Below are 115343 nucleotides of genomic sequence, written 5' to 3' on the forward strand. Positions count from 1 at the left end.
TGGACTTAGCTAAGATTATCTCTGTGATGAAAGAATATCCAAAGATGAAGATTGATATTCGTTCGCATACCGATAGTAGAGCAACAGCTTCTTACAATGAGAAACTCTCCAGTAGAAGAGCTAAATCGACAATGGAGTACATGATTAAAAATGGAATCGATAAAAGCAGACTCACCGCCAAAGGATATGGAGAATCACAATTAGTCAACAAATGTAGTGATGGTGTTCCTTGTTCCGAAGAAGAACATCAAGCCAATAGAAGAAGTGAGTTTATTATTACCGAAATGTAATACTAAACTGAAAAAACAAAAAAGCGAACGGCAATCCAATTGGATTGCCGTTTGCTTTTTATTATACTTTTATAAACATATTAGTATAGTATTTTTTGCCATTTTCTCCTTGTCTTACAGAAATTCCAAAATGAGTGAAATTGCCTTCAATATTAGCTCTATGCTCAGGACTTTTCATCCATGCATTAAAAGCTGCCACTGGTGTAGCGTAACTGTAAGCAACATTCTCAGATACTGTTTTAGCACCTAAAACTTGCATTAAATTTTGGGATCTTTCGGCGAAGTGATCGTGATTTACAACGTTGTTTTTAATCATGTATTCGTTGTGTTCTTCAGACTTATAAGAAATGTGATTTATCGTCTGCAAAGGGTTTAAGCCCAAGCTTCTGCGATGTTCATTAAGCATTTCTAATAATTTCACTTCAATAGCATCGTAGTCATAACTAGTGACTAACTCGCTGTTTGTTGTAACGATGTCGTCCTCTGTTGCATCAGAAGAAGAGCATGAAACAATTAGGAACAATAGAGCCATAGGCAATAATGTTCGAAACATTTTCGCTTGCATAGTAGGTTAAGATTTTGGAGGCAAAAAAAGGATGTGGGGCAAACTTTTTATGACTCTTGTTAATTATCCGTTAAACGGTATTCTAGATTTGGGAATACAAAAATACAATTTCACATATAAATTTACAAGTAATAATCCATAAAACCAACTATTTATCAAGCAAAAATTACGAATTCTCTATTTAAAAATATTATTTCGTTGAATTATGGTGAGAGTCTATCAATTTTCCATGAGTAATTTTCTTGCAAACGGTATCGAATTCTATCATGTAATCTATTAGCCCTACCCTGCCAGAATTCTACTTCTACAGGAGTAACAATAAATCCACCCCAGTTATTGGGTCTGGGAATTTCTTTACCTTCAAATTCAGTCTCTAATTGGGCTAATTTAGCTTCTAGAATAGCTCTTGATGCAATAACCGCGCTTTGTTCGGAAACAATTGCTCCTAGCTTACTTCCATCAGGTCTAGAGGCGAAATAGTTATCTGAAACAGCTTCTATTGTTTTAGTGGCGATTCCTTTAATAATAACTTGGCGTTCTGAACTTGGCCAGAAAAAGGAAAGGCATACGTGTGGATTGTTTATAATTGCTTTGCCTTTTTCAGAATCATAGTTGGTATAGAAAATAAATCCTTCTTCGGTAAATTTCTTTAGCAAAACTACTCTGGATTTCGGAAAACCATCTAAACCAATTGTAGAAATGGTCATTGCATTTATCTCATCTACTCCTCCTGCATCTTCAACTTCATGAAACCATTTTTTAAAAAAGTTAATTGGATCTTCTGTCAAATTGGTTTCAATCAATTCACTTTTTTCGTATGATTTTCTATAATTACTTAAATCTTCTATCATTTATAATTGTATTGGAATGTCATTAAAATTGTATCAGCAAGGTACAAATTATCTCACTAGAACTCAAAAGAGGCACCGTCATCTCCTAAAAGAATATTAGGAAAAATTGGTGTTGCTTCTTCTTTAAATTTTATAATGGATTCATATCTAGTAGAATAATGTCCTAGTACTAATTGTTGTACATTGGCTTGTAATGCAATTGTTGCTGCTTCTTGCGCAGTGCTATGCATTGTTTTTTTTGCTAATTCTGCTTCTGCTTGTAAAAAGGTAGATTCGTGATATAATACATCGACATCTTTAATAATTGGAACTATAGTAGGATCAAAAATAGTATCAGAGCAGAAGGCGTAACTTTTTGGTGCTGGTGGATCGAATGTAATTTCTTTATTTGAAATTATAGTTCCATCATCTAGGGTTATGTCACCTCCATTTTTTATTTTCTGAAAATAGCATTTATCTATTTCATGATGTTGCACTCGATCAATATTAAGTTTGCGCTCCCCTACTTTCTCTTGAAATAAGTATCCATTGGTATACACACGATGTTGTAAGGGAATGGTTTTTACAATTACTTTATCATCTTCAAATACTATTTCAGATGTTTTTTCGGTTAACTCGTGAAAGTATAAGTTATAGTGTGTCCATGAATTGGATAATTTCAACTGTAGTGTTATAACTTCTTTGATTCCTTTAGGTCCGTATACATGTAGATCGGTAGTACGATTGAGTAAACTAAAGCTCGAAATAAGTCCGACTAATCCATAAAAATGATCTCCATGTAAATGGGAGATAAAAATATGGTTAATGCTTAAAAACTTGATTTTGTTTTTTCTGAGTTGTACTTGTGTTCCTTCTCCACAATCAATTAAAAATAGTCTATTTTTAATTTCTAATACTTGTGCTGTTGGGTTTGTAAAAGTTCGCGGTGTTGCGGCATAACAGCCCAGTATCGTCAGTTTCATACTAATATATATTAATAGTTTGTGTGGTAATGAGCCAAACTAATTATGCTTATTAGAACTTTATAATACTTTTGATAATTCTAGTATTTCAGTTCTTTATTAGCCCTGATTGTAGTGGCATCCTTTATGTTCATTTTGTAGAACATAAAGATAAAACGGAAAGCAGGATATAGCTTTAAATAATGAATTTAAAATCCTAAATCTCTTTCAATTTCTTCCATTTCAATGATGTCATTTGCTTCCAAAACTGTTGGGACAATAATCATTTCTTCTGGAGTATCATTAAATTCAAAATCTTTAATGGCAATCACGAAGGATTTTTTTGCTGCACGGTGTTGATTGGATAGTGCTAAAAATGACAATACATTTTTTAATTTCAGATCGTTGTACGCCGTAATATCAATAATCAGATTATGATCTTTGAAACTATGGTATTCGGTTGTCAGTTTGTCTACAAATGCTTGTAAATCTCCTTGCGTATCTTTGACAGTGATTGTATGTCCGTTTTTATCTACTTTCATAATTATTGAATTTTTGATGCTAAAAGATAAATTACTGCCATTCGGATTGCTACACCATTTTCGACTTGGTTTAGGATAACCGATTGCTGAGAGTCAGCCACATCACTTGTAATCTCTACTCCTCTATTAATAGGTCCTGGATGTAAAATTACAATTTCTTTATTCAATGAATCTAAAAGCGTTTTATCTAATCCGTATTGTTGTGAGTATTCTCGTGTTGAAGGAAAATAATTCACATCCATTCTTTCATTTTGTACACGAAGCATGTTTGCTACATCACACCATTCAAGAGCTTTTCGTAAATTTGGTTCTACTTTTACACCTAATGATTCAATATGTTTTGGTATTAACGTTTTTGGTCCACATACCTTAACTTCTGCTCCTTGCATTTGTAAAGCAAAAATATTAGATAATGCTACTCTGGAATGTAATATATCTCCAACAATGACAATCTTTTTACCGGCTACATCTCCTAACTTTTCTCGAATTGAAAAAGAATCTAAAAGTGCTTGTGTTGGATGTTCATGAGCACCATCTCCTGCATTTACAATACTTGCTTTTACATTTTTAGAAAGAAAATAGGCTGCTCCAGGATTTGAGTGTCGCATGACTACCATATCTACTTTCATTGAAAGAATATTATTGACTGTATCAATAAGTGTTTCTCCTTTTTTTACTGAAGATTGTGCTGCAGAGAAGCTTATTACATCGGCAGATAATCTTTTTTGTGCTAATTCAAAGGAAAGTTTTGTTCTGGTACTGTTTTCAAAAAATATATTAGCAATTGTAATATCTCTTAATGAAGGAACTTTCTTTATGGGTCTATTGATAACTTCTTTAAAATGATCGGCTGTTTCAAAAATAAGGTCAATATCTTGTTTAGTAATATATTTTATTCCTAATAAATGATTTACGCTTAATTCTTTCATTTTGGTTTAGGTTCTGGGTTTTAGATTAAGATTTTTGACGTTCTGCTTTTTGACTTTCGACAAGATATACTCCATCTTCTCCGTCTTGTTCTTTCCAACTTACTTTGACTTTTTCGTTATTGATAGCATCAACTTGTCGGCCTCTGTAATCAGGCTGAATTGGTAAGTGACGGCTAAAACGACGATCAATAAGTACTAGTAATTCAATTTCTGCAGGTCTTCCAAAAGATTGTATTGCTGTTAATGCCGAACGAATGCTTCGTCCAGTATATAATACATCATCAATAAAAATTACTTTTTTGTTTTCTACTAAAAAGTTAATTTGTGTTTTATTGGCTTCTAATGGTTTTTCTGTTCTTCTGAAATCATCTCTAAAGAAGGTGATGTCTAAATATCCTAAAGCAATTTGATTTATTTTGTATTCTTTTTCTAAAATCTCTTTTAATCTTTCTGCTAAAAAACTCCCACGGGGCTGAATTCCAATCAAAATAGTGTCTGAAAAATCAAGATGTTTTTCAATTAATTGACAGGCCAAACGGTGAAGAATGATATTGACTTCTTTTGAAGTGAGCAATATTTTTTGACTCATAATGCTGGGTTGTGTTTGGTGTGTAAAAATAGGGAAAATTTCAAAAAAAATAGAGCTTTCTTTGTAAAAAAACATTTCCTTTTTAATTTGTCATAAAAATGACTGTTTTCGCACAAATTAGATTTGATATCGGTACTTAACCGAAATTATTTCTATATTTTTATATTCTGTTAATATAATTTCCCCTATGGACGACTATTTAATTGGTATTGGTAAACGAATCAAAGAGATTCGAAAAAATAATAAAAAAACGATTAGTGAAATAGCGGATCAGGCTGCTGTAAGTAATGGTTTAATTTCTAAAATAGAGAATGGTCGTACGATTCCTTCACTTCCAGTATTATTGAATATCATTAGTGCTCTTGAAATTGATGTCAGTTTGTTTTTTGAACCTTTAGCACTAAGCCAAAGTGCTCCTTATATTGTGACACGTGCGGCGGAACATACCTTAATAGAAAAAGAAATTGACGCTAAGGGATTTACTTATCATCATATTTTTAGCAAGCAAATTGCTTCATTGGGTTTTGAAGCGGTACTTCTCACTGTTGATCCACAATCACATCGCGAAAAAGTAGAGACAGATGCCTATGAGTTCAAATATGTATTGAATGGTTCTATTACGTATAGCATCGGAGAAAACGAAGTTACACTAGACCAAGGTGATTCTTTATTTTTTGATGGAAGGATTCCGCATGTACCGATTAATAATTCATCGGCTTCATGTACTATGTTAGTCCTTTATTTCTTTATGAAAACGGAATAAATATGAAATAAACGAATCGCAGTTTTGCTGGCTTTGATCACCGAAAACTGCGACCGTTTGTTCCTTCCTAATTAGTTACTCTCAAAAACTAATGGTAATGCTCCTATGGAATTTAGTAATCCATCATTTGGTATTTCCTTTAATTGTTCTACTGTATGTGTACCGTTGATTACTCCTAAACTAAGTAATACATTGGCATTTTTGCCGGATTGTAAATCGGATGGTGTATCTCCAATATTAATTACTTTCTTTGAATCGCTGATATTCAATAGTTTCATTGCTTTAAAAATCATATCGGGGGCTGGTCTACCATTTTCAACTTCATCACTGGCAATTGATGCTTGGATTATAGTATTGCTATTCCCTACTCTATTTTCATTTAATCCTTCTAGCCATCCTAATTTATCTAAAATAATATCGGTTACGGTACGGTAAAATCCTGTTGTTAAAGCAATTTGAATATTATGCATTTTTAAAAACTCAAAGGTTTCTAAACATCCTTCTGTTGGTTTTATGATTGCATTTCTATAGTGATCTTCTAATATTGTTTTAAATGTATTAAAGGAATAATTCACTGATTGTTGCCATTCTTCATTTCGTTGTCCTAATTGTTTTTGCCAAAAGGTTTCAAAAACAAAGATTTTTGACCATCCCTGAACGGCTAAAATTTCTTCTTCGATCATTATTAAACCTGTTTGCTTTGTGGCTTTTGCAAAGCATGTTTCTACTTCTTTTTTATCTGAAATGGTCGTTCCCGCCATATCAAAAGTTACTAATTCTATCTTTTGCATGTATTACTTCTTTTCTTATTTTATAAAATCGTTTCCAAATTATGTTTTGCAAATCCTGCACTACCTGTCATTCCTTTTCCTCCTATTCCTGTAACAATATGGATATTCCCGATATTCTTCATGAAAATATCTTTTGATTTGCATTGGGAATATAATCCGAACCATTTGTGTTGAATACTCCAATCGGGTAATTCAATAATTTTCTTTGCTTCTGCAATCATATAATCATTAATATCTTCATTGCAGTCGAAACCCAACTCATCGCTTTCTTTTGCATCTTTATATTCATGGGAATCCCCTATAATGACTGAACCATCTGCTGCTTGCTTGAATAAGATATGAACTCCCCATTTTTTATCTATGGAGTCTTTAGGTTCTTTACTCTTAATAGCATCCCAACTTGGACATTCACTAAAGCTTTCATATCTTCTAATTGATAATCCGGTAAGAATTGATCCATTTAATGTATAGTTTGATTGCGGCTTTGTTTGCATCATTTGTAATTTTGACACTTCTAAATCACTGGCATTAAATTCTTCTGGGAATAGGATTTTAAAATCATGCCCACTACAAATAATAATTTTTGAAGCACTTAATTTTTGTCCATTTGACAAAATCGCTGTTGCACCGGTTGGTTCTGTTTCGCAATGTACTACCGTTGTATTATTTCTATATTCAAGTCCTTTTTCTGAAATTAAATACTGTAATAATCTATTTATCATTACACGGGGTTCTACAGTTACTTCTTCTGGGAAAAATAACCCTCCTACACAATAACTGCTTTTTAATCCTGTATATTGATTTAGACATTCTTCCTTTGTCAATAATTGTGAGGCATATCCATTGCTTTTATTGATTGCATATAATTCTTCAATTAAGGTAAGTTCTTCTGGATTGGACGCTAAGTATACGGATCCATTTTGGCGCACAGTTAGGTCAAATTTTTGCTGTAATTCTTTATAAATAGACAAACTTTCTCTACCATAATTTTGCCACTTCTGGTCCATTCCAGAGGGTACTACTTGCCCAAAATTACGGACAGTGGCACCTTGTGGTTCACTATTTTTCTCTATAAGAATTACTTTTAGTCCTCTTTGAATTGCATGATAAGCATGAAATGCTCCTAATGCTCCTCCTCCTACAATGAGTAGATCATGTTTTAAGCTCATATAAATCTATATTTTCTGTATTAAAATTGTATTCTATTTGATGGTTGTATTTTTTACTTTTTTTATTAAAATAGAATAATGAAGAAATCGTGATTAAAAATCCAAGTATTGATATCGTATAAGCACCATAGGTGAAAAAGCTTAACCAAGAGAGTTCCTGTTGTCCAAAGTTCTTATACAGGATGGCTACTACACTTCCTAAATATCCAAAAGAATCTGCTAGATATATTAAAAAACCAGCATTTCCTTTTATTTTAAATGCAGCAATCATTCGGTCGAAAAAAATACAATTGAACGGAACGTAGCATAGGTACAATCCGAAACCTGTACAAATCATCCATAGTGCAGGACCAATCTTATCCAATTGGTATTCCAGTGTACTCACTCCAATCATAACACTCCCAATTACTAATAGATAATGATAGAATCGGAAAGCTTTTTTATTGTCTTTTATCATTCCTACAATACCTAAGATCACTAATACACCTATTGCTATTGGAATTTCAGTAAGAGTGTATATACTCGCAGAATGATGGTCTCCTAATGCATCCCATAGTTCTCTTGCAAAATTGTCACGGAAATCGCGAAAGGCTGTTAATAGCGTATAGAAAAATACTAACATCACAATGGGTACAATAAATTGCTTCAATAATTGCCTACGATCCTTAGCCGTCATAGGAATACGTTCTGTTTTTAAAGCAATATCTTCTGCATTGGGTGGCGGAATACGTTCTAACATCTTACTACACAACACTAATGGAATGAAGAAAATTGCACCTGTAACGGCTGGCATCCAAAATTCTGTTATATGCCAATGGTCCATAAAATACTTCCCTACTGATTTTACAATTCCTGATGAAACTATAAAACTGGAACTCAAGAATACGCCTAGAATTTCACTTTGTTTTCTTCCTTCTAAATAAGAAAAAACAATCCCCCAAATCATTCCTAACGGAATACCATTCATAAACATGAAAATGATATTATACGGTGGTGGAACACTAGCGAATAAAATTAATGCGACTTCTGCTAAAGCAATTAGTCCTATTAAATAAAAGGCTCTGTGTTCTCTTTTTAATTGAGAGATTAGTTTTATCCCTAAAAATTTTGATAATACATATCCTAAAACCTGAGCAATGATCAACAGTATTTTATAATCAATATTGAAATAGGCCAGATTTTCATAGGTTGCAACTGTAAAGGGTTTACGAAATGCATACATACAAAAATAGGCACCAAATGAAGCAATAATTGTATGAAGTATAAAACGTATGTTTGATCGGTTTTTCATCTTCAAATTTTAATTTTCAACTATGATTTTTTTAGTAATACTCTTATTATCATCTATACCTTTAATTACTAATGAATATAATCCTGCGGTTCTATTCTTGAAATTAAATGATCGTTCTGGTGTATTTTTTTGTGTAAACACTAACTTCCCCATTGCATCATAGAGATAGATATCTACTTTTTGATTCATATCCTGTGTTTCAAAAGAAATTGGTATTCCAGATTTTACCGGATTAGGATATACTTTTACAAAATCAAATTCTTCCTTTGATCCATAATCAGGTCTGTTTAGCACCGCGCAAGATGTAATTAATGAGTGTCCATCTAACCCCCAAGATGTTTGGATTGGGATGCATAAATAATCGAAAGCAGTTGGAACAATATCAACTGTACGTGGTGTTCCAGAATAATCATACGTCACAGGAACATCGGAAGCATTTATCCATGTTGCTCCAGAAATTGTACCTGTCGTATTTGCAGTTCCACTATCCGTTGCATTTAATCCACTTCCTTGATTCAATCGGTAATAACTCACTAGGTTAGCATAATTAGCATGTGTAGTGTTTATTTCAGTACATTTCCAAGTATTTATATTTTCTGGACTTACGACAGTATTAAATACTCTAACTTCTGCTACTGCTCCTTTAAAATCATAGTTTGAATTTCCGTCAGATCCAATAGTAAAAGGAAGCGTTGTATTTATATCGGTGATATTGGCCATCGTTTTTGACCCATTCAAAATACCATCGGTATATAATTTCACCATTCCATCTCGGTCAAAAGTTGCACTGAGTGTATGCCAATTATTATCGTTTATTACTGCACCATCAATATCTACTCTGCGAGTACCATCACCTACATTGACTTTCCATTTTTGGGTCGAGGGTGTAAAAGAGAATACATATCCTTTGTTTAATCCTGAATCCCAATTTTTCTTTCCTACAATTTGAACATCAGCTGCAGTAGTTGTTTTAACTCTACATTCAATTGTAAAATCTTGCGTAGTTCCAAAATTGTGTGCTGTATTGGAAGGAACTGTGACCATATCATTGGCTCCATCAAAATTTAAATAATGAGTATTTCCTAGGCAATCAAAGGGTACAGAACCATTTACTGCTGTTTTTTTGATTTCTGTTTTTGGAATATCGTCTCCACTAACGATCACGAATATATTGCGTTCTTCCATTGTTGTTCCGCCATGATTAAAACCTATACCACCATGGTCTGTAGAAACCATCACTACCCATTTTTCTGTGACACCATATCCTGGACGGGCTTTTAGCGCTGCTATTACTTCTCCAATTCCAGCATCTACGGTTTGAATGGCATCAATATATTGTGGCACAGTAGGGCTAAATCCATACGAATGTCCTGCATGATCTACATCATCAAAATGCAAAAAGATTGTTTTGGCATCGTTCGTTTGAATTTCAGCTTTTGCTTTTGCAACCACATCAGCAGTATTTACAGGATTCTGAATTAAATCGCAAGGTACTGTTGAAGCAATATGGGTATTTATTGGTGCCCATTGACTTATGGAAGCTGTTCTACAACCTGGAAAATGGTTCTCCACACGTTTCATGAAGTGAGGATAATCAGTATAATTTTTTTGAGTAAAATTATTATCTACAACTAAGTGTTTATTACTCCATACACCTGTTAACATTGCAGACCATCCTGGTCCACTGATTGTAATATCGCTATTCAAGGCATCCCATGAATAAGTACCATTTGCTGCCAAAGCATCAATATTGGGTGCATTTGCTGCCAAGAGTGCATCAGGTCTGCAACCATCGATACCGATTAATAAAACTCGGTTTTGTATTTCTTGTGCTTGAATATTTTTTGAAATACTAATCACTGCTAATACTAAGAAAATAATTTTTTTCATAATTAAATTTTTATGGGGTTTGTAGAATAGTGTGTACTTGGCTTATCATTTGTTTTTTTGCCCCCCAATCCTCAAGAATATCGATTGGGAGACTGAAAAAAAACACAACATTATAAATTCCATTTAATTCCTATTTGTCCTCTAACCCCATAATACTCAACCTGCTTTGGTCGATCTGTACTACCATAATAATAGGTTAAAGGTTCATTTAATAGGTTATTTAATTCGGTGAATAAGGTTAAGTTATCATTAATCTTTAGGGATGCTGAGAAATCTAAAGTGGTGTATCTTCCATAATAGATATCATTTGATGTGTTTGTTCCGTGTTCTGTAATGTAAGATCCTTTGGTATTGAAAGCTGCTCGAGCATTCACTCTACCATTTTCATAAAATAACTGTGCATTTACTAGCGAATTAGCTTGTCTTGGTATCGTTACTTTATCTTCACGATCTGGTATCGTCATTTCAGAATGCATTATCGTTAAGTTTGTATTAACTCCGAAGTTGCTCCAGAATCCTGGTAAAAAGTCGAACTTTTTTACAAAAGCAAACTCTGCTCCTACTAAATAGGCATCTTTTCCATTCATTGGGATTGACATTTCTACGCCGCTTCTTCCGTTGTATTCTCCTTGTTGTGTACTTTTAAAGATTGGATCTGAAATAGCTTTATAAAATACCCCAGCCGACATTACACCCACATTATCAAAATAATGTTCTCCTAATAAATCGAAATTCCAAGAATGAGTTGGGTTTAATTGGGGATTTCCACCTTTAAATTCATTGTCTGCCTCGATATATGTTCCTCCTGGTGAAATAAAACCAAAATCTGGACGGGCAAATGTTCGGGTTACTGCAAATCGAATATTCGTTAAATCTGTTGGTGAATATTTAATATGTAAAGAGGGTAATAAGGATAAATAGTTTTTACTTTGTTTGATTCCTGATAAAACTTGTGTTGAAGCATTGTACTCATATCCTTCTACTTTTGAACTTGTATTGGTTGCGCGTAATCCTGTAATAAATGTCCATTGTTCGTCTACAGTATAGGTTCCCATTGCATAGGCAGAAAAATGTTGTTCTTTGACTGTAAAGTTTCTTCCTAATCCTCCTCCTTTTTCCAATATCTCCGAATCTGAATTTAGAATCAAATTGTTTTTGTTATTATTCCAAAAGGCATTCATTCCTTCTTTTGATAGTACTTTATCAAATACGCTTCCTATTGTAGCTTTCATTTCTGCTAAATATTGATCTCCACGGGGCTGATTTATTAAATTTGGATTTAAATCGGATAGATAAGGAGTGTTTGCTCCTTGCCAGCTGTAGAAGTAATCCCCGAATACTGAATTTCTATATTTATCTCTAAAATTTGATCCTATTTTTAGAAGTAGTTGATCGGTTGCTTCATAGCTTAAATCGATGTTGGCTACTATATTATCTCTTTCAACTACTTCTACTTTATAAAATTCCAGTTCGGAGAATTTCATTTTTGTTGCATCTAATTTTGAAAATCCGTTTCCGAAAAAACCGAACATGCTTTTAGTATCATTAGGATCCATTTCACCACCATCAACTTTAAAATAAGCTCTTGGTCCTACTCCTCTATTTTGTAAATAAGCAGGATTGAATGGAACTCCATCTTGATTGAATTTCATAACGAAATAACTATTGTTTTCTTTATCGGGTATATCACCATAACGAAAAGAATTTTGGTAACTGGCTACTTTCCAATCTACTTTTAGTTTATCTATAATGTGGCTTCCGCCTGCTTCACCTCCATATAATTCTGTGATTAATCGATTATGAATATTTTGTAGTTCTACACGTCCTGTTTGATTAGTTGCATTGTATTTATCAAAACGAACACGGTGTTTGTAATGAGTCTCGTCATCATTTAATGTTCCATAAATTAATCTTGAGAAGAATTTATTATTAGCATTTGGTGTGAAATCTACTGCTCCATTTAAACCAATTGTTTGTCTTACTCCATTATAATCTCTTAATTCTAAACGATAAATCCCTTCATCTCCACTTCTTCTTGCTTCAAAATTATCGGTGCTCCACGCTCTATTTACATAAGCTCCGTTAACAATGAATCCCCATTTTTTATTGTTAGAAACATCTCCATACGTGATACTTCCATTGTAAGTACCTTTGCCTGCTTTATCATTATAACCACTACTCAAATTGGCCGACAAAGTTCTTTTTAATGGGGCTGTTTTTGTAATAAAATTGACACTTCCTCCTATTGCATCGGCTTCCATATCGGGCGTAATTGCTTTTGCAACTTCTACGTAACCAATTAGTTCTGTAGGGAAAAAATCGAATGCTGTAGCACGTGAAGTGGTTTCTTCTTCTGCAGTAGGTAATCTATTTCCGTTTATAGTAGTTGATGACCATTCGGCTGGTAATCCACGTACCGCTACAAATCGTCCTTCTCCTTGATCTTTTTCAATGGAAACTCCTGCAATACGTTGCACTGTTTCTGCTGCATTAATATCGGGTAGTTTTCCAATACCATTGGCTGCAATAATATTGACAATTTTTGTACTGTTCTTTTGCATATTCAAGGCACGAGATTCACTATTTCGAGCAGAGCTTGTAACCAATACTTCATTTATACTTACGGCTGATTGACTTAATATCACTCGTGGTAATTCAATTGTTTTATTTGCAATAACATTAATGCTTATTGTTTTGCTCTCGTATCCGATAAATGAAATAATGATTTCATGTTTTCCTTCTTTTATGCTGGTCAAAGTAAAATTTCCATCAAAATCGCTCACGGTATTTTGTTGGGATTGCACCACAACGATTGTAGCTCCGGGTAATGGAAATTGATTGTCTGATATACTTCCTCTTATATTTCCTTTTTGTGAGAAAGCAAGACTACTAGATAGTGCTAATAGTACAAGGAACAGATTTGTAAAAATTTTCATGTTTGTTGGTTAAGTTTACAATAGTTAAATTTTATACCGCAAATTTGTATAATTTTTTACTATTTGTAAACTTTTAAAGATTAACAATTTATTATGAAAATGTTTACGACAAGATTATATATGTAAAGTTTCTGTTAAGTAAATAAATTTGTTATATGTTGTAAATAGGGATGTTAGATTTAAAACTCCAATAAAACAAGCCTAATGGAGTAGAATCTACTCAAAAGATTTAGTCTATATTATTGTGATTCTTTAAAACTGTAAGTTTACAATGATTCACTATTTGAGTATAACATACACTGTGGGTAAACTGTATGTTTGGAAAATAATGCAACAAAAAAAAGCCCCATTACTGAATAATTCAGTAATGGGGCTTTATAGAAATATAGTATTCTATACTATTGTTGGTACATTTTGATTCGAAGTTCTTTTACTTTCTCATCATCAAGATAATCATCAAATGTCATATAACGATCGATTACACCGTTTGGTGTCAATTCAAGTACTCTGTTCCCTACAGTTTGTGCAAACTCATGATCATGTGTTGTAAATAGAATTGACCCTTTAAAGTTTTTCAATGAATTATTGAATGCTGTAATAGATTCTAAGTCTAAGTGATTCGTTGGTTCATCTAGCATTAATACATTCGCACGAAGCATCATCATACGAGATAACATACAACGTACTTTTTCTCCTCCAGATAATACACGACCCGTTTTTAAAGCTTCTTCACCACTAAAAATCATTTTACCTAAAAATCCTCTTACATATACTTCGTCACGTTCTTCTTCTGTTTTAGCCCATTGACGTAACCAGTCAACAAGTGTTAAATCATTTTCAAAGAAAGCGTGATTATCTGCTGGTAAATAGGATTGTAGTGTTGTAATACCCCAATCAAATTTTCCTGAATCTGGTTCTTGATTTCCGTTTAAGATTTCATAAAAAGCACTTGTAGCTCTAGAGTCTTTAGAGAATACAACTACTTTATCTCCTTTGGCCATATTCAAGTCTATATTTTTGAATAAAACTTCTCCATCAATTGAAGCGCTTAAATCAGAAACATTTAAAATTTGATCTCCAGCTTCACGTTCTTGATCAAATATAATTGCTGGGTAACGACGGCTTGAAGGTTTAATATCCTCAACTTTTAGTTTTTCAAGCATTTTCTTACGGCTCGTAGCTTGTTTTGATTTTGCTACGTTGGCACTAAAACGCATGATGAATTCCTGAAGTTCTTTTTTCTTCTCTTCAGATTTTTTATTCTGTTGTGCACGTTGTTTTGCTGCTAACTGGCTTGATTCATACCAGAAAGTATAATTTCCAGAGAAGTGATTAATTTTACTATAATCGATATCTGAAATATGTGTACATACTGCATCTAAGAAGTGACGGTCATGCGATACAACAATTACGGTATTATCATAATTAGCCAAGAAGTTTTCTAACCAAGCAATCGTCTCGAAATCCAGGTCATTCGTAGGCTCATCCATAATCAATACATCAGGATTTCCAAATAATGCTTGTGCCAAAAGTACACGTACTTTTAGTTTACCATCAAGGTCTCCCATTAATGTATAGTGGTAATCTTCTGAAATTCCTAAACTAGATAATAAAGAAGCAGCATTAGAATCTGCATTCCATCCATTCATTTCTTCAAAAAGAATTTGAAGTTCTCCTACACGTTCACCATCTTTATCTGAGAAATCTTCTTTCAGATAGATTTCATCCATCTCTTTTTTAATCGCATACAACGATTTGTTTCCAATGATCACCGTTTCTAATACAGTAGATTCATCAAACATATTGTGGTTCTGGTTTAAAACGGACATACGTTTTCCAGGCTCAAGATGTATATGACCCGATGTAGGATCAACATCTCCCGCTAATATTTTTAGAAAAGTCGATTTTCCAGCACCATTGGCTCCAATGATTCCGTAACAGTTCCCTTGTGTGAAGGAAACATTTACTTCGTCAAACAAAATTCTTTTACCAAATTGAACTGATAAATTTGAAACTGATAACATTATATATTTTTTAAGAAATTGTTGCAAAAGTAGAAAAAATAGTGCAGTTTTGGCCTATCTATTCTTACATTTCTACCAAAATTTTATTTAACTATGCTTTAACAGCATTTTTAGATTTGTATGGATAAATTTGTTAGCACTAAAAATTAGTAATGATTAAAATTAATTTTAGAAAAATATCTTTTTTATCGTCTTCATTAATTCTTCTTCTGAGTTCTTGTAGCAAAAATTTCAAAGATGATGACTTTACAGCATATTTTGGAGGAGAAGTAACTAATCCTAGGAATACTTATGTTTTGTTGTATAAAGATTCTAAACTAATTGATACCTTAGAATTAAACAAAGAAAATCGATTTTTCGTAAAATTTGATTCCCTTACTCCCGGCTTATATACTTTTAAACATGAACCTGAGTATCAATATGTTTACTTTGATAAAAACGATAGTATCATGGTTCACATCAATGCTAATGATTTTGATGAGTCTATCATTTTTTGTGGCCGTGGGGAAGAAAAAAACAATTTCTTAATGGAATTGTATCTTAAGAATGAACAGGATAAAGAAAGCATGTATGATGTCGTTAAATACGAACCTGCTCAATTCATTAAGACTATTGACACTGCTCAGGAAGCTCGAGAAAAATTCTATAAAACGAAAAAAGAGGAATTAAAATGGGGTGCAGATTTTGACATTTATGCTAAAGCAACCCTAGATTTATATAATTACTCAAAAAAAGAAATATATCCTGAAGCTCATTTCATTACTACTCGTGAAGATATAACTTCAAAATTGCCTGAAAATTTTTATGATTATAGAAAAGGGGTCAATTTCAATAATCCTGAATTAACAAACTTCTCTCCTTTTGTTCGTTATCTTTCTGTCATGTTAGATAATATCGCTTCAAAAGATAATTTTTCAAAACATTTATCTAGTGATACTGCTTTAGAAAAAAACATCAAAAAATTAAATATTGCGGATACACTTTTCAAAAACGATAAAGTAAAAAATACCGTTCTTAATAATATTGCTTTCTTATATTTATTAGAAGATCAGCATATCATTAACAATCAGAAATTCTTAGAGCGTTTTTATCAATTGTCTACTGATACAAATCAGCAAAATGAAATTCGTAAGATTGGCGATGCTACACAACTTCTTAAAGTAGGTAATCGCTTACCCGAAGTAAAATTGAATAATACAGATGATTTACCTATTTCTCAAGCAGATTTATTAAATAAGAAAACGGTTATTTTCTTTTGGACTTCAAAAGCAGAATCACATTTTGAAGCTGCGCATAAAAAGGTTAAAGCATTAAAATTAAAATACCCAAACACACAATTTGTAGCGGTTAACATTGAAGATAGTTATGCTGATTGGAAAAAAATACTAGCAAAGTATCAATTTGATGGAATCACCGAACTTAGGGCTCCAAATTTTGAAGATTTAAAAGATAAATGGGTCATTACAAAAATACACCGCACAATGGTAACTAATGCTGATGGTACAATTGAAAATGCATTCACGAATTTATTTGATGTAAAATTCGAAGACAATTTAAAATAAGTAAGTAATACTCAAATATAACCCCAATAAAAAATCCCGCCTTATTTATAAAGCGGGATTTTTTTATTGTATTAAAGAATTACTTCTTATTTATTTCCTTTTTCAAAATCAGCAATAAATTGTGCTAATCCAATATCAGTTAATGGGTGTTTTACCAATCCAACAATTGCTGATAAAGGTCCAGTCATTACATCTGCACCAATCTTAGCACAGTTAATAATATGCATTGTATGACGTACTGAAGCTGCTAAAATTTCTGTTTCGTAACCATAGTTATCATAGATCTGTCTGATTTCTTCAATTAGTGCTAAACCATCTGTAGAAACATCATCCAAACGACCAATAAATGGCGATACATAGGTTGCACCTGCTTTTGCTGCTAGTAATGCTTGTCCAGCAGAGAAAACTAAGGTTACATTTGTTCTAATTCCTTTGTCAGAAAAATATTTTGCTGCTTTAATTCCGTTTAATGTCATCGGAATTTTAACCACGATTTGTTCGTGTAATTCAGCTAACTCTTCTCCTTCTTTCACCATTCCTTCGAAATCGATAGCATTTACTTCTGCACTTACATCTCCATCTACAATATTACAGATATCAACATAATGCTTTAAGATATTATTTTTACCTGTAATACCTTCTTTAGCCATTAATGTTGGGTTTGTTGTAACGCCATCAAGAACACCTAATGCTTGTGCTTCTTTAATCTGATCTAAATTTGCTGTGTCAATAAAAAACTTCATCTTGTATATTTAATTAATTGTGTGTTTACTATTTTGGGTTTTCAATACGGGTATAAAAGACTAAAATCTATTGTACAAAACTACAATTTATAATGATTCATTAATAGCTTTTCATAAACTTTATCCGGTAATGCTCGTTTCAAAACGATTGAAAACTTCTGCATGAACAATCCTATTTTATAATGAATCTTAGGATTTTCATTTTGAATTATTGCGTATACTGCTTTTGCCATTTCTTCAGGATTACTACCACTATCAACATGTTCATCCATCATTTTTAATGTATTTCCATATGGAACTTCATAAGCCGACCCTGCTAATAATGGAGCATGATAACGTCCAGAAGCAATATTTGTAGCAAAATCACCTGGAGCTACATTTGTAATATGGATTCCAAATTGCTTTACTTCCATTCTTAGCGCTTCTGTAATCAACTCTAAAGCCCCTTTTGAGGCAGAATACACACTTCTATACGGTAAGCCCATATAACCCGCTATTGAGGTTATATTAATAATTAATCCTGCCTTTTGAGATCTCATCTGCGGCAAAGCAGCTTTCATAACTTCAATAGGTCCAAAAAAATTGGTTTCGAAATTATTTTTAATCTCTGCAGTTGGTATCTCTTCTAACGGTCCCGTAATTCCAACTCCCGCATTATTAATCACAACATCTAGTTTCCCTTGCTTAGTGATTACTTCCGAGATTGCCTGTTGAATGCTTTCTGTATGGCGTACATCCATTTTCAATAAAGGAAATAGAGTATCCTTGCAATTTTCTGGATTACGACTTGTTCCGAATACGATATATCCGTGTTGTTGTAAAAATTCTCCAATTGATTTTCCTATTCCTGAAGATCCACCTGTAATCAGAACTACCTTACTCATTCGCAATGCTATTGAATTATAAATTTTGAGTCGCTAAATTAAGGAAGTTCAAAGAATAAATTAGAATGAATAACGCCTTAAAACGAAAAAATCTTCCGGATGGAAGATCTACTGAAGTATAAAAAAATGGCAAGCGACCTACATCGCACCGCTACAACCACTTACCCTTGCTGCGTTCCCACCCTGGGGGAGTCTGCGGGAGCTGGTCGTGTAGGACTTGCCGGTGCAAATATACAATCTTTTTATATTTTTGCAAGAGCTAACGGACATATTAAATACTGTTGTATATTGTATCATCATTAAAAAGTACTATGAAAAAACATAACTTACTATCAATCATTTTATTAAGCACTATTGCTATTAGCTGTGGTGATAAAAAAAATTCTGAAGAAAATTACTTTAGCATTGATACTTCTGCTTTAAAAGAGCAATATCACACCCAAGAAGGACTTTCTTTGGCTTTAAAAAACGAAAAAAACATCGCTATTGACTCAATTGTTTATTCTGTAAATGATAAAAAAATTGGTTCGGTAAAAGGGGCTGGAAAATTAGATTTTCAATTAAAAGATCAAAAACTAGGATACCAAAGTCTAAAAGCATTGGTTTATTTTGATGGTAAAAAGCAAGAAGTAACAGGTCGTATTGAAATCGTTTCGGATATTCAGCCAAAATTACTTTCTTACACAATTGTAAATACATATCCTCATGATACGGAAGCATTTACTCAAGGATTAGAATTCTACAGAGATACACTATATGAAGGAACGGGCCGCAAAGGGGTTTCAAATCTTCGCAAGACCGATTATAAAACAGGGAAAGTATACAAACAAGTTGATTTAGATGGAAAATACTTTGGTGAAGGAATTACCATCTTAAATAACAAAGTATACCAATTGACTTGGCAAGAAAATACTGTTTTTGTTTATAATGCAGATACTTTCAAAAAAGAAAAAGAGCTTCCATATTTTAAAAGTATAGAAGGATGGGGATTATGTAATGATGGTAAATCATTATTTTTATCTGATGGGACTGAAAAAATCTGGATTGTTGATCCTGTAACATTCAAAGAAACGGACTATATTAATGTATATACTGCTAACAGTAAAATTAAAGCTGTAAATGAATTGGAATATATTGATGGTAAAATTTATGGTAATATCTGGCAAAAAGACGCTATTGCTGTAATCGACCCTAAAAGTGGGGCTGTAGAAGCAGTAATAAATCTTTCTGAATTAAAAGGCAAAGTTACTCAAACGCCGAATACGGATGTCTTAAATGGAATTGCTTACAATCCTAAAACCAAAACTATTTTTGTTACTGGAAAGAATTGGGACAAAATGTTTGAAATCAAAATCAAGGAATAATTCTAATTCTTGATTTATAAAAAAAGCGTTCAATTATACTGAACGCTTTTTTTTATGCTTCAATTCTACCCTCATACTATATTGTATAGTTTACTCCATAAAAAAACGTCCCGAATTCCATAGTATGGAATTGGGACGTTTTTAAAAATTACTTTGTATTTCTACAAATTATTTTACTTCTTCGAAGTCAACATCTTGAACGTTGTCTCCTTGTTCACCACCTTGTGGTTGAGCTTCTTGTTGAGCACCACCTTGTTGTCCATCAGCTTGCGCTTTGTACATTTCTTCAGAGGCAGCTTTCCAAGCTTCATTGATTTTATCTAAAGCGGTTTGAACCGTTGCGATATCTTTTCCTTCGTAAGCTACTTTCAATTCAGTAAGTGCTGCTTCGATAGGTTGCTTGTTAGCATCAGATAATTTATCTCCGAATTCTTTCAATTGATTTTCTGTTTGGAAAATCATACCGTCAGCTTCGTTTAATTTCTCAACTCTTTCTTTCGCTATTTTATCAGCATCAGCATTTGCTTCTGCTTCTTTTTTCATTCTTTCAATTTCTTCAGCTGTTAATCCAGATGAAGCTTCGATACGGATATCATGAGATTTACCTGTACCTTTATCAGTTGCAGATACTTTAATAATACCATTTGCATCGATATCAAAAGTAACTTCAATTTGAGGTACACCTCTCTGTGCTGGTGGAATACCATCTAAATGGAAACGACCAATTGTTTTGTTATCTGTAGCCATTGGTCTTTCACCTTGAATAACGTGAATTTCAACCGATGGTTGGCTATCAGAAGCCGTAGAGAACACCTGAGATTTTTTTGTTGGAATAGTTGTATTAGACTCAATTAATTTAGTCATTACACCACCCATAGTTTCAATACCTAAAGAAAGAGGTGTTACATCTAATAACAATACATCTTTTACATCTCCAGATAATACACCACCTTGAATTGCAGCTCCAATCGCAACTACTTCATCAGGGTTAACTCCTTTTGATGGTTTTTTACCAAAGAATTTCTCAACTTCTTCCTGAATTCTAGGAATACGAGTTGAACCACCAACTAAGATTACTTCGTCGATATCTGATTTAGATAAACCAGCATCTTTGAATGCTTTCTCACATGGTAACATTGAACGTTTGATTAATTCGTCAGCTAATTGCTCGAATTTTGCTCTTGTTAATGTTTTTACTAAGTGTTTAGGTCCTGTAGCAGTAGCCGTAACATATGGTAAATTAATTTCTGTTTGCGTAGAAGAAGACAATTCGATTTTTGCTTTTTCAGCAGCTTCTTTCAAACGTTGTAAAGCCATTGGGTCTTGACGTAAATCAATAGACTCTTCTGCTTTGAATTCTTCTGCTAACCAGTCAATAATAACTTGGTCAAAATCATCACCACCTAAGTGAGTATCACCATTTGTAGACAATACTTCAAATACACCATCACCTAATTCAAGGATAGAGATATCAAAAGTACCACCACCTAAATCGTATACAGCAATTTTTTGATCTTTTCCAGTTTTATCTAAACCATACGCTAATGCTGCAGCTGTAGGCTCATTGATAATTCTCATTACTTTTAAACCAGCAATTTCACCCGCTTCTTTCGTAGCTTGACGTTGTGCATCGTTAAAGTATGCAGGAACTGTAATAACTGCTTCTGTAACTGTTTGTCCTAAATAATCCTCAGCTGTTTTCTTCATTTTTTGAAGTGTCATTGCTGATAATTCTTGTGGAGAATATAAACGACCATCAATGTCAACACGTGGTGTATCGTTATCTCCTTTTACTACTTTATAAGGTACATTCCCAGCTTCTTTTGTACTTTCTGAGAATTTGTTACCCATAAAACGTTTAATAGAAGCAATCGTTTTTGTCGGGTTTGTTACTGCTTGTCTTTTAGCAGGATCTCCTACTTTAATCTCTCCGCCTTCAACAAATGCAATTACTGAAGGTGTTGTTCTTTTTCCTTCTGCATTAGGTATTACTACTGGCTCGTTACCTTCCATTACAGAAACACAAGAGTTCGTCGTACCTAAGTCAATTCCGATTATTTTACTCATCTTTTTTATTTATATTTTATTTTTCGTTTAACTTTAATTTTTCGTTTTTCGTACTTGTTAGTGTTCTAGACAATCATTGTGCCATTAAATGAAATAATGTGAATTGTCAGTTTTTGTTAAAATTGGCGTAAAAAAATATGACAACATGACATTTCAACAAGACAAAACAGGACAACTATTCCTTGTCAGCCCTACCCTTTTATACTCATCTGAATAATTAAATTTAATTTTTCATCTCTGAATACTATGAATTTTACCCTGCCTCATAATACTGTCATAAAACGATGCGTACCTAGTAAATGTTCTATAAAACAATTCACTTCCAAAGCTTTAAAATAAACGTATACACTATAATGCTAAAGCAGTAATAGTGCTAGTTAAATACTATTTATTGTATATCTTTGCTACTATAAAATATTTCTTTTTATTATGGAATGTATCTCTGTTTTCGATATGCTTAAAATAGGTGTTGGACCCTCGAGTTCGCACACCTTAGGTCCTTGGCGTGGAGCTGAAAAATTTTTAGTTGAACTCCGTGAAGCGAACTTAATTGACCAGATTAATCGTGTCAAAATTGACCTTTATGGATCACTATCATTAACGGGTAAAGGTCATGCTACAGATTTAGCTGTAATGCTTGGTTTGAGTGGTGCGGATCCGGAATATATTCCCGTTGAAAGTATTGATGTTATTATTACAGCCATCAAGAACAAAAAAGAACTATTTCTAGGCAATGAAATCATCATTTCTTTTGATTTTGAAAAAGATATTGTTTTCAATAAAAACTTCCTCCCTTTCCATTCTAATGGTTTTAGCTTTACTGCTTATACAAACGACAGAGAACTTACTTCAGTATTCTACTCTATTGGTGGAGGGTTTGTGGTAAAAGAAGAAAGTGATAGTACTAAAGAAAACGAAGATATTAAATGTGCTTTCCCTTTTCCTATCGATAAAGCACATGAATTACTAACGTATTGTCAGACTGAGAACAAGAAGATCTCAGAAATCGTTTATGAAAACGAGAAATCAATGCGTACTGAAGAAGAAATTCATCATGAACTAATGCGTATTTGGAATACGATGTTAGAATGTATGTATATAGGATGTCATTCTGAAGGTATATTACCTGGAGGACTTAATGTACGTCGTCGTGCGTATGACATGCACAAAAACCTAATTGGTGTATTACCATATGAAAATCCTCAATCTTGGTTAGAGATTATTCGTATGACGGAAGTAAAATTCAGACAAATCCTTAAGTGGGTAAGTTGTTTTGCTCTTTCTGTTAATGAAGTAAATGCTGCTTTAGGCCGTGTGGTTACAGCTCCTACTAACGGAAGTGCTGGAGTAATACCAGCTGTACTAATGTATTATTTGGTAATTGAAAATCATGATGCCAATGAAGAACAGATTAAACAGTTTTTATTAGTTGCCGGAGAGATTGGAAGTATATTCAAAAAAGGGGCTACTATTTCTGCCGCTATGGGTGGATGCCAAGCTGAAATTGGTGTTTCTTCTGCTATGGCAGCAGCAGCACTAACAGAATTAATGGGAGGAACTCCAGAACAAGTATTAATTGCTGCAGAAATTGCTATGGAACATCATTTGGGTTTAACCTGTGACCCTATTGCCGGTTTAGTTCAAATCCCATGTATTGAACGTAATACTATGGGGGCAATTAAAGCTATTAACGCAGCCGAATTGGCTATGGAAACAGATCCTAAGAATGCAAAAATACCATTGGACAAAGTAGTCAATACAATGTGGGAAACAGCAAAAGACATGAATAATAAGTATAAAGAAACATCTGAAGGAGGATTGGCCGTTGCGGTAAGTCTTTCTGATTGTTAAATTGGATATAAATTCAAAATAAAAAAGCTTCTATGAATCCCATAGAAGCTTTTTTTATAAGTCAAAAACACCGTGCTTTGGATTTCATTTTCTCCACAATAGTTCGAAAATCCCTATTCTCGGAATGATAGGTTACAATCGAAAAGGAGACAATTCGCAGGCTAATATAGAATCAATAAAAAGTGTGCTTTTTCTTATATTCATTGACAATTTTAGTACTTTTACATTTCCAAAAAGAAAAAATCATGTCAACTGCAAAGAAAGATTATAAAAGAATTACGACAAAGTCATTAATTGATATGAAAGCACGAGGTGAAAAAATCTCTATGCTTACAGCCTATGATTTTACTATGGCAAAAATTGTTGATGGTGCTGGTATTGACGTAATTCTAGTAGGTGATTCTGCATCAAATGTTATGGCAGGTCACGAAACTACACTCCCTATTACATTAGATCAAATGATATATCATGCTTCTTCGGTAGTGAGAGCTACTACAAGAGCTTTGGTTGTTGTTGATTTACCTTTTGGTAGTTACCAGTCTGATCCAAAAGAGGCTTTACGTTCTTCTATTAGAATTATGAAAGAAAGTGGTGGTCATGCTGTAAAAATGGAAGGTGGTAGTGAAATTAAAGATTCAATTAAGCGTATTCTAAATGCAGGAATCCCAGTCATGGGGCATTTAGGTTTAACGCCTCAATCGATATATAAATTTGGAACTTATACTGTAAGAGCCAAAGAAGATGCAGAAGCAGAAAAATTACTGGAAGACGCTAAGATGTTGGAAAGAATTGGTTGTTTTGCATTAGTACTAGAGAAAATTCCAGCACATTTAGCAAAAAAAGTAGCAGAGAGCATTTCGATTCCAGTAATTGGTATTGGTGCTGGTGGTGGTGTTGATGGTCAGGTGTTGGTTATTCATGATATGTTAGGAATGAACAATGAGTTTAGTCCTCGTTTCTTAAGACGCTACATGAATCTATTTGATGATATGACAGCTGCCATCTCAAAATTCTCTGATGATGTTAAGGCTAAAGATTTCCCTAATGAAAATGAGCAATATTAATTGATTATACGCTTGTATTGCAAAGCCCTTTATTGCTTCATTAAACATTAAAGGGCTTTTCTTTTTTTGTGCTTATTTATAAAATTACCAATTTCTGAATTCACTACTGGATGAAAATCATTTCTAATAAATCTAATATTCAAATACTACACGAAGACAATCACATTATTATCGTTAATAAGCGTGTGGGTGATATTGTTCAAGGGGATAAAACTGGAGACAAACCACTGAGTGAGGTTGTAAAAGAATTTATTAAAGATAAATACAATAAACCGGGTGAGGTTTTTCTTGGAGTGGTCCATCGCTTGGATCGTCCTACAAGTGGTATAGTATTATTTGCTAAAACATCCAAAGCACTTACTCGACTGAATGATTTATTTAAAAATAGAGAAACTCAAAAAACATATTGGGCCATTGTAAAAAATAAGCCTTCAAAAGCAGAAGATAGTCTTATTCATTATCTTAAACGAAATGAGAAAAACAATACTTCAAAAGCTCATACAAAAGAGGTTCCAGAGAGTAAAGTCGCACACCTAGACTACAAAATCTTCAAGGAATTAAATAATTATTATGCCTTGGAAATTGATTTACACACGGGTAGACATCATCAGATTCGAGCACAACTTTCTGCGATAGGATCTCCAATTAAAGGAGATTTAAAATATGGTTTTGACCGAAGTAATCCAGATGGTGGAATACACTTACATGCTCGTAAATTAGTTTTCACGCACCCTGTAACTAAAGAGGTTATTAAAATCATTGCCCCTACTCCTAAAGATCCAATTTGGGATGCAACTTCTCAATCTTAATTCCAAGTAAATACTTCGCTAAGACCTATAAAAATAGTCCTACTAAAATTTAGTCCCTCAGTATTTTAAATTATATCATTTAAATGTATAATTTTATACCACATTTTTGAGTTATAATATTGTTTTCAAATTAAATGCCCCGTTAATTATGGAAAGAATAATGCTGTTATTTTGCTTTTTTGGATGTACTACTCTTTTGGCTCAAGGTCAATTTACAGGTATTAATACTTCGCAAAAAGGAGGACATTTTAGTACGGATGCTAATCCTGCTGAACTGCTTAATAGCAGTACAAAATATAGCTTTACCATTTTTGGACTTAGTGCCAATGCTTCCAACAATAAAGTAGGATTACTTGATGTATTCAATAAAAAAGATCTTGAAGATATTCTTTTAGAAGATAATAAGGGTATCATAAATCTCCGATTTGATACTGAAATCATTGGACCTGGTTTTGCTGTTAAATTAAAAAAGTGGGCTTTTAGTGTGGGTACTAAAACCTATGCCAAAGGAAATGCAATCCGCATTAATACGACATTAGGAAATGTTATACATGATAAAGTAAATGGAGTTGAAACGCATAGTATTGAAAACCTAAACAATCAACGAATTAATGCTACGGCTTGGAGCGAAATAGGATTTACAATTGCCCGAACAATATCTGAAGACAAAGAGCATAAATTCAATATTGGAACTACACTCAAACTATTATTCCCCGGAACCTATGGCAATATCGCAGCGCAAAATTTTCGAGGTACGTTAGTTTATTCTCCAAATTCAATTAGTTTGACCAATACAACAGCTCAACTAGATATTGCTTATTCTGAAAAGCTAGCCAATGGTATTCCACAAGCTGGAGAATACATTCCTTTGGCCTATGGAAAGTTAAATGGATTTGCGATTGATTTTGGAATCAACTATATGTGGAAAGATGATGATGAGAATGATTATTTAGCCAATACAGGAATTGCGGTACGAAATCTTGGGAGCATGACCTTTAGCTCTCATAAAAATTCATTTACTAGTTATCGTTTGAATGTTCCTAACGGATCATTTTTACAAATTGATAATTTTGATAATGACATTAGTACAATTGAACAACAATTAATCAATAGTGGCTACCTTCAAATTATGGAAACAAATCCGGACATTAAAGTGAAAACGCCAGCTGTATTGGCTGCCTATTTAAGCCTGAAAATAATTCCAAAATGGTATGTTACCTTATATGCTCAAGGAAAACTTGGAAATGATAGTAAGAATAATCAGATTACAACTCAAAATACTTTTTCTGTTACCCCGCATTTTACCACTGGTAATTTAGAAATTTATTCTCCTTGGGCTACAAATGAAATTTCAGGTTTTACGGGTGGCATTGGAATCCGATTGGGAGGCTTTTTCATCGGATCAGAATCTATTATCACAGGAGTAGTATCTAATACGAAACAAGGAGATATTCATATTGGTTATCAATTCAATTTTGATTCCTTTTCCAATTCTGATGATTGTCATTGTTCTTATAAACAATAAAGAACTAAAATCACCCCATTTTATCTTCACAAAAAAACTTCTTTTATAGGATTAAAGTCTTTATCTTTAGTATTTCTTATAAAAAGAATTGTATTATTCTAGGTTAAAGTCCTTGAAGTTCAACGAAAAGGCTTCAAAAAAACGATAAAATACCAGAAAAAACGATGAATGTATAATTGTTAAAATATTTATAGAATTAAGTCCAAAAATCTAAGAGACAATTCCTATTATTGCAAAAATTTTAAATTCATGATGAATACTACTAAACAACGTATAGAAGAGATCAGAGATAATGGTTTTTCATTGGATCTTGGCGATATGATTACTCAAAGTTTTGAAAACTTTCAAAAGATTGCATTACATGCTGGTTTAGGTTTACTATTACTTTCAATAATTCTAGTGGTATTGGTAATGGGTTCTATTGGAGCTTCTTTTGGTTTCGAAAATTTTGCCGAGCAAATGACCGATTTTCAAGTTACAGATATCTCTAGTGTTTATATTATTATTTATTTCTTAGGAATAACAATATTGACTTCTTTGATTAATCCTTTTGTTGCTGGAATTTTCAGACTGGCTAATCAAGCGGATAATGGTGAAAAAACTGATTTCTCAATGATCTTTCATTATTATAAAAGTAAATATCTAAAAGATTTAATATTCGCTTCTTTTTTGATTACTTCTTTTAATTTCATGGTATCTTTTCTATTTGAAACATTTGGTTTAGATTTCGTTGGAACAATAATTAGCTATTTTGTTCAATTGTTAACTATTTTATTTATTCCATTAATCATTTTTGGAAATCTGAATGCTACTGAAGCAATCAAAGGAAGTTTTATTGTGGTTCAGAAACAGTTTTGGATTATTTTATTGCTTATGGTTCTAGCAGGTGTTGGAGCAATGGTAGGGCTTATTGCAATTTGTATCGGTATGTTTTTCACTTTACCGTTTGTGTATTCAATGCAGTATGTTATTTACAAAAACAGTATTGGAAATGTTACTCTCCAAGATGAATTAGATGAAATTGGTCAATCTTACGATGAATACTAACGAGATATAATCTTATATAAAAGGCAAATACAAATTTATTTTAAACTAGTATTTGCCTTTTTACATTTCTAATAATTAACATTTACGGTCTAATTACCGTTATTTTTTCTAAATTTGATATACTAAAAATATAAAATATGAAGTGGCAAGGTCGTAGACAAAGTACAAATATGGAAGATGATCGCAGAATCTCTTCTGGTGGTAAAGTTGCACTTGGCGGTGGAGCAATAGGAATCATTATATTAGTAATTAACCTTTTCATGGGTGGTGATTCTTCGCAATTGTTACAACAGGTACAACAACAAATGGAACAGCAATCTACACAAACTGGAGCTCCTGATCGAGAACTTACTCCAGAAGAGGTTGAAATGGGTCAATTTGTAGCTACCGTTTTAGGAGATACTGAAGATGTCTGGACCAAAATTTTTGCAGAAAATGGAATGAAATATAAAGCGCCGAAACTAAAATTATTTACAGGTTCTGTACAAACAGCTTGTGGTGGTGCTAGTTCTGCATCAGGCCCTTTTTATTGTCCAGCCGATCAAAAGGTATATATGGACATGGGCTTTTTTGAAGAGCTAAAAACTAAGTTTGGTGCTGAAGGTGGTGATTTTGCTATTGCTTATGTAATTGCACACGAAATAGGACATCATGTTCAAAATCTATTGGGTACATCTGGTAAAGTACACCAATTACAACAAAGTAAAAGTGAAACGGAAGGGAATAAACTTTCTGTAGCTTTAGAATTACAAGCCGATTTTTATGCTGGTATTTGGGCTCATTATGACAACCAAATGCATGATGTAATTGAAGAAGGCGATATTGAAGAAGCACTAAGCGCTGCAAATGCTGTGGGAGATGATGCCATTCAGAAAAAAATGCAGGGACAAGTTGTTCCCGATTCTTTTACACATGGAACTTCTGCGCAAAGGATGCGTTGGTTTAAACTTGGTTTTGAAACTGGCGATATGAAAAAGGGCGATACATTTGCTGCTTTAAATTAAAAAACAACCCATCAATGTCAATAAATAAAAAAGGATTCTTATAACTAAGAATCCTTTTTTATTTTAATATTGTTGATATTATTCTTCTGTGCCAAAAGTAGAGGTTTCTTTAGTATCTCTCATAAAGGCATATACCAATAACGAAATAAAGATACAACCTGTTACATACCAATAGAAATAGGTTTCGTGTCCAATATCTTTAAACCATAGGGCTATATATTCTGCTGTACCACCAAATACTGCTACAGTAATAGAATACGGGAATCCAACTCCTAATGCACGAATCTCGGTTGGGAATAATTCTGCTTTTACAACTGCATTAATAGAAGTATATCCACTTACAATAACTAAGGCAATCATAATAAAACCAAAGGCTTCCCATTTACCTGTTGCATTACTTAAAGCAGTTAATAATGGAACTGTTGCTAAGGTACCCAAGATTCCAAAAGCTAATAACAATGGTTTTCTACCAATCTTGTCGGATAATGACCCAAAAATAGGTTGTAAACAGGCAAAAATTAATAATGAAATAAAAGTTATTAAAGTTGATTCGTCTTTCGTTAAGTTCACTGTATTTACTAAAAATTTTTGCATATAAGTACTGTACGTATAAAAAGCAATGGTACCCCCTAATGTTAATCCGACAACTATGGCAAGTGATTTAGGATGTTTCATTAATTCACGAAGTGTACCGTTTTTCTTTTTAACAACGACTTCATCGTCTTGTTTTTTGAAAGCTGTAGTTTCATCCATATGGCTTCTTAAATACAACGCTACTAATGATAATGCCGCTCCAATAAAGAAAGGTACTCTCCAACCCCACTCATGCATTTGATCTTCGGTAAGAAATAATTTCTGCATTAATAACTGAATTCCTATTGCAATCAATTGTCCTCCAATCAAGGTTACATATTGAAAACTAGAATAGAAGCCACGACGTTTTGAGGTAGCCATTTCACTTAAATAAGTAGCAGAAGTTCCATACTCTCCTCCTACACTTAATCCTTGTAATAGTCTTGCAACTAATAATAATATTGGTGCTAATACACCTATTGATTCATAGGAAGGCGTCAAGGCAATTAATAATGACCCTAAAGACATTAAAAGAACAGATAAGGTCATCGAGAACTTACGTCCTACTCGATCGGCAATACTACCGAATAACCATCCTCCAATGGGACGCATTAGAAATCCTACAGCAAAGATTCCTGCTGTATTAAGTAATTGAGCTGTTCTATCGCTGTCTGGAAAGAATACAGGTGCAAAATATAATGAGAAAGCAGAATAGGCATACCAATCATACCATTCAACTAAATTACCAATAGAACCGCTTACAATCGCTTTAAGGCGTCTTGCCGTATCTAATTTATCGGATCCATGGGAATTAACCGTATTAGTGTTTTTATACATAGTGCTAAATTATTATTTAAAATTAATAGTTTTTATAGGAATATTTGTAATGAGGCTAAGAATTCTCCTGCTCTGGAAAACACTGTATTGGTAGAAGCATCGTATAGCGGACGACTACTGTACTGAAGTGATATTTTGGCATGTTGCCCATCCAATAGAAAGTTTGTTCCTAAATCATAATAATGACCCGATTCTGCCAATGCATCTAACTTTTTCAAGGCATATGTTGCAAAGGGTTGAATGCGTACTTTAGTACTGAATTTTGGCAACATAAATCCAGCTTGTGTATACCATATTTCCCCAGTTCCCAAAAGGTATCTTGCATTACCAAAACCTTCTTTGGCAATTGTACCTGTAAATGTTTCATCTCGTGTTCCAGGATTCATTGTTCCAGAAGTACGAAGATAGTTGGGTCCAAAATTGTAGTTATAATATACCGTATACACTGAAACTGACATTTCTTTGGCTTTATTCCCTACTGGAAGTTCAGCAAAGACATCGGCACCAAAAACCGTAATATCGTGGGTTTTAAATACACCCTCTGTTGGCTGAGTCATTGTTCCATCAGAATTTGTGTAGAATCCTAAACCAACATTCAGCATCTTCTTTTCTCCAAGATAGGTACCGGGTAAAAAGGGTGTTTTACGATCTTCTTTTTCAAAAAACTGATAATCAAAGTATCCAGCAAAAGATAGTTTTCCTTTTTTATTATTGTCCAATGCTGCACCTCCTATTGTTGGAATTAAACTGGTTGCAAAGGGTTTGTTTACATTTAAACGATAGCCTAGTTTATCCCAATTCCCGTGGACAAAAAGTCCCATTTGACGCGAAAATTGATCTGATATTTCTATGGTTGGAAAATTAAAAACTGGTAAATCAGCCGTTAATAATCTACTTGAACTGGCATTCGTTAACCTACTGACACCATTCCAACTGTGTAGTCCTCCTCCTAAATATAGACTGAATGAATTTTCTTTTTTAGTATCAAAATCTACTGTGGGAATAATTGCATATTCATTATAAGCATCATGGAAAAATAGTGTAGCTTTCTTTCCTTGGCCTGTAGCACCTGTTCCAGATCCACCGCCCGAAATAAATGATTGGTTGTTAAATCCTAATTGGAAAAACATTAAATATCGCGGAGAGAATTGTGCAGTAGTTGTCAATCGCATTCTTCGGATTCCAGCATCAGCAGTATTTTCGGCAGGTTCACCATTTACCGCTGTACCAGGATTGTTTTCGATGTACCTAAACCATGTTTGATTCCAAAATCCAAATTTCAAATAGGCACTTCCATCTTCATTAAACTTGATCTTTAAATCTCTAACTTTTGTTTTAGGTTTTTCTTCCTTGGGAATTTCCTGAGCATTTAAATGAAAATGGGAAAGCAAGACAATTATTATTATCGAAATTTTATTCCTTCTTTTTTTCATATAATTCATTTTTATGAAATTATTATTAACAGGTCTGTAATTATTTCCTGTATTTTATAATAACAAACAAACGAGTCAAATTTGAAGGAAACTTGAAGTAAAGTTGTTGTATTCTTGAAATTTTACTAAACTGGTGTAAAATACCTGTAATTATGGTATTTATGAAATTGTGTTAAAGGAGATTTCTATGCAGTGTATTCCTTTATCAAAAGTATAATCTATAGAATATTCATAGATTTCTATTATTTTTTTCACAATTGCCAATCCTATACCAATCGAATTTAAAGATTGATTATCTTTTTTAAACCGTCCAAAAAGTTCTTCTGTTGGAACTAATGGAGCATTTCCAGTATTCTCAATAATCAATTTTTCTGTAGTCAACTGTATCGAAATAGTACCATTTATTAAATTATGACGAATGGAATTACTGATTAAATTATTCAATAGAATCTGTGCTAATGCCTCTTCCATTCTCACATATACATTAGGTACAATTTGTGTCGTAATGGTAATTGCTTTCATTTCTATTAGATCAGCAAAAGTATGTATCGTCTCATTCAACTGAATACTGAGATCAATAGAATCTGTAGGTTGTATCTGGTAGTTCTCTAATTTTGTTAATAGCGTTAGGGAATGATTGATACGGGATAGTTTCTCTAATTCATCATGCATCGAAGTTAGCTTCAACATTTGTTGTTCGTCTAATTTTGAATCCATCAATAATTCAATTTTAGCTTTAATTACAGCAATTGGTGTTTGCAATTCGTGCGAAGCATTTTCAGAAAATTCTTTTAATATCAAATAATCCTTCTTGGCATTGTCGGTCATTTTCAATAAGAAACTATTCAATTCCTGAAATTCATAGGTTGATGTTTCTTGAAATGTAATTTTCTTTTTCTGATTGATATGAAACTGTTGTATTGCCTGAAGTGTATTATTAAATGGGGCTAATATATAGCCTGAAATTACTTCACTGGATAGGATTACCAAAGAGAGTAAAAAAACAAATGTCCATGCAAAAACCATAAAAATCCCATTCAGATAAATATCATCGGCTTCCACAATAAAACTATGACTTCTAATCTTGTATTGTTTTCCCTGAACATAGGGAAATGTCGTTAGTTTTACCACTTTCAGCTCTGCCTGAATATCACTACTCCATCCTCTACCGGATTCGATGATTTCATGTTGATTTAGAGAGTCTAATCCTATAAAGGTAATCTCAACATTTCTGCGAGAGGGATCATTTGTAAAATCTTTGTTTTCAGAAATTTGTTTTACTATAACTTCATTTAATTGTCTTAGTTTACCAATATTAGCCTGTGTAACACTTCGTTTTACTGCAGTATAAACGATTGCAAAATTAATCAGCAATACAAACAGTGTGATAATTGAATAGGCAATTGTATATCGGTAATTCAGCCTCATGGGTTAATGATTACTTATTTTATATCCTAATCCATATACGGTACTGATATAATCTTCTCCACCAGCGTCTGTAATTTTTTTACGTACATTTTTTACGTGCTGGTATACAAAATCAAAATTATCCAGATTATCTGTATAATCACCCCACAAATGGGCTGCTATGGCTTGACGGGAAAGTATTCGGTTTTGATTGTTTAAAAAATAAATTAATAAGTTGGTTTCCTTTCGAGTTAAGTTTAGCACTACATAATTTACAGTGCATTCCATAGCCAATAGGTCAATATTAATTTCATTGAATATCAAATGATTGTTCGCGCTTTTATTATTGCGGCGCATCACAGCTTTAATACGGGAATATAATTCGGGTAAAGGGAATGGTTTTGTGATATAATCGTCTGCTCCTTCATCTAATCCCGTGACTTTAAAATCCAACGAATTTTTTGCGGAAATAATAATTACACTACTGGTGATACCTTCTTTTTTAATTAATTTTAATAGGTTGATTCCATTACCATCGGGTAACATTATATCCAGAATAATACAATCATAGGTAAATAAAACCAGTTTTTCACGCGCTTCATCAAATGTACTGGCGGTTTCACATATATTATTTTCATGCACTAGAAAATCAGCCATACTTTTGACTAGTTCTACATTGTCTTCTACTAAAAGTAATTTCATGGGTATGGAGAATCTTTAATTTATATTATGATTCTGTAAGATAATCGGATGTTACCGTTACGGTAGCATAGAAATAATTTAATGCTGCTAAAAAAGCATAGTGCACCTCATTGGCTTTGGTGGTTTGTCCCATTACTTCTAAGTCTCGAGTAGCACAGGCATCTCCAATTACTGTACAGTTAAAATTAAAGTCTTTTGCTGCACGGGTAGTTGCGTCAATACACATATGTGTCATCATTCCGCAAATAACTAAGTCGGTAACATCTATTAAATGTAAATAGGCTAATAATTCTGTAGCTCTAAAGCTATTCGGATAGTTTTTTACAATGACTTTTTCTTCGGGTAGCGGAATAACATTGGAATGAATTTCAACGCCTGAAGTATTGGGTATAAAAAAAGTTGCGGTTGGGCTAATTGCTTTGTGTTGTATATGAATAACTGGATGCTTCTCACTTCTGAATTTTGCTAATACTTTTTTTGCTTTTTCACTGGCTTCATGTGCTCCTACAAGAGTCATGGCTCCTCCTTCAAAATAGTCATTTTGAATATCTACGAGTAGTAATGCTTTTTTCATTTTTGCTTTTTTTATTCCTTAAAGTAATTTATTTACTTTGCACTGTATGTTTCAAATTTATACATTTCTAGAGTATTATTAATCTATAATTTTGAAAAACATGAATTGCTCTTTAAATCTTTAAGTTTAGGGCAAAAAAAAATCCCTAGTCAGAATCCATCCCCCATGGCTCCAACTAGGAATTTTAAATAAAAAACAATTATATAAATCCCTAAATATAATTGCCTCTTTTTGAAAAAACGTGACAACATTATTCTGATGTAAAAATATTCTAATACTATTGTTTTTATAACCAATAAAAGTCCTAAAAATGCTAGTTTAAGACCATTTTATTTACATTGTGATTGCGAATTATAACAATATTATTACTTTATAATAAAGATTTATTCATTTTCAGCACTACTCACAAAAATATCCGCAGGCATAATCTTAAAATGTTCTTTAAATACAATTGTAAAATAGGCTGGTTTATTGTAACCCAGTTCGAATGCAACTTTACTTATTGAAGAAAATTGTCCACTTTTTAGTAGTTCCATGGCTAAAAGTAGTTTCTCATTTTTAAAAAACTCGCCAGGATTCATTCGGTATACTTTCTTATAGACTTTTTTAAATTTCGTGACAGACATGTTTGAATTCTGAGCTAGAATTTCAATTCCTGGAAAAGGTTGTAATAAATTAGAAAGTAAATATTTCTGGCTTTTTACAATACTCGCCATATCATTGTCTGAAAATTGTGTAGTAATTGGTTTATTTAAATTTAACCGTTCTATAAGGCAATTCAACAGGTTTAAAGCCACACTTTTTAGTAAAAATTCATAGGATGGCTCATCGAATTTTCGTTCTCTAATTTGATGTAAAACTATTTTGCTTTTACTATCAAGGTGTCCATAGAAAAACATGGTATTTTTACTACTATCAAATACTTCATTAAATACTTCTTCAAACTCATTATTTTTAAAAAAACCATTTAAAAATTTCTTATTTATGAGGAGTCGTAATGAATATAATCGTTCGCCAACACTTGGAATATAGGAACTTGCCATTCTACAATCCACGATTCCAAATCCTAATTTCGATTGATATCCCATTTTATGTGAAACTTTGTCGATAATATAACTACTGAATTCATCACTCATATCGTAATATACAACCCAATAGTCTTTATCAACTGGTATTTTTATGAATTCTACAGATTCATGTGCAACAGCATCAATGACCATCACAGATAATTTATCTTCAAATACTTCTAAAAAGCACGTAGATCCATTGGCTTTTTCTTCCGGAAAAATTAAGTACTTATTATCGATCAGTGTACAACCGAAACCATCAACAAATTGTTGTTGCCACTCAGGGCTCAATGATAAATGATGTTTAAATTGACTAATCATTTGGTCCAGCACCGTTTAATATAATTGACTTATAAACTCCTTGGGTAATATTTTAAAGTATTCTTTAAATTGATTGGCAAAATAGGAGGCATTTGTATAGTGTAGTTTTTCTGAAATTTCTCCAATAGTATAATTACTTGTTTCTAGAAGTTCCTTAGCCAATTCAATTTTATTATTTAAAAAATATACTTTAGGACTTAATCCTATAATTTTTTTAAACTTCTGTTTGTATTTTGTAGAGGACATACCTGCTTTATCTGCTAATATATCTATTCCTGGGAAAACGGATTCTATTTCTTTCAATAGGTAAGTTTGAGATTCCAGTATTTTTATAATTTCATCATTTCTTACTTTACCTACGATAATTTCTCTATTGCTAAGACTGTCTAAGTAATCTCCTAAAAGCGCATATACTGTACTTTTAAATGTCATCTCAAAATTTAAATTTTCATATTCAACTTTTCTTAAATCGTTAATCAGCATCTCACTTTTATGACTCATCCGATCGAATCTGATAAACGTATTTTTCTTTGGATTAAAAATAGTTTCAATAATTGATTCGTATTTTTTGATCTTTACAAGATGCTCTTTTAATAACGCCTTAGTTATATAGATACAAATCAAGTATTGTTTTGTGTTTTTTGACATAATAAAGTCCGCATCCAGAACACTATCTAAAATTGATATATTTGAGCTTCGCTTCTCTACTTTAGAAAATTCATCATTAAGCCTTATCTTAACATCTTGACTATTGAAATAGTACTGTATTCCTATTAAATCATTATTAAGATTACGTTGTTTGTACCAAATATCTTTATTATAAGTCACATCAATAAGCATAGCCGAAATACCCGAGTTAATTGATGTAACATATTGGCAGCCCGACTGTATTCCCTCTGGTGTTTTAATGAAATTCCCCTCTACATATCCCCCTAAACGTTGAGCTAATGGTTCTACCCAATCTAACTCAATATCATATCTAAAATCAATTGTTAGCATAAAATATCACTTTGATTTATAAAAATTTAATTAATTTATTTACAATTTTAGGAGTTTAGTAAATCATTAATTTGGTTGAATTTGATATTTGTAACTAATCATAAATTCAAAATGCTTTTGATTTAAAATTTTGAAACAGTAACTAAAACCTTGTTAAACAAAAATACTGCCAAACATTAATTTTAGAGGTCAATAGCTCCTTAATTGATTAATTATTATTCATTTAGCTTAAAATTCTAGTACTATAAATTTTAATTTATGAATTTCCAATAATTCATAGATTATATCATTAATTCCTCCACGCTTATTTTCTTCTGTATTCTATACTGAGTTGGACTCATTCCTTTTTGATTTTTAAAGAATTTATTCAAATGACTTTCATCTGTGAATCCTAATTCATTTGCTATTTCAGTAATTCGCTTGTCACTATGATCTAATCGCGTTTCAATCAATTGAATTTTATATTTTGTAATGTAGGATTGCATTGTTTCATTACAATGTTTTTTGAAGTATCGTCCCAAATAGCTTTCTGAGATTCCAAAATGATTACTAATTACTTCAGTCCGTATTTTTTCTGGGGAATAGATATTACTTTGAATGTAATTGAGTATCTCAACAATTTTATCCTCTAGCATATTACTATTCTGTTCTGGCAAATACTTTGCAATATTCCGTGCTACAATAACAATTAGTGTATTGACTAATTGTCTTATCAATTCGTTATTATATAAATCTCTATTTACACGTTCCCGAATGATCGCATCAACCATAGAACGAACTAGACATTTATCTGATTTATTCTTCAAAATACATCCCGGTTGGTGATTTGCATTTTGTAAAATAAATTCCAATTGTTTTATATTATGGGATTGCATTGCTTTTGATTGTAAATAGATATCATTAAAACGCAAAAAGAAAAATTGTGTCGTGGTTTCTATTTCAAACGAATGACAATCTTGTGGCGTAATCAAAAACATGTGTCCAGCGGTATAATCAAAATGATTATTATTTATACATTGCTTACCCGTTCCATCTATAACATAAACCAATTCGAAAAAGCTATGTTGTAATGCTCGCTCAGGAAACTCATCTAGTGTTTCAAATACAACGGAATAAGGTTCATACAGGTGTTCTTTCTTCATGGTACAAATATACCGCATTAACGAAAATATATACCTAATTTAAACTTAAAAAACAGTATAAATTTGCTTTATAATTTAAAACAAAAAAAATGAAAGCTATTGTATTACAAAATTTTGGAGGTACTGAACAACTTCAGATCACTGAAATTGATAAACCTCAAATCAAAGAAAATGAAGTATTAGTCCAGGTAAAGGCATTTAGTATTAATCCTGTGGATGCCAAAACACGAAATGGAAAAGCTATTGCAGGTCTATTAAAAGATATTCCACAAATAATATTAGGCTGGGATCTTTCTGGTGTTATAGTTGAAAAAGGAAAAGATGTACAGGAATTTAATATAAACGATGCTGTCTTTGGAATGGTCAATTTTGCGGGACATGGTCAGGCTTATGCAGAATATGTGGCTGTTCCAGCTTCACAATTAGCTTTAAAGCCAGAGAATATTTCTCATGAAGAAGCTGCAGCAGCAACATTAGCAGCTTTAACGGCTTGGCAAGCCCTTGTAAATACATTAAAGATTCAATCTAATCAAAAATTATTAGTTCACTCAGCATCCGGTGGTGTTGGTCATTTTGCAATACAGATTGCAAGGCATTTTGCACCTATGTGATTGGGACTTCATCTACGGCAAACAAGCAATTTGTGTTGGATATGGGAGCCAATGAACATATCGATTATAAAAATCAACGTTTTGAAGAGGTTACAAGAGACCTTGATTTTGTATTGGATTCTATAGGTGGTGACAATGCTGTTCGTTCTTTAAATGTTATCAAAAAAGGAGGAACTGTGATTAGCCTTCCTTCTGGCTTGAGTAATGACATTACAGAGAAAGCTAAAACTATGGGCGTACATTGTTACTATACTCAAGTAAAATCTAGCGGAGAGGATATGAAATCTATTGCTGACTTGTTATCAAAAGGAATAATTAAGTCTCATGTCTCTAAAGTATTTGCTTTCAATCAAATTGCAGAAGCACATGACGATATCGAATCTGGTCGTACGGTAGGTAAAATTGTAGTGAAAATATAATTAAATGTATTCTTTAATTAAAAAGGCTTAACATAAACTGTTAGGCCTTTTTACTATAATTATTTTTTAATCTCTTTAATGAGAAGTACTCCTTCAATTGTTGCCTCTCCCAACGCATAGAATTTTTCACCCTGATTCTTAAAATTATAACTTTCCAATAGTTGAATCACTGAATCTTCTTTTTTTCCCACACTCCAAATGACATCGTAGGATTTACTTAATTCGATACATTTATCCAATAAAACTTTTTCTGCTTGATGGTTTTTAAAAGCATTTAGTATTTCGAAATCCGCTAAATAGCTTACTTTTTTATTCATTAATAGAGGTGTTGAATCGGTCTTTTTTTTGAGAAAAGCATATCCTATGGGAGTTTCATCAATATAAACCATGATACCTTGATTTGAAAAATCATTTAGCTCACTAATCATAGCATCTCGGTTAAACTTTGTTTGAATATATTCTTCAATTTTTGCAGTGTTCAATACTTCAGCATATTTTTCCTTTATTCTTGTACTTCCTACTTGTTTATATAGATTCATCCCTTCTTCGGATGCAATTATAAATTTTGTTTTAATTGTATTTTCCATTATCGATTGTATTATAATAAATCAAAGTTAGAGGATCTAAAGAACAACTGTCGGTTCAGTTATTGTATTTTCAATCGGTACAGATTTTACTTTTTCTGAATTGTATTGTCTACCCATTCCCCTATTGTTTTTAAAGCCTCTGCTTTTTTATGGGTCAATTGATCGGCAAAAATGATTCGGAAATACCTTTCATATTGTGGCGAAAATGAAAAAATTGTACCTGGAGTAAATTTGATTTTCATTGCTTCACAGTACTCATAAAATTGTTTCATATCCATTCCCTCTGCAGCTTTTATCCAGATACTGTATCCTCCTTTGGGTATTGTATAGCCTATTTTATTAGGAAAATATTCTGAGAGTACTACTCGAATTTGATAAGCTTGCTCTGCTAATTGCATTCTAAACTTTCGAAGGTGTCTATCATAACTTTTTGTTCGTAACATCTTGCATATTACTTCTTGGTATATTGGAGAAACGGTACTGCCTAAGGCAAATTTTATTTGTTCTGCTTTTTCAAAATATTTTCCTGGCGATAACCAGCCTAATCTAATCCCTCCTGCTATTGTTTTTGAATAGGATGAAAAGATCAACACTAAGCCGTTTTTATCCCATGATTGAATGGTACGAGGTCGATTTCCTGAAAAAGAAAGATCTCCATATATATCATTTTCTATGATGGCAATCTCTTTGGATTCAGCAATAGCCAATAATTTTATTTTTTGTATATCAGATAGTATTGTGCCTGTTGGATTATGAAAATTAGGCGTCAATACTACAGCTTTAATTGCTGTTGTATCACATATCGTTTCTAATAAATCTACATCAAATCCAGATTCATGATGTACAGGTATTTCTATAACTCTTAGCTTTAAAGTTCGAATAACTTCTAGTACCGAAAAGATACAAGGGCTTTCTATCGCAATAATATCATTTGGTTCACACACTGATGCCAATGCAATATATAATGCTTGCAAAGCGCCGTCAGTAATGATAATTTGTTCTGCATTAATTGATGCTCCATGTAGTTTATTTCTTCTCGCAATTTCTTCCCTTAGCGGCAATAGTCCATTTGAAGGATAATAGCGTAATAATTGAGCTCCTTTCTCACGAATAATTTGTTGCATCATCCGTAGAATCAACTTTTGAGGAATCAATAAATCTCCAGGAGCTGCTACATTAAATTCTGTTAAGCTCTTTCTTCCTTGTGTAGTGATTGCAGAAAGATTGTGTTGGAATTTTGTTTCTTGAATATTAAATGGTTCTATCTGATTAGGATTATTATCCATTGCCCATTGTTTCGAGCTTACATAATAGCCTGACTTAGGAATGCTTTCAACTAAGCCGCTTATAATTAAATGCTCGTATACATTTTGTATGGTACTCACACTGGTTTTATACTTTTCTTTCAAAATCCTTATCGAAGGAAGTTTATCTCCTTTTTTGTAAATACCCTTATTGATATGGCCTTCCAATATGTTGGCAATTTCTTCGTATTTGTATTTCATTTCTTCCAAATCTGTATCAGTCAAATTTACAGATTATCAAACTGTATTCAAACCAAAAATTGTAACGTTCTAATTTTTTTTATAAAATTATTAAAACAAAAAAGTTATATTTAAAGTGTCTGTATCAAAGAATACTTTCCACTCCCCATTGGAATAAAGGATTGCAGTAAATCAAAAACAAATTTTAACTGTACCAACATTATGCACAATTATCTTTTACTTTCTTTAGGGTTAATCGTATTAGTTTCAATGTTAGTTATACTTGGAGAGCGTTTACGTATTTCATATCCTATTTTTCTTGTTTTAGCGGGATTAGTGATCAGTTATATTCCGGGTATTCCTTCTATAACCATAGATCCAGAAGTCATTTTTCTTATTTTCTTACCGCCTTTATTATTTGAAGCAGCATTTAATACAGAATGGAAAAGTTTTTGGAAGTGGAAACGTATCATTGGAACATTTGCCTTTGGATTAGTCATTCTTACTTCAGGTATTGTGGCTTTAGTATCTACTGCAATGATTCCCGGCTTTACCTTATCCTTAGGGTTTTTATTAGGAGGAATCGTTTCTCCGCCGGATGCTGTGGCAGCTACATCGATTCTAAAACGGATTAAGATTCCTAAAACGATGGTTAGTGTTCTAGAAGGAGAAAGTTTAGTAAATGATGCTTCTAGTCTTATTGTATTCCAATTTGCATTGGTAGCGGTTCTAAAAGGTACTTTTGTATTACAGGATGCTATCGGGAAATTCTTCATTGTTACCTTCTTAGGAATTGCAGTAGGATTAGGAATTGCTTATATTTTTTATCTGATTTTAAAGTGGCTCCCAACTCAACCTCAAATTGATAGTGCCTTATCCTTGGTTGTTCCCTATCTCATGTATATTGCTGCCGAAGAAGTCCATGCATCTGGCGTAATGGCTGTAGTGAGTGGTGGATTATTTCTTTCTCATCGTGGACATGAAATTTTTTCTTATGGAGGACGTATACAGGCTCATGGACTTTGGTCTACCTTAGGTTTTGTATTAAATGGTGTCATTTTTATTTTGATTGGATTAGAACTTCCTGTCATTGTAAATGGATTAGGAAATTATTCTAAAACGGAAGCTTTAACCTATGGGCTTATAATCACATTTGTTATCATCGTAGTTCGAATTGCCGGTACAATGGGATCATCCTTATTTACCATGTTTATTAGCCGATTTATTCGAACAAATAATCCCCGTCCTGGATGGAAAGGACCACTAATTGTAGGTTGGGCAGGTATGCGTGGTGTAGTTTCTCTTGCATCTGCATTATCAATTCCGCTGTTATTGGACACTGGCGAACTATTTCCTCAACGGAATCTTATTCTATTCATCACCTTCGTTGTAATCATTACTACATTAATCCTACATGGATTAACACTTCCAATCTTAATTCGATGGGTTAATGTCAACGATACTGAACACCCAAATGAAGCAGAACGTGAGGTGCAAATTCATTTGCATTTATTGAACACTGTCCAGAAAACGTTTGAATCTTTGATTTCAGAAAATAATCTCATTGAAAATAAACTTATTTTCAATCTACAAGGTCAAATTGCCAATGATATCTATCGTGGGGAACAACAATTACAAGCATTGAGCAATGAAAATCAGGAAAAGGAAAAACTAGACGAATACAATGTAATACTTATCGCTCTAATCGATGCACAGCGTAGAGAATTAAGTATTTTGCGCCGTGAAAAGAAATTTGATGAATTGGTAATTCGTAAACAAGAAACGGCTATCGATCTTTATGAAGAGAAAATAAAAGGAAGAGAATAAAAAAAGACCTTAATGAATTCATTAAGGTCTTTTTTTTTATAATGGTGATGTATAACGGTATCCCGTCTTTATTCTTTTAAAGGTATTTCCTTCTTGTTTTAAATATTCTGTTGAATTTCCTTCAACTCCAGACCAATCGGTTATTATCTCAAGATTTCCTTTATTTTTAAAAACTGCAATTACAGTATAATATTCCAACCCAAACTCTCCTCCATCATCTACACCCCAAGTACTCATTTCATCATATTGAGCAGGGAAATCTTTATAGACGATTGTTGTAGGTGTAACTAGGACCAATGAGACTAATGCTGAATCTTTTTTGATTTCAAATTCAACCAAATATATTTTACCGACCTGATCTATATCGATTAATGCTCTTTGTTTTTTGATTTTTCGTTCTTTACTTGCACTAATCTTTGATGCCATTTCTTGTGGTAATAACTCATTCTTTTTCATGGAATGAAATGGTAATACTGTATGGCTAGCAACAAAGTCTTTGGATAATAAAATAGTCGTTTGATCACTATTAACATTCCCATTCTCTATTGCAAAAAGATATCCTCCGCTAGCTCCAAAATTATAGTAGTTCTGACGATTATTATCTTCGCTTGTTGCCTTTTTTTGTTTTATAAAATGGATTGGAATTAATTTCCCTTCTTTAGAAATTGTATGGGTATAATCTGATGCTGTTATAATGGTATCATTATTTATATTCAATATTTCTTTACCTGCTTCATTACTGAATCCCCATAGTATACCGTCTCCATTAGCTGCATTATTTATAACCGATTCTGTTTTTGTGGTCTTAGATGTAATTGTATCCAAGACTTCTTTTTCATTTTCAGTATTTTTATCTTTCGAAAAACACCCAACACATATAATAGAAATGGCTAAACCAATAAGTTGTTTCATAGTACAATTTTTATATTATTTAGGAAGCTAAAATAATAAAAGCCCTCATAAAATTATCAATTTGTTTTTGTGTTATTTCATCTATAATCTTTTCTTCTAAGGCAAGTATCTTCCTCTTCATTATTATTATTTTATTTTTATTACTCCTGTTCGGTATAAATCCAACGCTTCTTTTAGGATCAATTTAATAGTTTGAACGGGCAAGTCATCATGAGGATTAAAAAGCATAATTTTCATTCGGGAACGCTTCTCAATAATTAAATCAGGATGTTCTAATCGAACACCTTCCACAATCCCAATATACGGTTGACTGTGTTTCTTATGGATCCATAAATAACAAAACATCTTGCCTTTATAGCAAAAAAATGGCATTCCGTATTTCAATTCTTCAGTTATCGCATCATCCTGTGCGAGAATCATAGTTCTTAGGGCAAGTAGGACGCCTTTATTGGGTTCCTTCAATGCTAAATAAAAATCATCTAATTTCCTCATATTTTTCCTCTATAAAAAGATACGCCACTGACTGGTTATTCTGGCTTAGCGTAAAAATCCTGGATTGAATTGGTATAAATACAGTGATCAATTTTTGCCGATCCATAACTAAACATTAAAGTTGGATTTTTTGCTCCTAATGGTACTAACATCAGACTTCTTTTACCATTTACTTTTTTCACTTCAATTCCTTGTTTGTCTCTTTGATCAAAAGCACAATCGAAATAATATAAATACGGATAGGTAAAAGTAATGCAGTCTTTTTTTGATATTTTTCCTAAACTTCGTAATTCTAATGCTGAATAATGATTGCGTATTGCCTCTTGAAATTCAACTGCATTCAATGGAATTCCTTTTAAAGTTGGCATGATATTCAATTGTCCATCAACATATACCCACTTCTTTAAATCATTTAAATAAACCTCAGTAACCACATGTCCACCAGATTCCTGAGAAGTTTCAATATCTTTTCTCTTAATGTATAATACTCTAGATTTAAATCCTGCAATTCTTAACTGAGAAGCTAAAACTATGGCGTATGAAAAACAAGGAAAACGCCCACCTTCTTTCACTTCATTTAGGATGGTAATTGCATCCGATTTCGAAGGTGATTTTGTGCCATCATGCTTCCATTGATTGTGTGTCCAATCTAATATTGCTATTACTTTATCTATATTTTTTTGTTTTTTATCGTAGGCTATCGGGTATAGCTTTTTCAAAGAATCTAAATATTGATTCTGCGTATCATAAATGATTTTATAATCCGGATTACTTTTTTTAGTATCAAATTTTAACTCATCTAAAACGATTGCTTTACGATTAATTGTTGTTTTTGCATATTGATCTTTCAACAATACGTAGAAGCTTTTACTTTCTTTATCTTTTAAAGTAAATTTGATACTGTCGACATCCGTTTTGAAAACAAAATCAATTTGTTCTTTTGAATCAAATACAGGGACAGAAAGAACATCATTCGCTTCACTTGGAGAAATTCGCCATCTGTTGATAAACCATTGATCATTTATTTTATATTGTGCTCGGTCACCCTCAGATTTTAATACTGTTAAACCTTCATGAGAATCTTGACCATAGGTCAATGCACTTGTAAAACTGCTAAGAACTGTCAATAGCAACAGTAGCTGAATTCTATTTTTAATCATAATAGGATTGTATTGAATAATTTATGAGTTTAATGCATCGGTATAATTAATCAAATATAATTTAATTAAATAATGCAATAGATATATAAACAACAGTTTATTATGATATAATCGGATAATTTAACATTCCTGAATCTTGAAATTTTAAAGTAAAGACAATAGCTTTTTGGCCTGATTCAAATTAACGATATCTTCTTTTGGAATTTCTATAAAATGCTCCAATTGCCATAGTTGCGTTTGTTGAGCTTGTTTACTATTCGTAGTATCCCAAGGAGGATATACTCTAATCGCGCGTTTCCCTTCTTTATTAAGGTTTGAAATTATATTTTTTTCAATCAATACAGATTTTGGAAATATAAACTGTCCAAAATGTCCGCCATTTTGTACACTGATAATAAATAGATCAATGGAATCTGTACTTTCAAAAGGTTGTATTGGCCCTTTTTCAAATCGTTTCCATAATGTTACAAACTGACCAGTTTTTGTAGGGGTAATTTTAGCTTCTCGATACACAACTTCTAATTCATTTAGTTTAAAAGTATGTGCTTTATATTCTTTACTTTCTGCTTCAATTTCTAATTCCGTTAATTTAAAGTCTGAAGGGGAATATACTAGATTGTTTGCTATTTGAAGATTATTTGGGATTGTATTTAAAGGTATCAATAGTTCTAAAGTTTCAATAGTTAGACAAAAAGTAAAGATAGGCATTTGCAAAAAAAAATCCTCTTATTATTCTTAAAGAACTACTATAAAAAAAGGCCGTTTCTTAGAAACGGCCGTATATAAATTTTAAACTTGAGCTACTTTTTTTGCTTGTCCAGTTTCTTTTAATAATAAACTAATTAGAATGGCTATTGCTATCCCACAAATCCAAAATAATCCAGCCTGTTGAAAATGCAGTGTTGTATCTTTTGCTGTTTTTAATGTTTCACCAAATAAATGGCTGAATATTGGACTAAGTAGTGTTGTTACACCAAAAGTAATAAAGTTGATGGCTCCGGTTGCGCTTCCTTTTACATTATCGGGATTTGCTTCTTTAATAATAGAATATGGAATCATTGCTGCTCCTGAGGCAACACCCAGAAAGAACATACTAAATTTTGGAGATAGTAAATCGGGTAAAAAGATTAACTGTGCTAAACTCAAAATCATCAATACAGCACCTGCAATTAATACGGGTTTACGTTTGCCTATTTTATCGGTAATATATCCTAGAATAGGACAGCCAAAAACCCATCCAAAGGCTACCATTGCACTGGCTATTGTTGCAGAATGAAAATCAAAGGCTCTGTCTTTTTGAAAAAATGCTACCGACCATGTCATGGCAAAAATTGTGGTTGGAGCAAACAATAAACCTGAAATTAAACCACAAAACCACGATTGTGGATTGCTAAAAACAATTTTATATGGAATTAATAACCCTTGTTTTTTATCCGGTTGTTCCACTTTCTTTTCGGTTCTATTTTTGGGTGTAATCCATAACAGTCCAATTGCTACTATAATTGTAACGATACCAGCACCCAACCAAAAGGTAGAAATATTCATTCCTTTTTCAATCCATGGTCCCACTATAAATTGTCCCGCAGATCCGCCCAACATTCCAAAGCATTGGGTAAATCCAATGGCTGTTGCTAGGGATTTCGCAGAGAAACCTTTACTAGCAAGATATACACAGCCTGGAAAAGCAAAAGCACATCCTGCTCCTTGCAATAATCGGCCTGCTGTACCTACAAATTGACTGGAAGCTATGAATAATAAACAGCCTATACCCAAAATTAAAGCGCCTACGAATAGAGAGTATTTTGCTCCAAAGCGGTCTAAGGCGATACCTGCAATTAAACTACACGTTGAATAGGTGTAATAATAGGTTCCAACCATTGAAATTAATTCGATTTCGTTTACACCAAAATTCCCTGATAATTGTGGAATCATTACGGCTGGTGCAGATCGAATTACATAATCTAAGAAATAGAACAGTAATCCAAATACCCATGCGATAACATAGTATTTAGTATATGATTTATTCGCTGTACTATCCATTCAATTGTTGTTTAAATGCTGAAATTTTATTTGTATCGGCATACATTATAGTCCTTCTTTTAAATGTTTATAATTGGATTTTATGGTATCAAATACTTCTTCCATCTTACCACCTAGCATAAGCTTGGTCATCGATTTTGCCATGCCTACCATTTGCTCCCATTCTACTTTTGGTGGCATTGCCAACGCATTTGGGTTGGTAAAGATATTCAATAATACAGGCCCATCGTGTAATAAGGCCATACCAATTGCATCCATAACTTCTTCTGGTTTATGTACATTTACTCCTTTGAAACCCATAGCTTCTGCAATTAAACTAAAATCAGGATTTACCATATCGGTTTCATTATCGGGTAAACCATTGACTTCCATTTCCAACTTCACCATTCCTAATGCCCGATTATTGAATACGATTATTTTTATAGGGAGATTGTATTGCTTGATTGTTGCTAAATCACCTAATAACATGGAAATACCACCATCACCACACATTGCAATAACTTGTCTTTCTGGATGTGACAATGCAGCTCCTATAGCCATAGGCATAGCATTTGCCATGGAACCATGATTGAAAGAACCCAACATTTTTCTGTGTCCAGTTCCTTTGATAAATCGGGCACCCCAAACGCAGGTCATTCCTGTATCGACAGTAAATATCGCATCTTTGGTAGCCAATCGATCTAAAATATGCGCAACATACTCGGGTTGAATCTTATCTTCTTCCCCATTATCCTTGATGTAGATTTGCATATTCTCCTTTACTTTTTCGTAGAATTTTAATTGAGAGGATAAAAAACTATCATCTGTTTTTTCATCAATTAATGGTAATAGTGCTTCAATAGTATGAGTAATATCTCCGCAAAGGCCTAAATTCAATTTCGCTCTTCTTCCTAAACGTTCTGGACTGGTATCGATTTGGATGATTTTATTTTTTGTAGGCATGAATTTATCATATGGAAAATCTGTTCCCAAGAGCAATACCAAATCTGAATCATGCATACTATGATAAGCAGAAGGTTGTCCTAATAAACCAGTCATTCCAATTTCGTAAGGATTGTTCGGTTGAATACTCATTTTCCCACGGAAAGAATATCCTACAGGTGCTTTTATATGTTGGGCTAATTGTACCACTTCATCATGGGCATTCTCTGCTCCAATTCCGCAATAGATTGTAATCTTTTTGCTTTCATTTATGGCAGCGGCCAATACATCTAATTCTAAATCGGAGGGTCTGATTACTGGGTTACAATTAAAATACTGATGTGATGTTGTACCTTCAACTGCTTCTAATTGGCTAACATCGCCGGGTAAACCTATAACTGCCACTCCTTTTTTACTTAAAGCATGTTGTATGGCTGTTTGTATAATACGAGGTGCCTGCTCGGCTGTCATAATCATTTGATTATAATAACTACAGTCATCAAAAAGTTTTATGGTGTTGGTCTCTTGAAAATAGTCCATCCCCATTTCATTGGTATTAATGGTAGAGGCTATGGCTAATAAAGGAACATGCGAGCGATGTGCATCATATAATCCGTTAATTAAATGTACGTGTCCAGGTCCACAACTTCCAGCACAAACTGCAAATCCATCTAATTCAGCTTCTGCTGCTGCTGCATACGCTCCAACTTCTTCATGGCGAACGTGTATCCACTTAATCTTTCCGCTTTTTCGTACTGCATCATTAAAATGATTTAGACTGTCACCTGTAACAGCATAAACGCGCTTTACGCCTGCTTCAATCAGCATTTCTACCAATTGTTCCGCTACTATTTTGCTCATAGATTATATTTTTACAATTAATAATCTATTAAATTACGGCTTTATCAAAAAAGCGACTCTTTATAAAATGTTAAATTACAAACAAGGAATCAAACACTTTCTGGCAACAAACTAATATAGAGCATAAACAAAAAAAAACAGCTTCTAATTTTCATTGCAAGTCGATTATTCTCATTTATATTTAGTGAAAATTTGAAAGAAAACGCCAAAAACAGAAACGCATGTAGGCTACATTACACTGATCTTAGATTCTGAAGACATTAGAATTGTACCTCTTACTGAAAATTATAAGGACAAAAAAAGCCCCAACAATAAACGTTGGGACTTCTTACTAAACAAACTAAAAATACTTATCTACTTTACAATTAGCTTTGCTGTAAATAATTTTCGGGAATGTATTTTCAAAATATAAGTGCCCGTTGGTAAATCTTGTGTAATCAATGAATATTTGTTGTTGTTCACATTTTTAGTAGCATACATCAACTTTCCTTCCATATTAAAAATTTCGATTTCATCAATTGGATAATCGGATTGAATGAAGGTCTGTTTATTATTATTTGTTGGATTTGGATAGACTTTTAACCCGTTGTCAATTTTGAAATCGTCTTTTCCTAAAGAGCTATCAATAACCTCAAATGAAACACGATTTGAAACTTCATTATAGGAGTCATTCGTAAACATTACTAAAAAGTAATTTCCGACTTGTGTTGGTAAAGCGTCTCCTGTAAGTGTAGAAGTTCCTTCTGCCTGTCCATTAAAATAAGTATAACTTAATAACGGATCAATATTCGGATTATGTCCGGCTTGGTAAATTCCTAACCAATCTTTTACAATACCCGGAGCATCCGTCCATGAAGCAACTATTTGTTCTCCTAAATCATAAATAGGTTTATTAATCCATACGCTAGTAACAATATTTCCAATTTTAAAGAACACTTTATTTCCAATAGCATTATAACCATCTTGTAAAAAATATTCAGCATAGTAATACCCTACTGGCAATGAATTGAAAGTTGCAGATCCAGCTGTTGTTGTTACATATTCGTAAGCCGTAGAACCAATTTGTCCTGGCTCATGCCCCATTTTATAAATTCCAATCCAATCTTTCACCATTTGTGGACCATTATTAAAAGAAACCACAACTGGAGAACCTACTGCATATTCCTCTTGATTAGTACTCAATATAGGAAGCGGTCCTACATAGAAAAACTTTCGAGGTGCAATTTCTGTATAGCCACCATTTGAAAATATAGCCGCAAAATATCGTCCTTTGTTTGCCAATCCATTAGCAAACGTAATAATACCACTCGTACTTCCCGTAGTATATTGCCAAGTTAACGAAGGAGTTGCTGAACCTGGTGTTTGTCCTTCCTTGTACAATCCAACCCATGTAGTAGCGCTTGCTGGGGCATCCGTATAATTTACTTTAATAGGAGCATTTTGAGCATAAGTCAATGCATCAGTAATAATTTCTGTATTAACGTTATTACTTCCTATAATTTTAAATGTTTTTACATCACTCCATGGTGACCATTCTAAATTACGATCTCTATATCGTGCTTTAATAAAATAGTCTCCGTTAGGAATAGCATCTACTGCTAAAATAATTTTTGTGATATCGACACCTAGATTACGGTCAACAGTAGAATCTTTTTGTGTACCATATTTCCCATATAAATTTTCATAATCACGGTATACCTCTTTGGTAATAATATCAAAATTGGCTGTTTTAGACAATAAAAATTGAGTGGTATTTAATAATTCTCCTGTCGTTGTTGTAAAAACCGATCCATTGATGGTTAGCGGTAATGTTTCGGTAGCGGCAAAAGTATTCTGAATTTCTGGCTTTTGTGGTGCTGCTTTGTCTTTATAACGGTGGAATGAATCCATTAATTGATTATTCTTCCACTTGTCCACACTTCCTATAGAATAGCTTTCTATATCCATCTTTTTATTTACAACATCAATATCTACAATTTGATAAATCCAGTTACAAATTGTTTTCTGAACATCATCAAAATCTTGCTCTGATGACATTCCCCAATATTGATCCCAAGCTGTTCCTCCTGAAATAATATTATAATTTGGCGTGTTTTTTAACTGTCCTCTGTGGTATAAATGATGGTGTGCCCCAATATGCATAGCATATTTTGAAGAGGTAGCCAATAAGGGAACGGCTGTATTTCTAACCCAAGTTGAAATATCCCCTACATATTGTTCTGCTTGATATGGTCTGTGGCTTAATGAAAATATCCATTCTACAGTAGGGTCATTATTTGCTGCTGTCACTACTTGCTGTAACCAGCTTGATTGTGCTGCTCCTGTATGTTCAGAACTTAAACTGATGAACAATACATTTCCAGCTTGTTGTGCATAATAATTCTCTGTACCTGAAGAAATTCCTTTATAACTAATTTCATCTATATAAAAATGATCGTAATACGATTGCATTCCTAATGTTCCATAGGTTTCATGATTTCCTACAGTCGTTTGAATTGGAATATTCCCAGAAAGCTTAATATTCTTTTTAAAATGAACATGCTCGTAATGATCTAGTGTTCCAACATCTACTTGATCTCCTACCATAAAGGTCATTGCAATATTATCTTCTGGAGACAATGTTGCACCCCATTTTTCCTGTACCTTTCTTTTTGCTGCTGATACTAATGAATCATAGCGTGGAACTGCTTTTAGCTGGTTGTCTCCCATGATTAGAAAACGAATGTGCCCATCTGAAGTAGCTGCCTGTCCTGGTAATGGAAGTGTTTTGAATGAATAAACAGTGGATTGATTTGTACCCGTTTTAATTTTATAATAGTATTTGGTATTGGGTGTAAGATTAATCAGTTTTACACTATGGTAAAAATAGTTTCCTGGATATCCTGAATCCGTAAAAACATTAGTATTTCCTGTAACTGTAACGGCTAAGTTACTTGCAGAAGTTCCATACTCTACAATTGATTCTGGATTACTGTCCGTTTTCCAATTGACATAAATTGAAGTAGGTGTTACGGTTTGTAAATAAGGATGTAAATCCTGTGCGTGTGACATGACACTCAGTAGTAAGAGCCATAATAAGTGGTACTGTTTTTTCATTGTTGTTGTTGTTTGGTTAAAAATTAGGCAAAAGTATATTTGTTAAAATTTTAACACTTTAAAACAACGTTACGGTTTCTTTACATATTTTTATATTACTGTTAATCAAGTAAAGTTTAGTCCATTAAAATAATGTCCCCCATTATTGGCTTCTTTTTACTTTATATTCTATTAATCACCTTATTTCGCTGCCTCTTAAAGTGTATTTGCAAGACTTAAAGATTGTACTGAGAATGTTTCAGTAACTTTTTAGTAAACTAAGCATAACACAACTCGTAGGCACTGAGTATTTTAACAATTTTATCTTCGCAAACAAAAATCTATGCCATGAAAAAAACACTACTTATTTTTACCTTTTTACTGTGTTTTGTGACTATACAAGCACAAGAAAATTCAACTGATTTATTCTTTACCCAAGGTTCTGAATGGAAATATTTAGACAACGGATCTAATCAAGGAACTGCTTGGAGAGCTTCCAATTTTAATGATTCACAATGGGAAACTGGTTCCGGCCATTTTGGTTTTGGTGATGGTGATGAAGATACTTTACTACAAAGCGGTTTTGTAACCTATTACTTTAGAAAAAAAGTGATGGTTGAAAATGTGGATGATTTAGAAACTATAATTTTTCATATTATACATGACGACGGCGCAGTTGTATATGTGAATGGTGTTGAGGTTATTCGTTCCGAATTAATGCCACAAGGAGAAATCAATTATTTAACAGGTACTACTACATTTGTACCGAATGATCAAGAAAATTCATTTTTCAGTTACCCCGTTAACAAGAGTTATTTTGTAAGTGGTGAGAATAGCATTGCTATCGAAATTCACAATCAAAAGCCTTCTAGTTCTGATGTTTCTTTTGATTGCAAAATTACGGCTAGTAATGAATCTGCATTTAATCCAGATGGTCCTTATGTGTTTTACAGAAACAATCAGGTGGAAGTAAAAACAATTACTTCCGAAGGACTAAACACACAATACTATGCTACAAAAAGTGAAGCTCAATTAACCATTAATCTACCGGATGAATTGGGGAGTTTTGCAGTATCATTAAAACCAACATTAACTACAGAACCTTACAGTTACACATTACCACAAAAATTCCTTGCAGTATCTGACATTGAAGGCGAAATGGCTGCATTTGTTATGTTATTAAAGGACTCAGGAGTTATTGATGCAAATTACAATTGGGCATTTGGTCAAGGGCATCTTTTTATTTCAGGTGATATGTTTGACCGAGGTAAATATGTTACAGAATCACTTTGGTTATTGTACAAATTAGAAAGTGAAGCTGAAACTGCTGGTGGAAAAGTTCATTTTGTATTGGGTAATCATGATATCATGAACATTATTGGCGATTTTAGATATGTAAATGCAAAGTATACTGCCAATGCTGCTCTAATGAGCGAAACATTATTGAGCCTTTATGCAGAAGATACAGAGTTAGGAAGATGGATACGAACTAAGAATATTATTGAACAAGCAGAACAATTTGTTTTCCTACATGGCGGAATCAGTCCACAAGTAAAAGCACTTAATTTAGGTTATTTACAATTGAATGACTGGGGACGTAGCTATATGGCTTCAGCAGGAAATTGCTTAACACAGGATTGTACAACAGTCAATAAAACTAATGGTTTATATTGGTACAGAGGTATGGCACAAGAAGCATTAACTCAACTAGAGGTAGATGGAATTCTGGAAGCTTTTGGTGCTGAAAAAATCGTTATTGGACATACCATTTTTGATGAAATTACTTTACTATACAATGAAAAAGTAATTGCTATTGACTTAGCGCATGGTAAAAATTTTAAAAATGGTTTTATGAATGGTTTATACTACGAAAACAATCAGATGTATGAATTTCATACGAATGGAGTTATAAAAAACTATAATCCATTAGGACAACCGATGACCTTAGGTGTTATTGAAGAAAGTCTAAATACTCCTTTAAAAGTATATCCTAATCCAGTACAGGAAAACTTTACTATTAAATGGGATTCTAATTTACTTTCTACAGAAAATGCACAAATTATTCTCTATGACCTTTCTGGTAAAATGATTTATAATAAGACCATCACTCCTTCTCTTAATGAAACAGTAATTGAAGCCAGTGCGTTACAAAAAGGAATTTATTCCTTACAAATCAACTTTAACGGACAAGTAGTTCATAAAAAACTGATTAAATCATAAGAAAAAAACTCCTCAGTTATGCTGAGGAGTTTTTTTTTATTTACTGAACACCTGCAAAAGCAAATGCATTTGTATCTACAAATTTGTCGGCTGCGTTGCCACTATAAATCTCTTGATTCACAATACTTAACATTTTTACCTTTTCTTTTTCTCCAAAATTTAAATCTTTAAAATCTACCCAGAAAACATTTGGACTCAAAGTAGATTCAAAATAGTAGACTTTATTTTTATGGTCTGACACTGTTCTCCATCGTGTAGAAGAAATATTAGGCTGATCTTTTGTCGTAATTCCATACGGTACTGAGCAATTGCGAATAACACTAAATACACTCGCTACCGCTACACGTGTATCATCTACTTTAGGAATTGCATTCACATAGAATGATGCTCTTACAAAACGGTCTGTTGCTTTATTAGTACCCGGAAGTGCCATAGTACCTGGTATTTCATTCCAAAAAGCATTCAAAGCCAATTGCTTATCAAAAATCGGGGAATTTGTCATGACCTGATAGGCACTATCATGATGAATCATCAATTTTCCTTTTACATATTCAAATATTGCACTATCACCGCTCGCATCAGAAATTGCTAAATGTACCGTTGCCGTTTTATCTGTACCTGGAATTTTAGTTGTTGCCAATGCAAATTTCTCTTTTTCCAATTCAAGAACCGCTTCTTTTACTGTTGCAAAATTATCAAGGATATATTGTGCCCAAATTGATATACTAATACTAGGCTTTTTAGGATTCCAATCTCCATATTCTGATTCTGCCAACCATAATAGATTGGCTACCAAACCTTTTTCGTTCATTCCATCACTTGTGGAAATATCAAAAGCTGAAGCTATAAGACTTCCATATTTTGACTTCCATTTAATGGTTTTACCATTTACCTCACCATTACGATTAATGCCGCGAGGAAAAACCCATAAATTAGTTCCGATGTCTGTTGCCCAGTCCATAGAACGGGCTGTAAGAACAGTATTATTAGTTCCTGTGTAAACAAATCGGGTACAAGCATAATTGTTTACGGATGTTAATGTTCCTACCGTACAGAATAGAAACAGAAATAAAAAACCTTTAGTTTTACTCATAATTTCAATATTTGGGGTTTATAATTAGGGGATTAAATTTGGAACATTCAGTTATATTCATAACTATTTTAATTACTTACACTAAGAAATAGGTCCATTAGGATGAAATTGTGGTATTCAAATGAATTATAATAATTACAATTCTTTGCTTTCATCTTATCCTGTAATTGATGCACAGGATTAATCGGAATTTGTTTTTGGAATTGTCAGTCTACTGAAATTGTGGTATTTCATAAATAACTGACTTACAGAACTAAAGTTAGTTAAAATTTATAAACAATCAGGATTAAACACCAAATAATAGTATGATTTAATAACTTAAAATAAAATTATCAAATTAAAGTATCTTTCTTACCCGCAAAAAAAAGGCTAATCAATGAACTATTTTATTATTGGAGATATTCACGGGTGTTACTTTACTTGGTTTGAACTATTATAACATTGGTTTTGACCTGCAATCTAATTCTTGTAATATTGATACTGGTGCCTATTACGGTTATGGATTAACAGGCTTAAAAATAGTATTTACAGGTGAGCTTCTAGAAATTATCACTATACCAATGCATAGTAAAGATATCCAATAAAAAAAGCTATATCCTTTTAATATAGCTTTTTTAAGATAATTATATATAGTATTACTTTAGGCTATAAATGCAGTAAAATTTCTGTAATATTTTCTAATTTAAAAAGATTAGAATGTTCCAAACTTGATTCATGCTGTTCATGTTGCCAAGTCGTATGGAAAGGAATATGTCCTGCATAACCATTCAAATCTAAAACGGGGATAACATCTGATTTTAGTGAATTTCCTAACATTAAAAAATGCTCCGGTTTACAGTCCAACCGTTTCAATAATCGATAATAATCAGTGCTTTTTTTATCACTCATAATTTCTATATGATGAAAATAATGCTGTAATCCTGATTTCTGCAATTTACGTTCTTGATCTAATAAATCTCCTTTTGTTGCCATTACTAAGGTATAGTCTCCTTGTAATTGGTCCAATACATATCGAACGCCATCCAATAACTCTATGGGTTTTTGTAATAATTCTTGTCCTAATTCTAAGGTTTTCCCAATGAGATTAAAATCTGCTTTTCCGTTGGAAACTTTCTGAATTGTTTCAATCATACATAACATAAATCCTTTTACACCATAGCCATACAAATGAAGATTTTTCATTTCAATTTGAAATAATTCTTTTGCAATTAATTCCTGTGGTAAATAGTTTTCCAATAAGACACAGAATCTTTGTTCCGTTTCCTGAAAATACGTTTCATTTACCCAAAGTGTATCATCGGCATCAAAAGCGATAATTTTTATTTGATTTTTCATACTAACTTTTGTTTATTTTTGAGTACAAAATTAATATCGCAACTAGAAGTCGAAAGGACAATTGTCCCAAACCAAAATTATGCTACGCACCAATACTCCATTTCTATCCTTTATAGAATCGTTGCCCCAAAAACAGCAACGGGAAGATGATATACTAGTAAAACAATTTAATACAGGTGATCCTATTTTAAAACAGGGAGAAACAGTGCATCGTATTTTCGTGATTAAAGAAGGAATTACAAAATGTTATATCAGTGAAGAGAATGGAAAAGATTTTATTTTTGAATTTCTAGGAAAGGGAGAAATCATTGGAGAGATTGAATTTTTACGCAACATCAATTGCCTTTGTACAATAGATGCCGTTAGCTCTGTTAGCATATATTCCTTAAGTACTTCCTATTTTAAAAAGTTACTTCATGAAAATCCTGAATTAAACACCTTATTATTAAATGAATTGGCCGATAGAATTATCAATACCTGTCGTCGTTCATCCTACCAACAGCTCTATACATTGGAATATGGTTTACTAAAACTTTTTGAGCTTCAATTAGCAGAACAAATGACTATCACCAAAGAAGATATGGCTGCATATCTTGGTATTACCATACGCAGTTTAAATCGGGTTATAAAAGAACTTAAAGCTAAACTAAGTGATGAAAACAATTTTGGAAAATTAAAAAGCATTGTCCATTATACTGTATTACTGAAAATCAAGGCATTAATTTAATTAAAATACAACCGTTATGAATCTTACTAAAATTGACTCCTCTATTTTTAAAACAAGCACATTCCCCATAGAGAATGGTATAGTAACAATTATCACTGTTGAAAATAGTATTATTATTGGTCAACAAATGGATGGTTTTATAGCTGCTAATTTATATGAGCGTGGTGGTTCCTATAAAGTAGTTTATTTAATGATTGATTCTACTGGTTTACTCCAAGATGTATATGCTGAAAGTGAAGGTATTTTACCTACTCTTTTTAAAGCACCAGATCAAACTATTTGGGTATCAGTTATCCCCTATCATCCTGATAAAGAAATGGAAATATCAATTCCTTTATTAGAAAGATCTTCCGTTGAAATACCAAAACAGAACAGGCCTTTTGTTGGGGATTTCATTGGTATAAATGAAAACTCTTCTTTCTTCATTTCAAATGATATTTTTTCAACAAATAAGCCGGATAAATTTTTACGAATTGAATTTAAAGATGGAAAAATAAAGAAGAAACATAATTTAAAAATTGAACTGCCTTCCCAGAACAAAGCTATTGTTTCCAACAATCAGATTCATTTGATAGCTCAAGATCATAAAAAGCTAATTCATCGAATGATTGATGATACTGGTAAAACACTAGAGCAAAGAGTGATTGCCGTAGGTGCTTATAATTTCACGAATCCTATCTCATTAAGTTTTACAACAGACACGAAGATTATTTGTACCAAGAAAAAGAGTATTTATCTGATTACCATAACAGCCGATAATAAGGTTGAAGAAACTGAATTATTAAATCTGGGACATGAAATATACAATTTATGGGATGGAATCTCTTTGTCCGATACAACCACTTTATTCCAATTTACTTATGAATTAGGAAATGGATGGTTCATTGTTCGTGATCAAACCATTGTTGAGTGTTTCTTGACCAAAAAGAATACTGAATATCAGGATTTAATACATAACACGGTAATTGATTTAAAAACCAAAAACCTTGTATTATCTGGAGTTTCTAAAACTGAAAATGATGCGTTTGCTTTAAGTTTTTATCCCACATCTGAAAAATCAGAAAAAAACAAGACCATAGTGATTTTAAATAGAAAAATTTAAGACTAAAACAACAGAAACATCTAAATATTAGTATTTTTGTTAGGAATATATAAAGCATCACTTTATGAATAAAAAAACAATCATCAAATCAATTAGTATTGCCTGTTTTATCCTAAGTTCAGTAGTTACCTATGGGCAAAGGAAAATAGAGTATCTATTCCCGACCAGCAGTACTTTCAATGAAGCAGAAACAAGTCAGCTATTACAGACTGGTACATCCTCTATCAAAGGAAATGCATTTCTTCTAAAAAAGAAAAAACCTTATTATACCTATAAAGGGGCATCTATTATTCTATTTCCAGTAACGCCTTATTTTTCAGAATTCATGGAATTGAAAAAAAAGGATAAAAGAGGAAAAAGAGAAGCAGCAATGACAAATGATGCTTTCGCCTATCGTGTTCAAGGGAGATTCCTAGACAATCAGGGGAATTTTGAATTTACCGATTTAATGCCAGGAAAATATTGCATCATAACATGGATTCAATTTGAAAAACAGAAAACAGTTTCTTTACAAACTGGTACGTCTACTACCTACAATGTTTACTCCGGTAATACTGTCAGTACAAACCCTATTTATTCTGATTTCACACAGACTTATGCTGCAGAAGAAGAAGTAATTGGTTATGTAGAAATAACGAGTAATGGACAAATTATTAACACTGTGATCAGTAATCAAAAATAGACCATCATGTTAAAAAAAATATCTCTATATACCTACTTTGCTCTTGTAAGTGTGCTTATACCGGTATCGATGAAAGCTCAAATTGTAAAAATCCCAGATGCCAATTTTAAACAAACTCTAATCAATTTGGAAATTGACACTAATGGTGATGGTGAAATACAAGTGGCTGAAGCTAAAAAAGTAACTCGATTATACATTGACAAGGCCGACATTTCTTCCCTTACAGGCATCAAAAGCTTCACTAACCTAACGGAATTTGGTTTCTATGATAATCACATAAAAACACTGGATCTTGAAGGAATGACTAGTTTGGTTAAAATCTACGGTTTTAATAGTCAAATTGAAGGTGTTAATATCAAAGGATTAAAAAATCTTGAAACACTTTACCTGCAACAGAATAAAATTCGTATTATCAATCTAACGGAGCTTAAAAAACTAAAAGAATTAAAGATTGATGGAAATATGCTTACTAAAATTGACATTAGTAATTTGCCTAACTTAGAAGAAGTAGAAGTACAATCGAATAAAATTACGGAGTTTAAGGCCGATAAATGTCCAGCGATTAAATCTATTAATCTAAGTGGAACTTGGTTGAGCAATCTCGATTTCACTCCTTTCAAAAACATTGAAGAAATTAATGTGAATGATAATGAGTTTCTAGCCAAAATCAACATCATCGGTTTACGATCTCTTAAATCACTTACTTGTGTCAATACTCCTATCACGAACATTAATATGAATGGTACTGTAAATCTTAAAGATTTTGGTTGGTAAAAAACAAATACGTTAAATAACATAACAAGCACAGTATAAATCAACGATTCGATTTATATTGTGCTTTATTTATAACCCTCAGAATTCCCACAATTTATTATGGCAAAAAAATCATTTTTACTGCTCCTTGCATTCCTTTCCTTTACAATAGTTTCGGCACAAAACAAGCTACCCGTTATCAAAGCTACTTCAACGAAAGTAGATATTCGTGATGGGGAAAATTTTAAAAAAGGGAGTTGGAATTTAACACCCAATGCAAAACCTGATGTTTACAATACATTGGCTAGTAAAAACAAAAAAATCACTTTTTACACGGACATGGATTCTATTTCCTTCACTGTAAAAGCAAACAAAACGTATGATTTCCTTATCGTATTGAATAATAAAGATACGTGTTGGACACGAATTGATGTTAAAAAGGAAATTCCAGCGACCAATTTTACCAAGAGCTACATCAAAGAACATGAAGGCAAGTATAATTTTGAAATACCTGAAGTACAAGAACTAGTGCATATTATCATTGCATTAACGCCTCAAGGAATAGAAAGCCCATATTTAGTCAATAAAGATACAGAGTATTTTAAAAAAGTAATGGAGCACTTTGGTTCTTTCAAAAATGAAAAAATAGTTAGTGATATTAATGCAATATTAAAGGATGGGGCTTATTCTCATATCAAAATGGATGCTTGTGGATTTTATTTCAAAGGCAATAAAATTGTAAAGAGTAAAACCTATGATCGATTGAACTGGAGTAATAAAAATTATGTTGAACCACTTGTAAAGGAGCTACAAGATTTTTCAGAAAAAACGAATTTCAGAGCCTTTTTTCAAGCGAATAAACCGTATTATGATGCTTTAATCACTTTAATTAATCAACAAATTCCAATACAAAAACAATGGGATTGGTTGGAACGTAATTTCAATAATCATTATAATAATTATTGGCTTACTTTTTCACCACTTGTCAATGGAAGTCATTCGGCTAATATGTTTGAAAGTGGAAATTTCAAACAAGCTGCAATGTTTATTGCTGGGCCTATGGAAAATTCTACCTATAATGAAAAAATTACTGAGGGTTTAATGACCCGCATGGTTTTTACAGAAATAGATCATAATTATGTAAATCCGGTATCAGACAAATACCTTAGTGAAATTGATAAGGCTTTTGCCAATAGAGATACATGGACAAAGGCAAAAAGCGGTGCAGATAATTACTCTACTCCTTATTTAATTTTTAATGAATACATGACATGGGCAGTGTTTACGTTATATACTTCGGATAATTTCAATGCGGATGATTTTAAAATAATCAATGAAAATGTAGAAAAACGCATGATTGAACGTCGTGGATTTACAAACTTCAAAAGTTTCAATGAAAAAGTATTTGAACTGTACAAAAACAAAGCGAAAAACACCACAATAGCCGATATTTATCCTGCTATATTACAATGGAGTTCAGAACAATAAAACGGAATAGATTTTCATTTTATTCAACAGTTAAACATTACAACATGATATTGCCAAGGCCTAAAGTATTACTTTAAGTCTTGGCAATTTTATTTTTATCAATAGTAAGCATTGCTCATGTACATATTTTTTGCAAATGTTAATTTTCTAGTAATAATTTTCTACCTTTAGAATTACGTTAAATGTCTTATTTTAAATTATTTACCTCTAAAAATAGAAAATTATGACAACAAGTACTTCTACAGAAATTAAAAAACAGCAAAAAACACTTCGAGTGTTATCTTCCATCTTCTCCTTTTTAGCCTATGTTATTGCACTGGGTACAATCATTGGAACTGTCTATTTATTAGCAACTCCAAGAGGTATTGGAGGTTGGATTTTGCCTGCTTTTACTTTCATTACAGGATTCATCATATTCCTGTTTTTATTTTCTTTTGCTAAAGTGATCCATTTTCTAATTGAAACCCATAACCGATGAAAAAGTGTATAATCTATAGTATAACACTCTTTTTATTAGTTTCCTGTAGCGATAAAAAGAATAGTGACAGTGAGACCGTAGATGTCGTATTAGTTGGTGGAGGAATTATGAGTGTTACCTTGGGTACAATGCTCAAAGAACTTGATCCAAAACTCTCTATTGCGATGTATGAAAAACTTGATGCTGTAGGCCTAGAAAGTTCCGCAGCATGGAATAATGCCGGAACAGGACATTCTGCTCTGTGTGAGCTGAATTATACCCCTGAAATGAGCGATGGTTCGATTGACATTCATAAGGCTATAGAAATCAATGAGTCTTTTGAAATTTCTAAGGAATTTTGGTCCTATCTTGTAGATGCAAAAAAAATAGGTCCTCCTGCAACCTTTATCAATCCTACCCCACACATGAGTTTTGTTACGGGTGCAGATAATGTAACTTATCTTAAAAAACGTTTTTTAGCCCTTCAAAAAAGCCCCTTATTTACAGGAATGGAATTTTCTGATGATCATAAACAAATCAATCAATGGATTCCATTAATTATGAATGGCCGTGATCCTGCACAAAAAGTGGCTGCTACAAAGATAGATATTGGTACAGATGTTAATTATGGTTCCCTTACCAAGGAGTTAACCAATAACTTAGTAAAATCTGAAAAAACGTTGCTGAAAGTAAACCATGAGGTAACCGATTTTAAAAGAAATAAAGATGGCACTTGGCGGGTTTATGTAAAAGATTTAGGAACAAAAGTCACAAAAACAATTAATGCACGTTTTCTTTTTATTGGTGCAGGTGGTGCTACTCTTCCTCTATTGGAAAAAACACGTATCCCTGAATCTAAAGGATATGGTGGATTTCCTGTTAGTGGTGAATGGTTGGTTTGTAATAATCCAGAAATAATAGCCCAACATCAGGCAAAAGTATATGGTAAAGCCTCCGTAGGCTCACCGCCCATGTCTGTTCCACATCTTGATACTCGTATTATTGATGGCAAAAAAGAGTTATTATTTGGCCCTTTTGCTGGATTCTCACCTAAATTTTTAAAAAATGGTGCTTGGACAGACTTACCGGAATCATTCAATTTCTATAATATAAGACCCATGCTTGAAGCAGGATTAGACAATGTTCCCTTAACAAAATATCTAGTTGAACAAGTTGTATTAACTCCAGAACAACGCTTACAAGCTTTACAGGAATATTTCCCTAAAGCTAAAATGGAAGATTGGGATCTTAAGATTGCTGGACAACGGGTACAAGTTATCAAAATTGATGAAACAACACAGGGTGGAATTTTGCAGTTTGGAACCGAAGTGGTTACAGCATCCGATGGTAGTGTAGCCGCTTTATTGGGAGCTTCACCAGGGGCTTCTACATCTGTATCTATTATGCTGAAAGTAATTGAAAAATGCTATAAGGACAAACTTAAAACACCAGAATGGCAAGCTAAAATAAAAGAAATGATTCCATCCTATGGACAAAAACTAACGGATAATATTCCTTTAGCCAACGAAATCCGTAAAAGAAATAGTGAACGTTTGGGAATTGTTTGGAAAGAGATTCCTTCTAATTAATATTTACGATACTTATTAAAAAATAAAAACCTGTTCAAATTAATGAACAGGTTTTCTTTTAACTAACTGACTGTAACAAATTATTGTTTAATTATTCTACAACAATTTTCTTAACTTCTTTTCTAGCTCCGTCTTGCACGGTAACTAAATATACTCCAGACTGGATGTTTTTCAATTCTAAATTCTGATTGAATACTCCTGTATTTTGGTATGATTTTGCGAATACTTGTCTTCCTTGAATATCGTGAACATTCACTTTGATTTCGTTATTCGAAGCAGAATCAAACTGTACTGTAAAATTACCTTTGTTTGGATTTGGATAAATTACAAAGTTTTGTAATTTGAAACTTTCTGTTCCTAATACTGCTGTTTTTGAACATACTGTATAAGAATAACTGTTTAATGTACCGTTATTTGGAACAGCCAAATCGGCAATCGCTAATCTCCAGTTACCCGCAGAGTTCATTCCATTCAATACAGATAATGGGCTAAATGGTTTGTAAGTATTACCACCTGTTATTCCCGCACAATCAAGTGCAACACCATTATCATCGAATGTAGCATTCATATTGGCAACTGTACCTGTACAACCAGACTGATAAAGTACGATATCAATACTTGTACTTCCTGGTTTAACCAATGCAATACGTAAATCACTGATTTTTGGGTGTGTAAGATTTACAGTTGCTTTAAAGTTTGTAATAATAACATTATCTGGAATATTTACAGCTCCATAAGCAACATAGGTCAATGGAGATTGTGCAGCAATAGCACTATTAGTGAATACACCATTATAGGTATTACAAGTATTTGTTACTACATATCCAATTGCGAAATCTTTACTGTTTACATTAAAGAAAATACTATTACTTGCTTTAACCATGATTCTACAATATGGAGCAGCAGTACCATTAGGAATTGTAATATCCTGAGTTCCGTCATTTGGCGTGTTTGCTAATAAAACTACAGAGAAAGTTTGTCCACCATCTGTAGATAATAAGATATCAACATTAGTACCACCAGCAATGGTGTTTGTATTATTAACATCCCATGTAATTGTCTGAGTTGTACCTGCATTTAAAGAAATACCTTCTGCAGCTTGTGAAGTTACTTTAAGAGGACCTTTTGTATCATCAACTGTTACAATCATGTCATCAAAATTCGTTTGACCTGCTGGAACAACAACGTTATTTCTAACTGTCAATCTGAAGTTTAATGTTCTTGCAATAGATGGTAATGCTTCCGTAACTATTTCTAAACCATTGGTAATTGTAGATCCTTCTAATACAGATGACATTTTTGGAAAATATCTTGTAGGAGAAGCTGTTGGGCTATACGATCTAAATAATGGACCTCTTAATTTTGTACTTGTTAATAAACAATCGTTATCTCCTTGTGCTACAAAAGTATCGTTACATAAATAAGCTGCTGTTGGAGCATCGTCATATTGTTCCCAAGTGTAAGATAATGCACCACCACTTGCATCAGTTGCAGAACCTGTAAGTGCAAAAGGTGTACTCTTAGGAATTGTAAAATCTGCTCCTGCATTTACTACTGGTGCAACATTTGGTAATGCAGTAACGGTAGGGCAAGTTTTTGTAGCCATATTAGCCTGAACTTGAGCAATACTTCCTGCATGGAAATAACTATCTGAATTTTTTTGTACGTCACGACTAGTAATACCTGCGTAACCCATAATTGTTGATCCACTACCTGGTTCTAAATTTACGGCATTGTTTTCTGACATATGTGTAAAAGTGTGGTTTGCTCCAAATTGGTGTCCTAATTCATGGGCAACAAAATCGATATCAAATGTATCACCAGATGGAACTCCATTAGAAGGAGATGTATATCCACTACCTTTACCATTATTACATACACAACCTATACAACCTGCATTTCCACCTCCACCAGAGGCTCCAAATAAATGACCTACGTCATAATTTGCTTCACCTATTTGCGCTGTTAATGTACTTTGAAGTTCTGCATTCCATTCTCCTGGTGCTTCATCATCAACAACTTCAGTATATGGATCTGTTGCAGCATCGTAATAAATAACGCTAGATGTATTCGCAATGATATTCAAATGAATTGCAAAATCTTTTTCAAAAACTCCATTTACACGTGTTATAGTAGCATTAAATGCCGCTAATACGTTGGCTACTTGTGCAGCACTTGTAGCACCAAAATAAGCTGAATATTCTGCTGTACAAGAAAGCGCTAATCTAAAAGTTAATAAACTTGCAGCACTTGAACGTGCATTAGTTGGTATTGTGCTTGATAAATCATTTGTAATATTTTGCTCTACTGTAGAACATGTAAAAGGTAATTCTCCTTTATTTCTTTGTGATCTATAAACAGCATAGGTTCTTCCATTCGCAGAATATGGTTCCATAAATTCGTCTCCATTATCTGTTCTCATCACCATCGTTTGGATTCCTCTTGAATCTAAACTTATGCGAATTTGTGCTTTAGCATCATTCACTCCAACACCAGCATAAGCTTTAATGTCTGGGAATTGTGCTTGTAAAGCTGGTTCAAAGTTACTTGCTTCATATACTTTGAAGCTTTCAAGACTTCCATTTGCATTGGGAATTGAAATAATAATTCCTTTTGCTCCTACTTCGCTTCTATTTGTTGCATTCGACAATGCTTGACGCATCGTAGAAAGATCAAGGTCAAAAAGTTGGAAATTTTCTGGAAAGTCTGCTCTTTTTGCTGATTTTGATAATTCGATATTATCATTTTTTGAAAGTTTCCAAAACTTATCTGTTTGGGAATGTCCTTCCGTAATTGCAAAAAGAATAATAACAAATAGTAATATTCTATTTTTCATTGTGGGATTTTTTTGTGTTTGTTAATTAGTTATTACCTCAAATTAAGTTGAATTACTTTGTCTCAAAATAGTGGTTATTTATTTCAAGAATAATTAAAGCATCACAATTTTCAATAATGGTTTTCTAGTTTTTCTATTTTCCCATTGGATTAGGGAAATTACAGTTCGGGTAATTTGAAAATTAAAAAATGCACTTGTTGTCAGTCAGCAGTTAGTTAATATCTATTAAGTTTTCAAATTCAAATTGTTTACCGGACATGGAGGTCAAACGGTTTTGTAAGAGTGTATTCTCTTGTAGTGTTTGTAGTAAAAGATAATCTGTCTCCCCTTCTACTTTCATCTGTATACAGTGAAATTGGAAGCTTAGTAACAAATAATTTTTGTTCCATTTTTTGGTCGTTTTTTGGTTAGACTAGTTTGTTAATAAAACTTTAACATATTATTTCCAAATATATCTATTTTTTATCTTTTTTTGTAAAAAATAACAAAACAGCTTTATTTTGTTATTTTAACAACAATATACCCATTCATGAGAATATATCACTATTTAAATGGTTAAAAAAATATGTATTCATCAAAAAAAAATACTTAATACTGATTATTATAAAAATCGCGTTTTGTGAATACTTCAAAATCAATGTTTTACAGTCGCAAAAAAAAGCAAATTCATTATATTCAATACAATATTTCAGATTAAACATATCATTTTAGCACATTACACTATAGTTTTCATAACTACCTCACTAAAAGTTCAAGATAATGCAATTGAATACTTCATTTTACTTCAGTAAATAATTCTTTTAATATAATTACACCTAAAAAAGTTTTTCTAAAAAACTGAACTTAAAAGATTAAAATAATTTTCAGAAAAAAAATTGAAATTTTTGTCAGGATTTAAATTAATAATCGACTAAATAAATATAAAACACAGATTTATTATTAATTAAAAACATTTTACATGAAATCTAAAATTTCAGATTACTCTCTTTTACTTTTCAAAATTGGATATTACATTTCACTTTTAGGGACCACTTTAATATTGTTATGGATTGGTTTTTTCAAATTCACCCCTATTGAAGCTGCAGCCATTAAACCCTTAGTTGAATACCACCCATTCACCTCATGGATGTATAGTATTATGGATGTACAAACGGTTTCTAATGTAATCGGAATTATAGAAATCGCTATCGCCATTGCTTTATTATTAAGCATTCGATTTCATTTCTTTAAGATTGTAGCCACCATTGGGATTGTCATCACGTTTGTAACAACATTAAGTTTTCTTCTTACTACACCGGGTATCAATGCTATAAAAGATGGTGTCTTCATTACCGATTTCTTTATTTTAAAAGATATTGTAATGTTAGGTTTTGGATTGATGATACTGCATTATCCAGAAGCAATTAAACCGAAAATGGAATAATCCAGTTACTCTTTAAAACAAAAACAATTCAATTCATACTGGTCAACTTATTTAGTAGCTAACTGTATGAATTGAATTGTTTTTGTTGCTTTTGAAGTACTTACTTTTTTATTATTTTATCAATATAAGTAGCATTATTAGTGTTTACTTTAACGATATAAATACCTGAATTTAAACTGGATATATCTAATTTTTTATCGGTTCCGTTTTGATTTATCACCTCTCTACCATTAAGTTCATACAGCAGGACTGATTTAATAGTATCTGCTATTTCAATGGTAATAAAACTATCGGATGGGTTTGGATAAAGTTTCATTTTTTTGGAATTCATAATCTCAGGATGATCGATTACTGATAAAACAGCAGTTGGGCAACATGAACTTCCCAAAGTATACAACTGATTAATTTCGGTTACAGAAAGTTCTCGATTATGAATAAATATATCGTCTATTCGTCCAGTATAAAGTTTCCCTATAAATAAATCCCCTATATCCATTGTAAAGGGGCTTACAGTACCACAAGCTGCAACACCAGTAGCTGTATCTTGCAAGACTCCATCTTTATACAATTTGATCGTATTCCCTACTTGATTATAAGTTGCTGTCAAATGGTGCCAAACATTTGTATTAATAGTAACATCGCAGCTTCCATTAGGGATATCCCAAACACTATTTTCTCTAGAAAATACAGCTCGTCTACAATCATACAAACTTAAAGACCATTGTCCCATTCGGTCTGGGCAGCTTAATGCTTGATCTCTACTAATTAATCCTTCATAAGATCCCGGATTTCTACTCACATCTAGTGGTTGATACCAACAAGAAACAGAAAGTTCTGTTAGTCCATTTAAAAAGATTGTATTGGTTCCTTTTAAAAACTCATTATTTGTATTGGGAATATTATCAAACTCAAAAGCACAATTCGCATTATTATTACGATCTGAAGCAGAAATTGCTGTTGTTGTATTTACCAAATTATGTCCATTACCTGAATAATCGGCTAGACTTCCACCATTAAAAGGATAATAAGCCAATAATCCTGTTTGAAGGTTCGATGGAATTGAAAGGCAGGAATATTTGTAAATCGTATTATCAATCCCTCCTCCTATTTTTGCTCCAATTCCGATATACGTTTCTCCAAATAATTGAAATGATCTTCCTGAAGCTAGTCCTATAGCATGGTTATAGGAGCTCGTTGTAGTTTGCCATGTATCAGATCCGAAATCATACATCCAAAAATCGGCATTTGAGGCAGAACTAAAACCTCCCAATCCAACAAAACCTTTTCCAGCAATTAAATCCGCACCGCTGATTGTCCAAGTTCTAGTTTGAGGTGCAGAAGGTAAACTTGCTAGCTGTGTCCATGAATTCAATACTGGATCGTATTTCCAAAAATCATTGTTTGAGGATGAATTGAATCCGCCAATTCCTACATAAGCATTATTACCATAGGTAAATCCAGTTACATAACCTGGAGTAAAACCCGCAGGAGGATTACTTTTGGCAGTCCACGTATTCATTACTGGATTATATTCCCAGCAATCACTTGGCGCTCCAGAACTACTTACTCCACTTACAATATATGCTTTTCCATTAATTACCATTGCTGCAGCCTCAACCCTACCTACTCCAGGGAAATTTGCCATTTGAACCCAAGTATCAGTAACTGGATCATATCGCCAAAAGTCATTTAAATTGTTTGCACCACCATTTGTACTGCCTGAACCGATATAACCGTAATTTCCTATCGAAAAACTAAATGCTCCCATTCTTGCCGAAAAGGGAGGAACTTGTTTTGTTGTCCAATTATTTGTTATTGGATTATATTCATAATGATCAACTGTGGCATTAGAAGAGGAATTAAACCCCGAACCTAAATAGGCTTTACCTGCTATTGTAAAACAGTATGGATAGGTTCTTCCAGAGGAAGGAAAACTTGTTACCGACGACCATTGTCCAAAAATTAATAATGGGAAGAATAAAAATAGAATCAGAGTAATTTTTATTTTCATAAATCGATCATTTAATGATTAGTATTCTCTTAAATTCAATAAAATTTTGCAGATATAATATTCAAAAAGCTTATATAGTAAATGATCTATATAAGCTTTTTTTATTTCTTATTAGCTTTTTACCCAATGTCCATTTACACAAACATAAGTACAACTGCTTACCCATGATGGATTCGTCGGTTGTGCCTTACATCCATTACTTAATGCGCTACTATTGTCATAAAAACAATCTGGAGTGAATCCATCTTCTCTACCTCCGCCAATAATCATTACTAGCTGTTGTTTTTCTACTTTTTTAACCCCTTCTAAATTCAAAATTTTTTTTAACATAATTCAAGATTTAATATGGTTTAGCATACTCAAGCATTTAAAGTCAGTTGAGTTTCTGACTATTTTATAAAATCAAATATTCGCAATTTGAAATCTATTTTCTCTTATAAAAATAGACAAAATCACATTACGAACTACTAAACACGTAATAAATATATTTTTTAATTATTTGATAATCAAAATACTACAAATATTCACCTTAAAGAATTATGTAGGAGTTTAAGTCAAATCAAAAAAGTTGACTTAAACCACAATAAACTGCTTTCCAAAATCGTTAAATAAAAAAGATTAAATTCAATAAAATTAGTTAAATCATAAAAATAAAATTAATATATAGTTAATTTAATAATAATAAATTAACAGGAAAGAAATATAACTATTTAAAAATTAGAGTATGGGAATTTTAGAAATGATTAATGATTGGAGAAGAATTATAATGCGTAGATTGGCTAAAGGAATAGGAAATCACAACCATTTATCCCTTAATACTAGTCCATCGAATACCATTAAACGAATCTTAATTAGTCGACCTAATGATCGGCTCGGTAATCTCTTATTGATTACTCCACTTTTACAAGAAGTCATCACTACTTTCCCTGCCTGTAAAATTGATTTATTTGTAAAAGGAAATTTAGCTCCCATTCTATTCAAGAATTATGACCATGTTGAGACAATAATTCAATTGCCTCGAAAACCTTTCAAAGAGCTCTTAAACTATATAAAAGCCTGGTTATTAGTCCGAAAAAACAAATATGATTTAGTGATTAACGTTGTAAACTATTCATCATCAGGAAGATTATCCACTCAATTATCCAATTCAACACATAAATTATTTGGAGATGACCATGAATTAAGTAATCAAAAATATCCTGATGCAGAACACATTGCAAAATATCCTGTTTATAGTCTTCGATTTTATCTTAATAAATTAAAATCCAAACCTATACCATCATTAAACCTTAAATTAAGTTCTATTGAATTTGAAAATGGACAAATGCTCCTCAATAATCTAGTAAAAAACAAGAAAAGAACAATCAGCCTTTTTACTTACGCCACTGGAGCAAAAAAATATTCCGTATCGTATTGGACTACTTTTTATAGGAACTTAAAAAGGGAATTTGGAAATTATAATATCATCGAAGTGCTTCCAAAAGAAAATGTTTCGCAAATAGATTTCCAAGCGCCAACTTTCTATAGTAATGATATCCGAGAAATAGGAGCTCTTATTGCTAATACTGATGTATTTATTGGAGCAGATAGTGGAATTATGCATTTGGCTAGTTCGGTAAATACACCTACTGTAGGACTCTTTTCTGTTACTGATTCTAAGGTCTATGCTCCTTATAATGAAAATAGTCTTGCCATAAATACAAATCATAATACCCTACAAGATACTATTAAGGCCTTAAGAAAAATACTTAAGACTAAAAAAGCGGCTATTTTAAATGGTTTCAGTTACTTCTTTGACAGCGAACTATTTGATTTTTTCCATTTTACAATGGAATGCTTGCCTGTTTAAAGTAAGGAACCTAACCCAACCACCCTTCACGATCTAAGCTTCGGTATTGTATGGCTTCCGCAATATGTTGTCCATTAACATCTGCTGCATCATCTAAATCGGCTATGGTGCGCGCAACTTTTAAAATTCGATCGTAAGCACGGGCTGATAAATTCAATCGCTCCATTGCATTTTTCAGCATGTTTTTTGAAATGTCATCCAAAGCACAATAAACTCTAATTTGTTGGGGATTCATTTGAGCATTATAATGTACTTTTTCAAGGGTAGTAAAACGGTGTGATTGAATCATTCTGGCTTTTGTTACTCGTTCTCGAATTACAGTACTCGATTCGGCTTTTCGTTCCTCCGATAGTTTTTCAAATGGAACAGGAGTTACTTCAATATGAATATCAATTCGATCCAATAATGGCCCAGAGATTTTTCCCATATATCGTTGCATTTCCTGTGGAGAGCTTGACAGTGGAGCATCGGGATCATTAAAATACCCACTTGGGCTAGGATTCATACTAGCCACCAGCATAAAGGATGATGGATAAGTGATTGTAAATTTAGCTCTTGAAATTGTTACTTCCCTATCTTCTAACGGCTGACGCATCACTTCTAATACCGTTCGTTTAAATTCTGGTAGTTCATCTAAAAATAAAACCCCATTATGTGCCATTGATATTTCACCGGGTTGTGGGTAGGTTCCTCCTCCTACTAAGGCGACGTCTGAGATTGTATGGTGTGGATTTCGAAATGGACGTTGACTCATTAACCCAGAATCTTTCACTTTACCAACTACACTATGGATTTTTGTTGTTTCGAGTGCTTCTTCCAAGGTCATGGGTGGTAAAATACTGGGGAGCCGTTTGGCTAACATTGTTTTTCCTGAACCTGGCGGTCCAATCAAAATGATGTTATGCCCTCCCGCTGCTGCAATTTCCATACAGCGCTTAATGGATTCTTGTCCTTTAACATCGGAAAAATCAAATTCAGGGAAATCTAAGGTTTTATTAAATTCTTCTTGTGTATCTATAATTGTAGGTTCCAACATAGATTTACCTTCAAAAAAATCAATAATCTCTTGTACTGTTTCAATACCATATACATCCAAACCTTCTACAATGGCAGCTTCTTTTACATTTTGTTTTGGAAGAAAGAAACCTTTAAATCCTTCCTCCTTTGCTTTAATCGCAATGGGTAATGCTCCTCGAATAGGTTGTAAACTCCCGTCAAGAGATAATTCACCCATGATAACATATTTTGCAATGTTCTCTGCTTGTATTTGCCCTGAAGCCACTAGTATACCCATGGTCAAAGTTAAATCGTAAGCTGAGCCTTCTTTTCGTAAATCAGCAGGTGCCATATTAATCGTAATCTTCTTACCTGGCATTGTATATCCATTATTCTTTAAAGCAGCAGCGATTCTGAAACTACTTTCTTTTATCGCATTGTCTGGTAATCCAACTAAATGATATCCAATACCCCGATCCATATTTACTTCTACCGTTATAGTAGTTGCTTCCACTCCAAATACAGCACTTCCAAATACTTTTATCAACATATTATTCTCGTTTAAAACGGAATATACTGAATGTAACTCAAATAGAATCTACTCTTTACGTGGTTGTAGTCTAGAAATATAAATATTAAAACGTGAACGATTATTCTCCTTTCACAAACTTCATCACTAATACGTTCCTGTAAAAATTAAAATCACTGTAACTACGATTTGATTTTTCATTATAATAGTCTAGAAATTATTAATATTTACATATATTTTATAAGCTACCACTAATTTTTTTGCCATTTCTTTATCTTTAGGAACAACTTTCGCTTGCTTATAAAAAAGAGCCAATTGTTTATACGAATCTGGGTGAAAAAAAGAAGCTTTAGCTGCTGAAAAAGTATCTTTCCAATTCCAAAAATTAGTTTTTATTTTTTTTGAGGTAGAAAATAACGATTCTACATAATTAGGATTTATACTTTTTGAAAACCATTCAAATGCCTTTGATTCATCCTTAGCGATTTCGTACTCCACATGGACTCTTTTAGCGTAAGCATAGCTTTCACTACCATCTTGTGTTGATGAATATTTATAAATCATCCCCAAACGATACATTGCTACAGGACTATCTTTACTTGCTGCCTTTTCATACCATTCAAAAGCTTTTATAGGGTTTTCTCCGCCTACATAAGTATAACTATATGCTTTTCGGCATTTATTATCGTACCAATCAGCCAATTTTACCATTGCATCAACACTTCATAAGTTGGCTGCTTCTTCTATAATAGTGATTGCTTCTTTAATACTATCTTTTTGAATTAAAATGTTTGCAACTTCAAGCATTGCATTGAAATTATTTTTTTTTGCGGCTTCAAATAACCATTTTTTTCCATCTTTGAGTTCAATATCATGATAATTGCTTGCAAAGTATAATATCATTCTAGAATTTTCATCGCCTTTTTTTGCTTTAGCAATCAATGGATTAAAATAAGTCTCATCAAAAAAATCTTGTTTATCCTGGAGTATTCTCTTTTTTTCTTCTCTTTCCGCAGCCCATTGCCTTTCCTGTTCAGGTGATGTACTGAACAAATCGAGAATACCAGTAGCAACATCAACTATTGCTTTCTGTTCATTGTATTTTCTTGCATTTTCGGCGGCAAACATATTATTAGCAACAGATATTTCATTCGTAGATGTTTCTTTAGCGGTATTTAACGAAGAACTTTCATCGGGATTTGATTCAGGTGAAGTACTACTAGATGATATAACCAAGCCAAGTTCCTTTACTTCATTGTTTGAAGTTTTAGTTTTTACTGCTGTCTTTGTTTTTCCATTATCTGTGATTTCTTTTTCTATAGTCTTTCTATAATTATCATCAATGAAGTAGTTACAAGTAACTAGTGTTAGGTTTTGAGTATTAAAAGCGCCACTATTATATAAAACAGTAACCTTGTTTTTTACAGATTGTTTATATCCTTCTTCATTATTTACTTCAAGCAGTTCGGCCCAACCAACAGTTTTTGGTAAATCTATTTTTTTCAGAAAGAAACTAGCATTGTATAAGTCACAATAAATACTCCCAATACTAATACTTGCTTTTAATTTTGATAAGACGTTGAAAGGAATTTGTGAAGCTGAAATTTCTTTAGTTCTAATTTTTATACTATTTATTTTAATATTGTCGACTATAAAACCATATGTTATACCTCCAGATGTTATTGATGAAGTTATTTTAATATTAAGTGTTACATCAATGCCTTCCCAACTACTCTCGGGTGTTGATCTGTAATGAACTTTCTCATAATAACTACCTTGAGCATAAGTAGCAAAAGTAAATACCGTAAATAATAATACTATTAGTTTTTTCATATCTCAATTTTTTAAATTTTGTCCGATAAAGAACGTTTTAAAGACTACTAATGATTCTCTTATTTAACAAATTTACGGTAAGTAAAAACCAAAAAAAATACTCCTAAAGGAGTATTTTTCAGCATTTAAAAGTGAATTATATTACACCATTAAGTACACATTTTTTAATGAGTTGAACCGTATTTTTAGATTCAGATTTTGCGAGAATGTTCCTGCGATGTTTTTTAACCGTTAAAGCACTTATGAAAAGTTTGTCAGCAATTTGATTATTGTTTAAGCCATTACTTATTAATTTAATAATATCTATTTCTCGTTTAGAAAATTTCTTAAGATTCATATTATCCACATTAAGATCTATATTCATAAATGAAGGTTCTGCATATAGACCAATAAGAGAAATCTTATATGTGTTTTGATTACTAAGGTGATCAATTCTAGTATGAATGTTTAATGATTTTCCATATCCACCATTGTCATCCATAGTGAGCATTAAAGCTTGATGATTGAAGAGAGTATACTCTCCATTTTTTAATCGAGCCCTATAACAATAACTTATTTTATAACTCAACAACTTTTCTCTACCTACTTTCTCTAAGAAAAAAGTAGTTAGAAATGCTTCAGATTTTATAACAAAATCTATATCATCCGGGTGAATAGCACCAAGTATATCATTAAACGTTAATGTGTCTGGGTCAAATCCGTGCATATCATAAATAGAAGGACTGATATGTGATAGCGACATGTCGTAAAAGTCGATAATATAGAAAGAGAATGGTCCAGAGCTAATAATTGAATTTGTTAGCTCATCAAATGATATTTGATAAGAAGGGGTAGTTTGAACAGTTCTATTAGAAAGCCAAACATCATGGAGGGTTTGTATTTCAGAATTCATAGAGCAAGGATTTTATTTAACAAATTAACATACAACTTAATTAAATATGACACCTATATACTTGGATGACCCAACTAAGAATTGGTATTAGAATATATCCTGCCATTTCATTCTTCATATTCAACCTCAAAAATACAAATAAAAAAATATAGCATATACAAAAGTGATTTCATGGCAAAAAAAATTAAATCTTTTTAGAATCTCATTTACTATGATATGGACATCGAAATACACATAAATTTAGAAAAATTCCCGAATAAATTCTCATTTACTGCCGTAATTGACATAATTTCTTGAATCTATTTACTTCATTTTTTTGATTATAAATCATTCCTTTTTTGCTTATTTTTTTGATTTTAACCTCTCAAATAATTTTAGTTTTATAGAAATTATCCTTATTTTTATAGCGTAAAACAACATATCTCAATATCCCAAAAACATCTTGGTTCACTCATAAACCGAGTTGCAAAAACCCCCTAAATGCAAGCAGTACAAGAGAATAAAGTTCAACAGCCCAATTTTTCGGAAGCAATACGTTTTTGGTTTATACTAGGTTGGATTAGTTTTGGTGGCACAACGGGACATGTAACCATTATGCATGATTTTCTGGTTGAAAAAAAGAAATGGGTTAGTGATAGCAAATTTTTTTCTGCACTAAATGCTTGTATGATTTTACCGGGACCAGAAGCCCACCAATTAGCCATTTATCTGGGATGGAAGCTGCATGGCATTAGAGGTGGTATTATATCTGGTGTATTCTTTGTTTTACCTTCTATGCTTATCTTATTATGCTTGAGCATTATCTATGCACTTTATGGGAATACTCCTTTACTAACCTCTGTATTTGATGGTTTAAAACCCGCGGTGTTAGCCATCATCATCTATGCTACGTGGAAAGTAGGTGGGAAATCACTAATTAGCTTTTTACACTATTTCGTTGCTTTTTCATCCTTTATTTGTTCTTATTTTTTACATATTCCAACACCTTGGATAATCCTTGGAGTTATCTTTTTTGCTATTCTAATGAATATAATTGCTCCTCGATTTATGGTATCGAAGAAAGCAAAGAATAGAATGGATAATCATGAGGATTTATATTACGTAAATAGTAATCAAACACCCTATAAGACCTCTTTAAAAACAATAATAAAACAATTTTCGATATTTGTTATTCTTTGGCTTATCCCTTTTTTATGCTTAACATTTTTACTTGTGGATCAATTATTTTGGCAAAAGCTGTCATTGCTTTTTACCGAAACTGCATTCTTGACTATTGGAGGATCTTATACGGTTATCCCCTATGTAGCCAATTTGGTCACCAATAAACTGGCTTGGTTATCGAAACTGCAAATGATCGATGGCTTTGCATTAGCCGAAACAACACCTGGGCCGTTGGTTATTGTATTATCATATGTTGGTTTTATGGCTGGATTAAATCACTTTAATGGCTCTTTGCTCATGGGAACTGTTGGACTTCTAGCAGCCAGTTATTTCACTTTTCTGCCCAATTTTATGATGATTTTTATGGGAGCTCCATTGATTGAAAAATCTCAAAAAAACCAAAGCGTACAAGCTGTATTATCACTAGTTACTGCTGCTGTTGTTGGCGTTATTGTAAATCTTGCCTTTTATCTTGGAGAAGGCATTTTGTTTTCAGGCAAAATGATTTCTTTAACTAATTTTGACTGGATGGCATTAGGATGGGTTATAGTATCTCTGTTTTTACTGATTAAGTATAAACTAAATATGCTATATCTCATATTAATCAGCCTCTTGTATGGTCTCTTACGTTATTTTATGATGTTTTAAAAAAACTAAATCTAACTGGAAGCTCGTAATGCCTTAATTTCATTTTTCAGTTCCATGAACATTTCTTCAACACTTCCCGGAACAGAACCAATGGGTTTTCGATCATTCTTACCAAGATTACACTTAAATTCCCATATCTGATCGATTTCTGAAGCCTTAACCTCGTATGGAGCATAAAAGGATTCATCTGATTCGAGCATTAGTACATTTTTACCATTTTTATTTAGTCTTTTATAAACAATACCATCCTCTTTTGTCAAGATTATATAGGTTCTACCATCTACTACTTCACCAAGTTTTTCTACATATTTGCCCACAATAACATCACCATCTTTATGTGGAGGCATAGAATCTCCTTCAACAGTAAATCCTCTATGGAGCCCAGGTCCTAAAAACGGCAACGAAATACGGGGTAGGTTTTCTATATATTCCGGATCTGAATAACCATTCGTATAACCCGCCTTTGCTTTTTGAGTAACAATTTCAATGAGATTTTCTCCCTTACTATCTACCATAATAGGAAGTAAAAGCCTATTATTATCTAGCTTGACTAATTCATCCATTCTTATTTTCCTGACGTCCACACAAAGGAGAATATCAATGCTAACCCTATAATATTGAGCTATTCGTTTGAGTATTTCATAAGGTGCTTCTGAAGTTCCATCCTCGTACTTCACATACCTCCCTCGTGTAATAAGAAGATTTTCAGCAAGTTTTTCCTGTGAAATCTTCCCTTTTACTCTAAGGTTTCTAATGTTATCGGAAAATAAAGACATATTTATTTTGTTATAATTTGTAACAACAAATATAATTAATTTTGTTACAATCTGTACTAATTTTGTATTATATAAAATGAATGGACAATGATAATAAGATATTTCACATTGTTCAATCAACAAGAATAAGAATAGTACTTACGCTATATAGAGATGAAAAAATTGGAATATGCCATAGTAGATATTGAGACCACAGGCGGTAATGCTAGTGGTAGTTGTATTACTGAAATTGCAATTATAATTCATGATGGTACAAATGTTATTGACCGTTGGGAAACATTAGTAAATCCAGAAAAGGAAATACCTCTTCCCATCTTTGCATTAACGGGTATTAATAATGAAATGGTACGGAATGCGCCAACATTCGATGCTATATCAGAGAAAGTATTTGAAATGCTTACGAACCGTATCTTCGTCGCTCATAATGTTAACTTCGATTATTCATTTGTTCGCCATCAACTGGAGGAAGCCGGTTTTAAATGGACAGCTAGAAAACTATGTACCGTTCGTGCTGCCAGAAGAATAAAACCGGGACTTAGCTCTTACAGTCTTGGAAAGCTTTGTAATTCACTGAATATACCTATAGAGAATCAACACCGAGCTGGTGGTGATGCCGATGCTACTGCCCTATTATTTTCTCAATTGCTACAATGGGATGAGGAAGGAAAAATTAACGAAATGGTAAAAATGACAGCGCTAGATCAGCGTTTACCTCCAAATTTACCTCCTGCTGACTTTGAGCAATTACCTGAAAAACCAGGCGTATATTATTTTTATAATCAGGCTAAAAAAGTTATTTATGTAGGCAAAGCTGTCAATTTAAAAAAGCGTGTGGCTTCCCATTTCAGCGGTCATAAAATTACCCCTCAAAGACAGCATTTTTTAAGGGATATATATGCCATTTCTTTTGAGGTTTGTGCTACTGAACTCATGGCTCTATTGCTAGAGTGCACAGAGATTAAGAAACTTTGGCCAACTTATAACAAGGCATTGAAACGCTTCGAAGCAAAATTTGGGATTTATGAATATGAGGCGCGCAATGGTTACAAATATCTAGCAATTGGCAAAGTCAATAAATTCCAAACCTGTATTGAGGTTTTCAATAGTCTGTATGATGGTATAAACGTGCTACAAAGTCTGGCAGAAAAATTTGAGATTGATTATAGATTTTGCAAATATTGTACTCTCACAGATGGTGAAGTCCCCGTACAACAGGATCTTACAAATCTGCCTGATGTTGAATCTCATAATGACCAGATAGAAAATGCTATTGATTATATTTTAAAGAACAGGCCTAGCTTCTTTATTATCGATAAAGGTAGAACTGCAACAGAACGCAGTTGTATCTGGGTTGAAAACGGTCACTTTTATGGGATGGGTTATATTACATCAGATATTGGAATTACTGAACCAGCAGAGATTAAAGATTACGTCACTTCCTATAAGAGTAATCATTACATCATGCAACTAATCTATGCTTATGCAAAAAAATATCCGGGCAAAGTTTCTCAGATAAAACAGATCGATTTATAACTTTAGTATCACTACAAATGCGGACAATATGGATTCAAATAAATTAACTCGCTTCCTAGAAGCACAAAATCAGGTATACTTAAAAGCACTTTTAGAAATTAAAAAAGGGCACAAAGAAACGCATTGGATGTGGTTTGTATTTCCACAGATCAAGGGATTGGATTTTAGTGAGAGTTCTAATTTTTATGGGATCGAAGATTTGGAGGAAGCAAAACAATATCTTTCACATCCTGTATTAGGCAAGCATCTTATTGAAATTTCAACTGTCCTATTACAATTAAAAGGTAAAACTGCGCTACAGATTTTTGGACAGTCTGATTATATGAAGCTCAGATCATGCATGACTTTGTTTGCAGGGATTACTATATCTAATCCCATTTTTGAACAAGTGATTGAAAAATACTTCGATGGTTTACAGGACGAATATACACTCCAATTATTACTTAAAAATAAATTTTCCAATGATACTGTTTGAGGATACAGAGCTATTTAGTTCCGGTACTGGTGGCAGGAAAAATTTTGATTTACCCGATGCTGATGTAATACTGATTGATAATTTTTTCAATAAAGAAGAATCAGATTATTATTATAATGCTTTATTAACTGATACCCATTGGTGTGAATATAATATGCCCATGTATGATAAAGTGGTTACTGCGCCAAGGATGATTTCTTGGTTTGAAGATAAAAGTAATCCTAGAACCAATCCCACAACTTTAGAACTTACCAAAGATCTTTGTGACATCCGTCATAGAGTTGAAATGGAAATCAATTTAAAATTTAATGCTGTGCTATTAAACTTGTATCGAAATGGACAAGATGGTGTATCATGGCATAGTGATAAGACGGGCAAATCTGGTATTAATCCTATCATTGCTTCAGTAACATTTGGAGAGACACGCCTGTTTCGATTGAGACACAAATTCCGTAAGGATGTTCCACAAGTTGAAATTCCATTACATCACGGTTCATTTTTACTAATGGCAGGAACTACAAACAGTTTTTGGGAACATCAGGTTCCGAAAACTACTAAAAAAATATTACCTCGGATTAACTTAACCTTCCGTAGGGTTAGTAATAAAGCCTAACTTCATTCAAATCATCTCTTATCCTATAAAAAAGCCACTCTTAATGAGTGGCTTTTTTAAACATCAAATATCTTATCTCAAATTATTCAATTGTAACTTTTATTACCTCTGTTAATTCCGGTACAGGAAAATCATCTCCAACCTTACTGATTACAACATCTTCTAATGCTGGAGTTCCACCAAAAAGAGCCTGATTGTTCCCTGCTCCAGGATATTGATCTACTCCTGTTCCATCATCAAAAAGGGATGTTTTATTGGTTATATCTCCTTTTTCGTTTGCAAAAATGATAGGTTCATTTGCATAAAACCAATCGTTGGAATATCCAAACATCGTTACATATGCTATTTTATCTCCTGTTGTAGATTCAAATTGTACTGATTCTTTTTGGCCTGGACCAATTGGCGCATTTCCTGCAACATACACTCCTTTTACACCTGCCACGTTAATTAAATTTTCTTTTAAAGTTGAAACATTACCCATTTGAGCAATGAATTTCAATCCTTTACCTTCATCTTTTTTACCCAATTCATAAATTGGATTTATATCTCCCGAATACACTACTACCAATACTGGAGAAAGCCCTGTAATAATACCTGTTTTTTCTTTTGTTTTTACGGCTAATAACTCATTATTACCCATTTCTGCAATAGCCGTAATTTCAATATTTGATCTTTGTCCTGGTTTAAAAAAAGGCATATTATTCAATAAGTTTCCACCTAAAAAATTTGAAACAGCCCAAACACCTGGCGAGAAAGGAGTTTCATTCATTGTTCCTCCCGATGTATTGGTCATAATCAGTGTAAATTCGGAAGTACTGGCATTGTATTCTAATTCTAACTTCATAAGTTGTGAAGCATCAACATTAGGAACCATAGCAATATCCTTATCTTCAATGTCTCCAGTTACATCATCTTTTGTACCGTTATCCCATAATTTAATTTGAGCCGAAACATCTCCTGTTATTGCATTTCCATCAGTGTCATATAATTTTAACCCAGGATGTTCTGGTGCAAAAAACCAATCTTTTGAAGCACCGTACATGGTAGCAAACATTAAGGATTGTGTTTTTCCTGCATTAAATTTAAAATTAATTGATTGTCCTGGCAAAACAACTGGAGCCATAATTACATCATCACCAATTCCCTTAAAAGTTCCACTTTGCACAAAATCTTTTGGTACAATCTTATTCTCAAAAGTTATAGTAGAGCTTTGTGCAATAACTGATGTATCATCATTATCATTACAGGAAACTATGCATGATCCTATCAATAACATTACAAGGGGTAAAAATTTGTTTTTCATAACTACTTAAAATTTAAATTTATTTATAATTTGTCCGTCTATAATTTTAGACGATGATTCTTTTGAATCCTGACAAAAAATTTGAAATTTATTTTAACCTGAAAACAATTGTTGTGTTACGCGGATGAATAAATATTGTCTTCACGAGTACATAACAGATCGATTCTTACATAAGAAAAATTGTTTTAAATCAGAGTTTAAAAAGATTGATTCCCATTTTAACTGGTATTCTTTTTACCGCTAACGTATCCATTCATATTTTTCATAAAAATGCTTGAAAAAGTCAAAAAACAATAATTTTAGCCCAAAATAAAGAACCAAAAACAGTCAATTTATGTCTTTTTAGGCAACTTTTTAAAATTCTTTTTTGGTCAATTCTCAATCATTTTTGAATAGTATCATCCTACTCAAACCATACGTATTTATCGTTTATATCTGCCTAAATCTGTGCACTATTTTCTCAATATAAATTGGTCAATAATTTTGTTATTAAAAGTTATTTTAATTAAATCTAAATAAGAATAGTATTTATTTTTAACTTGCATGCACAAAATAGTAACCTAATAAACTAGAATAATAATGAAAAAAAATACCGCGAAAATTCATTTGAATTTATCCGAAAAAATTGTCTCTCAGAAAAAAACCATCCTGAATGTCAATTTGGAAAAATGTAAATCCAAACTCAATTTTTTACTACTATTAATCACCTTACATTTAAATAATTCTATTGCCTATTCACAAAATTACGCTCCCTTAAACACATCTGATTGTTCGCCTGTAACAGAATTTACAGAAAATTTTGAAAGTTATACCCTAGATGAATTCCCTAGCTGTTGGGATAAACTTGGCTCGGTCTATATAACAACTAATGACGAAGATAACGAGGAGGATGAATCAAAAGCTTTATACCTCGATACTGGTTATTATTCAAGTCAATCAATAGTAAAAATGAAACCGCTTAGTAATGCTGGAGCAGGAACACATCGATTGCGCTTTAAAATTAAAAAACAAACTAGCTACTACAATGTCAATACATTTGTAGAAATAGGCTATTTAACTAATCCTGAAGATTTGGGATCATTCATTAAAGTAATGGAAGTGAATGCAGAAAAATCTACCTATGAAGAGCAAAAAGTAAATCTTGGAATGGTACCCGGAAGCAATACTACGCTGGCCATTAGACATACAAATGCTGGTGGAAGTGCAGTTTACATTGATGATATTAGTTGGGAAGAATTACCTCCTTGTGAGGAACCATCACAATTGATAGCCGTTGACATAACCGATACCACTGCCAGAATATCCTGGAATAGTACAGGTACACTATTCGATATTGAATATGGAACCGAAAATTTTACAATGGGTACTGGTGCATTAATTTCAGGAGTAAATAATCCTTTTGATCTTGAAGGTTTGGATTCAGAAACAAGTTATTCTTACTATGTACGACAAGATTGTGGTATAAATGGTAAAAGTGATTGGTCTGGCCCTTATACCTTTAAAACTTTATGTACGCTTGTCACAGAATTTTCTGAAACTTTTACAGGAGTTGAGACTAATTCATTTCCTTCTTGTTGGAATAAAGTAGGTACAACAGGTATGGCTTCGATTCGAGAAGATGAGCTCATAGGTAATCTAGCGTTGTACATGCGATCTTATTCTTCATTTGCAAAAACAACCGTAAAGATAAGACCCGTAACAAATGCTGGTACAGCGACTCATAGGCTTCGTTTTAAAGCTAGAAAAGACACCTATGGATTATCATCCAATGTCAATGGCATAATCGAAATAGGATATCTAACAGATCCAGACGACGCTACTACTTTTATTCCCGTATCAACTCAAACAGTAACGGCTTCAACTTATCAAGAAAAAATAGCCCGATTGGAAACTGCACCTGGAACTAATAATGTATTAGCTTTCAGATTAGTTTCTGCTACAGGAATATATATTGATGATGTTATTTGGGAAGCACGACCTGCTTGCGAAGAGCCCGTTCAATTAATCACTTCTACTATAACTCCAACTTCAGCAAAATTAGCCTGGACAAGTACAGGTTCTTCTTTTGATATTGAATATGGACCTACTGGATTTGTTCTGGGAGCTGGCTCAGGAACTTCTGTAACTGGAATAACCAATAATTATGAATTAAACGGATTAAATCCAGATACACATTATACTTTTTATGTAAAGCAAAATTGTGGTACAACTTGGTCTGAAGCTTCTAATTTCCAAACCGCTTGTAATGCAATAACAACATTACCTTGGAATGATAGTTTTGAATCGTTAACATCCGTTGGTGAAACACAATTTCCTTCTTGTTGGAGAAAAGAAAAGGGAAACTGGAAAACGTCGAATACTGCTTATTACAATTCTCCGAGAACGGGTACAAAATACTTACTAACATCGGCTTCAACAGACAATGCTTTCATACATACTCCTGCATTTCAACTAGAAGCAGGTCAATCCTATGATTTTATTTTTTACGTTCAGGGAAGTGGGTATTCTGTCGCTACCGTTGATATATTCAGTACAAATAATGCTTTATCAATACCCCGCGTCCAATTAGGAGAATCGTATACAATTGCTCAAAATTCCGATCAATATGAAAAAGTAACCCGAACTTTCCTACCTACAGTTACAGGAAATTACTATTTTTCTATGCGTTTAAATTCTTCATCAGGATTTTCACAGGAAGTTGCTTTTGATGATTTTACATTAGAAACTACTTCTTCTTGCCCAATTCCTTCTACTTTATCTGTCACTAATATTACTGCTAACTCCGCTCAACTTTCATGGGTTGGTAATGGAAATAATTATAGTATTGAGTACGGTCCGAAAGGTTTTCTTTCAAGTAATGGAACTGTTTTGGAAAATGTGACGATGCCTTATACACTTCAAAATTTAGCAATTTCTACAGAATACTCATTTTATGTGAAAGAACTATGTAGCCCTACCGACCATAGTGCATGGTCTGAACCCATTCATTTTAAAACCATTTGTGGACCAGAAACGGCTCCAACTGCTGTACAAACATTTTCAACTTACACTGGTTTTGCAACAGGATCAGTTGCGTGTTGGTCTGAAGCAGAAAACAGCTTAGCCGATGGGCCAAATTTACATGATGTAAAATGGATTGGCCATTTTAATTTTGCAAATAATGATGCTAGCCCAACAGGAAATGCAGCCGCAATTAATTTATATGGCCCTTCTCAGGATTGGTTAATTTCAAATCCAATTGATTTAGGGGATGGAAGTATTCCTTTTACATTAAAATATATGACGGCATTGACAAAGCGTTTCAGCTCTACAGCAACGAATGGCTTAGGTACGCATATTATTAAAGTTTTAATTTCAACTGATGGTGGTACAACTTGGTCTAACTCAAATGTTCTTAAAACTTATAATGCTACTACACCTATTTCTCATACTGGTCAAACCGAAGAAATCCCTTTAACAGGATATTCTGGTATTGTAAAATTTGCCTTTTATACTGAAACAATTGATTATTCACCTGATATTCATTTCTTCATTGATAATTTTGTAGTAGAAAATAGTAATGAGTGTAATGCTCCTACTGCTTTAACAACTACAGCAATTACTTCTTCTGGATCTACTATTTCATGGACAGCTGGCGCAAGCGAAACGGCTTGGGAATATACAATACAGCCAGCAGGGACTGGATTACCTACAATAGTAGGAACTACCGTAACTACTTCTACTGTTCCATTGGATAATTTATTATCGGATACTTCCTATGAAGTTTATGTAAGGGCTATTTGTTCCGCTAGTACTACCAGTAACTGGTCAGGACCTATCAATTTCACGACTCAATTACCGTGTAATAAACCTACTGCCGTAAATGTAACTGAGATAACAACCACTGGAAGTACAATTTCCTGGACGCCTGGTGCAATCGAAACAACATGGGAATATACCATACAACCTGTAGGAACTGGAATACCAACTACTGCCGGAATTTTTACGCCTTCGCCTACAGTTCCTTTAACGGATCTAACAGAAAATACGGCTTATGAAGTTTATGTAAGAGCGACTTGTACTGCTACTATTGCTAGCGCATGGTCCGATCCCGTACAATTTACTACAACAGGCAACTGTTTACAGCCTAGTACTCTTATCGCGAACTCCATAACTACATCGGGTGCTACAATTGCTTGGACAGCAGGGTCCACAGAAACCAACTGGGAATATACTATTCAACCTGTAGGAATGGGAATACCAACTACTACTGGTACAAACAGTACTGCAACTTCAGCTGTTCTCAATAGTTTACAATCTGATACACAATATGAAGTATATGTAAGGGCTATTTGCTCTACCGCAACGACAAGTGAATGGTCTAATCCAATGGTATTTAAAACCTTAAAATCGGGTGGTACCTGCGAAACGGCTATTGAGGTTAATAGTAATGATTTACCGTATACTACTACTGATAATACGCTAAACTATGGTGATCATTATGAAGGAATTGCGGGTGCTTCTTGTGGAATAACGACTAATTATTTAAACGGAAATGATGTGGTATATGCATATCATGCTACAACAGCAGGAACTATAAATATTGGATTAAATCCAACACAAAGTAATGTGGGTGTATTTGTATATACAGCTTGTGATTTAATTGGAAATACTTGTGTTGCTGGTGCAGTAAATAATGCTATTGGTGGACCTATAAATATTAATGGATTTACTGTAACGGCTGGTCAAACTTATTATATTGTTATTTCAACCTTAGCACCGCCACAAAGTACGGCTTATACTTTAACGATAACAGGAACATTGGGGATTGATTCTTTTGATAATCAAAATTTCAGTTATCATCCTAATCCTGTACTCGATATACTGAATCTTTCCTATTCAGAGAATATTACGAGTGTACATGTATTTAATTCCATTGGACAGCAACTGATTCAAAAAACAGTGAATGCTAATCAATCTCAGCTTAATTTATCTGGCCTTGCTGCTGGAACTTATTTTGTTCAAATTAATGCTAAAGGAAAAATAAAAATGATTAAAATCATCAAACAATAATCTACTCATCTTACTTTTTTATAATGCAAAAACCATCAAAACATGTTGTTTTGATGGTTTTATTTTTTTGATTCTACTGCAATCTATTCATTGCTGAAATTCAAAATTATTATAGATTTTTAGTATAATTTTACTTTCTATTAGTTATTAATATAGAGGTAACCTGTTCGTTTAATTTTTTTAGCATCTTTCTTATAATTTAAGATGTAAAAATAGGTTCCCATAGGTAACTTTTTAGAAGAATCAAGTGTTAAGTAGCCTTCTGAATAACCATTAAATACTTTATCGCTTTCATTATATCCTTTTGCACTGTATACCAAAACACCCCAACGGTTGTAAATCTCCACCGAATTGTCAGGGAATTTATTGATTCCTTTGATATAAAAGAATTCATTTTTACCATCACCATTAGGTGATAATCCGTTATAAAAAACTAAATCTTCATCTACTTTTTCTTTCACTAGTGCTAGTGTAAAAATACCATAGCCTGTAATAGGAGCCGTGATCATAGTATGACCAACATCCATTATTCCACCTTGGGTTACCCATTTTGAAGTAATATCATCCCATCGTACTATTTGAACCGTTGTAGAACCTGTAGTAGGATTGGAAAATAATGATGGTGTTGTAGCATCATTTAATGTTAATGTCAAGGCCACTAATGTACTCCCACTCTCTTTGGTTACATTCCAATATTCCTTATCATTAATAATAGTAATCTCATTTTGTTTATTAGCATGTGGATAATCTAGATTCGAATTCTTTAGGAAATATTGTGCGGTATAAGAATCTGTAGTAAAATTTGACTCTCCAATACTATTCGGACGATAATATTGATTATCTCCTACTGGGTAGATAAAAATTGATGTTCCTATCTTTTGTACTTCTCCATCAACAAAACTATCGTTACTACAATTGCTATGATCTGCATTTTCTGCAAAAATCATTTTCCCTTCATTAGTATCAGCCTCTATAATACCTTTTATAAAATCTGCATTTCCAAATACAGCGATATCACTCGCTAAAGTAAATGGAACAGGGCTACTTGTATTATCGAATATAACATTCTTGAATTTTGTACCCGTAAGACCCGAAGCATTTCCATTTATTATTTGCTCTTGATCTCCCATAAAAGTAGTTGTTCCCTGATAAGCAGGTGTAAAATCTACTTTCCCATCATTCCGCCAATCGTTAAAAATATACAGTTCACCATCGTTCACTATACGACTCGATGCTTTATTTACAAAATCAAAATGAACAGACATCATCGTACCATTACTCACTTTAATTCGTGATGCATTGGCTAATTGTGCATTTGTATTTTGAATATTGAAGCCTAATAAAAAAGAAGCAACAACATAGTATGGAGCAGGATATTTAAGTATAAAAAATTTATTTTTCATCATATTTATTTAGCAAAAATACTGTGTCCCAATATATAGACACAGTATTTTAATATTCCATAATTAATTATTTGCTTGATAACAGTTTTTCAACTGCCTTTTTTAAATCATCTAGCTCTTTTTGTTGCTTATTTTGATTGTTTTCTAATGCTTTAATACGTTCATCTTTGGAAATAATCTGAGCTTGTTGTTCTTTCATTGCTTCTACTAACACTGGAATAAGTGTAGTATAGGTTACAGAATAAAACCCTTTATCATTTTTCGTTACAGCTTCTGGAACAACTGCTTCAATATCTTGAGCAATCACCCCTAATTGATGTTGATTACTCAATTCCATATCTTTAAATTCATCCGTACGGAAATTGTACCCAACACCTTTAATATTCAAAATCTTTTGGAGTGCACCAGTAATTGGTTCGATATCTTTTTTATAACGACGGTCTGATAAAATTTTCCATGCTTCGGTACCCCCTGCCGGACCATTTACATAAAAACGATAGCCACTATACCCATAAAATCCACTTCCACCTGGTGCAGATTCAACATTTACTAATAAACTATTTTCCGTTCTATTAAATACGAATATAGTGTTACTTAAATTAGGCATAGCATTATTCACATAAGCTAATCCAAGTACATTTCTATTACTACCTAAATAACTAGATGCAAATATATATCTCTCACTAGCCCCAATCCCAAAAGCATAACCTATTGCTGCATCATAATTCCCACCATTATGTCTTCCTAGATTTACTTCATAATATGAACTAAAAGTAGATCCTTTAACATCAAGCTCCACATTCGGTTGAACACCTATTCCTACTTTTCCCATCAAATAAATATCTTGAGTATTTGACGTTGCTTTATCCGAAGTTCCTTTTACATACCAAGGCTCAGGACCAACATCTCCACGATCTCCTTTATCTCCTTTATCTCCTTTTAATCCTTGACCACCTGTATCTCCTTTATCACCTTTTAATCCAGTATCACCTTTTGTTCCAGCAATACCTTGTGCACCAGGATCACCTTTTGGGCCTTGTGCTCCTGAATCACCTTTATCGCCTTTTGGACCTAAATCTCCTTTCGAACCTTGTGCTCCTTGAATTCCTGTTAAACCAGTATCTCCTTTATCTCCTTTGAAACCTGTGGCTCCCATTAATCCAACGTCTCCCTTTTCTCCTTTATCACCTTTCATTCCTATCGCTCCATCGGCTCCGGCAAGACCTCTAATACCTTGGTCACCTTGTAATCCCGCATCACCTTTTGGGCCCTGAATACCTTGGATACCAGTATCACCTTTTGGACCTTGTAATCCTACTGGACCAGTATCGCCTTTTGTACCATCAGCTCCTTTAGGACCTTGAATACCTGTTAAACCAGTATCGCCTTTATCTCCTTTATCACCTTTAATACCTGCGTCACCTTTCAAACCTTGTGGGCCTTGGATACCCGTTAATCCAGTATCGCCTTTATCACCTTTTAATCCTGTAGCTCCAGTTAATCCAATATCACCTTTCTCTCCTTTCAAACCTGTAGCTCCATCGGGTCCAGCATGACCTCGAATACCTTGATCTCCTTGTAATCCTGTATCTCCTTTTGGACCTTGAGAACCTTGTATACCTGTTAATCCAGTATCGCCTTTATCTCCTTTTAATCCTGTAGCTCCAGTTAATCCGATATCGCCTTTCTCTCCTTTATCACCTTTCAAACCTGTAGCTCCATCGGCTCCAGCATGACCTCGAATACCTTGATCTCCTTGTAATCCTGTATCTCCTTTTGGACCTTGAGGACCTTGAATACCTGTTAATCCAGTATCACCTTTATCTCCTTTTAATCCTGTAGCTCCAGTTAATCCGATATCGCCTTTCTCTCCTTTATCACCTTTCAAACCTGTAGCTCCATCGGCTCCAGCGTGACCTCGAACACCTTGATCTCCTTGCAATCCCGTATCTCCTTTTGGACCTTGAGGACCTGTTATACCTATGGCTCCATCGGCTCCAGCGTGACCTCGAATACCTTGATCTCCTTGTAATCCGGTATCTCCTTTTGGACCTTGAGGACCTTGGGTTCCGGTTAATCCAGTATCGCCTTTATCTCCTTTTAAACCTGTAGCTCCAGTTAATCCGATATCACCTTTCTCTCCTTTATCACCTTTCAAACCTGTAGGTCCAGCAACACCTTGTGATCCTGTTATACCCGCTAATTGTTCTGGTGTAAAATCTCCGTAGGTAAAATCTTTGCCATCAACTCCATTAATTCCATTTGTTCCTGCAACACCTTGAGGTCCTGTTATACCTGCTAACTGCTCTGGTGTAAAATCTCCGTAGGTAAAATCTTTACCATCAACTCCATTAATTCCATTTGTTCCTGCAACACCTTGAGGACCTGTTATACCTGCTAATTGTTCTGCTGTAAAATCTCCGTAGGTAAAATCTTTGCCGTCAACTCCATTAATTCCATTTGTTCCTGCAACACCTTGAGGTCCTGTTATACCTGCTAATTGTTCTGGTGTAAAATCTCCGTAGGTAAAATCTTTGCCATCAACTCCATTAATCCCATTTGTTCCTGCAACACCTTGAGGTCCTGTTATACCTGCTAACTGCTCTGGTGTAAAATCTCCGTAGGTAAAATCTTTTCCATCAACTCCATTGATCCCATTTGTTCCTGCAACACCTTGAGGTCCTGTTATACCTGCTAATTGTTCTGGTGTAAAATCTCCGTAGGTAAAATCTTTGCCATCAACTCCATCAATCCCATTTGTTCCTGCAATACCTTGAGGTCCTTGAGCCCCTACTTCGCCCTTTATATTCGTCCATATACCTGTCGTTGGATCATATACCCATGTTCCACTATCATTCGTGACTACTGTCGTTCCCGTTCCTGGACCTCCTGGTTGTCCCGGTATACCGGGTATACCAGAAGTTCCTGGTAAACTTGCAACCCCTACAACTCCCGCTGGTCCTTGTGGTCCTGCTGGACCTTGTATACCATTAATATTTGTCCACATATTCGTCGCTGGATTGAATACCCAAGTTCCACTATCATTGGTTACAATTGTCGTTCCCGCTCCTGGACCTCCTGGTTGCCCTGGTGTACCAGGTATTCCAGACATTCCAATTTCACCTGCAACACCTACAACTCCGGCTGGACCTTGCGGTCCTGCTGGACCATTTATACTTGTCCATATACCTGTTGTTGGGTTATATACCCATGTTCCACTATCATTAGTTACAATTGTAGTTCCCGCTCCTGGACCTCCTGGTTGTCCCGGTATACCGGGTATACCAGAAGTTCCTGGTAAACTTGCAATTTCTACAACTCCCGCTGGCCCTTGTGGTCCTGTTAAACCACTTAATATAATTTGATGAGTGACACCTGCTTCGTCTTTATAATGTAATGTTTGATCTGTAGCATTATAATCTAAAGAGGTAATCGTTTCGTTCCAATCGCCCATATTGGCAATTCGAATCCATTTTGTGCCATTCCAAAAATAAAAACCTGGAATAACATCATTTAGAGTTTCAGTATTGTATACTAATAAACTCACAGCTGGATTGCTCGTTATTGGTGATTGATTTGATGTTTGTTTTAATTTTACGCGGGGAATTAAAAGTCCTTTATCAGTCGCAGTAACATCAAGTTGAGAAGAAGAATCTGGATTCAGAATTCCAATTCCTACTTGTCCATAGGTTACTACCGTAAAACCAAGCAAACAAAATAGTGCTAGTAAAAAATTTTTCATACTGTATTTTTAATTTATATTAGAGAAATTACTATTAAAAAGTAATTTCTATTCTAATGACAAAATTAAGTTAGAGCTACATTTTTATTCGCCCACAATAAGCCTTTAAAACAACATAATAAGGTCTTTTTAATATTGAAAATAAACAATAAAATACTATATATCAATACATTACAAGCAAAAACAAAATCACACTACAACACCATAGATTTTGTTTTGAAACTGAAGAAATCGTGTGTTTTATTATTCCTTACATGCATACATTCATCCAAATATTATTCTTCATAATTGTACTTAAAACATTTGCATAACCTTGTGGCAACCTATTCAACGGTTATCTTAAACTTTAATTTATCCGTCAGTAATCTTCAAGTAACACTGTTGCTTGATTTTTGCAAAAACTATAAATTCTAAAAAATGTCACACAACTACTTTACAAAAATGGGAAGAGTTCTCTTTCCCATGTCATTACTTTTATTAACGCATTTGGCGGCCGGCCAAGATCTTTTACATTATTGGAATTTCAACAATAATGCTTCTATTAGTACAATTACAACTCCTAACCAATCCATAGTCTCAGGAGCTACAATTACAGCTCTTTCTGGTGGTATCAGTACTATTGATAATACTGGTGGAACGGGACAAAATTTTAATGTACTAAATCTAAATGCTCAAAATGGAGATGCTTCAGGTACTCACTTGCGTTTTAATGATCCAATTGGCGGAGCTTTAGAATTTGCTTTACCTACTACGGGTTATGAAAATGTAATTGTAAAATTTGCCACCCGCCGTTCTGGTTCTGGTGCAGGTACTCAACTATGGTCTTATTCAATAAATGGTGGTACTAGTTATATTGCGTTAACTTCTATTATGCCTAATAATGGTGATCCTGCATTGGCAACATTAGACTTCACAGCTATTCCAGAAGCGGATAACAATCCTAATCTAAAATTAAAAGTGGAATTTCAACAAGGTACTGGTGGAACTGTAGGAAATAATCGTTTTGATAATTTTACTGTTCACGGTACTTCTCTTGGAGGAGCTGATATTACAGCACCAAATGTTGCTTTTGCTCCTGCAAATGCGAGTACTGATGTTGCAATTACAATAACGCCAACTCTTACTTTTAATGAAAATGTGCGTTTAATTGATGATAGTAATATCACCAGTACAAATGCCGCTTCTTTAGTGGAAGTTCGTTTGAACAATGCTACTGGAACTCTAGTTCCATTCACTGCTACTTTTGCTTCAAATGTGATCACTATTACACCTTCCGCTCCTTTGAATAATAGTCAGATTTACTATATTGCTTTGGTACCAAACATGGTAGAGGATTTTAGTAATAATGCTATTACAGTCGTAAAATCCACATTATTTACAACAGCTCCATTTGCTGCAAAAGTTGCTTTTGCTACTAACTTTATTACTGTAAATGAAAATGCAGGCACCTTGAATGTAACATTGAATTTAGTAAGCCCAACAACAGGTTCTGTAGACGTAGTAGTAAAGGGTGCGCCGTATAGTACAGCGGATAATAATGATTTTACCTTTACAACGCAAACCTTACATTTTACAGCTTCAAGCCCATTAACTCATACACTCAATATTCCAATTATTGATGATACAGCTGAAGAACAACAAGCAGAATATTTTGTATTGAGTTTAGAAAATCCAGTAGGATTTTCAATCACTGGAAATCCAATGGCAACCATTTATATTAAAGACAATGATCGTTTAGCTCCTATTCCAACCAATGAAATTGAAATTAATTATGTAGGTAGTTTTGATCCTTCTGGAAGTAACTCTAGTACTTGTGAAATTGTAGTGCATGACCCTGTATCGCAGCGTTTATTTACAACAAGTGCAGTAGCAGGATTCTTAGATATTATCAATTTTAGTGATCCAACAGCTCCAACAGTAGTACAATCTATCGATATGAATCCTTATGGTGGCGTGACTAGTGTGGCTGTCAAAAACGGGATAGTAGCTGTGGCTTCTCCAAATGCTGATGAAACTTTAAATGGGTCAGTTGTTTTCTTTACTACAGATGGGGTTTTCCAAAAACAAGTAACGGTAGGTGCTTTACCTGATATGGTTACTTTTTCACCGGATGGGACTAAAGTAATGACTGCAAATGAAGGACAACCGAATGCAAATTATAGTATTGATCCTGAAGGATCAGTAAGTATTATTGATGTTTCAGGTGGTATTGCTGGTTTATCTCAAGCCAATGTTACTACTTTATTATTTACAGCCTACAATGCTCAGGAAGCTGCTTTAATTGCATCTGGGGTTCGAAAATTAAAATTAAGCAGCACATTATCGCAAGATTTTGAACCAGAATATGTTACAATTAGTGCAGATTCTCAAAAAGCTTGGGTTACGTTACAAGAGAATAATGCTATTGCAGAAATTAATTTGGTTACTAAAACGATTACAGATGTATGGGCATTGGGTACTAAAGATATGAGCTTACCGGGTAATGGTTTTGATGCTTCCGATAATAATGGGACTGTACTTATTGCAAACTGGCCTGTAAAAGCATATTATCTTCCCGATGCTGTTGCTAATTATACTGTAGGTGGAACAACCTATATCGTTACCGCGAATGAAGGAGATGAAAAAGAATATACTGGTTTTGAAGAAAGAACAACTGTAGGGGCTGCCAATTATTTATTGGATCCTGCTATTTATCCGCAAGCAGAAATGCTAAAACAAACTTATAATCTAGGTCGTTTTAGAGTAAGTAATTTGAGTGGAAATACGGATGCAGATCCAGAATTTGAACAAATAAGTGCTTTGGGTGCTCGTTCTTTTTCAATCTTCAATACCACAACCAAACAGATTGTATACGATAGTGGTGATGATTTTGAAATGTATACCGCTGCAAATGCTCCCACTATTTTCAATGCCGATCATGAAAGTAATACCCCAAAAAGTAGAAGTCGTGCCAAAGGTCCAGAACCTGAAGGTGTAACTGTTGCTCAAATTGGTGGTCAGACTTTTGCTTTTATTTCCCTTGAAAGAGTGGGTGGAATTATGGTTTATAATGTTACCAATCCTACGAATCCAACTTTTGTCGATTATAAAAATAGTCGTAGTGTGTCTGCTTATACTGGAGACCACGGACCAGAAGGAATTACTTATATTGCTCCCGCAAATAGTCCTACAGATAAAGGATATGTGCTCGTTGCTAATGAAATTAGTGGTACTATTACTATTTTTGAAGTAGACGAAAATGCTTTATCTACCCCAGATTATGTGACAAATCCTAAAACATTTGCCGTATTCCCTAATCCTTCTACAAATGGAATTGTTTATTTCAACCGTGTGGCTGATATCCAAGTATATGATTATTCTGGAAAATTAGTTCATCAAGCTAAAGATGCTCTTACCATTAATACATCTTCGTTTAAAACGGGTGTTTATTTAATCAAAACATCAGAAGGAATTACTAAAAAATTGATTGTGAAATAATTATCATTATAATACTAAAAAGTCCCACCGATTGAGTGGGACTTTTTTTTATTACCAATATCCATTTAAGCTTTGCTCATGGCTGTCCAAAAATCATCTTCTGCTGTACCGTCTTCTGAGAATAACCAAACTTCTACTATTTTTCCATTTTCAAACCGCATTAAATCCATTCCTTTCATTGCCATTGATTTTCCATGTGCTTTTGCTTTAAAATGAATGGCAGCTGAAACCATATTTCCATTTGGCGCTAGATAGTCTACAGCATCAATTGCAAATGTACCTTGGCTTAACTCCATAAATCTTCCTAAGTGCGCAAATAATGCTTCTTTCCCTTTTATTATTCCTGAAACGATGCTATTTCCAGGCTGATGCCAAATTACATGGTCTGCAAATACTGAAGCAACAAATTCCATATTTCCTTTTGACAGAGCATCAAAATATTGTTTTGTCAGTTGTACATTTTCATTCATATTTTATCGATTTTAAATGGATTATTATTTCTATTATCACTAATTTTGCAGTTGCAAAAAGAAAGTGCAAATATATTAATTTGTAATTGCAAAATGCAAGTGATTTAAATTATTTTATGAAAGAGATTAATAAACGTTCGGATTGCCCTATTAGTTTTAGTCTTGATTTCCTTGGTGATAAGTGGACCTTACTCATTATTCGAGATCTTATATTAGCTGGTAAAAGTAACTTTGGGGAATTTTTAAAATCGGAAGAAAGTATTGCAACGAATATACTTACAGATCGATTGAAAATGCTAGAAGCGCAGGGTTTTGTTTTGAAATATCCTGTAAAAAACAAAATGCGTTATGGTTATTGCTTAACCGAAAGAGGCATTAGCCTCATCCCTATTATTCTGGAAATGGCTGTATGGGGTATTTCGCAAGAAGTATTGGGTAGTAATCCCGAATTGTCTATACAACTAAAAGACGATAAAGCTGGTGTTATTGATTTCCTCGTACAACGATCGAAAGAAAAATTAGAAACTACTTCCAAGATGTTATAATCTGTTTTTAAAACAGAATATTCGTTTAATGCATAAAAAATCATGCTATTTCTACGCTCCATAACAGTAGTTTAAAGGGTTTTAAGGCGTATTACTAAAGAATATATTTATCTTTGTAACAACTTTAATCCCTACAAAAGTGAAAACAAAAGTACTTACCTTATTGTTAATGCCCTTCTATTGCCTAGCGCAAATTCCATCGTATTACAGTTCTGTCGATTTTAGTCAGACCGGAGATGCTTTGAAAGTGCAATTAACACAACTTATAACGGCTACACATACTAATGTGCTCCCTTATACTTCGAACTCAACGACTGATGTCTGGACGGCATTAAAGCAAACGGATTTGGACCCAAATGATCCAACCAAAGTATTACTGATTTATGGCTTTGATGATACAGATGCTATAACAAGTAATGATCGTACCCGTAGTAAAGACTTATCTTGTCATACTTCTAGCTGTAATGGTTTATGGGTACGTGAACATACTTATGCCCGTTCGTTGGGGACACCTAATCTTGAGTTTATCAATGCAGGTTCGGATGCACATCATTTGAGAAGTATTGACAGTCAAATGAACAATACCAGAAGTAATCGTCCTTTTACTGCCGGAAGTGGGAATGCGCATACGGTAGGTACACAGTATTTTTATCCTGGTGACGAATGGAAAGGTGATGTAGCACGAATGATGATGTATATGTATGTCCGATATCCTACACAATGTCTTCCATCGGCAATTGGTTCAGGAAGTACTTCTTATTCTAATTTTGGGGATATGTACAATATCTTTTTGGAGTGGAATGCTGAAGACCCGGTTTCTGCTTATGAAATGAACCGTAATAACATATTACAGACTCTTCAAGGAAACCGAAATCCATTTATTGATAATCCACATTTGGCTACTATCATCTGGAATGGTCCTGTTACGACTGATTCATGGAATGTATTGAATGTAACCGAAAATAGCTTAAATGCTATAGTGTTGTACCCAACAATCACAACAGATTATGTACATATCAATAATCCTGCTCATGAGACTTTTAGTTATGTTATTTACAACATGATGGGACAAGAAATAAAATCAGGAACTACTGAGGATGTAATTGACGTCACAAACAATACAAAAGGTTTATATCTTATTAATTTAAGAAATCAAAATCAACAAAAAACCTTCAAGGTTATTTTAAAATAACCTTTTTTATAAAAAACAAAAAACTCGGAAAGCTACTGGTTCTCCGAGTTTTTTGTTATAAATTCTATTCTTATTTTTTATTCCAGTTCAAAGATTGCTTGAATTTCAACTGGTGAATCTAATGGTAATGAAACGGCCCCTACGGTTGCACGGGCATGTTTCCCTTTATCTCCAAAAACATTCACAGCCAAATCTGAAGCACTATTCATTAATGCTGCATGTGTTTTGTAACCTGAATTTGTATAGAAGAATCCCGTTAATTGTACAACCCGTTTTACTTTGTTCAAATCTCCATTTGTAGCTACTTTCAACACCGCAATTACATTGAGCATCGTTTGATAAGTAGCCTCTTTGGCTTGTTGATCTGTAACTTCATCTCCTACTCTACCTGGGTTTAGTATTTTACCATTTAATAAGGCAACTTGGTTAATGTAAACTTTGTTATCTGAAATAACATAAGGCACATAATTTCCTACCGGCATGGGAGCAACAGGCAATTCAATTTTTAATTTTTTCAATTGTTCATTAACATCGAATGTTGTCTCTTTTTTAACAGAATCCGTTTTAACCGTTTCTTTATCAACTGTATGAAGTGCATTGGCAATTTTTGCTAAAGCTTTACCTTGTGCTCTCGCTACATTTAGTTCAGAATCCGAAGGTCTTTTCCCTCCTGCACCGCCTATAGAAGAAGCTCCAAAAGGAGTATTTCCTTGTGGTACTGTTTTATCGATAGTTTCTGTAGCCATTAAGCCAGTAGGAACGATAACCATTCCATGTAAAGCAAGCATATTCCAAAAGCTTAAAATTGCAGCTTCTTTTCCTGCACCTGATCCTGCCGACATGAATACCGTTGCTGGCATTCCTTCTAGTTTACGACTTGTCCAAAGGTCTATAGTTTGGTTGAAAAAATAATGCATATCTGCACTAATATTTGCAAAATTCACTGGACTTCCAAAAGCTATTCCATCGTAAGTTGGTAACTCTTCAATGGTAGCCACAGGACATTTTTCAAAATCTTTACCGGTTACTTTTACTGGTTTTATAAGCGGAATTTGTTTGATGACAGCTTCAGTATTAGGATAGCTGTTAATTCCTTCTGCTACTGCCAAAGCCATTTTATAGGTTCCACCATTTTGAGAAGTAAACAATACTAAAACTCTTGTTTTTCCTGTATCATTCATTGCTAAAGCATTCATTTGCATAAATATACTTAAAATTAATACTAGCGAATATTGAATCGATTTTTTCATTTTTTGATTACTTAGTAATTTATAAAATTCTATTTTACAAAGGTATAACCATTATAGTGTTGTACTTTTGTTTAATAGAGACAATTAATTATTCTAAAACGACAGATGGAACGAGCAATTAACGTTGGTCAATGTGAATTAATCATTGATGAAGTAGAAAAGGATACCTATGTATTGCATGAAGGCAAATGGAATTTTACTACAGACTGGCACTCCCATCATAAAGGACAACTTTTGTATGTAGAACGTGGGATGCAATATTTACATACTGAAAAAGAAACTTTCTTATTGCCTGCTCATCATTGTGCTTGGATTCCACCAGATTTACGCCATAAAACGTCTTCACCCAGTGCCGAAGGTTTTTTCCGCTCTTTGTTTTTTACTTTCAATCATATTCCGGAATTCTTTGCTCAAACAAATGTGTTTAAAGTACCTAATGTCCTTCGGGAAATGATTCTATATACCGAACGTTGGTCACAATTAAGGACCTATGATGTTGAGGAAGCTACCTTTTTGGCTGCTATTGTGAATAGTCTTCCTAACTTTTGTAGTGGTGCATTACCATTAATGGTTCCTGTATCCCAGCATCCACAATTAATCCCTATCATGGAGCATTTAGTACATTCTTTGGCAGAGGATATCAATTTAATTAAAGTTGCTGAAAAATTCAGTATTGCTCCTCGTACTTTACAGCGTTTATTCCAAAAAGAAATGGGAATGTCTATGGCTCATTATATTAAAACGGCTCGAATTATCAAATCGGTTGAATTGCTGAGTGAAAAGGGACAAAATGTAAGTAGTGTAGCCTATAAAGTTGGATATGAAAGTCTCCCTACTTTTAGTAATAATTTCTTGAAAATCATCGGGAGAAGACCACAAGAGTTTTTAAATCATTAAATTTTGTACCAAAGGCTATTATTTTTATAAAAAAGCTGTAATATTGATACTCTTTTTTTAAAATCCCTATTATTAATTTTTTAACGTAAAAACATGACCACAAATTTTTTTGATTCAAATAGCTATTTCATTGATGAAAAAGTAAATATGTTCAAATTTGCCAATGAATATAAAGTTTTTGATAATAAAGGTACTCAGATAGGTGCTATCAAACAACGATTAACTACTGGACAAAAAATGCTTCGTTTGGTGGTAAGCAAAGCAATGCTTCCCTTTCATTTAGAAATTGTAAACGAAAAAGATCAAGTACAGGCTAGTATCAACAGAGGTTGGACTTTCTTCATGTCGAGTATTATTATTTCCGATTACAAAGGAGCCAAAATTGCTGAAATCAAACAGAAATTCAAATTATTCAAACCGCGTTTCATCATCAATGATAAAAACAGTCGATTGATTGCTGAAATCAATGGCGATTGGAAAGCTTGGAACTTTAATATTACTGATCCTCAACAAAAACCTGTGGGACAGATTAGTAAAAAATGGGCCGGTGCAATGAAAGAAATCTTCACTACAGCGGATAAATACAATGTTACTATTGAAGAGGCTTATCCGGAAACAGACCATAAAGCCGCTATTGTATCTTGTGCTATATGTATTGATATGATCTTAAAAGAAAACAATAGTTAATATCCTTCTATATTGACTTTTATATCAAACCCTGACTTCACTGTCGGGGTTTTCTTTTTTAATAAATAATCATAAAACATTCTTAATCTGAACTACTCTTTCCTGAATATTTTTTACTTTTAAGTACAATCCCTTTAAATACCACTACTTATGAAAGATAATTTTTCTAAACAATCTGCCCATTATGTAAAATTCAGACCTACCTACCCCAAAGCCCTATATGATTTTCTAAAAAAAATAGTACCACAACACGATAAAGCTTGGGATTGTGGAACTGGAAATGGTCAGGTAGCCCAAGAATTGTCGACTTTCTTTACGGAAGTAATTGCTACAGACATCAGTGAAAATCAACTGGCTAATGCCAACCAAAAAGATAATATTACCTACTTAATCAGCCCTGCAGAAAAGACTCCTTTTAACTATCATTCTTTTAACTTAATCACTGTAGCACAGGCCATTCACTGGTTTGACTTCAATGCTTTCTATAAGGAGGTAAAACGTACAGGAAAACCAGATGGAGTACTTGCGGTAATTGGTTATGGTTCCATACAGATTGATGAGAAAATTACACCAATACTTCAAAAATTCCATTATCAAATTTTGGGAAACTACTGGGATGAAGAGCGTAAATATTTAGATGAAAGTTATCGAAATATCCCTTTTCCTTTTGAAGAGATTAAAGTTCCTGAATTATATATTGAGGACGATTGGACATTAGAACAGCTCATAGGTTATTTAAAAACCTGGTCCTCAGTACAGCATTATATCAAAGCCAATGGTACAAATCCTGTCGATTTGATTTATGATAGTATTGTAACAGAATGGGGAAATTCTGTAACGAAGAAGATTAAATTTCCCTTACTTTTGAGAATAGGAAAAATCAATCATTAAGAACAAAATTAAACACGTACACATGAGCTTATTCAATGCCATAATGGGAAATGCCTCCGCGGTATCTATTGAGAAAATTTCACAAGAATTTGAACCGATCTTAATTCAGGGCGAAAAAATTGAAAAAGCTTTTAAAGTTATTCGAGACATGTTTGTCTTCACCAACAAAAGATTAATTCTAGTAGATAAACAAGGAATTACGGGATCCAAAGTAGATTATCAATCTATTCCTTATACTAGTATTTTGAAATTCTCAAAGGAAAGCGCTGGGATTCTAGACTTGGATGCCGATTTAAAAATATGGTTAAGAGGTGAAAGCCATCCCATCAAAAAACAATTTGGTAAAGACAATAACATTAACGAAGTGTATAAAATATTAAGCGAGCATATATTGAAATAAAAACGAGTAATAACCTTAAAATAAACTGTTATGAGTGATAATAAAGAGAATTACAAGCAAAAATTTGAAGCGCAATTAGAACAAAAAAAAGCAGATTTAACCAAGTTAAAAGCACAAGCTTCTGAGGCAGATGCCGATTTGAAAATCAAAATCAACGAACAAGTTGATAAATTAGAACAAAAAATTGAAGAAGGCAAAGCAAAATTTGCCGAATTATGGGAAGCTGGAGAAGACAAATGGGATGTGCTGAAAGATAAGCTGGAAGCTTCATGGGAGCATTTGAAAGATGGATTTAAAAGCGACGATAAAGCATAATCTTCTTTCCTGAATTCCTTTTATAAATTAAAAAATTAAAGCTTTACTCTTAGTCCTTTCAATTGTGGATTAAGAGTAAAGTCTTTTTATAGTCCTTATACAAGCCTTTATTTTTTATGAAAAAAACAAAATTAATCGTAATTGGTGGAAATGCAGCAGGAATGAGCGCTGCTTCAAAAGTAAGACGTGCCAATCCAGATCATGAAATAATTGTTTTTGAACGTACAGATTACACTTCTTATTCTGCCTGTGGTATTCCGTATTTTATTTCAGGAAAAGTCAAAGAGGCTGATGATTTAATCGTTCGTAGTCCAAAAGTTTTTAAGGAAAAACACAACATTGATGCTCGTATTAATCATGAAGTTCTTGAAATTGATACCGACAATCAAAAGCTAAAGGTGCGTAATCTAAAAGATAAATCGGAGTTTTGGGAAACCTACGATCAATTGCTTATTGCTACTGGTTCAAGAGCATTTTGTCCTGATGTTGAGGGCATGGGAGCCAAAGGTATTTTTGGGGTAACCACCTTAAAAAGTGGAATTAAAGTAGAACAATTCATCCTAAAAGAAAAACCAAAACAAGCGGTCATCATTGGAGGTGGATATATTGGTATTGAGATGGCAGAAGCTTTAATTATTCGAGGAATAAAAGTTACGATTATCAATCGTTCTGCTCAGGTAATGGGAACCTTAGATCCAGACATGGGTGCTTTAGTCTATGAAGCCTTAAAGAAAATTGGCGTAGTCATCCATTTGAATGAGGCTTTAGAATCTTTTACAACCGAAAATGGTCAGGTTATAGCAGTTGTTACGAAAAAACAAACTATTAAAACGGATATGGTTATTTTAGGTATTGGCTCACAGCCAAATACTGCATTATTAAAAAACACTAAAATTAAACTAGGTACTACTGGTGCAATCAAAGTGAATAAAAAAATGCAAACTAATATAACGAATGTATGGGCAGCTGGTGATTGTGTAGAAACTCAGCACTTAATCAGTAAAAAAGCGGTAAATATTGCGCTAGGGACCGTTGCTAACAAAACCGGATTGGTTGCAGGTAGTAACATAGTAGGACAAGAAATTACTTTTCCAGGAGTTGTTGGTACGGCTGTATGTAAAATTTGTGATTATGAGGTGGCTAGAACAGGTTTAACAGAGAAAGAGTTAAAACAGCTCCATATGGACTATATAACTGCTACAGTGGATTCTCTGTCTCGCGCAGGGTATTATCCGGGTTCAACTAAAATTACAGTGAAATTACTTGCGGATAAAAAAACAGGTCGTTTATTCGGCGGGCAAATTGTAGGACAAGAAGGCGCCGCAAAACGTATTGATGTATTGGCTACGGCATTGACCGCTAAATTAAATCTACAACAGATTATTGATTTGGATTTGTCCTATGCTCCACCCTTTTCATTAGTTTGGGATCCAGTACAGACGGCAGCTCGAAAATTAATCAGCCAAATGAAATAATAAAAAAGGTTAGCAATAATTGCTAACCTTTTTTATTATTCGAAAATTCTTGTTTTAAATTCTTTCCGCAATCCTGCATAATCTTGTTTTGGTTCTTTACAAATGAAAATGGTTTGCCATAAATCTTTATCAAAACCTGCAAAAGGATTGTACACTCTTTTCACGGGTACAACACTTTTAAAGAATGCTTGAAAGAAATCAATTTCGGCTTCTCCATTTGTAAAAGCAATAATTGTTTTGGGAAGTGATCCTTTTTCTTTTGTCCATAAATAGAAACTTCCATGGTATGAAAATGCTTCTGGAACATGATAACTTTCACGAAATAAATTGACACCTCCCGCCTGACTATAATGCTTGCCCCATATTAAACAGTTCTGTTTTTCGGCACTTGGCAAACTATCGTACACTTGTTGCAATGCCGTCATTGTTTTTTTCCATTTTATAGGAGCATAATATTCTGAATACTCAATGCGATAATGATTCTCTTCGGGTTCTATATTCGCAAATTTTATAAAGGTGTGTAATGGAAGAACTGCCAATCCATAAGGAATTAATACTGCCCCTGAAATGACCAATGCAACTGTAGTAGGATAAATTACCCAGAAACGTTTCAATAATATTTTCTTTTCAAACCATATACATCCAAATATTAATAGTGGAATCATTGCTGGATAAAAGTAATAGGCTTTACTTTTATTGATAGCCAATAACAGAATCGTTAGCACAATAGTAACAGCAATAGGTCTATATATATTTCGATCTCGTTTATTAAACATAAACAGCAATCCTCCCACCCACAAAATAATTGTTAATGGATTAAGTGAAATAATTATTTCTTTCAGTACATCCAATACTGTTAAGTGATTTAACTGGGTTTCATACAATCGGGAAAACATTTCTATCACAGGGAAATCATGTACGTATTGCCACCATATATTAGGGCTTATCAGTACCAGAAATAAACTGATGTACCCCAATAAATAGCTATTTAATAATGCTCTTCGGGTGCGTCTAAAAATGAATAAGGCTGGTAATCCGGCAATAAAAAAGAGGATATCATATTTGGTTAGAAAGCCAAAAGAAAGACTAACGGTAAGATACCATAAGTATTTCTTATCTAATGTTTTATTAAATCGAATTAAAAGATAAAAGGATAATACCCAAAAGAGTTGGCTGAACACCACGGGTTGAAATAATTGATGGGCTCTTCCAAATGTAGGTGCTACTATAATGCACAATAAAACAATAAAAATCGATTTGATTTTCCCTCCTAATTCCATGGTGGTTAAGGCCACCAATACCAAAATTAATAAAGAAGCTATATGACTGAATATATGATGAACGAATACGGATTGAGAATGAAACAGGTTTTGAATAAAAGCTAACCATCCTATGACAGGGGGAAATTCCATATAACCAAAACTCAAATGGTTTCCTGTAGCAATATGAAGTAACTCATCTCCTTGGAATCCCGAATTAGAATCACCAATAAGATGTAAGAGCAGCTTTACAGCGCAAAAAAATAAGATTACCAAGATTTCTCTGCTGTGTCTCATAATACTTCTACTACTTCGATTTTATGTTAATAATAGAGTTGTTTATCGTTTTACTAAATCGTAAAAAATAAAATATGTTCCTCATACATAAAACACTAAAAATAGCAAAAAATTGTTCAATTTGATTTGCAGTGGTATTTAAAACAAAAAAGTCCCTCATCTGAGGGACTTTAATTATTTTTTGAATTTTTCAATTCCAGATTTCAACCATTGTTCATAGGCTGCAATATCGGGTGTATACCCTATTGCTTCATTTAAACTTTTTTCGTCTTTATCTAAAATAATATAATATGGTTGAGCATTGGCTTTGTAACGTGTGATTTGGAAATCACTCCATTTATTTCCAGTCGTTTTTATTTTTTTACCTGTTTCTTTAGAAACATATTGTTCACTTTCTGGCAATTCTCTTTTATCGTCCACGTACAATGAAATCAATACTACATCATTATTTAATATGGATAAAATGCGTTCATCTGACCAAACATAATCTTCCATTTTTCTACAGTTTACACAAGCAAATCCTGTAAAATCTAATAAGATTGGTTTGTTTACTGATTTAGCATAAGCTAATCCTTCTTCATAATCTGTAAATGCAATAATATCATGTGGTCCTTTGTGTGCTCCATCTGGTAAGGCTGTTGTAGAAGTTGCTCCTCCACCTTTGGTACTACCTACACCATAGGGTGATTCACTATAAGTCATTGGTGGTGGGAAACCGCTAATTAATTTTAATGGTGCACCCCATAAACCTGGAATCAAATAAATTGTAAATGATAATACCACTAATCCAATTGATAATCTACCTACAGAGATAAATGGTAATGGTGAGTCATGTGGTAATGTAATTTTACCAAACATATATAATGCAAGGGTTCCAAAAATTGCAATCCAAATGGCTAAAAATACTTCTCTTTCTAACCAATGTAATTGTAATACTAAATCGGCATTTGATAAGAATTTGAATGCTAAAGCTAATTCTAGGAATCCTAAAAATACTTTTACAGTGTTTAACCATCCACCAGATTTAGGTAATGAATTTAACCATCCTGGGAACATTGCAAAAAGCATAAATGGTAAAGCTAATGCCATAGAGAAACCTAACATTCCAATAATTGGTGCTAATCCTCCTTTTGAAGCGGCTTGTACTAATAATGTTCCTACAATTGGTCCTGTACATGAGAATGAAACTATCGCTAAGGCTAAAGCCATAAATAAGATTCCAATGATTCCACCTCTATCCGCTTGGCTGTCTACTTTATTCGCCCAAGAATTTGGCAACATAATTTCAAATGCACCCAAGAATGAGAAAGCAAATACAACTAATAATAGGAAGAAAATTACATTAAACCATACGTTTGTCGATAAGGCATTTAATGCATCTGCTCCAAAAATCAGAGTGATTACTGTTCCTAAAAATACATAGATTAAGATGATAGAGATACCATAAATAATAGCATTTTTAATTCCTTTTGCTCTGTTTTTACTTTGTTTAGTAAAGAAACTCACTGTCATTGGAATCATTGGGAATACACATGGTGTCAATAATGCTGCAAATCCAGAAAAGAATGCAATAATAAAAATTGAAAACAAGCTATTATCGCCTGATTTATCAGCATTTTCTGCTTTTTTATCTACAGTAACAGTAGTGTCTTTTGAGGCATCAGCTACTGCTTTTGTATCAGCTTCTTCCAAACTTTTTACTTCTTTTGCTTCCAATGTCTTTACATTGAACACAAAATATTTTGATTGGCTGATGCATACATCTTTACATACTTGGTAGAACAATTCTAATTTTACAGTTTCAACTGCAGGGTTTGTAATTTTTATGGTTTGGGTGAATGTTACTTTATCAGCAAAGAAAATTTCATCTACACCAAATACTTCATTGAATGCTTTTTTGGACTCACTTTCTGTCGCTTTTCCTACTAATTCGAAATTACCTTTACTATCTTCAAAAATAAATTCAGTTGCTAATGGCCCACCTTCAGGAGTGAATTGTGAATAGACGTGCCAGTCCATATCAATTGCGCCTTTAAAAGACAATAAATATTCTGAATCAGATTTTTTTTCGATTTTAGATTCCCATTTTACCGGATCTAAAATCTGTGCTTGTCCTTTGGCAAAAGCCAAGACAAAAAGTAATAGATAAATAATTTTCTTCATTATAGTGGTTTAATTTGAACAATGTGTTCCGTTATTGATTCAATTTTAAAACGTTCGTCAGCTCTTTTTCCAATAATCCAGACAATTTGATCTGTCGAACATAAAAGCCAAGTATTTTCTTTTTCAATCAAAGACATTTTTTCGTCTTTAAAGAATTTACTGACTTTTTTCTTTTGGCCTTTCATTCCAAAAGGGTAAAAATAATCACCTTCTTTCCATTTTCTAATCTCTAAAGGTAACTTTAACTTTTCTTTATCTACAAAAATCTGATTACCCCCATTTTCCCGTTGAAAAAATGCTCTCGAAACTTCAGATATAGTTAATTTTATGGGAATATTTATTTCACTTGGAATATGAATTTCATAGGATTGCACTGCATCAGATTCTATTATTTCTTCTAGAATTAAATACTGTCTATCTTTTAGCAATCGATAGTTTTCAGAAAAGATTTGTTTTCCCGATTGATTGAAAACTAATTCATAAATATCACTCCAAGCTGTAAACTGGTAGGGCTTTAATAATTGATATAAATAGGCTTTATAATTGGGTAATCGCTTTAATTGCTCAAGGTCAATTTGCAAGTTATTTCCATCTTGTTTCAACAATTGTTTTGAAGTCAGTACTAAAGCATCTTCCACCATCGAATTGGCTTGTTGAAGGTGTACTAATGTTTCCTGAAAAGAATACAGTAGATTGGAGTTTAATTTTTTAAGTTCTGGAACTACATGATGACGTAATGCATTACGCACATATTTATCAGTAGCATTACTACTGTCCTCCCTCCATCCTATTCCATTTTGAATCGCGTATTCCTTAATTTCTTCTCGACTAAATCGTAAAAAAGGTCGTAATACATTCCCATTCTGAACTGGAATCCCCATTAACCCTTCTAATCCTGTTCCTCTGGTTAAATTGATTAAGAAAGTTTCTAAATTATCATCGGCATGATGTGCTGTTATAATTCTAGTAAGTGCTTTATGGTGTAAAATTTCTTCAAACCATTTATAGCGTAATTGTCTTGCTGCTAGTTGGGTATTTAACTTGTGATCCAGTGCATAAGCATTGGTATCAAAAGAAACAACTTCCAGGGGTATATTTAAAGCTTCTGCTAAATCGCGTACAAACTTTTCATCTCCATCACTTTCCTCATTGCGCAACTTAAAGTTACAATGCGCCAATGTAATGTTATATTCCAAATCATGCATTAAATGAGCTAAAACCACACTATCCAATCCTCCACTGGTAGCAAGAAGGAGTTGTTCTCCTTTTAAAAAAGGAAATTGTTCTTCTAAATGCTTCTTGAATCGTTGCTTCATAATTGAATTAGGTAGACTGTTTAAAAATTTACAGCTTACATTTTTATCGTTTGGACTAAATTTAATGTACACAAAGATAAAATTTATCCCGATGATTTAATAAATTAGCAGAACTACATTCATCTTAAACTGAAAATTAAATATGATATCTGAACCAAACCCTCATGCACAAGAAGAATTTTTCAACGCCATTCGTTCTGGTAATCTAGTTCAACTTGAAAAAAGTGCTAAAGAAGATCCTAAATTAGTAGAAACCATGACACCTAATGGTTTTACACCTTTAATCATTGCTGCTTATAATAATCAGGTTGATGTTGTTGCATTACTCATCCGTCTTGGTGCTAATACTGATGCACAGGATCATAGTGGTAATACGGCTTTAATTGGGGCTTGTTTTAAAGGATATATTGATATTATCAAGTTATTGATCGAGAATGGTTCTAATCCGAATCTAACCAATTATACACAATCGTCTGCCCTAATTTTTGCTGCTACTTACGGACACCTTGAAATAGTGCAATATCTACTAAATCACAAAGCAAATGCTTCCCATAAAGATGGTAAAGGTCAAACGGCATTAGACTATGCCCATTTACAGGAAAATAAAGCAATTGTAACTTTATTGAGTTAGTACTAGACACTAAAAATAACCTTATTAAAAACTACTTATTTTTCGTTTTCCAAAACAAACATGAGCATTGAAAAAACTTTCCCTAGTATTGAATCCAAAATCAGCAAATTCCCAACATTCCTGCTTCAAGCTCTACTTTATGGTATGTTGCTTTTTTGTTTTGTAATATTATTTCTATTGCCTATTTATGGTGTATACAAAAGAGGTATTGGGGTTATGTTTTATCCTGCTTCTTTCTGTATATTCTTTGCCTTGTTAATTTTGATTCCATCAATAAAACACTATATCATTAATAGAAACAGGTTGTCTAGTAAAATTATTATAAATAAAACTGGGCTATTGTATTATAACCAGAAATGTGAAATTGTAAATAAGATATTGTATACCGATCTTGTTTCTTCGGGCAAAGATTTTGATGTTACAGCTGTGAATACTCGAACGAGTGGTATCATGTCGTTACTTGAAATTTTTACTGCATCTGAAAAAGGAGATATAGCAGCTTCTCGCATCGAGATGAATCTTCCGCTTTATGTGGTAGGAAATCGTTATACATTATATGCCCATTTTCTAAAAGGAATTACACTTTTTCGACCGGATTTAAAAATTGACGAACGGGTTTTCCTTACTTATTTTATTGATCCAAAGACGTGGCAGATTAATCGAAAAAGTTCAATATATCTATTTTTAATTCTGATTTTAGCCACACTTCTAGTCTCTGGACTTATATTGTGGTTGGTCTTTGCCTTTACTTAATCCTGAGCTTGTCAAACAGTATTCGACGAAGACAATAACATCCTTTATTGAGTTAACACTTGATGCATTGCTTTGGCTTTCAATAAACATTCTTCATATTCCTTTTCTGGAATAGAAGCAGCAGTGATTGCACTTCCTACAGAGAAGGATATATATTGTTCTTCTTGGCTGTAGAGAATACTTCGGATAATTACATTGAAATCGAAGTCCCCTTGTGGTGAAAAATAGCCTACTGCTCCGCTATAAATACCGCGTTGTGTTTCTTCTAAATTTTCTATAATCTGCATGGCCGATATTTTTGGAGCACCAGTCATACTTCCCATTGGGAATGTGGTTTTTATAATATCCACTGGTGAAAATTCTGCTTCTGCTTTTGAAACTATTGTAGAAATTAAATGGTGTACTTGCTTAAAAGTATAAGCGCCACATAATTCTTCCACTTGAACGGAACCTTTCTGCGCAGTACGAGATAGATCGTTACGTACTAAATCCGTAATCATAATATTCTCTGAACTTTCTTTTTCATTTAGCACTAAAGCCGCTTTCATCGCTTCATCTTCTTTTTTATCTTCTGCTCTTTTCGCAGTGCCTTTTATGGGTTGAGAAATGATTTTTTCTCCTTCTTTTCTCAAATAACGTTCGGGTGAGGCCGAAACAATAAATTGCTTGTGGTTCTTAAAAAAAACAGCAAAAGGAGGTTCTGAAATTGCATTCAAATGTTGGTAAACCGCCATAGGTTCAATCTGTGCCTGTGCGACAAAAAACTCCATACAAAAGTTTGCTTCATAAATATCTCCCCGATGGATGTGTTCTAACATCTTTTGAACTTTCGTCAAATAATCTTCTTTTGAGATTCGTTGTTGAATCGTTAGTTCTGTTTTATCCTTAGCACCTTTCTCTTTTATATTTTTAATTTCAAGTAAATCTTCTTCTACTTCGTCATCGCACATATTGAGATAAACGACCTCTAATTGATTTCCTTGTAATAAAAAGATTTTCTTAGGTTGAAAGAAATATAGGTCTGGGAAATTTAATCCGTCAAAATTTTCAGATTTGAGATCTTCTACATCATTCTTCAAATCGTAGGATAAATATCCAAAAATCCAATCTTTTGTAGTTTGTTGATAGGTTTTTAAATCCTCAAAAGCATTGTGATAATCTGTTTGAATAGCCGTAAATGCATCTACTGCCAGAACAGCATCATAACTTGAATACTGTTGCGGGTATTGATTACTGTCTAAAAAAATGACTTCTCTAAATTGCTGACTCCAATATAAAAGTTGTTTTTTATACTGCATCGGATTGTCTATCGTAACGGTAACTGAGGTTCTCAAAAGATTGATTTAATTATGAATCAAAAGTACAATAAAAATACCATCGTGAAAAGCATTTATTAGCCCCGATAGCGCTGATATCCTCGTAACGAAGTGAAGAGATAAAAGCAATAGCGGGAAATAGCTCCATAAAAAAACCTGCTCACAATGGAACAGGTTAATTTAAGTATAGTATAAAGTGTATAAATACACGAATTTGATTCTAATTATATGTGTAAAGCTCTATTATCAGTCGCTGCTAATGCTGCTTCTTTTACGGCTTCTGCAAACGTAGGGTGTGCATGTGACATAATAGCTAAATCTTCTGCTGATGCTTTGAACTCCATTGCTACCACTGCTTCTGCAATTAAATCGGCAACACGAGCTCCAATCATGTGAACTCCTAGAACTTCATCTGTTTTTGCATCGGCTAAGATTTTCACAAATCCATCAGTATCCATACTTGCACGTGCTCTACCTAAAGCTTTGAAAGGGAAACTTCCTACTTTGTATGCAACACCTGCTTCTTTTAATTGCTCTTCTGTTTTTCCAACAGCAGATACTTCTGGCCATGTATATACAACACCTGGGATTAGGTTATAATCCATATGTGGTTTTTGTCCTGCTAAAACTTCTGCTACAAATACACCTTCTTCAGATGCTTTGTGTGCTAACATTGCTCCACGAACAACATCACCAATTGCATAGATATTCGCCACATTCGTTTGTAAATGTTCGTTTACTTCGATTTGTCCTCTATCTGTTAGTTTTACACCTGCTTTATCTGCATTCAATCCATCTGTATAAGGACGACGACCTACAGAAACTAAGCTGTAATCTCCTTCTAATGTGATGATTTCTCCTTTTGTATTTTCTGCTTGAACAACTACTTGTTCTCCTTTTCTTTCTACAGATTTCACTTTGTGTGAAGTATAGAATTTCATTCCTTGTTTTTTCAACACTTTAGTCAATTCTTTTGACAAAGCTGCATCCATTCCTGGAATAATTCTATCCATGAATTCTACGATAGATACCTGAGCACCTAAACGTAAATATACTTGTCCAAGTTCTAATCCGATAACTCCACCACCAATAACTACAAGGTGTTTTGGAATTTCTTTTAATTTCAATGCTTCAGTTGAAGTAATGATACGTTCTTTATCAATAGAGATGAATGGTAAAGAAGATGGTTTTGAACCTGTAGCAATAATTGTATTTTTTGCTTCAATCGTTTCTTCTGATCCATCAGCTTTTTTGATTGCAATATGAGTCGCATCTGTGAATGATCCTACTCCTTCAAAAACAGTGATTTTATTTTTATCCATTAAAAAGTTTACACCGGCACAAGTCTGATCTACAACAGCTTGTTTACGGGCAATCATTTTCTCTAAATTAACTTTAATATCACCTGCGATTTCAATCCCATGATCTCCAAAATGTGAAATAGCTTCAGAATAATGGTGTGATGAATCTAGTAATGCTTTAGACGGAATACATCCTACGTTAAGGCAAGTACCTCCTAAAGTTGAATATTTTTCAATAAGGGCTGTTTTCATTCCTAGTTGTGCGCAACGAATTGCTGCTACGTATCCTCCAGGACCTGAACCTATAATGGCTACATCAAATGAACTCATAAATATCGTATTAATTGTGTTTCAATTTTTGAATCACAAAATTACGAATGTTTTTTGTTTTAAGGGATCCTTTTCACCTTTAATGTTTCAAGTTTTTTCAAAAACAAATGGATTTTAAGCGCATCTTAATTTTAGCTTCTCCTACTTCTCTATTTGTTCCTTCCCTACTTTATATTAAAGCGTAAAGGCAGTAGTATTTTTTACCTCACTAATCATAAAAGTACTATGTGTACTACCTATATGTTGTAAGGTAGTCAGTTTTGTAACCATAAACTCGCGATAGGCTTCCATGTTTTTGACACATATTTTGAGAATGTAATCATAATCTCCGCTCACATGAAAACATTCCAATACTTCATCCAATTGAATTACTTCCGATTCAAACATCGTTAAATAATCCTTTGCATGTTGTATTAATTTGATATGGCAAAAAACAACAAATGATTTATCAATTTTTGTGCGATCTAGTAACGCAACATATTGCTCAATTATGCCTTCTCTTTCTAATCGTTTGATGCGTTCGTAAATTGCGGTGACCGATAAATTAATCTGGTTCGACAATTCTTTTGTCGTCACTTTACAATCTGATTGTAAATGGGTTAGTATTTTATAATCTATCGCATCTAATGTCATTGGATTATTTTTCTGAATTAATTAGGTTTTTGTTTCATTACAAACAAATATAACAGTAATTTATACATTATATAGATTTATTTTCTAAATATACTACTCCCCATTGACTATTTAACGGAAATTATATTCTTTTACAAGGCTATTAACTAAACTCAATTTTTTATGTCATTCAATCCCGCAGACAATATCCAGGATTTACAATATTTTGGAGAATTTGGTGGAGTAAATCCATCTATTTCTGACTCATCTACCTACACTTTCCTATCGGCCAAAACAATGTTTGATACTT

At 33.3% G+C, this 115343-nt stretch carries 92 protein-coding genes, 1 other RNA gene and 1 pseudogene (1 of these 94 running past the window's edge); 40 read left to right on the top strand and 54 right to left on the bottom strand.

Annotated elements, in window-relative coordinates:
* The coding region (locus P6733_RS04530; RefSeq protein ID WP_306350423.1) for an OmpA family protein at positions 1-290 on the top strand (290 nt) is incomplete at its 5' end.
* 61 nt (positions 291-351) lie between these two features.
* On the opposite strand, the gene P6733_RS04535 is transcribed toward P6733_RS04530, so the two are convergent.
* From P6733_RS04535 to pyrR, 6 genes are all read right to left on the bottom strand, one after another.
* The gene (locus tag P6733_RS04535; protein ID WP_306350424.1) at positions 352-855 is read right to left on the bottom strand and encodes a CAP domain-containing protein; all 504 of its coding nucleotides are present in this window, start codon (positions 853-855) and stop codon (positions 352-354) included.
* A gap of 203 nt (positions 856-1058) precedes the next feature.
* Positions 1059-1703: a pyridoxamine 5'-phosphate oxidase gene (gene pdxH, locus P6733_RS04540; RefSeq protein ID WP_306351131.1), complete on the bottom strand. Its 645-nt coding sequence runs from the start codon at positions 1701-1703 to the stop codon at positions 1059-1061.
* Positions 1704-1762: 59 nt separating this feature from the next.
* Positions 1763-2668: a ribonuclease Z gene (locus P6733_RS04545; protein WP_306350425.1), complete on the bottom strand. Its 906-nt coding sequence runs from the start codon at positions 2666-2668 to the stop codon at positions 1763-1765.
* Positions 2669-2856: 188 nt separating this feature from the next.
* Complete coding sequence (locus P6733_RS04550) at positions 2857-3189, bottom strand: ribonuclease Z (RefSeq protein WP_306350426.1); 333 nt, start codon at positions 3187-3189, stop codon at positions 2857-2859.
* 2 nt (positions 3190-3191) lie between these two features.
* Positions 3192-4118 carry an aspartate carbamoyltransferase catalytic subunit gene (locus tag P6733_RS04555; protein WP_306350427.1) on the bottom strand — a complete coding sequence of 309 codons (927 nt, stop codon included), beginning with the start codon at positions 4116-4118 and terminating at the stop codon, positions 3192-3194.
* Between the two features lie 25 nt (positions 4119-4143).
* The gene (gene pyrR, locus P6733_RS04560) at positions 4144-4707 is read right to left on the bottom strand and encodes a bifunctional pyr operon transcriptional regulator/uracil phosphoribosyltransferase PyrR (protein WP_306350428.1); all 564 of its coding nucleotides are present in this window, start codon (positions 4705-4707) and stop codon (positions 4144-4146) included.
* Positions 4708-4894: 187 nt separating this feature from the next.
* Between pyrR and P6733_RS04565 the strand changes: the two genes are divergently transcribed.
* Entirely contained in the window at positions 4895-5470 is a 576-nt protein-coding gene (locus P6733_RS04565) for a helix-turn-helix domain-containing protein (protein ID WP_306350429.1), read from the top strand.
* Between the two features lie 71 nt (positions 5471-5541).
* On the opposite strand, the gene P6733_RS04570 is transcribed toward P6733_RS04565, so the two are convergent.
* From P6733_RS04570 to P6733_RS04595, 6 genes are all read right to left on the bottom strand, one after another.
* Complete coding sequence (locus tag P6733_RS04570) at positions 5542-6261, bottom strand: HAD hydrolase-like protein (RefSeq protein WP_306350430.1); 720 nt, start codon at positions 6259-6261, stop codon at positions 5542-5544.
* Between the two features lie 20 nt (positions 6262-6281).
* Positions 6282-7430: a TIGR03364 family FAD-dependent oxidoreductase gene (locus P6733_RS04575; protein ID WP_306350431.1), complete on the bottom strand. Its 1149-nt coding sequence runs from the start codon at positions 7428-7430 to the stop codon at positions 6282-6284.
* Entirely contained in the window at positions 7414-8721 is a 1308-nt protein-coding gene (locus P6733_RS04580; protein ID WP_306350432.1) for a DUF5690 family protein, read from the bottom strand. Before P6733_RS04580 ends, P6733_RS04575 begins: the two co-directional genes overlap by 17 nt.
* 9 nt (positions 8722-8730) lie before the next feature.
* On the bottom strand, positions 8731-10611 hold the full coding sequence (locus P6733_RS04585) for an alkaline phosphatase family protein (RefSeq protein ID WP_306350433.1): 1881 nt from the start codon (positions 10609-10611) through the stop codon (positions 8731-8733).
* A gap of 110 nt (positions 10612-10721) precedes the next feature.
* Complete coding sequence (locus tag P6733_RS04590) at positions 10722-13547, bottom strand: TonB-dependent receptor (RefSeq protein ID WP_306350434.1); 2826 nt, start codon at positions 13545-13547, stop codon at positions 10722-10724.
* A 398-nt stretch (positions 13548-13945) separates the two neighbouring features.
* On the bottom strand, positions 13946-15571 hold the full coding sequence (locus tag P6733_RS04595; protein ID WP_306350435.1) for an ABC-F family ATP-binding cassette domain-containing protein: 1626 nt from the start codon (positions 15569-15571) through the stop codon (positions 13946-13948).
* Positions 15572-15723: 152 nt separating this feature from the next.
* Between P6733_RS04595 and P6733_RS04600 the strand changes: the two genes are divergently transcribed.
* Positions 15724-17133, top strand: coding sequence for a TlpA family protein disulfide reductase (locus P6733_RS04600; RefSeq protein ID WP_306350436.1), 1410 nt, complete (start codon positions 15724-15726; stop codon positions 17131-17133).
* 86 nt (positions 17134-17219) lie between these two features.
* Here P6733_RS04600 and fsa read toward each other — a convergent pair whose 3' ends face one another.
* The 3 genes from fsa to ffs all read right to left on the bottom strand — a co-directional run bounded on the left by fsa (position 17220) and on the right by ffs (position 18983).
* The gene (gene fsa, locus P6733_RS04605; protein ID WP_306350437.1) at positions 17220-17876 is read right to left on the bottom strand and encodes a fructose-6-phosphate aldolase; all 657 of its coding nucleotides are present in this window, start codon (positions 17874-17876) and stop codon (positions 17220-17222) included.
* Positions 17877-17956: 80 nt separating this feature from the next.
* Positions 17957-18760 (bottom strand): SDR family oxidoreductase, encoded by an 804-nt coding sequence (locus tag P6733_RS04610; protein ID WP_306350438.1) that lies wholly within the window; start codon positions 18758-18760, stop codon positions 17957-17959.
* A gap of 124 nt (positions 18761-18884) precedes the next feature.
* An RNA gene (gene ffs / locus P6733_RS04615) (signal recognition particle sRNA small type) lies at positions 18885-18983 on the bottom strand.
* An 88-nt stretch (positions 18984-19071) separates the two neighbouring features.
* Here ffs and P6733_RS04620 point away from each other — a divergent pair.
* On the top strand, positions 19072-20124 hold the full coding sequence (locus P6733_RS04620) for a glutaminyl-peptide cyclotransferase (protein WP_306350439.1): 1053 nt from the start codon (positions 19072-19074) through the stop codon (positions 20122-20124).
* 168 nt (positions 20125-20292) lie between these two features.
* Here the strand turns inward: P6733_RS04620 and dnaK are convergent, their stop codons facing one another.
* A complete protein-coding gene (gene dnaK, locus P6733_RS04625; protein ID WP_306350440.1) occupies positions 20293-22191 on the bottom strand; it encodes a molecular chaperone DnaK in 1899 nt (632 codons plus the stop codon).
* Between the two features lie 426 nt (positions 22192-22617).
* Here dnaK and P6733_RS04630 point away from each other — a divergent pair, with 426 nt between their 5' ends.
* From P6733_RS04630 to ypfJ, 6 genes are all read left to right on the top strand, one after another.
* On the top strand, positions 22618-24042 hold the full coding sequence (locus P6733_RS04630; protein ID WP_306351132.1) for an L-serine ammonia-lyase: 1425 nt from the start codon (positions 22618-22620) through the stop codon (positions 24040-24042).
* A gap of 245 nt (positions 24043-24287) precedes the next feature.
* Complete coding sequence (panB, locus tag P6733_RS04635) at positions 24288-25106, top strand: 3-methyl-2-oxobutanoate hydroxymethyltransferase (protein ID WP_306350441.1); 819 nt, start codon at positions 24288-24290, stop codon at positions 25104-25106.
* A 110-nt stretch (positions 25107-25216) separates the two neighbouring features.
* Entirely contained in the window at positions 25217-25915 is a 699-nt protein-coding gene (locus P6733_RS04640; RefSeq protein ID WP_306350442.1) for an RluA family pseudouridine synthase, read from the top strand.
* 148 nt (positions 25916-26063) lie between these two features.
* Positions 26064-27440 carry a DUF5723 family protein gene (locus tag P6733_RS04645; protein ID WP_306350443.1) on the top strand — a complete coding sequence of 459 codons (1377 nt, stop codon included), beginning with the start codon at positions 26064-26066 and terminating at the stop codon, positions 27438-27440.
* 249 nt (positions 27441-27689) lie between these two features.
* Positions 27690-28487 (top strand): DUF2189 domain-containing protein, encoded by a 798-nt coding sequence (locus P6733_RS04650; protein WP_306350444.1) that lies wholly within the window; start codon positions 27690-27692, stop codon positions 28485-28487.
* A gap of 137 nt (positions 28488-28624) precedes the next feature.
* Positions 28625-29491 (top strand): KPN_02809 family neutral zinc metallopeptidase, encoded by an 867-nt coding sequence (ypfJ, locus tag P6733_RS04655; protein ID WP_306350446.1) that lies wholly within the window; start codon positions 28625-28627, stop codon positions 29489-29491.
* Between the two features lie 78 nt (positions 29492-29569).
* On the opposite strand, the gene P6733_RS04660 is transcribed toward ypfJ, so the two are convergent.
* From P6733_RS04660 to P6733_RS04695, 8 genes are all read right to left on the bottom strand, one after another.
* On the bottom strand, positions 29570-30901 hold the full coding sequence (locus P6733_RS04660) for an MFS transporter (RefSeq protein ID WP_306350448.1): 1332 nt from the start codon (positions 30899-30901) through the stop codon (positions 29570-29572).
* A gap of 32 nt (positions 30902-30933) precedes the next feature.
* Positions 30934-32334 (bottom strand): porin, encoded by a 1401-nt coding sequence (locus tag P6733_RS04665; protein ID WP_306350450.1) that lies wholly within the window; start codon positions 32332-32334, stop codon positions 30934-30936.
* 159 nt (positions 32335-32493) lie between these two features.
* Positions 32494-33762, bottom strand: a complete 1269-nt coding sequence (locus P6733_RS04670) for a sensor histidine kinase (protein ID WP_306350452.1) — start codon at positions 33760-33762, stop codon at positions 32494-32496.
* A 3-nt stretch (positions 33763-33765) separates the two neighbouring features.
* On the bottom strand, positions 33766-34443 hold the full coding sequence (locus P6733_RS04675; protein ID WP_306350453.1) for a response regulator transcription factor: 678 nt from the start codon (positions 34441-34443) through the stop codon (positions 33766-33768).
* Positions 34444-34468: 25 nt separating this feature from the next.
* Positions 34469-35017, bottom strand: coding sequence for a cysteine hydrolase family protein (locus P6733_RS04680; protein ID WP_306350455.1), 549 nt, complete (start codon positions 35015-35017; stop codon positions 34469-34471).
* A 383-nt stretch (positions 35018-35400) separates the two neighbouring features.
* Entirely contained in the window at positions 35401-36405 is a 1005-nt protein-coding gene (locus P6733_RS04685; RefSeq protein WP_306350457.1) for a helix-turn-helix domain-containing protein, read from the bottom strand.
* 15 nt (positions 36406-36420) lie between these two features.
* Entirely contained in the window at positions 36421-37404 is a 984-nt protein-coding gene (locus P6733_RS04690) for a helix-turn-helix domain-containing protein (RefSeq protein WP_306350459.1), read from the bottom strand.
* 281 nt (positions 37405-37685) lie between these two features.
* On the bottom strand, positions 37686-38546 hold the full coding sequence (locus tag P6733_RS04695; RefSeq protein ID WP_306350461.1) for an AraC family transcriptional regulator: 861 nt from the start codon (positions 38544-38546) through the stop codon (positions 37686-37688).
* Positions 38547-38635: 89 nt separating this feature from the next.
* On the opposite strand from P6733_RS04695, the pseudogene P6733_RS04700 reads away from it, so the two are divergent.
* Positions 38636-39576, top strand: a pseudogene (locus tag P6733_RS04700) (NADP-dependent oxidoreductase).
* A 59-nt stretch (positions 39577-39635) separates the two neighbouring features.
* Here P6733_RS04700 and P6733_RS04705 read toward each other — a convergent pair.
* Both P6733_RS04705 and P6733_RS04710 read right to left on the bottom strand, forming a co-directional pair.
* Entirely contained in the window at positions 39636-40163 is a 528-nt protein-coding gene (locus P6733_RS04705) for a hypothetical protein (RefSeq protein WP_306350463.1), read from the bottom strand.
* Positions 40164-40249: 86 nt separating this feature from the next.
* Positions 40250-41668: an aminotransferase-like domain-containing protein gene (locus P6733_RS04710; RefSeq protein ID WP_306350465.1), complete on the bottom strand. Its 1419-nt coding sequence runs from the start codon at positions 41666-41668 to the stop codon at positions 40250-40252.
* A 201-nt stretch (positions 41669-41869) separates the two neighbouring features.
* Between P6733_RS04710 and P6733_RS04715 the strand changes: the two genes are divergently transcribed.
* On the top strand, positions 41870-43474 hold the full coding sequence (locus P6733_RS04715; protein ID WP_306350467.1) for a Na+/H+ antiporter: 1605 nt from the start codon (positions 41870-41872) through the stop codon (positions 43472-43474).
* A gap of 36 nt (positions 43475-43510) precedes the next feature.
* Here P6733_RS04715 and P6733_RS04720 read toward each other — a convergent pair whose 3' ends face one another.
* The 7 genes from P6733_RS04720 to P6733_RS04750 form a co-directional block, all read right to left on the bottom strand.
* On the bottom strand, positions 43511-44386 hold the full coding sequence (locus P6733_RS04720) for a hypothetical protein (protein WP_306350468.1): 876 nt from the start codon (positions 44384-44386) through the stop codon (positions 43511-43513).
* 126 nt (positions 44387-44512) lie between these two features.
* Entirely contained in the window at positions 44513-44878 is a 366-nt protein-coding gene (locus tag P6733_RS04725) for a DUF1801 domain-containing protein (RefSeq protein ID WP_306350470.1), read from the bottom strand.
* Positions 44879-44913: 35 nt separating this feature from the next.
* Entirely contained in the window at positions 44914-46038 is a 1125-nt protein-coding gene (locus tag P6733_RS04730; RefSeq protein WP_306350472.1) for a transglutaminase-like domain-containing protein, read from the bottom strand.
* A 144-nt stretch (positions 46039-46182) separates the two neighbouring features.
* Entirely contained in the window at positions 46183-46701 is a 519-nt protein-coding gene (locus P6733_RS04735) for a MepB family protein (protein ID WP_306350474.1), read from the bottom strand.
* Between the two features lie 126 nt (positions 46702-46827).
* Positions 46828-48078 carry an MFS transporter gene (locus P6733_RS04740; protein ID WP_306350476.1) on the bottom strand — a complete coding sequence of 417 codons (1251 nt, stop codon included), beginning with the start codon at positions 48076-48078 and terminating at the stop codon, positions 46828-46830.
* Between the two features lie 45 nt (positions 48079-48123).
* On the bottom strand, positions 48124-49860 hold the full coding sequence (locus P6733_RS04745; RefSeq protein WP_306350478.1) for a thiamine pyrophosphate-dependent enzyme: 1737 nt from the start codon (positions 49858-49860) through the stop codon (positions 48124-48126).
* Between the two features lie 354 nt (positions 49861-50214).
* On the bottom strand, positions 50215-52956 hold the full coding sequence (locus tag P6733_RS04750) for a fibronectin type III domain-containing protein (RefSeq protein ID WP_306350480.1): 2742 nt from the start codon (positions 52954-52956) through the stop codon (positions 50215-50217).
* A 327-nt stretch (positions 52957-53283) separates the two neighbouring features.
* On the opposite strand from P6733_RS04750, the gene P6733_RS04755 reads away from it, so the two are divergent.
* Positions 53284-55155, top strand: coding sequence for a T9SS type A sorting domain-containing protein (locus P6733_RS04755; RefSeq protein ID WP_306350482.1), 1872 nt, complete (start codon positions 53284-53286; stop codon positions 55153-55155).
* Between the two features lie 40 nt (positions 55156-55195).
* On the opposite strand, the gene P6733_RS04760 is transcribed toward P6733_RS04755, so the two are convergent.
* Positions 55196-56248 carry a linear amide C-N hydrolase gene (locus tag P6733_RS04760; protein WP_306350483.1) on the bottom strand — a complete coding sequence of 351 codons (1053 nt, stop codon included), beginning with the start codon at positions 56246-56248 and terminating at the stop codon, positions 55196-55198.
* A gap of 392 nt (positions 56249-56640) precedes the next feature.
* On the opposite strand from P6733_RS04760, the gene P6733_RS04765 reads away from it, so the two are divergent.
* Positions 56641-56832: a hypothetical protein gene (locus P6733_RS04765; protein WP_306350485.1), complete on the top strand. Its 192-nt coding sequence runs from the start codon at positions 56641-56643 to the stop codon at positions 56830-56832.
* 61 nt (positions 56833-56893) lie between these two features.
* On the opposite strand, the gene P6733_RS04770 is transcribed toward P6733_RS04765, so the two are convergent.
* Complete coding sequence (locus P6733_RS04770; RefSeq protein WP_306350487.1) at positions 56894-57583, bottom strand: HAD family hydrolase; 690 nt, start codon at positions 57581-57583, stop codon at positions 56894-56896.
* 79 nt (positions 57584-57662) lie between these two features.
* On the opposite strand from P6733_RS04770, the gene P6733_RS04775 reads away from it, so the two are divergent.
* The 7 genes from P6733_RS04775 (at position 57663) to mqo (ending at position 64381) form a co-directional block, all read left to right on the top strand.
* The gene (locus P6733_RS04775) at positions 57663-58310 is read left to right on the top strand and encodes a Crp/Fnr family transcriptional regulator (protein ID WP_306350489.1); all 648 of its coding nucleotides are present in this window, start codon (positions 57663-57665) and stop codon (positions 58308-58310) included.
* A 16-nt stretch (positions 58311-58326) separates the two neighbouring features.
* The gene (locus P6733_RS04780) at positions 58327-59412 is read left to right on the top strand and encodes a hypothetical protein (RefSeq protein WP_306350491.1); all 1086 of its coding nucleotides are present in this window, start codon (positions 58327-58329) and stop codon (positions 59410-59412) included.
* 64 nt (positions 59413-59476) lie between these two features.
* The gene (locus P6733_RS04785) at positions 59477-60094 is read left to right on the top strand and encodes a hypothetical protein (protein ID WP_306350492.1); all 618 of its coding nucleotides are present in this window, start codon (positions 59477-59479) and stop codon (positions 60092-60094) included.
* A 6-nt stretch (positions 60095-60100) separates the two neighbouring features.
* The gene (locus P6733_RS04790) at positions 60101-60868 is read left to right on the top strand and encodes a leucine-rich repeat domain-containing protein (protein ID WP_306350494.1); all 768 of its coding nucleotides are present in this window, start codon (positions 60101-60103) and stop codon (positions 60866-60868) included.
* 99 nt (positions 60869-60967) lie between these two features.
* On the top strand, positions 60968-62335 hold the full coding sequence (locus P6733_RS04795; protein WP_306350495.1) for a DUF4932 domain-containing protein: 1368 nt from the start codon (positions 60968-60970) through the stop codon (positions 62333-62335).
* Positions 62336-62558: 223 nt separating this feature from the next.
* Positions 62559-62813, top strand: coding sequence for a hypothetical protein (locus P6733_RS04800; RefSeq protein ID WP_306350498.1), 255 nt, complete (start codon positions 62559-62561; stop codon positions 62811-62813).
* Positions 62810-64381, top strand: a complete 1572-nt coding sequence (gene mqo, locus P6733_RS04805) for a malate dehydrogenase (quinone) (RefSeq protein WP_306350499.1) — start codon at positions 62810-62812, stop codon at positions 64379-64381. Before P6733_RS04800 ends, mqo begins: the two co-directional genes overlap by 4 nt.
* Positions 64382-64472: 91 nt before the next feature.
* Here the strand turns inward: mqo and P6733_RS04810 are convergent, their stop codons facing one another.
* Complete coding sequence (locus P6733_RS04810; protein WP_306350501.1) at positions 64473-67217, bottom strand: zinc-dependent metalloprotease; 2745 nt, start codon at positions 67215-67217, stop codon at positions 64473-64475.
* A 958-nt stretch (positions 67218-68175) separates the two neighbouring features.
* Here P6733_RS04810 and P6733_RS04815 point away from each other — a divergent pair.
* The gene (locus P6733_RS04815) at positions 68176-68640 is read left to right on the top strand and encodes a DUF417 family protein (RefSeq protein ID WP_306350503.1); all 465 of its coding nucleotides are present in this window, start codon (positions 68176-68178) and stop codon (positions 68638-68640) included.
* Positions 68641-68740: 100 nt separating this feature from the next.
* On the opposite strand, the gene P6733_RS04820 is transcribed toward P6733_RS04815, so the two are convergent.
* Positions 68741-70651: a Kelch repeat-containing protein gene (locus P6733_RS04820; protein ID WP_306350505.1), complete on the bottom strand. Its 1911-nt coding sequence runs from the start codon at positions 70649-70651 to the stop codon at positions 68741-68743.
* A 111-nt stretch (positions 70652-70762) separates the two neighbouring features.
* Positions 70763-70981 (bottom strand): hypothetical protein, encoded by a 219-nt coding sequence (locus P6733_RS04825; protein ID WP_306350507.1) that lies wholly within the window; start codon positions 70979-70981, stop codon positions 70763-70765.
* 394 nt (positions 70982-71375) lie between these two features.
* On the opposite strand from P6733_RS04825, the gene P6733_RS04830 reads away from it, so the two are divergent.
* The gene (locus P6733_RS04830; protein WP_306350509.1) at positions 71376-72500 is read left to right on the top strand and encodes a glycosyltransferase family 9 protein; all 1125 of its coding nucleotides are present in this window, start codon (positions 71376-71378) and stop codon (positions 72498-72500) included.
* 10 nt (positions 72501-72510) lie between these two features.
* Here P6733_RS04830 and P6733_RS04835 read toward each other — a convergent pair whose 3' ends face one another.
* From P6733_RS04835 to P6733_RS04850, 4 genes are all read right to left on the bottom strand, one after another.
* Positions 72511-74046: a YifB family Mg chelatase-like AAA ATPase gene (locus P6733_RS04835; protein WP_306350511.1), complete on the bottom strand. Its 1536-nt coding sequence runs from the start codon at positions 74044-74046 to the stop codon at positions 72511-72513.
* Between the two features lie 189 nt (positions 74047-74235).
* A complete protein-coding gene (locus P6733_RS04840; protein ID WP_306350514.1) occupies positions 74236-74736 on the bottom strand; it encodes an SEL1-like repeat protein in 501 nt (166 codons plus the stop codon).
* A 12-nt stretch (positions 74737-74748) separates the two neighbouring features.
* Positions 74749-75858: a hypothetical protein gene (locus tag P6733_RS04845; protein ID WP_306350516.1), complete on the bottom strand. Its 1110-nt coding sequence runs from the start codon at positions 75856-75858 to the stop codon at positions 74749-74751.
* A gap of 136 nt (positions 75859-75994) precedes the next feature.
* Positions 75995-76750 (bottom strand): LuxR C-terminal-related transcriptional regulator, encoded by a 756-nt coding sequence (locus P6733_RS04850; RefSeq protein ID WP_306350518.1) that lies wholly within the window; start codon positions 76748-76750, stop codon positions 75995-75997.
* Positions 76751-77230: 480 nt separating this feature from the next.
* On the opposite strand from P6733_RS04850, the gene chrA reads away from it, so the two are divergent.
* Positions 77231-78559 carry a chromate efflux transporter gene (gene chrA, locus P6733_RS04855; RefSeq protein ID WP_306350520.1) on the top strand — a complete coding sequence of 443 codons (1329 nt, stop codon included), beginning with the start codon at positions 77231-77233 and terminating at the stop codon, positions 78557-78559.
* 11 nt (positions 78560-78570) lie between these two features.
* Here chrA and P6733_RS04860 read toward each other — a convergent pair whose 3' ends face one another.
* The gene (locus P6733_RS04860) at positions 78571-79335 is read right to left on the bottom strand and encodes an XRE family transcriptional regulator (RefSeq protein WP_306351134.1); all 765 of its coding nucleotides are present in this window, start codon (positions 79333-79335) and stop codon (positions 78571-78573) included.
* 153 nt (positions 79336-79488) lie between these two features.
* On the opposite strand from P6733_RS04860, the gene P6733_RS04865 reads away from it, so the two are divergent.
* From P6733_RS04865 to P6733_RS04875, 3 genes are read left to right on the top strand one after another with little or no spacing between them, the layout of a single operon-like run.
* Entirely contained in the window at positions 79489-80868 is a 1380-nt protein-coding gene (locus tag P6733_RS04865; protein WP_306350522.1) for an exonuclease domain-containing protein, read from the top strand.
* A 28-nt stretch (positions 80869-80896) separates the two neighbouring features.
* On the top strand, positions 80897-81343 hold the full coding sequence (locus P6733_RS04870) for a DUF1810 domain-containing protein (RefSeq protein ID WP_306350524.1): 447 nt from the start codon (positions 80897-80899) through the stop codon (positions 81341-81343).
* Complete coding sequence (locus P6733_RS04875) at positions 81330-81956, top strand: alpha-ketoglutarate-dependent dioxygenase AlkB family protein (protein ID WP_306350526.1); 627 nt, start codon at positions 81330-81332, stop codon at positions 81954-81956. The genes P6733_RS04870 and P6733_RS04875 overlap by 14 nt, the downstream gene beginning before the upstream one ends.
* A gap of 82 nt (positions 81957-82038) precedes the next feature.
* Here P6733_RS04875 and P6733_RS04880 read toward each other — a convergent pair whose 3' ends face one another.
* On the bottom strand, positions 82039-83259 hold the full coding sequence (locus tag P6733_RS04880; RefSeq protein ID WP_306350528.1) for a spondin domain-containing protein: 1221 nt from the start codon (positions 83257-83259) through the stop codon (positions 82039-82041).
* A gap of 579 nt (positions 83260-83838) precedes the next feature.
* On the opposite strand from P6733_RS04880, the gene P6733_RS04885 reads away from it, so the two are divergent.
* Entirely contained in the window at positions 83839-88311 is a 4473-nt protein-coding gene (locus P6733_RS04885) for a fibronectin type III domain-containing protein (RefSeq protein WP_306350530.1), read from the top strand.
* Positions 88312-88451: 140 nt separating this feature from the next.
* Here P6733_RS04885 and P6733_RS04890 read toward each other — a convergent pair whose 3' ends face one another.
* A complete protein-coding gene (locus P6733_RS04890) occupies positions 88452-89714 on the bottom strand; it encodes a gliding motility-associated C-terminal domain-containing protein (RefSeq protein ID WP_306350533.1) in 1263 nt (420 codons plus the stop codon).
* 67 nt (positions 89715-89781) lie between these two features.
* Entirely contained in the window at positions 89782-93456 is a 3675-nt protein-coding gene (locus P6733_RS04895; RefSeq protein ID WP_306350534.1) for a tail fiber domain-containing protein, read from the bottom strand.
* A 417-nt stretch (positions 93457-93873) separates the two neighbouring features.
* On the opposite strand from P6733_RS04895, the gene P6733_RS04900 reads away from it, so the two are divergent.
* Positions 93874-96933 carry a choice-of-anchor I family protein gene (locus P6733_RS04900; RefSeq protein WP_306350535.1) on the top strand — a complete coding sequence of 1020 codons (3060 nt, stop codon included), beginning with the start codon at positions 93874-93876 and terminating at the stop codon, positions 96931-96933.
* A gap of 65 nt (positions 96934-96998) precedes the next feature.
* Here the strand turns inward: P6733_RS04900 and P6733_RS04905 are convergent, their stop codons facing one another.
* A complete protein-coding gene (locus P6733_RS04905) occupies positions 96999-97403 on the bottom strand; it encodes a nuclear transport factor 2 family protein (protein ID WP_306350536.1) in 405 nt (134 codons plus the stop codon).
* Between the two features lie 116 nt (positions 97404-97519).
* On the opposite strand from P6733_RS04905, the gene P6733_RS04910 reads away from it, so the two are divergent.
* Together P6733_RS04910 and P6733_RS04915 are read left to right on the top strand one after the other, a co-directional pair.
* Positions 97520-97948 carry a winged helix-turn-helix transcriptional regulator gene (locus P6733_RS04910; RefSeq protein ID WP_306350538.1) on the top strand — a complete coding sequence of 143 codons (429 nt, stop codon included), beginning with the start codon at positions 97520-97522 and terminating at the stop codon, positions 97946-97948.
* A gap of 139 nt (positions 97949-98087) precedes the next feature.
* Entirely contained in the window at positions 98088-99140 is a 1053-nt protein-coding gene (locus P6733_RS04915) for an endonuclease (RefSeq protein ID WP_306350540.1), read from the top strand.
* A 77-nt stretch (positions 99141-99217) separates the two neighbouring features.
* Here the strand turns inward: P6733_RS04915 and wrbA are convergent, their stop codons facing one another.
* Positions 99218-100390, bottom strand: coding sequence for an NAD(P)H:quinone oxidoreductase (gene wrbA, locus P6733_RS04920; RefSeq protein ID WP_306350542.1), 1173 nt, complete (start codon positions 100388-100390; stop codon positions 99218-99220).
* A 105-nt stretch (positions 100391-100495) separates the two neighbouring features.
* Here wrbA and P6733_RS04925 point away from each other — a divergent pair, with 105 nt between their 5' ends.
* From P6733_RS04925 to P6733_RS04950, 6 genes are all read left to right on the top strand, one after another.
* Positions 100496-101287, top strand: coding sequence for an AraC family transcriptional regulator (locus P6733_RS04925; RefSeq protein ID WP_306350544.1), 792 nt, complete (start codon positions 100496-100498; stop codon positions 101285-101287).
* Between the two features lie 93 nt (positions 101288-101380).
* On the top strand, positions 101381-101974 hold the full coding sequence (locus P6733_RS04930) for an LURP-one-related/scramblase family protein (protein ID WP_306350546.1): 594 nt from the start codon (positions 101381-101383) through the stop codon (positions 101972-101974).
* Positions 101975-102124: 150 nt separating this feature from the next.
* Positions 102125-102865 (top strand): class I SAM-dependent methyltransferase, encoded by a 741-nt coding sequence (locus P6733_RS04935; protein ID WP_306350548.1) that lies wholly within the window; start codon positions 102125-102127, stop codon positions 102863-102865.
* Positions 102866-102887: 22 nt separating this feature from the next.
* On the top strand, positions 102888-103265 hold the full coding sequence (locus P6733_RS04940; RefSeq protein WP_306350550.1) for a PH domain-containing protein: 378 nt from the start codon (positions 102888-102890) through the stop codon (positions 103263-103265).
* A gap of 30 nt (positions 103266-103295) precedes the next feature.
* Complete coding sequence (locus P6733_RS04945) at positions 103296-103580, top strand: sll1863 family stress response protein (protein ID WP_306350552.1); 285 nt, start codon at positions 103296-103298, stop codon at positions 103578-103580.
* 116 nt (positions 103581-103696) lie between these two features.
* Positions 103697-105055, top strand: a complete 1359-nt coding sequence (locus tag P6733_RS04950; RefSeq protein WP_306350554.1) for an FAD-dependent oxidoreductase — start codon at positions 103697-103699, stop codon at positions 105053-105055.
* A gap of 35 nt (positions 105056-105090) precedes the next feature.
* Here the strand turns inward: P6733_RS04950 and P6733_RS04955 are convergent, their stop codons facing one another.
* From P6733_RS04955 to tilS, 3 genes are all read right to left on the bottom strand, one after another.
* Complete coding sequence (locus P6733_RS04955; protein ID WP_306350556.1) at positions 105091-106611, bottom strand: ArnT family glycosyltransferase; 1521 nt, start codon at positions 106609-106611, stop codon at positions 105091-105093.
* Positions 106612-106785: 174 nt separating this feature from the next.
* The gene (locus P6733_RS04960) at positions 106786-108774 is read right to left on the bottom strand and encodes a protein-disulfide reductase DsbD family protein (RefSeq protein ID WP_306350558.1); all 1989 of its coding nucleotides are present in this window, start codon (positions 108772-108774) and stop codon (positions 106786-106788) included.
* Positions 108774-110090 (bottom strand): tRNA lysidine(34) synthetase TilS, encoded by a 1317-nt coding sequence (tilS, locus tag P6733_RS04965; protein WP_306350560.1) that lies wholly within the window; start codon positions 110088-110090, stop codon positions 108774-108776. Before tilS ends, P6733_RS04960 begins: the two co-directional genes overlap by 1 nt.
* Positions 110091-110232: 142 nt before the next feature.
* Between tilS and P6733_RS04970 the strand changes: the two genes are divergently transcribed.
* The gene (locus P6733_RS04970) at positions 110233-110721 is read left to right on the top strand and encodes an ankyrin repeat domain-containing protein (protein WP_306350562.1); all 489 of its coding nucleotides are present in this window, start codon (positions 110233-110235) and stop codon (positions 110719-110721) included.
* Positions 110722-110781: 60 nt separating this feature from the next.
* The gene (locus P6733_RS04975; RefSeq protein WP_306350564.1) at positions 110782-111474 is read left to right on the top strand and encodes a hypothetical protein; all 693 of its coding nucleotides are present in this window, start codon (positions 110782-110784) and stop codon (positions 111472-111474) included.
* A gap of 44 nt (positions 111475-111518) precedes the next feature.
* Here the strand turns inward: P6733_RS04975 and P6733_RS04980 are convergent, their stop codons facing one another.
* The 3 genes from P6733_RS04980 to P6733_RS04990 form a co-directional block, all read right to left on the bottom strand.
* A complete protein-coding gene (locus tag P6733_RS04980; protein WP_306350566.1) occupies positions 111519-112808 on the bottom strand; it encodes an anthranilate synthase component I family protein in 1290 nt (429 codons plus the stop codon).
* A gap of 206 nt (positions 112809-113014) precedes the next feature.
* Positions 113015-114421 carry a dihydrolipoyl dehydrogenase gene (lpdA, locus tag P6733_RS04985; RefSeq protein ID WP_306350568.1) on the bottom strand — a complete coding sequence of 469 codons (1407 nt, stop codon included), beginning with the start codon at positions 114419-114421 and terminating at the stop codon, positions 113015-113017.
* A 174-nt stretch (positions 114422-114595) separates the two neighbouring features.
* The gene (locus P6733_RS04990) at positions 114596-115054 is read right to left on the bottom strand and encodes an Lrp/AsnC family transcriptional regulator (RefSeq protein WP_306350569.1); all 459 of its coding nucleotides are present in this window, start codon (positions 115052-115054) and stop codon (positions 114596-114598) included.
* Positions 115055-115216: 162 nt separating this feature from the next.
* Between P6733_RS04990 and P6733_RS04995 the strand changes: the two genes are divergently transcribed.
* A protein-coding gene (locus P6733_RS04995) for an aminotransferase class I/II-fold pyridoxal phosphate-dependent enzyme (protein WP_306350571.1) crosses the window boundary here: on the top strand, positions 115217-115343 show its 5' portion. The gene runs 1076 nt beyond the window's last position; only the first 127 of its 1203 coding nucleotides appear in the window; the start codon lies at positions 115217-115219; its stop codon lies off the right edge, out of view.

Source organism: Flavobacterium aerium, assembly GCF_030766725.1.
Classification (GTDB): Bacteria; Bacteroidota; Bacteroidia; order Flavobacteriales; family Flavobacteriaceae; genus Flavobacterium; species Flavobacterium aerium.

Coding starts and splice junctions, on each gene's coding strand:
- P6733_RS04670 (WP_306350452.1), bottom strand. CDS start 33,762: ATGAGGCTGAATTACCGATATACAATTGCCTATTCAATTATCACACTG.
- P6733_RS04690 (WP_306350459.1), bottom strand. CDS start 37,404: ATGCTAACAATTGATTTTAGATATGATATTGAGTTAGATTGGGTAGAA.
- P6733_RS04990 (WP_306350569.1), bottom strand. CDS start 115,054: ATGACATTAGATGCGATAGATTATAAAATACTAACCCATTTACAATCA.
- P6733_RS04590 (WP_306350434.1), bottom strand. CDS start 13,547: ATGAAAATTTTTACAAATCTGTTCCTTGTACTATTAGCACTATCTAGT.
- P6733_RS04570 (WP_306350430.1), bottom strand. CDS start 6,261: ATGCAAAAGATAGAATTAGTAACTTTTGATATGGCGGGAACGACCATT.
- P6733_RS04585 (WP_306350433.1), bottom strand. CDS start 10,611: ATGAAAAAAATTATTTTCTTAGTATTAGCAGTGATTAGTATTTCAAAA.
- ypfJ (WP_306350446.1), top strand. CDS start 28,625: ATGAAGTGGCAAGGTCGTAGACAAAGTACAAATATGGAAGATGATCGC.
- P6733_RS04755 (WP_306350482.1), top strand. CDS start 53,284: ATGAAAAAAACACTACTTATTTTTACCTTTTTACTGTGTTTTGTGACT.
- P6733_RS04950 (WP_306350554.1), top strand. CDS start 103,697: ATGAAAAAAACAAAATTAATCGTAATTGGTGGAAATGCAGCAGGAATG.
- P6733_RS04550 (WP_306350426.1), bottom strand. CDS start 3,189: ATGAAAGTAGATAAAAACGGACATACAATCACTGTCAAAGATACGCAA.
- P6733_RS04835 (WP_306350511.1), bottom strand. CDS start 74,046: ATGTTGATAAAAGTATTTGGAAGTGCTGTATTTGGAGTGGAAGCAACT.
- P6733_RS04705 (WP_306350463.1), bottom strand. CDS start 40,163: ATGGAAAATACAATTAAAACAAAATTTATAATTGCATCCGAAGAAGGG.
- chrA (WP_306350520.1), top strand. CDS start 77,231: ATGCAAGCAGTACAAGAGAATAAAGTTCAACAGCCCAATTTTTCGGAA.
- P6733_RS04910 (WP_306350538.1), top strand. CDS start 97,520: ATGAAAGAGATTAATAAACGTTCGGATTGCCCTATTAGTTTTAGTCTT.
- P6733_RS04940 (WP_306350550.1), top strand. CDS start 102,888: ATGAGCTTATTCAATGCCATAATGGGAAATGCCTCCGCGGTATCTATT.
- P6733_RS04745 (WP_306350478.1), bottom strand. CDS start 49,860: ATGAGCAAAATAGTAGCGGAACAATTGGTAGAAATGCTGATTGAAGCA.
- panB (WP_306350441.1), top strand. CDS start 24,288: ATGTCAACTGCAAAGAAAGATTATAAAAGAATTACGACAAAGTCATTA.
- P6733_RS04895 (WP_306350534.1), bottom strand. CDS start 93,456: ATGAAAAATTTTTTACTAGCACTATTTTGTTTGCTTGGTTTTACGGTA.
- P6733_RS04710 (WP_306350465.1), bottom strand. CDS start 41,668: ATGAAATACAAATACGAAGAAATTGCCAACATATTGGAAGGCCATATC.
- P6733_RS04610 (WP_306350438.1), bottom strand. CDS start 18,760: ATGAGTAAGGTAGTTCTGATTACAGGTGGATCTTCAGGAATAGGAAAA.
- P6733_RS04810 (WP_306350501.1), bottom strand. CDS start 67,217: ATGAAAAATAGAATATTACTATTTGTTATTATTCTTTTTGCAATTACG.
- P6733_RS04620 (WP_306350439.1), top strand. CDS start 19,072: ATGAAAAAACATAACTTACTATCAATCATTTTATTAAGCACTATTGCT.
- lpdA (WP_306350568.1), bottom strand. CDS start 114,421: ATGAGTTCATTTGATGTAGCCATTATAGGTTCAGGTCCTGGAGGATAC.
- P6733_RS04650 (WP_306350444.1), top strand. CDS start 27,690: ATGATGAATACTACTAAACAACGTATAGAAGAGATCAGAGATAATGGT.
- P6733_RS04715 (WP_306350467.1), top strand. CDS start 41,870: ATGCACAATTATCTTTTACTTTCTTTAGGGTTAATCGTATTAGTTTCA.
- P6733_RS04795 (WP_306350495.1), top strand. CDS start 60,968: ATGGCAAAAAAATCATTTTTACTGCTCCTTGCATTCCTTTCCTTTACA.
- P6733_RS04600 (WP_306350436.1), top strand. CDS start 15,724: ATGATTAAAATTAATTTTAGAAAAATATCTTTTTTATCGTCTTCATTA.
- P6733_RS04640 (WP_306350442.1), top strand. CDS start 25,217: ATGAAAATCATTTCTAATAAATCTAATATTCAAATACTACACGAAGAC.
- P6733_RS04565 (WP_306350429.1), top strand. CDS start 4,895: ATGGACGACTATTTAATTGGTATTGGTAAACGAATCAAAGAGATTCGA.
- P6733_RS04975 (WP_306350564.1), top strand. CDS start 110,782: ATGAGCATTGAAAAAACTTTCCCTAGTATTGAATCCAAAATCAGCAAA.
- P6733_RS04545 (WP_306350425.1), bottom strand. CDS start 2,668: ATGAAACTGACGATACTGGGCTGTTATGCCGCAACACCGCGAACTTTT.
- P6733_RS04815 (WP_306350503.1), top strand. CDS start 68,176: ATGAAATCTAAAATTTCAGATTACTCTCTTTTACTTTTCAAAATTGGA.
- P6733_RS04840 (WP_306350514.1), bottom strand. CDS start 74,736: ATGGTAAAATTGGCTGATTGGTACGATAATAAATGCCGAAAAGCATAT.
- P6733_RS04680 (WP_306350455.1), bottom strand. CDS start 35,017: ATGAAAAAAGCATTACTACTCGTAGATATTCAAAATGACTATTTTGAA.
- P6733_RS04865 (WP_306350522.1), top strand. CDS start 79,489: ATGAAAAAATTGGAATATGCCATAGTAGATATTGAGACCACAGGCGGT.
- P6733_RS04760 (WP_306350483.1), bottom strand. CDS start 56,248: ATGAGTAAAACTAAAGGTTTTTTATTTCTGTTTCTATTCTGTACGGTA.
- P6733_RS04890 (WP_306350533.1), bottom strand. CDS start 89,714: ATGAAAAATAAATTTTTTATACTTAAATATCCTGCTCCATACTATGTT.
- P6733_RS04830 (WP_306350509.1), top strand. CDS start 71,376: ATGGGAATTTTAGAAATGATTAATGATTGGAGAAGAATTATAATGCGT.
- P6733_RS04875 (WP_306350526.1), top strand. CDS start 81,330: ATGATACTGTTTGAGGATACAGAGCTATTTAGTTCCGGTACTGGTGGC.
- P6733_RS04790 (WP_306350494.1), top strand. CDS start 60,101: ATGTTAAAAAAAATATCTCTATATACCTACTTTGCTCTTGTAAGTGTG.
- P6733_RS04885 (WP_306350530.1), top strand. CDS start 83,839: ATGAAAAAAAATACCGCGAAAATTCATTTGAATTTATCCGAAAAAATT.
- P6733_RS04870 (WP_306350524.1), top strand. CDS start 80,897: ATGGATTCAAATAAATTAACTCGCTTCCTAGAAGCACAAAATCAGGTA.
- mqo (WP_306350499.1), top strand. CDS start 62,810: ATGAAAAAGTGTATAATCTATAGTATAACACTCTTTTTATTAGTTTCC.
- P6733_RS04905 (WP_306350536.1), bottom strand. CDS start 97,403: ATGAATGAAAATGTACAACTGACAAAACAATATTTTGATGCTCTGTCA.
- P6733_RS04900 (WP_306350535.1), top strand. CDS start 93,874: ATGTCACACAACTACTTTACAAAAATGGGAAGAGTTCTCTTTCCCATG.
- P6733_RS04535 (WP_306350424.1), bottom strand. CDS start 855: ATGCAAGCGAAAATGTTTCGAACATTATTGCCTATGGCTCTATTGTTC.
- P6733_RS04880 (WP_306350528.1), bottom strand. CDS start 83,259: ATGAAAAACAAATTTTTACCCCTTGTAATGTTATTGATAGGATCATGC.
- P6733_RS04575 (WP_306350431.1), bottom strand. CDS start 7,430: ATGAGCTTAAAACATGATCTACTCATTGTAGGAGGAGGAGCATTAGGA.
- P6733_RS04725 (WP_306350470.1), bottom strand. CDS start 44,878: ATGAGGAAATTAGATGATTTTTATTTAGCATTGAAGGAACCCAATAAA.
- tilS (WP_306350560.1), bottom strand. CDS start 110,090: ATGAAGCAACGATTCAAGAAGCATTTAGAAGAACAATTTCCTTTTTTA.
- P6733_RS04645 (WP_306350443.1), top strand. CDS start 26,064: ATGGAAAGAATAATGCTGTTATTTTGCTTTTTTGGATGTACTACTCTT.
- P6733_RS04780 (WP_306350491.1), top strand. CDS start 58,327: ATGAATCTTACTAAAATTGACTCCTCTATTTTTAAAACAAGCACATTC.
- wrbA (WP_306350542.1), bottom strand. CDS start 100,390: ATGAAAAAATCGATTCAATATTCGCTAGTATTAATTTTAAGTATATTT.
- pyrR (WP_306350428.1), bottom strand. CDS start 4,707: ATGAGTCAAAAAATATTGCTCACTTCAAAAGAAGTCAATATCATTCTT.
- P6733_RS04720 (WP_306350468.1), bottom strand. CDS start 44,386: ATGAAACAACTTATTGGTTTAGCCATTTCTATTATATGTGTTGGGTGT.
- P6733_RS04675 (WP_306350453.1), bottom strand. CDS start 34,443: ATGAAATTACTTTTAGTAGAAGACAATGTAGAACTAGTCAAAAGTATG.
- P6733_RS04580 (WP_306350432.1), bottom strand. CDS start 8,721: ATGAAAAACCGATCAAACATACGTTTTATACTTCATACAATTATTGCT.
- P6733_RS04660 (WP_306350448.1), bottom strand. CDS start 30,901: ATGTATAAAAACACTAATACGGTTAATTCCCATGGATCCGATAAATTA.
- P6733_RS04945 (WP_306350552.1), top strand. CDS start 103,296: ATGAGTGATAATAAAGAGAATTACAAGCAAAAATTTGAAGCGCAATTA.
- P6733_RS04785 (WP_306350492.1), top strand. CDS start 59,477: ATGAATAAAAAAACAATCATCAAATCAATTAGTATTGCCTGTTTTATC.
- P6733_RS04665 (WP_306350450.1), bottom strand. CDS start 32,334: ATGAAAAAAAGAAGGAATAAAATTTCGATAATAATAATTGTCTTGCTT.
- P6733_RS04825 (WP_306350507.1), bottom strand. CDS start 70,981: ATGTTAAAAAAAATTTTGAATTTAGAAGGGGTTAAAAAAGTAGAAAAA.
- P6733_RS04925 (WP_306350544.1), top strand. CDS start 100,496: ATGGAACGAGCAATTAACGTTGGTCAATGTGAATTAATCATTGATGAA.
- dnaK (WP_306350440.1), bottom strand. CDS start 22,191: ATGAGTAAAATAATCGGAATTGACTTAGGTACGACGAACTCTTGTGTT.
- P6733_RS04595 (WP_306350435.1), bottom strand. CDS start 15,571: ATGTTATCAGTTTCAAATTTATCAGTTCAATTTGGTAAAAGAATTTTG.
- P6733_RS04555 (WP_306350427.1), bottom strand. CDS start 4,118: ATGAAAGAATTAAGCGTAAATCATTTATTAGGAATAAAATATATTACT.
- P6733_RS04930 (WP_306350546.1), top strand. CDS start 101,381: ATGACCACAAATTTTTTTGATTCAAATAGCTATTTCATTGATGAAAAA.
- fsa (WP_306350437.1), bottom strand. CDS start 17,876: ATGAAGTTTTTTATTGACACAGCAAATTTAGATCAGATTAAAGAAGCA.
- P6733_RS04695 (WP_306350461.1), bottom strand. CDS start 38,546: ATGAAGAAAGAACACCTGTATGAACCTTATTCCGTTGTATTTGAAACA.
- P6733_RS04955 (WP_306350556.1), bottom strand. CDS start 106,611: ATGAGACACAGCAGAGAAATCTTGGTAATCTTATTTTTTTGCGCTGTA.
- P6733_RS04730 (WP_306350472.1), bottom strand. CDS start 46,038: ATGATTAAAAATAGAATTCAGCTACTGTTGCTATTGACAGTTCTTAGC.
- P6733_RS04800 (WP_306350498.1), top strand. CDS start 62,559: ATGACAACAAGTACTTCTACAGAAATTAAAAAACAGCAAAAAACACTT.
- P6733_RS04750 (WP_306350480.1), bottom strand. CDS start 52,956: ATGAAAAAACAGTACCACTTATTATGGCTCTTACTACTGAGTGTCATG.
- P6733_RS04970 (WP_306350562.1), top strand. CDS start 110,233: ATGATATCTGAACCAAACCCTCATGCACAAGAAGAATTTTTCAACGCC.
- P6733_RS04740 (WP_306350476.1), bottom strand. CDS start 48,078: ATGGATAGTACAGCGAATAAATCATATACTAAATACTATGTTATCGCA.
- P6733_RS04820 (WP_306350505.1), bottom strand. CDS start 70,651: ATGAAAATAAAAATTACTCTGATTCTATTTTTATTCTTCCCATTATTA.
- P6733_RS04960 (WP_306350558.1), bottom strand. CDS start 108,774: ATGAAGAAAATTATTTATCTATTACTTTTTGTCTTGGCTTTTGCCAAA.
- P6733_RS04860 (WP_306351134.1), bottom strand. CDS start 79,335: ATGTCTTTATTTTCCGATAACATTAGAAACCTTAGAGTAAAAGGGAAG.
- P6733_RS04935 (WP_306350548.1), top strand. CDS start 102,125: ATGAAAGATAATTTTTCTAAACAATCTGCCCATTATGTAAAATTCAGA.
- P6733_RS04775 (WP_306350489.1), top strand. CDS start 57,663: ATGCTACGCACCAATACTCCATTTCTATCCTTTATAGAATCGTTGCCC.
- P6733_RS04850 (WP_306350518.1), bottom strand. CDS start 76,750: ATGAATTCTGAAATACAAACCCTCCATGATGTTTGGCTTTCTAATAGA.
- P6733_RS04685 (WP_306350457.1), bottom strand. CDS start 36,405: ATGATTAGTCAATTTAAACATCATTTATCATTGAGCCCTGAGTGGCAA.
- P6733_RS04770 (WP_306350487.1), bottom strand. CDS start 57,583: ATGAAAAATCAAATAAAAATTATCGCTTTTGATGCCGATGATACACTT.
- P6733_RS04845 (WP_306350516.1), bottom strand. CDS start 75,858: ATGAAAAAACTAATAGTATTATTATTTACGGTATTTACTTTTGCTACT.